79 protein-coding genes, 5 tRNA genes and 1 pseudogene are annotated in these 89219 nt (G+C 66.3%); 35 read left to right on the top strand and 50 right to left on the bottom strand.

Translation table 11 applies throughout. From position 1 onward, the window contains the following. Together J7J50_RS05755 and J7J50_RS05760 are read left to right on the top strand one after the other, a co-directional pair. Positions 1–292: energy transducer TonB (locus tag J7J50_RS05755; RefSeq protein ID WP_215097473.1), on the top strand; the 292-nt coding region annotated here is incomplete at its 5' end. A 194-nt stretch (positions 293–486) separates the two neighbouring features. Beyond that, positions 487–1095 (top strand): energy transducer TonB, encoded by a 609-nt coding sequence (locus J7J50_RS05760; protein ID WP_215060268.1) that lies wholly within the window; start codon positions 487–489, stop codon positions 1093–1095. A gap of 191 nt (positions 1096–1286) precedes the next feature. On the opposite strand, the gene aroA is transcribed toward J7J50_RS05760, so the two are convergent. The 4 genes from aroA to serC form a co-directional block, all read right to left on the bottom strand. Beyond that, positions 1287–2564, bottom strand: a complete 1278-nt coding sequence (gene aroA, locus J7J50_RS05765; protein ID WP_215060439.1) for a 3-phosphoshikimate 1-carboxyvinyltransferase — start codon at positions 2562–2564, stop codon at positions 1287–1289. A gap of 56 nt (positions 2565–2620) precedes the next feature. Continuing rightward, the gene (hisC, locus tag J7J50_RS05770; protein WP_215060270.1) at positions 2621–3781 is read right to left on the bottom strand and encodes a histidinol-phosphate transaminase; all 1161 of its coding nucleotides are present in this window, start codon (positions 3779–3781) and stop codon (positions 2621–2623) included. Beyond that, positions 3778–5001 carry a prephenate dehydratase gene (gene pheA / locus J7J50_RS05775; protein WP_215060271.1) on the bottom strand — a complete coding sequence of 408 codons (1224 nt, stop codon included), beginning with the start codon at positions 4999–5001 and terminating at the stop codon, positions 3778–3780. The genes hisC and pheA overlap by 4 nt, the downstream gene beginning before the upstream one ends. Before the next feature lie 141 nt (positions 5002–5142). Next, entirely contained in the window at positions 5143–6228 is a 1086-nt protein-coding gene (gene serC / locus J7J50_RS05780; RefSeq protein WP_215060273.1) for a 3-phosphoserine/phosphohydroxythreonine transaminase, read from the bottom strand. 182 nt (positions 6229–6410) lie between these two features. Here serC and msrP point away from each other — a divergent pair, with 182 nt between their 5' ends. Both msrP and msrQ read left to right on the top strand, forming a co-directional pair. Continuing rightward, on the top strand, positions 6411–7382 hold the full coding sequence (gene msrP, locus J7J50_RS05785) for a protein-methionine-sulfoxide reductase catalytic subunit MsrP (RefSeq protein ID WP_215060276.1): 972 nt from the start codon (positions 6411–6413) through the stop codon (positions 7380–7382). A gap of 82 nt (positions 7383–7464) precedes the next feature. Next, positions 7465–8085, top strand: coding sequence for a protein-methionine-sulfoxide reductase heme-binding subunit MsrQ (msrQ, locus tag J7J50_RS05790; RefSeq protein ID WP_343222438.1), 621 nt, complete (start codon positions 7465–7467; stop codon positions 8083–8085). Positions 8086–8271: 186 nt separating this feature from the next. Here the strand turns inward: msrQ and J7J50_RS05795 are convergent, their stop codons facing one another. Further along, complete coding sequence (locus tag J7J50_RS05795) at positions 8272–9075, bottom strand: FHA domain-containing protein (RefSeq protein WP_215060280.1); 804 nt, start codon at positions 9073–9075, stop codon at positions 8272–8274. Positions 9076–9298: 223 nt separating this feature from the next. Here J7J50_RS05795 and J7J50_RS05800 point away from each other — a divergent pair, with 223 nt between their 5' ends. After that, positions 9299–9574 (top strand): polyhydroxyalkanoic acid system family protein, encoded by a 276-nt coding sequence (locus J7J50_RS05800; RefSeq protein WP_057943306.1) that lies wholly within the window; start codon positions 9299–9301, stop codon positions 9572–9574. A gap of 10 nt (positions 9575–9584) precedes the next feature. On the opposite strand, the gene J7J50_RS05805 is transcribed toward J7J50_RS05800, so the two are convergent. Further along, positions 9585–10307, bottom strand: coding sequence for a hypothetical protein (locus tag J7J50_RS05805; protein ID WP_215060282.1), 723 nt, complete (start codon positions 10305–10307; stop codon positions 9585–9587). Positions 10308–10563: 256 nt separating this feature from the next. Between J7J50_RS05805 and J7J50_RS05810 the strand changes: the two genes are divergently transcribed. The 3 genes from J7J50_RS05810 (at position 10564) to J7J50_RS05820 (ending at position 14356) form a co-directional block, all read left to right on the top strand. After that, positions 10564–11904, top strand: a complete 1341-nt coding sequence (locus tag J7J50_RS05810) for a patatin-like phospholipase family protein (RefSeq protein ID WP_215060284.1) — start codon at positions 10564–10566, stop codon at positions 11902–11904. 342 nt (positions 11905–12246) lie between these two features. After that, positions 12247–12852 (top strand): phasin family protein, encoded by a 606-nt coding sequence (locus J7J50_RS05815; RefSeq protein WP_215060286.1) that lies wholly within the window; start codon positions 12247–12249, stop codon positions 12850–12852. A gap of 439 nt (positions 12853–13291) precedes the next feature. Beyond that, entirely contained in the window at positions 13292–14356 is a 1065-nt protein-coding gene (locus tag J7J50_RS05820) for a restriction endonuclease (RefSeq protein ID WP_215060288.1), read from the top strand. A gap of 464 nt (positions 14357–14820) precedes the next feature. On the opposite strand, the gene J7J50_RS05825 is transcribed toward J7J50_RS05820, so the two are convergent. Further along, a complete protein-coding gene (locus J7J50_RS05825; RefSeq protein WP_215060291.1) occupies positions 14821–16809 on the bottom strand; it encodes an SDR family oxidoreductase in 1989 nt (662 codons plus the stop codon). Between the two features lie 174 nt (positions 16810–16983). Between J7J50_RS05825 and J7J50_RS05830 the strand changes: the two genes are divergently transcribed. The 3 genes from J7J50_RS05830 to J7J50_RS05840 all read left to right on the top strand — a co-directional run bounded on the left by J7J50_RS05830 (position 16984) and on the right by J7J50_RS05840 (position 18615). Then, positions 16984–17241, top strand: coding sequence for an acyl-CoA-binding protein (locus J7J50_RS05830; RefSeq protein ID WP_215060293.1), 258 nt, complete (start codon positions 16984–16986; stop codon positions 17239–17241). A 37-nt stretch (positions 17242–17278) separates the two neighbouring features. Further along, on the top strand, positions 17279–17905 hold the full coding sequence (locus tag J7J50_RS05835) for a TetR/AcrR family transcriptional regulator (RefSeq protein ID WP_215060295.1): 627 nt from the start codon (positions 17279–17281) through the stop codon (positions 17903–17905). 116 nt (positions 17906–18021) lie between these two features. Then, positions 18022–18615, top strand: coding sequence for a dihydrofolate reductase family protein (locus tag J7J50_RS05840; RefSeq protein WP_215060297.1), 594 nt, complete (start codon positions 18022–18024; stop codon positions 18613–18615). A gap of 133 nt (positions 18616–18748) precedes the next feature. Here J7J50_RS05840 and J7J50_RS05845 read toward each other — a convergent pair whose 3' ends face one another. After that, complete coding sequence (locus J7J50_RS05845) at positions 18749–19156, bottom strand: hypothetical protein (protein WP_215060299.1); 408 nt, start codon at positions 19154–19156, stop codon at positions 18749–18751. A gap of 179 nt (positions 19157–19335) precedes the next feature. Here J7J50_RS05845 and J7J50_RS05850 point away from each other — a divergent pair, with 179 nt between their 5' ends. The 4 genes from J7J50_RS05850 (at position 19336) to arsC (ending at position 23622) form a co-directional block, all read left to right on the top strand. Further along, entirely contained in the window at positions 19336–20190 is an 855-nt protein-coding gene (locus J7J50_RS05850) for a hypothetical protein (protein WP_057943314.1), read from the top strand. Positions 20191–20438: 248 nt separating this feature from the next. Further along, on the top strand, positions 20439–22907 hold the full coding sequence (locus J7J50_RS05855) for a hypothetical protein (protein WP_215060301.1): 2469 nt from the start codon (positions 20439–20441) through the stop codon (positions 22905–22907). A gap of 191 nt (positions 22908–23098) precedes the next feature. Then, positions 23099–23173 (top strand) — tRNA-Val (locus tag J7J50_RS05860). An 83-nt stretch (positions 23174–23256) separates the two neighbouring features. Further along, complete coding sequence (arsC, locus tag J7J50_RS05865; RefSeq protein ID WP_215060303.1) at positions 23257–23622, top strand: arsenate reductase (glutaredoxin); 366 nt, start codon at positions 23257–23259, stop codon at positions 23620–23622. A gap of 167 nt (positions 23623–23789) precedes the next feature. On the opposite strand, the gene J7J50_RS05870 is transcribed toward arsC, so the two are convergent. The 3 genes from J7J50_RS05870 to J7J50_RS05880 form a co-directional block, all read right to left on the bottom strand. After that, positions 23790–25412, bottom strand: a complete 1623-nt coding sequence (locus J7J50_RS05870) for an FMN-binding glutamate synthase family protein (protein WP_215060305.1) — start codon at positions 25410–25412, stop codon at positions 23790–23792. Positions 25413–25997: 585 nt separating this feature from the next. After that, on the bottom strand, positions 25998–27287 hold the full coding sequence (locus tag J7J50_RS05875) for a nucleotide sugar dehydrogenase (RefSeq protein ID WP_215060308.1): 1290 nt from the start codon (positions 27285–27287) through the stop codon (positions 25998–26000). A 142-nt stretch (positions 27288–27429) separates the two neighbouring features. Beyond that, positions 27430–27633, bottom strand: coding sequence for a hypothetical protein (locus J7J50_RS05880; RefSeq protein WP_215060310.1), 204 nt, complete (start codon positions 27631–27633; stop codon positions 27430–27432). Between the two features lie 410 nt (positions 27634–28043). Here J7J50_RS05880 and J7J50_RS05885 point away from each other — a divergent pair, with 410 nt between their 5' ends. Together J7J50_RS05885 and J7J50_RS05890 are read left to right on the top strand one after the other, a co-directional pair. Continuing rightward, the gene (locus J7J50_RS05885; RefSeq protein ID WP_215060312.1) at positions 28044–29546 is read left to right on the top strand and encodes a S8 family serine peptidase; all 1503 of its coding nucleotides are present in this window, start codon (positions 28044–28046) and stop codon (positions 29544–29546) included. A gap of 218 nt (positions 29547–29764) precedes the next feature. Beyond that, positions 29765–30112, top strand: coding sequence for a hypothetical protein (locus tag J7J50_RS05890; RefSeq protein WP_057943321.1), 348 nt, complete (start codon positions 29765–29767; stop codon positions 30110–30112). Positions 30113–30396: 284 nt separating this feature from the next. Here the strand turns inward: J7J50_RS05890 and J7J50_RS05895 are convergent, their stop codons facing one another. From J7J50_RS05895 to J7J50_RS05910, 4 genes are all read right to left on the bottom strand, one after another. After that, on the bottom strand, positions 30397–31110 hold the full coding sequence (locus J7J50_RS05895; protein ID WP_215060314.1) for an SDR family oxidoreductase: 714 nt from the start codon (positions 31108–31110) through the stop codon (positions 30397–30399). Beyond that, on the bottom strand, positions 31110–31673 hold the full coding sequence (locus J7J50_RS05900) for a 2-amino-4-hydroxy-6-hydroxymethyldihydropteridine diphosphokinase (RefSeq protein WP_215060316.1): 564 nt from the start codon (positions 31671–31673) through the stop codon (positions 31110–31112). The genes J7J50_RS05895 and J7J50_RS05900 overlap by 1 nt, the downstream gene beginning before the upstream one ends. 214 nt (positions 31674–31887) lie before the next feature. Then, on the bottom strand, positions 31888–32871 hold the full coding sequence (locus J7J50_RS05905) for an NAD(P)-dependent oxidoreductase (protein ID WP_215060319.1): 984 nt from the start codon (positions 32869–32871) through the stop codon (positions 31888–31890). A gap of 154 nt (positions 32872–33025) precedes the next feature. Further along, positions 33026–33514, bottom strand: a complete 489-nt coding sequence (locus J7J50_RS05910; RefSeq protein ID WP_251044703.1) for a substrate binding domain-containing protein — start codon at positions 33512–33514, stop codon at positions 33026–33028. Positions 33515–33551: 37 nt separating this feature from the next. Here J7J50_RS05910 and J7J50_RS05915 point away from each other — a divergent pair, with 37 nt between their 5' ends. Further along, positions 33552–34085, top strand: a complete 534-nt coding sequence (locus tag J7J50_RS05915) for a Crp/Fnr family transcriptional regulator (protein WP_343222439.1) — start codon at positions 33552–33554, stop codon at positions 34083–34085. Between the two features lie 120 nt (positions 34086–34205). Here J7J50_RS05915 and J7J50_RS05920 read toward each other — a convergent pair whose 3' ends face one another. Continuing rightward, complete coding sequence (locus J7J50_RS05920) at positions 34206–35120, bottom strand: hypothetical protein (protein ID WP_215060325.1); 915 nt, start codon at positions 35118–35120, stop codon at positions 34206–34208. A 768-nt stretch (positions 35121–35888) separates the two neighbouring features. On the opposite strand from J7J50_RS05920, the gene J7J50_RS05925 reads away from it, so the two are divergent. The 3 genes from J7J50_RS05925 (at position 35889) to J7J50_RS05940 (ending at position 40970) form a co-directional block, all read left to right on the top strand. After that, positions 35889–38132: a hypothetical protein gene (locus J7J50_RS05925; RefSeq protein WP_215060327.1), complete on the top strand. Its 2244-nt coding sequence runs from the start codon at positions 35889–35891 to the stop codon at positions 38130–38132. Between the two features lie 945 nt (positions 38133–39077). Further along, positions 39078–39329, top strand: a complete 252-nt coding sequence (locus J7J50_RS05930; protein WP_215060329.1) for a YegP family protein — start codon at positions 39078–39080, stop codon at positions 39327–39329. Positions 39330–40502: 1173 nt separating this feature from the next. Next, complete coding sequence (locus J7J50_RS05940) at positions 40503–40970, top strand: hypothetical protein (RefSeq protein ID WP_215060339.1); 468 nt, start codon at positions 40503–40505, stop codon at positions 40968–40970. Between the two features lie 41 nt (positions 40971–41011). Here the strand turns inward: J7J50_RS05940 and J7J50_RS05945 are convergent, their stop codons facing one another. Then, the gene (locus J7J50_RS05945; RefSeq protein WP_215060341.1) at positions 41012–42037 is read right to left on the bottom strand and encodes a P63C domain-containing protein; all 1026 of its coding nucleotides are present in this window, start codon (positions 42035–42037) and stop codon (positions 41012–41014) included. A gap of 536 nt (positions 42038–42573) precedes the next feature. On the opposite strand from J7J50_RS05945, the gene J7J50_RS05950 reads away from it, so the two are divergent. Beyond that, positions 42574–42750: a DUF3606 domain-containing protein gene (locus J7J50_RS05950; RefSeq protein ID WP_215060347.1), complete on the top strand. Its 177-nt coding sequence runs from the start codon at positions 42574–42576 to the stop codon at positions 42748–42750. Positions 42751–43020: 270 nt separating this feature from the next. Here the strand turns inward: J7J50_RS05950 and J7J50_RS05955 are convergent. The 23 genes and pseudogenes from J7J50_RS05955 to J7J50_RS25095 form a co-directional block, all read right to left on the bottom strand. Next, positions 43021–43107: transfer RNA gene (locus J7J50_RS05955), tRNA-Leu, on the bottom strand. Between the two features lie 177 nt (positions 43108–43284). After that, positions 43285–43360, bottom strand: a tRNA-Gly gene (locus J7J50_RS05960). Between the two features lie 52 nt (positions 43361–43412). Next, positions 43413–43486: transfer RNA gene (locus tag J7J50_RS05965), tRNA-Cys, on the bottom strand. Positions 43487–43621: 135 nt separating this feature from the next. Further along, positions 43622–43697: transfer RNA gene (locus tag J7J50_RS05970), tRNA-Gly, on the bottom strand. Between the two features lie 171 nt (positions 43698–43868). After that, positions 43869–44444: a CDP-diacylglycerol--glycerol-3-phosphate 3-phosphatidyltransferase gene (gene pgsA, locus J7J50_RS05975; RefSeq protein WP_215060349.1), complete on the bottom strand. Its 576-nt coding sequence runs from the start codon at positions 44442–44444 to the stop codon at positions 43869–43871. Positions 44445–44608: 164 nt separating this feature from the next. After that, positions 44609–46501 (bottom strand): annotated as a pseudogene (uvrC, locus tag J7J50_RS05980) (excinuclease ABC subunit UvrC); the annotation flags it as partial. Positions 46502–47048: 547 nt separating this feature from the next. After that, positions 47049–47531, bottom strand: coding sequence for a low molecular weight protein-tyrosine-phosphatase (locus J7J50_RS05985; RefSeq protein WP_215060353.1), 483 nt, complete (start codon positions 47529–47531; stop codon positions 47049–47051). 3 nt (positions 47532–47534) lie between these two features. Next, on the bottom strand, positions 47535–48338 hold the full coding sequence (gene kdsB / locus J7J50_RS05990) for a 3-deoxy-manno-octulosonate cytidylyltransferase (protein ID WP_215060355.1): 804 nt from the start codon (positions 48336–48338) through the stop codon (positions 47535–47537). Between the two features lie 103 nt (positions 48339–48441). Continuing rightward, on the bottom strand, positions 48442–49479 hold the full coding sequence (gene lpxK, locus J7J50_RS05995; protein WP_215060357.1) for a tetraacyldisaccharide 4'-kinase: 1038 nt from the start codon (positions 49477–49479) through the stop codon (positions 48442–48444). An 85-nt stretch (positions 49480–49564) separates the two neighbouring features. Next, a complete protein-coding gene (gene msbA / locus J7J50_RS06000; RefSeq protein WP_215060359.1) occupies positions 49565–51319 on the bottom strand; it encodes a lipid A export permease/ATP-binding protein MsbA in 1755 nt (584 codons plus the stop codon). Further along, positions 51316–51768 (bottom strand): biopolymer transporter ExbD, encoded by a 453-nt coding sequence (locus tag J7J50_RS06005; RefSeq protein ID WP_057943340.1) that lies wholly within the window; start codon positions 51766–51768, stop codon positions 51316–51318. Before J7J50_RS06005 ends, msbA begins: the two co-directional genes overlap by 4 nt. Positions 51769–51777: 9 nt before the next feature. Continuing rightward, positions 51778–52446 (bottom strand): MotA/TolQ/ExbB proton channel family protein, encoded by a 669-nt coding sequence (locus J7J50_RS06010; RefSeq protein WP_057943341.1) that lies wholly within the window; start codon positions 52444–52446, stop codon positions 51778–51780. A 27-nt stretch (positions 52447–52473) separates the two neighbouring features. Beyond that, complete coding sequence (locus J7J50_RS06015; protein WP_215060367.1) at positions 52474–54855, bottom strand: DNA internalization-related competence protein ComEC/Rec2; 2382 nt, start codon at positions 54853–54855, stop codon at positions 52474–52476. Positions 54856–55192: 337 nt separating this feature from the next. Then, positions 55193–55972, bottom strand: coding sequence for an ATP-binding cassette domain-containing protein (locus J7J50_RS06020; protein ID WP_215060441.1), 780 nt, complete (start codon positions 55970–55972; stop codon positions 55193–55195). Positions 55973–56048: 76 nt separating this feature from the next. Beyond that, on the bottom strand, positions 56049–57293 hold the full coding sequence (locus tag J7J50_RS06025) for a lipoprotein-releasing ABC transporter permease subunit (protein ID WP_215060374.1): 1245 nt from the start codon (positions 57291–57293) through the stop codon (positions 56049–56051). 156 nt (positions 57294–57449) lie between these two features. Then, a complete protein-coding gene (locus J7J50_RS06030; RefSeq protein WP_251047718.1) occupies positions 57450–58073 on the bottom strand; it encodes a hypothetical protein in 624 nt (207 codons plus the stop codon). Then, positions 58024–58290, bottom strand: a complete 267-nt coding sequence (locus J7J50_RS06035) for a succinate dehydrogenase assembly factor 2 (protein WP_215060376.1) — start codon at positions 58288–58290, stop codon at positions 58024–58026. Before J7J50_RS06035 ends, J7J50_RS06030 begins: the two co-directional genes overlap by 50 nt. Before the next feature lie 115 nt (positions 58291–58405). Continuing rightward, positions 58406–58828 (bottom strand): MAPEG family protein, encoded by a 423-nt coding sequence (locus J7J50_RS06040; protein ID WP_215060379.1) that lies wholly within the window; start codon positions 58826–58828, stop codon positions 58406–58408. Between the two features lie 399 nt (positions 58829–59227). Next, on the bottom strand, positions 59228–60016 hold the full coding sequence (locus J7J50_RS06045) for a succinate dehydrogenase iron-sulfur subunit (protein ID WP_215060381.1): 789 nt from the start codon (positions 60014–60016) through the stop codon (positions 59228–59230). Between the two features lie 80 nt (positions 60017–60096). Then, positions 60097–61851, bottom strand: a complete 1755-nt coding sequence (gene sdhA, locus J7J50_RS06050) for a succinate dehydrogenase flavoprotein subunit (protein WP_251044489.1) — start codon at positions 61849–61851, stop codon at positions 60097–60099. 43 nt (positions 61852–61894) lie between these two features. After that, on the bottom strand, positions 61895–62305 hold the full coding sequence (gene sdhD / locus J7J50_RS06055; protein ID WP_215060386.1) for a succinate dehydrogenase, hydrophobic membrane anchor protein: 411 nt from the start codon (positions 62303–62305) through the stop codon (positions 61895–61897). Further along, positions 62302–62697 (bottom strand): succinate dehydrogenase, cytochrome b556 subunit, encoded by a 396-nt coding sequence (sdhC, locus tag J7J50_RS06060; protein WP_215060388.1) that lies wholly within the window; start codon positions 62695–62697, stop codon positions 62302–62304. The genes sdhD and sdhC overlap by 4 nt, the downstream gene beginning before the upstream one ends. Positions 62698–62868: 171 nt before the next feature. Beyond that, the gene (locus J7J50_RS25095; protein ID WP_215060395.1) at positions 62869–63072 is read right to left on the bottom strand and encodes a DUF1674 domain-containing protein; all 204 of its coding nucleotides are present in this window, start codon (positions 63070–63072) and stop codon (positions 62869–62871) included. A 30-nt stretch (positions 63073–63102) separates the two neighbouring features. Between J7J50_RS25095 and J7J50_RS06070 the strand changes: the two genes are divergently transcribed. Next, positions 63103–63978, top strand: coding sequence for a folate-binding protein (locus J7J50_RS06070; protein WP_215060397.1), 876 nt, complete (start codon positions 63103–63105; stop codon positions 63976–63978). 112 nt (positions 63979–64090) lie between these two features. On the opposite strand, the gene asnB is transcribed toward J7J50_RS06070, so the two are convergent. The 6 genes from asnB to J7J50_RS06100 all read right to left on the bottom strand — a co-directional run bounded on the left by asnB (position 64091) and on the right by J7J50_RS06100 (position 72142). After that, a complete protein-coding gene (gene asnB / locus J7J50_RS06075; RefSeq protein WP_215060399.1) occupies positions 64091–66067 on the bottom strand; it encodes an asparagine synthase (glutamine-hydrolyzing) in 1977 nt (658 codons plus the stop codon). 6 nt (positions 66068–66073) lie between these two features. Beyond that, complete coding sequence (locus J7J50_RS06080; RefSeq protein WP_251044488.1) at positions 66074–68311, bottom strand: thiamine pyrophosphate-dependent enzyme; 2238 nt, start codon at positions 68309–68311, stop codon at positions 66074–66076. A gap of 126 nt (positions 68312–68437) precedes the next feature. Further along, positions 68438–69079, bottom strand: a complete 642-nt coding sequence (locus J7J50_RS06085; protein WP_215060403.1) for a glutathione S-transferase family protein — start codon at positions 69077–69079, stop codon at positions 68438–68440. Between the two features lie 2 nt (positions 69080–69081). Continuing rightward, a complete protein-coding gene (locus J7J50_RS06090; RefSeq protein ID WP_215060445.1) occupies positions 69082–69633 on the bottom strand; it encodes a GNAT family N-acetyltransferase in 552 nt (183 codons plus the stop codon). Positions 69634–69844: 211 nt separating this feature from the next. Continuing rightward, entirely contained in the window at positions 69845–71008 is a 1164-nt protein-coding gene (locus J7J50_RS06095; RefSeq protein ID WP_215060405.1) for an acyl-CoA dehydrogenase family protein, read from the bottom strand. A 297-nt stretch (positions 71009–71305) separates the two neighbouring features. Beyond that, the gene (locus J7J50_RS06100) at positions 71306–72142 is read right to left on the bottom strand and encodes a glycine zipper 2TM domain-containing protein (RefSeq protein WP_215060407.1); all 837 of its coding nucleotides are present in this window, start codon (positions 72140–72142) and stop codon (positions 71306–71308) included. A gap of 259 nt (positions 72143–72401) precedes the next feature. On the opposite strand from J7J50_RS06100, the gene J7J50_RS06105 reads away from it, so the two are divergent. Then, on the top strand, positions 72402–72623 hold the full coding sequence (locus J7J50_RS06105; protein WP_057943358.1) for a DUF6116 family protein: 222 nt from the start codon (positions 72402–72404) through the stop codon (positions 72621–72623). Between the two features lie 4 nt (positions 72624–72627). Continuing rightward, on the top strand, positions 72628–73392 hold the full coding sequence (locus J7J50_RS06110) for a TatD family hydrolase (RefSeq protein ID WP_215060409.1): 765 nt from the start codon (positions 72628–72630) through the stop codon (positions 73390–73392). A gap of 226 nt (positions 73393–73618) precedes the next feature. Here the strand turns inward: J7J50_RS06110 and J7J50_RS06115 are convergent, their stop codons facing one another. Beyond that, the gene (locus tag J7J50_RS06115; protein WP_215060410.1) at positions 73619–74434 is read right to left on the bottom strand and encodes a tRNA threonylcarbamoyladenosine dehydratase; all 816 of its coding nucleotides are present in this window, start codon (positions 74432–74434) and stop codon (positions 73619–73621) included. Positions 74435–74819: 385 nt separating this feature from the next. On the opposite strand from J7J50_RS06115, the gene J7J50_RS06120 reads away from it, so the two are divergent. The 3 genes from J7J50_RS06120 to J7J50_RS06130 all read left to right on the top strand — a co-directional run bounded on the left by J7J50_RS06120 (position 74820) and on the right by J7J50_RS06130 (position 77350). Further along, the gene (locus J7J50_RS06120; protein ID WP_057943360.1) at positions 74820–75272 is read left to right on the top strand and encodes a hypothetical protein; all 453 of its coding nucleotides are present in this window, start codon (positions 74820–74822) and stop codon (positions 75270–75272) included. Between the two features lie 228 nt (positions 75273–75500). Then, complete coding sequence (locus J7J50_RS06125) at positions 75501–76007, top strand: glycine zipper 2TM domain-containing protein (protein ID WP_215060412.1); 507 nt, start codon at positions 75501–75503, stop codon at positions 76005–76007. 239 nt (positions 76008–76246) lie between these two features. After that, the gene (locus J7J50_RS06130; RefSeq protein ID WP_215060414.1) at positions 76247–77350 is read left to right on the top strand and encodes a M35 family metallo-endopeptidase; all 1104 of its coding nucleotides are present in this window, start codon (positions 76247–76249) and stop codon (positions 77348–77350) included. A 660-nt stretch (positions 77351–78010) separates the two neighbouring features. Here the strand turns inward: J7J50_RS06130 and J7J50_RS06135 are convergent. Continuing rightward, positions 78011–78220: a cold-shock protein gene (locus J7J50_RS06135; RefSeq protein WP_057943363.1), complete on the bottom strand. Its 210-nt coding sequence runs from the start codon at positions 78218–78220 to the stop codon at positions 78011–78013. Positions 78221–78435: 215 nt separating this feature from the next. Between J7J50_RS06135 and J7J50_RS06140 the strand changes: the two genes are divergently transcribed. The 3 genes from J7J50_RS06140 to J7J50_RS06150 all read left to right on the top strand — a co-directional run bounded on the left by J7J50_RS06140 (position 78436) and on the right by J7J50_RS06150 (position 81301). After that, entirely contained in the window at positions 78436–78921 is a 486-nt protein-coding gene (locus tag J7J50_RS06140) for a DUF456 family protein (RefSeq protein ID WP_215060416.1), read from the top strand. Between the two features lie 99 nt (positions 78922–79020). Beyond that, complete coding sequence (locus tag J7J50_RS06145) at positions 79021–80178, top strand: phospholipase A (RefSeq protein ID WP_215060418.1); 1158 nt, start codon at positions 79021–79023, stop codon at positions 80176–80178. Positions 80179–80329: 151 nt separating this feature from the next. After that, the gene (locus J7J50_RS06150; protein WP_215060420.1) at positions 80330–81301 is read left to right on the top strand and encodes a patatin-like phospholipase family protein; all 972 of its coding nucleotides are present in this window, start codon (positions 80330–80332) and stop codon (positions 81299–81301) included. Positions 81302–81668: 367 nt separating this feature from the next. Here J7J50_RS06150 and J7J50_RS06155 read toward each other — a convergent pair whose 3' ends face one another. Further along, the gene (locus J7J50_RS06155) at positions 81669–83228 is read right to left on the bottom strand and encodes a fumarate hydratase (protein ID WP_343222442.1); all 1560 of its coding nucleotides are present in this window, start codon (positions 83226–83228) and stop codon (positions 81669–81671) included. 138 nt (positions 83229–83366) lie between these two features. Between J7J50_RS06155 and J7J50_RS06160 the strand changes: the two genes are divergently transcribed. Together J7J50_RS06160 and J7J50_RS06165 are read left to right on the top strand one after the other, a co-directional pair. Further along, a complete protein-coding gene (locus tag J7J50_RS06160; protein ID WP_215060422.1) occupies positions 83367–83735 on the top strand; it encodes a hypothetical protein in 369 nt (122 codons plus the stop codon). A 58-nt stretch (positions 83736–83793) separates the two neighbouring features. After that, positions 83794–84120 (top strand): NIPSNAP family protein, encoded by a 327-nt coding sequence (locus J7J50_RS06165; RefSeq protein WP_215060429.1) that lies wholly within the window; start codon positions 83794–83796, stop codon positions 84118–84120. Positions 84121–84202: 82 nt separating this feature from the next. Here the strand turns inward: J7J50_RS06165 and J7J50_RS06170 are convergent, their stop codons facing one another. Further along, on the bottom strand, positions 84203–85195 hold the full coding sequence (locus tag J7J50_RS06170; protein ID WP_215060431.1) for a PD40 domain-containing protein: 993 nt from the start codon (positions 85193–85195) through the stop codon (positions 84203–84205). A 366-nt stretch (positions 85196–85561) separates the two neighbouring features. On the opposite strand from J7J50_RS06170, the gene J7J50_RS06175 reads away from it, so the two are divergent. Both J7J50_RS06175 and J7J50_RS06180 read left to right on the top strand, forming a co-directional pair. Then, the gene (locus J7J50_RS06175) at positions 85562–87451 is read left to right on the top strand and encodes an ABC transporter ATP-binding protein (RefSeq protein ID WP_215060433.1); all 1890 of its coding nucleotides are present in this window, start codon (positions 85562–85564) and stop codon (positions 87449–87451) included. Positions 87452–87564: 113 nt separating this feature from the next. Continuing rightward, positions 87565–88755, top strand: coding sequence for a PQQ-dependent sugar dehydrogenase (locus tag J7J50_RS06180; protein WP_215060435.1), 1191 nt, complete (start codon positions 87565–87567; stop codon positions 88753–88755). The last annotated feature ends 464 nt before the right edge of the window (positions 88756–89219 follow it).

Consider the following 89219-nt stretch of genomic DNA (forward strand, 5'->3'; position numbering starts at 1 on the left):
GGCCGCCAGCGGCGCGCACGTGCCGGCGGCGCCGCTGCCGGGCAACCGCGCGCCGCAGTACCCGGCCGCGTCGCTGCGCCGCGGCGAAGGCGGCACGGTGCGGGTGCGGGTCGAAGTGACCGAACAAGGCGATACCGGCGCGGTCGATGTCGCCGAAACCAGCGGTTCGCGCATGCTCGACCGCGCCGCGGTCAATGCCGTGCGCAGCTGGCGTTTCCGTCCTGCCACGCGCGGTGGCCGGCCGGCTACCGATGTGGTGATGGTGCCGATCACGTTCAATCCGAATCAATAAGCGCGACGTTCAACGCGCAGCCCCCGAAGCCGAGAAGCCCCAACCTCAGCTTCTAAATCCCGCTAATACCCAAATCCGCGCTTGAATCCCCCCTGAACCAAATCCACACCTCGTTCACCCGCGAGTAACGCCGCCGCTTAGAAGCTCGGCCTCCGCGATCCCATCCCCCGGGGATCGTTCGCAAGGAGGTCGGCATGAACACCCCGTCACAAACCATCGATCCCAACCGACCCGAGCACGAGATGCCGGCTCCGGAAGCCGCCGCGGTCGAGGCCGCGCCCAGCCGCAATGGCCTGTGGCTGCTGATGTTGTTGCTCGCGGCCACGTTCATGGGCTGGTTTTTCTACGGCAAGCGCCCGGCCGTCGCGCCGCCGGCGCCGATCCATCCGGTGGTGACCCTGCCGGTGGAGCGCACGCCGGCCGATGGCGTCGCCGACGACGCCACCGCTGCGGCATCCAGGCAGGCCGCCGTGGTCAAGGCCAAGGCGGCCGCGCAGCGCAAGGCGCTCGCGGCGAAACCGCGCGCCACCGATGCGCGCCCGATCGCCAACCGCAGCCCGGAACCGCGTTACCCGGTCACCGCGCTGCGTCGCGGCGAAGGCGGCACCGTGGTGCTGCGGGTCAACGTCGGCGCCGACGGCGTTCCGGACGATATCGCGATCGCCCGCCGCAGCGGCTCGCGCGATCTCGATCGCGCGGCGATGCTGGCCATGCGCGATTGGCGCTTCAAGCCGGCGACTCGCAATGGGCGCGAGGTTGCTTCGATCGTGGAGCAGCCGGTGGAGTTTCGTCCGGCGCAGTGAAGGGTCGGGATTCGCGATATCGCGATCTGAAAGAAGAGCGTCGGGGCTGAAGCCCCTCCCACAAGAAAAACGGCAGCCTTCGGGCTGCCGTTTTTTTGGGGGTTTTACATGCGTTTCTACAAGGCCGCGCCAATCCGAATGACCGCCTGGGAAAGCCTGGAATGACGGTGTTGGGCGGAGCAATCGCCTCCCTACTCAGCCGCCCCGACCCGCATCCCCGCCATCGCCGCCAACGCTTCGAAGCCCGGAAACGACGTCGCCACGTTGGCCACGTCGCCGATCCGCACCTCACCCGACGCCAACTGCGCGGCGATGGAGAAACTCATGGCGATGCGATGGTCGCCGTGGCTGTCCACTTCGCCGCCGTGCAGCGCGCCGCCGTCGATGATCGCGCCGTCGGGCGTTTCCTCGATGCGCGCGCCGAGCGAGCGCAGGCCGGTGGCCATGGTCGCGATGCGGTCGGACTCCTTGACCCGCAACTCGGCCGCGCCGCGGATCACGCTGCGGCCCCGCGCGAGCGAGGCGGCGACGAACAAGGCCGGGAATTCGTCGATCATGTCCGGCACCAACTCCTCGGGCACTTCGATCCCGTGCAGTTGCGCGTGGCGCACGCGCAGGTCCGCGACCGGTTCGCCGCCCTCGGCGCGCGGGTTCTCTTCGACAATGTTCGCGCCCATCAGCCGCAGCGCGGCCAACAGACCGGTGCGGCGCGGGTTCATGCCGACCGCTTCGAGCAGCAGCTGCGAACCCGGCACCACGCTCGCCGCGACCAGGAAGAACGCCGCCGAGGAGAAATCCGCCGGCACCGCGACATCGGTCGCGCGCAGCGCGTGGCCGCCGCTCAACCGGGCGTAGCCCGGCGAAAAGTCGATCGGCCAGCCGAACGCGGCGAGCATGCGCTCGGTGTAGTCGCGGGTCGGATGCGGTTCGTGCACGACGGTGTCGCCGCGTGCGTACAAGCCGGCCAACAGCAGCGCCGATTTCACCTGCGCGCTGGCGACCGGCAAGGTGTATTCGATCCCGGTCAGCGCGCGGCCGCCGTGGATGCGCAGCGGCGGCAGGCCGCCTTCCTCGGTGTCGATGCGCGCGCCCATCGCCGCCAGCGGCTCGGTCACGCGGCGCATCGGCCGCTTCGACAACGAGGCATCGCCGATCAGCACGCTGTCGAAGGCTTGCCCGGCCAGCGCGCCGGCGAGCAGGCGCATGCCGGTGCCGGCGTTGCCGCAGTCCAGCGGCGCGTCGATGCCGCGAAGGCCGTGCAGGCCCACGCCATGGACGATGCGTTCGCTCGCGCTCGGGGTTTCGATGCGCACGCCCAGACGCTCGAACACGCGCGCGGTGGCGCGGGTGTCCTCGCCCTCGAGAAATCCGGTGACGCGGGTGACGCCCTCGGCCAAGGCGCCGAGCATGACCGCGCGATGCGACACCGACTTGTCGCCGGGCACGCGCAGCGAGCCGTGCAACGGCATGCCCGCGCCGGCGATCCAGGCCTGCGCGGCGGCGCCATCATCGGCGCTGGCCGCGCTCACGCCAACACCTCGTCGAGCGCGGCAAGCAGGCGGCGGTTCTCGTCGGGCGAGCCGACACTGATGCGGATGCAATCGGCCAGACCATAGCCGCCCATCGGCCGCAGGATCACCCCGCGTTCGACCAGGGACGCTTCGATCTGCGGCGTGCGCGCGCCGAATTCGACCAGCACGAAATTGGTCTGCGACGGAAACACGCGCAGGCCGCGCTTACCCAGCGCCTCGCTCAGCGCCGAACGCTGCTCGGCGTTGCGCGCGCAGGCCCAGTGCAGATGCTCGACATCGCCCAGCGCGGCTTCGCACGCGGCCAGTCCCGGGCCGTTGACGTTGAAGCTTTCGCGCAGGCGGTCCATCACCGCGATCAGCCCCGGCTGCGCCAGCAGATAGCCCACGCGCAGACCGGCCAGACCGTAGGCCTTGCTGAAGGTGCGGGTGATGGCGAGGTTGGGATAGCGATCGAGCAAGGACAAGGCGCTGGCGTAATCGGGCGCGTCGGCCATTTCCGCGTAGGCCTCGTCCATCACCACTATGACTTCGCTCGGCACGCGGTCGAGGAAGGCGATCAGCGCGTCGCGGCCGAACCAGGTGCCGGTCGGGTTGTTCGGATTGGCGACATAGACCAGACGCGTGGCCGGACCGACCGCCGCGGCGATCGCGTCCAGATCGTGGCCGTTGGGCATCGCCGCGTCGCGCGGCAAGGCCTCGACGATGCGCATCTGCGCGCCGGCGGCCTGAGTCGAAAGCGCGAACACGGCGAAGCCGTAGCGCGAGAACACGATCTCGTCGCCCGGACCTGCGAACACTTGTCCGAGCTGCATCAGCAATTCGTGCGAACCGTTGCCGAGCTGGATCTGCTTGACGTCCACGCCGTGCCGCGCCGCCAGCGCGCGCTTGAGATCGGCGCCGAGCGGATCGGGATAGCGATGCAGCGCGTGCAGGCTGTCGAGAATCGCCTGACGCGCGGCCGGCGACGGGCCGTAGGGATTTTCGTTGGAACCCAGTTCGGCGAGGTTGGCTTCGCCGAACTTGCGCCGCAGCGCGACCAGGTCGTGGCCCGGGTCGTAGGCCTTCAGGCGCTGCACGCCCGGCTGCGCGCGCGCGGCGAACCAGGCTTCGTCGAAGGCCGGCGCCTGCGCGGAGTGCGATGCCGCCTGATTCATGCGATCGCCACCGGGTAGGAACCGAGCACCTTCACTTCGTGCGCGAGTTCTTCCAGTTCCTCCAGCGCTTCGCGCATCGCCGGCTCTTGCACATGGCCGCCGATATCGACGAAGAACGCGTACTGCCAGCGACCGGTATGGCCCGGACGCGACTCGATGCGGTTCATGCTCAGCCCGCGCTTGGCGAACGGCGAGAGCACGTTGTACAGCGCGCCCGGCTCGTCCTTGATGAAGATCAACAGCGAGGTGCGGTCGTTGCCGGACGGAGTGAACAACTCGCGGCCGATGACCAGGAAGCGCGTGGTGTTGTCGGGACGGTCTTCGATGGGACCGGCGACATTGCGCAGGCCGTAGACGTTGCCGGCGCTGGCGCCGGCGATCGCCGCCGCGTCGTCGGCGTTGCGCGCGCGGCGCGCGGCCTCGGCATTGCTCGACACCGCGATCTTCTCCGCCTTGGGCAGGTACTGACGCAGCCAGGCCTTGCACTGGGCGAAGGACTGCGGATGCGAGTAGACGCGCTCGATGTCCTCGATGCGGCCGCTGCGCGAAAGCAGGTGCTGGTGCACGCGCAGTTCGACTTCGCCGCTGATCTTGAGCTTGGAGGTCAGGAACATGTCGAGCGTGGACTGGATCGTGCCCTGGGTGGAGTTCTCCACCGGCACCACGCCGAAATCGGCGCTGCCGGCTTCGACTTCCTGGAACACTTCCTCGATGCTCGCCAGCGGCAGGCCGTGGATCGAATGGCCGAAGTGCTTGTACACCGCCTGCTGCGAATGCGTGCCTTCCGGGCCGAGGAAGCCGATCTTCAACGGCTCCTGCTGGGCCAGGCAGGCCGACATGATTTCGCGGAACAACCGCACCAGCACTTCGTCGTTGAGCGGGCCGTCGTTGCGATCGACCACCCGGCGCAGCACCTGCGCTTCGCGCTCGGGGCGGTAGTAATCCACCGCCGCGGCGAGCTTGCCCTTGGCCTTGCCGACCTGATTGGCGAACTGCGCGCGCTCGCCGATCAGTTGCTGGATGTGCAGGTCGATGCCGTCGATGCGTTCGCGCAGCGTGGCCAGATCGGGAACGGCCACGACGGGCGCGGCCTCTTCGACCGCGGCCGGCTTGGCTTTGCCCGCGGATTTCTTTTCCGCGGCGCTCTTGGCGACTGCGGGCTTCGGCTTGCCGGGAAGCTTGGCTTGCAATTTCTTGGTCTTGCTGGATTTGTCAGTCATTGGAGTCTCGTCGCTTCCGAAGGTGTTCGCTGCCGTCCGTGGCGAAACTTGATCGCCTTCGGATCGCCCGGCCCGGCCATCCTTGGCCGGGCGTTCGCGGCCGCGGCCGATGCCGATAGGGCATCGGCCAAGCGCGGCCGCTCACCCGTGCCGTTGTTGGAAGTCTTGCATGAAGGAAGCCAACGCCTGCACGCCCTTCTCGGGCATCGCGTTGTAGATCGACGCGCGCATGCCGCCCAGGGCGCGATGGCCCTTGAGCGAGATCAGCCCGGCCGCCTCGGCTTCCTTGAGGAAGGGCTTGTCCAGCGCTTCGTCCTTGAGGAAAAACGGCACGTTCATGCGCGAACGCACCGCCGGCAGCACTTCGTTGCGATAGAAGCCGCCGGAGTTGTCGATCACGCCGTACAGCAGCGCCGACTTGCGCGCGTTGCGCTGGGCGAACTCGGTCACGCCACCTTCGGCCAGCATCCACTTGAACACCAGCCCGGCCAGATACCAGTTATAGGTCGGCGGGGTATTGAGCATCGACTCGCCCTTGACGTGGGCGCGGTAGTCGAAGATTTCTGCGCGCGGCTGGCCGGCGCGTTCGAGCAGTTCGCGCTTGACGATGACCACGCTGACGCCGACCGGGCCGAGGTTCTTCTGCGCGCCGGCGTAGATCACGCCGAACCTGGACACATCCAGCGGCTCGGACACGATCGAGGAGCTGAAATCGGCGACCAGGGGAACCTCGCCGACTTCGGGAATATCGCGGAACTCGACGCCATGGATGGTTTCGTTCGCGGTGTAGTGAACATAGGCCGCGTCCTTGGACAGATTCCATTCGCCGCGCGCCGGAATCTCGCGGAAACCGCTGCCCTCGCCGTTGGCGGCGACATTCGCGCTGACGTAAGGCTTGACCTGCTTCAATGCGGTCTTGCCCCAATGGCCGGTGACCACGTAGTCCACGGTCTGGCCCGGATCGGCGAAGTTCAACGCGATCAACGCCTGCTGCGCGGTCGCGCCGCCCTGCAGGAACATCACCGCGTAATCGTCCGGGATCGACATCAACGTGCGCAGGTCGCGCTCGGCTTCGGCGGCGACCTGGATGAACTCCGGTCCGCGATGGCTGAGTTCCACGATCGAGGCCCCGGCGTTGTTCCACTCCAGCAGTTCCGACTGCGCCTGCAGCAAGACCGATTCGGGCAGGGTCGCGGGACCGGCACTAAAGTTGAAAGCGCGGGACATCGGTAGCTCCGTGGTTGGGGTGGGCCCCGCAGTATGCCGCAGTGCAGCACCGTGTGTACTTGTCGTTACTCGCGCAACTTTTACCCCGCAAGCCGCCTCTATAGGGGTAACCGGTCTCGTATGGATGATGAGCCGCCCCACCCGCCGCGAAGCCCTCGCCCGTCCGCTCCGGAGCCGTTCCCATGTCGTTGCGCGAAGCACTGAATATCCCCTCCTCGCAGATCACCGACGAGGCGGTCTACCGCGACCGGCGGCGCCTGCTGGCCGCCTTCGCCCTGAGCCCGGCGCTGGGCCTGTCGGGCTGCGCCGAGGCCGAAGCCCCGCCGCCGCCCCAGGCCGCGCCGCCCAGTCCGGAACAGATCAAGGCCGGCTTTCGCACCGACGAAGTCCAGACCAGCTACGCCGACATCACCTCGTACAACAACTTCTACGAATTCGGCACCAACAAGGGCGACCCGTCGGCGGCCGACAAGACCCTGCGCACCAGTCCGTGGACGGTGGCGGTGGGCGGCGCCTGCGCCAAACCCGGCAAGCTTTCGCTGGAAGACCTGATCAAGGGCCTGGCCCCGCAGGAACGCGTGTACCGGCTGCGCTGCGTGGAAGGCTGGTCGATGGTGATCCCGTGGCTGGGGGTGCCGCTGGCCGATGTGCTCAAGCGCTTCGAGCCGACCGCCAAGGCCAAGTACGTCGCCTTCACCACCCTGGCCGACCGCAAGCAGATGCCGGGGATCGCCTATCCCTCGATCAACTGGCCCTACCGCGAGGGCCTGCGCATCGACGAGGCCATGCATCCGTTGACCCTGCTGGCGACCGGCCTGTACGGCAAGCCGCTGCCGCAGCAGAACGGCGCGCCGCTGCGGCTGGTGGTGCCGTGGAAGTACGGCTTCAAGAGCATCAAGTCGATCATCGCCATCAGTTTCGTCGAGCACCGGCCGCTGACCAGTTGGAACGACCTGCAATCCAACGAGTACGGGTTCTTCTCCAACGTCAATCCGGCGGTGGATCACCCGCGCTGGAGCCAGAAGACCGAACGCCGCATCGCCGGCACCGGCAGCAAGCTGTTCGCCGACCGTATCCCGACCCGGTTGTTCAACGGCTATGGCGAGCAGGTTTCCAGCCTGTACGCCGGCATGAACCTGCGGACCTGGTTCTGAGATGACGGCCGATTCCGCGGCTCATCCGCCGGCCGCCGCGTCCGCGCCGCGGCCGGCGCACAAACGCAGGACGCCCCGGGGCGTGATCGCGGCCAAGGTCGTCGTGCATGCGCTCGCGCTGACCCCGGCGGCGATCCTGGCTTGGCAGATCCGCGAGGAATTCCTGACCGGCAGCGGCGGCCTGGGCGCCGACCCGATCGCCGCGATCGAGCACCGGCTGGGTCTGTGGGCGCTGCGATTGCTGATGATCGCGCTGGCGGTGACGCCGCTGCGCCAGCTGACCGGGCAAGCGGCGCTGCTGCGCTTCCGGCGCCTGCTGGGGCTGTACGCGTTCTTCTACGCCAGCCTGCATCTGGCGGCGTATCTGATCCTGGATCTGAAGGGGTACTGGACGCAGATCTTCGAGGAGATCGCCAAGCGGCCGTACATCACCGTGGGTTTCCTGGCCTGGCTGCTGCTGATTCCGCTGGCGGTGACTTCGACCCAGGGGATGATGCGCAGGCTGGGGCGTTTGTGGGGCCGGCTGCATCAGCTGGTCTATGTCATCGCCGTGCTGGCGGTGCTGCATTTCTGGTGGCTGGTGAAGTCCGATATCCGCGAGCCGGCGTTGTATGCGGCGATCCTGGCGGTGCTGCTGGGCTGGCGGATGTGGCGCAGGTTCGCCGAGGCCAGGACGCGGGCGCGGCTGGCGGCTGCGCGCTGAGGGGCGTCGTTTTCTTGAATCGGGCCGGCAGGGCCCTGGCGCCGGCTTCGGACGGCGTCGGGGCTGAAGCCCCTCCCACAAAAGACCTCGCGGCTTCGCGGTGTTTCAAGCCGCGCCGCGCAGTTCCGAAGTTTTTTGTGGGAGGGGCTTCAGCCCCGACAACCCGCCGCGACGCGACTAAGCCGCTCAGCGCACGCCATACAGCAGCAACAGCCCCAGCAAGCCGGCCATCACCACCGCCGCCAGCAACAGCCACGGCATGCGCCGCACCGACGACGGCAAGGCCGACGGCGGCGACGGCCGGGTTTCGTTCGCGGCCGCTTCCTGCGCCAGTTGCGCCTGCAAGGCCTCGGCCGCGCTGAACTGGCGGCTCGGCGCTTCGATCACGAAACGATGCTGGCCGTCGAGCAACAACTGATCGCCGGGCTTGAGCAAGGCATGCCGCACCGGCTGGCCGTTGACCACGCTGCCGTCCACCGAGCCCACATCGCGCAGGACCACGCCGTCGGCGTGCGCCTCCAGGCGCGCGTGACGGTCGGCGAAGGCCGGCTCGTTGATGCGGATGTCGCAATCGCCGGCGCGGCCGATCACCTTGGGTTGATCCAGGGTGTAGCAGCGGCCGTGATGGATGCCGCCGACGCCGCGCACGACCATGCGCGAATCGGCCGGAATCTCCACGCCGAACGGCGGCGCGGCTTCGGGTTTGTCGGCCACCAGCAGCAATTCCACGCCGTCGAGGAAAATCGCGTCGCCCGCGCGCAGCATCGCCATGCGTTTGACCGGACGGCCGTTGACGTGCAGACCGCGCAGGCCTTCGCGCACCTGCAGCCAGACGCCGCGGCGGTCGACGGTGAGTTGCGCGATCGCCGCGCCCGCGTCCTCGACCAGGACGGTGCGGCCGGCCGCGTCGCGGCCGATGGCATGCACGCCCGGCTTCAGTGCCAGGTCGCCATGTTCGCGGTTGGGGTATCGAAGTTTGAGGGCGCTCACTCGGCAGGAATCTAGCAGGTTGTGTACACGGGCACATCCGGGGTGCTGGCGGTGTTGGATGAATTAGCGCAATGGCGTGGGGCCAGGAGCGAGTTCACAGGAGTGAGGAGTGAGTCAAAGCGCCAGGCCTTACTCATTCCTCTGAACTCACTCCTCGCTCCCGCGAACTCGCTCCCGGCCGCAGGCCTTGGCACAATACCCGGCTCCAGGGAGAACCCAGACCATGTCCAGTATCGATATCCGCCATCCGCACACGCTGGCTCCGGCCAAGGCCCGCAAAGCCGTCGAGGAAGTCGCGCAGAAGCTCGCCGAGCGTTTCGACGTCGAGTACGGCTGGGAAGACGACATCCTGAATTTCTCCCGCAGCGGCGTGGACGGCAAGATCGCGCTCAAGCCCAATCAGCTGCACGTGACCGCGCAGCTCGGGTTCCTGCTGGGCGCGCTGAAGGGGCCGATCGAATCGGAAATCCGCCGGGTCCTGGAAGAACGCTTCAAGTAAGCGCGGCGGCTCAGGCCAATCCCGGAAACGGGTCGGCGTCCTCTTCGAACAAGCGCTGCGCCACCTCGCGCTCGTCCTGTTCGATCTCGGCGATGAATTCGCGCACATCGCCCAGTTGCGCGAACGCGGCGAAACCGCGTTCCAGGAATCCCTGCAGTTCCGACAGCCCCGCCGCCTTGGCCGGGCCGCGCGAAAGCTTCAACAGGGTCATCACCCCGGGCATCCGCAGCGCCTTGCCCAGGCCCAGGCCGACCCGCGAGATCAGCTGGATCTGATGCTCGCGCAGGCGCGGCAGCCCGCAGGCGCGGTAGGCCTGGGCGTACAGCGCCCCGTCGAGCTTGCGCCGGCGCGGGGCGATCTCGTGCAGCCATTGGCTCATGCGCAGATCGAAGGCCTGGGTCAGCACGCCCAGCTCGATCGCGTCGGCGACCGTGGACAGCAAGGCGCCCGGCAGCAGCTTCTGCATCATCGGCAGGACCTTGGCGATGTCGGCGTCGCGACGGCTGAAGTCGCGGTCGTTGTAGACGTCGCTGAGAAAGAACCGCGCCGCCGGACGCCGGCGCGGATCGCGCAGGAAGCGGTCGAAGCTGGCCTCCAGCCGCCGCGCCTGCCACTGGCGCAGCTCGGGCAGCCAGCGCAGCTGGTTGCGCGGTTCGCGCCGCGGATCGTGCAGGGCCTGGTGGCGGGCCAGCAGGCAGCCCAGTCGTCGGCTGAGGTCGGTCGTCCTGGACATCGGGAGGGATGATCGCGGCGGCGGCGGCTGGCTGCAAGGCGTGCGGTGCTTCGGGCGTCGTCGCGGCGGAACGGAAAGCGTCGGGCCTGAAGGCCCTCCCACAAAAGCTGAGCGCCCTGTTGATCGGAGGGCCTTGAGCCTCCTGGCTTTCGCCTGCCTGTCGCCGCCGCCTGCGACCTTGGTACAGGTCGGCTGGACGCCCCGCCCGGCTGGGCTACACTCGACCGAATTCCGCCAAGGCCGTGCCGCCGATCACATGCTGTCACTTCACTCCGCCCGGAATCGGGCGAGCCGCAAACAGTCGGCCAATGGCACCCGCCCCTCCGCATCCAAGCCCGCGTCGAAATCCGCGCCCGATGGCGCCAAGCCGAAGATCGGCCTGGCCATCGCCGGCGGCGGCCCGATCGGCGGCATGTACGAACTGGGCGCCCTGCGCGCGCTCGACGAGGCGATCGAAGGCCTCGACCTGACCCGACTGGACTGCTACGTCGGCGTCAGCAGCGGCGCCTTCCTCGCCGCCGGCCTGGCCAACCGCATGGACACGGCCGAGATGTGCCGGATCTTCGTCACCGGCGACAGCGCCGACGTCGAGTTCCGCCCCGAGACCTTCATGCGCCCGGCGTTCCTGGAATACGTCAAGCGCGCGGCGAGCTTTCCGCGCCTGGCCGCCGAGTGGTGGCGCGAGCTGCTGTTCTCGCCGCTGGAAGCGCGCTGGTCGGACCTGATCACCCGCTTCGGCGGCCTGATTCCCAATGGCCTGTTCGACAACGCCCAGGTCGAGCTGTTCCTGCGCGAAGTGTTCACCCGGCGCGGCCGCAGCAACGATTTCCGCGAACTCGACGCCGAGCTGTACGTGGTCGCGGTGGATATCGACAGCGGCGACGCGGTGCGTTTCGGCGGCGCGGACTGGAAGGACGTGCCGATCTCGCAAGCGGTCCAGGCCAGCGCCGCGCTGCCGGGCCTGTACCCGCCGGTGCAGATCCGCGGCCGTCACTTCGTCGATGGCGCGCTGCGCCGGACCATGCACGCCTCGGTCGTGCTCGAACGCGGCGTGGACCTGCTGATCGGCATCAATCCGCTGGTACCGTTCAACCACAACCACGGCGTGCCGGTGGCCGAGGACAACAGCCTGGCCGCCGGCGGCCTGCCGGCGGTGCTGTCGCAGACCTTCCGCACCCTGCTGCAATCGCGCATGCAGGTCGGGCTGGCGCGCTACGCCCAGCAATACCCCGACATCGACCAACTGGTGTTCGAGCCCAACGCCGAAGACCGCGAGTTGTTCTTCACCAACGCCTTCAGCTTCTCGGCGCGCAAGCGCATCTGCGAGATCGCCTACCGCAACACCCTGGCCGACCTGCGCCTGCGCAAGGACACGCTGGCGCCGATGCTGGCCGCGCACGGCCTGCGCCTGCGCGAGGACGTGCTGGCCGATACCGATCGCTCGATCCTCGACGGCATCGGCAAGCCGCGGCGCGACACCGAGACGACGGCGCGGCTGCGGCGGGCGCTGGACGATGTGGATCATCTGGTGGCCAAGGCGCCGAAGGCATCGCCGCGCGCGGGGAAGCGGGCGGTTCGGAAGCAGCAGGTGGGGTGAGGGTGGTTGGCGTCGCAGACTGCCTCTTTCCAGATCGCCATTCCGACTGGCCGAGACTTCAGCGCCATCTCCCCAGGCCGTCATTCCCGCGAACGCGGGAATCCAGTGACTTCAAGCGTTCTCGCACGAAAGTCCCTGGATTCCCGCGTTCGCGGGAATGACGGGTAAGGGTGACCTTCGTCGCAGCTGGATTAGGGGCCTTACGCCGCGATCTGCTGATTCAACGCCGGACAAACGGTTGGCGCGCCTGGGTGTGGTGGCGTACTCCAAGTGGTGGTGTGAATACTCTAGACAGCAAGCCCATCTTGGCGGCACAGCACCAACCCCAATTACAGGATGTCCATGGCCGCCAAGTTCAAGAAGACCGCGAAGAAGTCCGCCGGCAAAACCCAAAACGCCGGCAAGGGCAGCGCGCAGGAGCAGGCCGAGCGCCTGTCCAAGACGTTGAGCGAATCCGCGCAGCAGATCTGGCTGGCCGGCGTCGGCGCGTTCGGTCGCGCTCAGGCCGAGGGCACCAAGCTGTTCGAAGGCCTGGTCAAGGAAGGTCTGAACCTGGAGCAGACCGCGCGCAAGTTCACCGGCGGTCAGGCCAGCGTGTTGCGCGATGCGGTCGAGTCCAAGGTCGGCCAGGCGCGCGAGCGCGCGACCGATACCTGGGATCGCCTCGAGAAGGTGTTCGAAGAACGCGTGCAGCGCGCGCTGGTCAAGCTCGGCGTGCCGGGCCGCGACGATCTGGCCGGCCTGAGCGAGCGCGTCGATGCGCTGACCGCCGAGCTGCGCCGCCAAGGTGGCGCGCCGGCCGTGCGCAAGGCTTCCGCCAAGGCCGCCAAGCCCCCCGCCGCCGCGCGCAAGCCGAAGGCCGCCAAGGCCGCGGCGAAGAAGCCGGCCAAGGCCGCCAAGGCACCGCGCAAGTCGATCGCCCGCCCCAAGCCGCCAGTCGCGCCGTAAGCGACCGCTCGCCGATACAAGACTCGTAGTACCCGTCGTACACACTCGGTTCGACCGCGCGGCCATCCACCCGCCGCGCACGGTTTAAGCCCGCCAGTCCGCGCTTCCGTATGCTCCCCTCCCCTTACGGTTTCGGACTGGCGGGCTTTCTTATCGCCCCACCCAGGGCTCCAGGCCGCTACACGGTTCTTGCGCCATTCGCGCATATCTTCATCACCGCGCATCTCGCGCGTTTTGTGGCTTCCAGGCCCTCCGATCAGGTGACTCCGGCACAGTTCGTGCCAGCATGCAGTTGCCGTTCACAGCCCCGCCCATGGGACGTTGAAAGAGCAACGGCTGATGAAAGACACAACGATTCCGAGAAATAAGTCTCATTTTTCGTGAATTTCATATGTCTGAAGCCGTATATCCTCAGCGTCTTTTATGGGCCTAGCGCTGCATGTCGAGTTTCTCCCTGTGGGCTGCCGCCGCCGTCACCCTGACGATCGGTCTGGCGTCCACCGCCTACCTTTGGTCCTACCGCCGCCATCGCACTGAGGTCTCCACCGGTATCGCCGGTCTGGCCAAGATGCGCTGGCGCGAATTCGCGCGCCTGATCGTCGAGGCCCTGCGCGAGCGCGGGTTCGAGGCCGAGTCGGTGGAGGAATCCCTCGCCCGCGGCACTCAGGCCGAGCTGCGCCTGCTGCGCGCCGGCAAGCCGTGGCTGCTGTCGTGCAAGCTGGGCGACGCCGATTACAAGGTCTCGGCCGCGACCGTGGCCGAGTTGGCGGATGCGGTGCGCTTCAACGGTGCCGCCGGCGGTCTGCTGGTCACCACGGGGCGCTTCGACGGTCATTCCGAGCGCGTCGCCGACGGGCTGGATCTGTACAGCGGCGAGACGCTGTGGGAACTGGTCGAGCCGTTGCTGCCGGCCTCTACTCGCCACGAGGTCATCGCGGCGGCGCAGAAGCGCAGCATCCAGACGATCGTCGCGGCCTGGGCGGGGGCGATCGTGTTGGGGCTGATCGTGGGCTTCGTGGTGCCGCATTTGATTCCTCACGCTGCGCCTGCGGCTTTGCCGGCGACTGAGACGGCTGCGGCGCGGGACGGCGGGGATGTCGTGCCGGTGCCGGCGGATGCGCCGCCAGCGGCTGTGATGCCGCCCGAGGGGCCTGCGCCTGCCGATGACGCTGCCGCCGACGATCAGGCTTCCGATGTTCAACCGGCGGTGGCGGCTCGCCCTGCGGCGGCTGCGCCAGCGGTTTCGGGGGCTTCGGCTAATCCTGCGGCCGATCGCGCTTTTGTGATTCGCGCTATCGCGGGGTTGAACGGGGTCGAGCGGGCGTTGTGGTCTACGCCTTCCAATTTGCTGATCTATCGTCTTACCGATGCGGGCAAGCAGGATATCGACAACATCTGCCAGGTGCTTGATCGGTATCCGGAGTTGCGGTCTTCTCGGGTGCAACTGCAGCCGCCGCCTGGCAGTACTACCCGGGTGCGGTTCTTTCAGTGTCGCGCTTATTGATCTTGCGGGACGCCAGGGCCTTGGTGGCGTTGGCGATAACGCCACCAAAGATCAAACGCTAAAAGCAGATCAAACGCGTAAAGCTTCCGCCATGAAGCGGCGGGTCACTTTCTTTGTCCGAAGCCACAAAGAAAGTAACCAAAGAAAGGGCTTTAGGCTGTTTCGAATCAAAAGCCACGAGTGCGATGCTTGCGCAGGCAGGTGCCACATTGGGCATCCTGCCCAAGGTGGCACCCGGCGCACGTCCATGTGCGCCGCCCTTCGGGTGTCCCTCGGTCTCGCGAGTCAGTAGCTGCGCCGGGCCAAAGCTCTGAGCCGCAGCTAAAAAGAGCCGGGTTGCCCGGCTCTTACGGTGTCCTTCGGTCTCGCGAGTCAGTAGCTGCGCCGGGCCAAAGCTTTGAGCCACATCTAAAAAAAGAGCCGGGATTACCCGGCTCTTTTTTTGTTTGTCCGCCAGCGGCGGCTTACCAGTGCACGCCGCGCATCAGGGAGGCGAAGGCGATTTGTTCGTTGCTGGCGTGTTCGTCCTTAAGGCCCTTGCGATCGCCCTTGGCGGCGGCGGAATCGGGGAACAGTTCGAAGGCGGTGCTCATGACCACTTCGTACGCCTTCGGCGCCAGGGCGTTGACCACCGAGGCGAAGATGCCCAGGCGGGTGGCGATGCGGCTCGGGCGTTCGATGATGCCCTTGACCACCAGGTCGGCGGCTTCGTCGGGGGTCAGGGTCGGCACGCTGTCGTACATTTTGGTCGGCGCGATCATCGGGGTCTTCACCAGCGGCATGTTGATGGTGGTGAAGCTGATGCCCTTGCCCGACAGCTCGCCCTGGGCGCAGCGGCTCCATGCGTCCAGCGCCGCTTTCGATGCGACGTAGGCCGAGAACCGCGGCGAATTGGCCAGCACGCCGATCGAGGAGATGTTGATGATGTGGCCCTTGCGACGCTCGGTCATCTTCGGCATGAAGCCCATGATCAGGCGCAGGCTGCCGAAGTAGTTGAGCTGCATGGTGCGTTCGAAATCGTGGAAGCGATCGTAGCTGAGCTCGATCGAACGCCGGATCGAACGGCCGGCGTTGTTGACCAGGATATCGACGTGGCCGTGATCGGCCAGCACCTGCTTGACCAGACGGTCGCAGTCGGCCATGTCGGCCAGGTCGGCGGTGTAGGCGAACACCTTGCCGCCCTGCGCCTTCATCGCGTCGCGCGCCTTGAACAATTCGGCTTCGCCGCGCGCGACGATCACCGTCACCGCGCCGGCGGCGGCGACTTTCTCTGCGGTCGCGAGGCCAATGCCCGAGGAACCGCCGGTGATCACCACGACCTTGTTGCGGACCTTGCCCTTGAGGGTGCGATCGACGAACAGGTCCGGGTCCAGATGCCGTTCCCAGTAGTCCCACAGCCGCCAGGCGTAGGTGTCCAGGTTCGGGACCTTGATCCCGCTGCCGCGTAGCGCGCGCTCGGTCTCGCGGTTGTCGAACCGGGTCGGATAGGTGATGAACTTCATCACTTCCTTCGGAATCTTGAAGTCGCGCAGCAACATGCCGATGAAGCGCTTGACCGGCGGCAGGTTGGTCACCGCGCCGCGGATGCCGGCGGGCACGAAGGCGAACATGCGCGCGTCGATGCGCATGGTCATCTCCGGCGTGTGGCCGGCGCGGGCGAAGGTGTTGAGCACCTCGCCGACGCGCTGCGGCTCCGGATCGGTCAAATGGAAGCAGTGGCCGTCGAGCTTGGGCTTGTGCGCGATGTGATCCATCGCATCGACCACGTAGTCCACCGGAATGATGTTGATGCGGCCGCCTTCCAGGCCCAGCATCGGCATCCACGGCGGCAGCATTTCGCGCAGCTTCTTGAGGAAGGTGAAGAAGTAGTACGGGCCGTCGATCTTGTCCATCTCGCCGGTCTGCGAATGGCCGACCACCATGCCCGGGCGATAGATGCGCCACTTGACCCGCTTTTCGTTGCGGACCAGGCCTTCGGAATCGTGCTTGGTGCGCAGGTACGGATCGTCCAGGCCTTCGGCCTCGTCGAACATGTCCTCGCGGAACACGCCCGAATACAGGCCGGCGGCGGCGATCGAACTGGTGTGGTGGAAGCAGCCGGCGGCGATGGCCGCGGCCAGGTCCAGCGCGTGCTGGGTGCCGTCGATGTTGGCCGCGCGCTGGGCCTGCGCGCTGGCGGTGAGGTCGTAGATCGCGGCCAGATGGAAGAAATGCTTGATCTTGCCGTTCAACGCGCGCAGCTGCGCGGCGGTGAGGCCGCACTTGGGCTGGGTCATGTCGCCCGCGACCGGAATCACGCGCTTGAGATCCCACCCCATCTTCTTGGCGGTGGCGTCGAATTTCTTTTGCGAATCCTTGCGCACCAGCACGTGGATCGTGCCCTTGCGTTTGAGCAAGTTGCTGACGAGAAAGCGACCGATGAAACCCGTCGCGCCGGTGACGAAATAGCTCATGCCCCTCTCCTGGATGGCCCCGATCGGCCGCCGTTGCGGCGGCATGACGCTACGGTGCCAGAGCCTGAGCGCAGTAACAATTCTTTTCCGTATTGACCGCGCCGCTCCGTATTGACCGCCTGGGGAGCGCGTGCTGTTATGCCGCTTCACCCTGGTGCCCAGGAGAGGCCGCCCGTGTCCGACATCCAGTCTGCGTTCGAACAAGCCGCAAAAGACGTCCAAGCCCTGCCCGACCGTCCGGATAACGACACCCTGCTGCGCCTGTACGCGCTGTACAAGCAAGGCGCCGACGGCGACGTCAACGGCCCCAAGCCGGGGTTCTTCGATTTCGTCGGCACCGCCAAGTACGAGGCCTGGGAAAAGCTCAAGGGCACCGCGCAGGACGAGGCGAAGAAGAAATACGTCGATCTGGTCAAGAAACTGCGCGGCTGACGCCGCGCCCGCCCCGTCCTCTCACCTAGGCAGCCCGATGGCGAAACAGACCCGCCAGCGCATCCTCGATGCTGCGTTGACCATGTTCAACGCGCAGGGCGAGCCGAACGTCACCACCAACCATATCGCCGACGAGCTGGAAATCAGCCCGGGCAATCTGTACTACCACTTCCGCAACAAGGACGACATCATCGAGCAGTTGTTCGCGCGCTTCGAGGAGCGCATGGACGCCGCGCTCGCCGCGCCCCAGGGGCGCCTGCCGGGGCTCGAGGACATCTGGCTGCAGTTGCACCTGGTGTTCGAGTGCATCTGGGACTACCGCTTCCTGTACCGCGATCTGGTCGAGATCCTCAGCCGCAACCGCCGCCTGCGCCTGCGCTTCGCGCGCATCCTCAAGCGCGCCGATGAACAGGCGCATCTGGTCATGCGGGGTCTGTCGCAGGCCGGGATCATGCGGGCGTCCGGGGATGAATTGGCCGCGACCGCGACCAATGTGCTGGTCATCGCGACCTTCTGGCTCAACTACGCCGCCGCGCGCGGCGACAAGGACGAGCACGCGGCGATCCGCGACGGCATCGTCCAGGTGATGATGCTGCTCTCGCCGTTCCTGCGCGATGCCGAACGGCTGCATCTGAATACGCTGATCCGGGCTTATCTGGACTGATCCGCCCTGGCCGCTTCGGCCAGTACAGTTGTCACTGCCCCGCGCCCGCGTCCGGGCGCACACTGCCGCGGCCGCGATGGCGCGCCGCCGTCGCTCCCCGTGCCGCGGAGCCGCCCATGCGCAAGCTGACCTTGCAGATGCAGATGTCCGTCGATGGCCGCGTCGCCGCCGAGCGCGGCGGCTGGCAGTTGTGGGGCTTCGACTGGCACGGCCCCTGGGCCTGGGACGCGGCCTTGAAGCAGCGCTTCAACGCCACCTTGGACCGCATCGATGGCCTGGTGCTGAGCCGGCCGATGGCCGAGGAAGGCTTCATCGAGCATTGGACCGCCGCCGCCGCGCATCGTCCCGACGACCGCGATTTCGACTTCACGCGCAAGATCGTCGCCCTGGACAAGACCGTGATCAGCGACAAGATCGAGCAGCCGCGCTGGCCGCGCACGCGCATCGCCGGCGGCGGCCTGGCGCGGGAAGTGAACGCGCTCAAGGCGCAGCCCGGCAAGGGCCTGATCTGCTACGGCGGCGTCGGTTTCGCCTCGGCGCTGACCGCGGCCGGGCTCGTGGATGAATTCGAGTTCTATCTCAACCCCGCCGCGGCCGGCGCGGGGCGCTCGCTGTTTCCCGAGGACGGGCTGGCGCTGCGCTTGCTGGATTCGCAGGCCTACGAGTGCGGGATGATCGTCAACCGCTATCGGCCGCGCGATCGCGGCTGAGCTTCGGCCGGCACCATTGCCGTCATGGCCGTCGACGAACGAAGGGCGCCATCGCGGCGCCCTTCGATGTTTCCAGCGATGTTCCGACCCTAGCCGCGGCGATCGCATCGCCGGACTCGTGGCCGCGCCGCGATCAGGCCTTGCGGCTGCGGCGCGCGGCCGGCTTGCGCGCGGTGCGGCGCGAAACCGGCTTCTTCGCCGCCGGCTTGCGCGACTTGCGCTGGGCGCGGGACTTGCCGCTCTTCAGGCCCAGCTTGTCCAGCACCGGGGCCAGACGCGCCTCGACATCGGCGCTGAACTTGATGACCTTGGGTTCGACCTGATCGCGCACGTTCTCGATCCCGCCGCGCACGTTGCTGCGCGCGTCGGACGCCAGACCGCGCACGCGCTGCTGCAGCGCCTCGACCCGACCGGCCGCGCGGCCAGCGCCGGCGAGCGCCTCGCGGCGCGCGATCACGGCCAGACCCAGGCCGGCCAGCCACAGGTGACGCAGCGTGGTTTCGTTCGCCGCCACCGGCTTCTTGCGTTTCACAGCTGCCATCGTTTGCTCCGCCGACCGCCCGGAATGGGCGGTTCCACCAGCGCACTGTGGCCGCGCCCCATCGAGCAATCACACTAGCCGCTTCAGTCTGCGCACAGCTTGCGCGCTGCCTCTTGCCAGCGCCCCCGCCGCGGCGGGATGCTGCCCATCCGATCCGATCCGTTCGACAAGGACTGCTGATGGCCGCCAAATCCGCCTGGGCCGCTTTTCCTCACGATGCCAAGGGCTACGCCTACGCCGGCGACGCTCTCAAGAAAGCCTGGCCCAAGCTGCACGCCGGCGATGCCGAACCATATCCCGACGCCAAGCGCGCGACCGCGCTGATCAAGGCCGCCGGCAAGGCCGCGCCCAAGGGCCTGGACGCCGACGCGCTCGCCGCGGCGCTGCAGGACGCGTGGCGCGCATTCCATCGCGGCGATTTCAAGGCCGCCTTCGACGCCGGCCAGGCGCTCGGCCCGGTCGGCGCCAGCGTCGCGGTAAAAGCCTTGGGAATTCACGCCACCTACCTGGTCGATGACGAAGCCGAACAGCTCAAACGCTACGAGCAGGCGGCCAAGATCGCCGAGACCGCGGTCGCGGCGCTGCCCGACGAGGTCAACAGCCATTACCGCCACGCCTTCGCGCTGGGCCGCTACAGCCAGGGCCTGAGCATCGCCAAGGCGCTCAAGGCCGGCATCGCCGGCAAGGTGCGCGCCGCGCTCGACACCACGCTGCAGCTCGAACCCAAGCACGCCGAAGCTCACACGGCGATGGCGCTGTACCACGCCGAGATCATCAACAAGATCGGCGGCATGATCGGCGGCCTGACCTACGGCGCGAAAGCCGCCGATGCCGACAAGCACATCAAGGCCGCGCTCAAGCTCACGCCCGACTCGCCGATCGCGCATATCGAACACGGCAACGTGCTGATCCTGCTGCACGGCGACAAGCAGGAAGACGCGGCCGCGGCGGCGTACGAAAAGGCCGCCAAGCTCAAGCCGCTCGATGCGATGGAGGCCTTGGACGCCAACTACGCGAAGGAACAGTTGGAATAGGCGGATTGAAATCCATGGGCTTGCGCTAATCCGCGCGCGGCGGGCGAATCGCGATCGCTGCGATTCGCCCGCCCGGCTCCGGCGAGATCGGGTGCGCGCGCTCGCGAGCCTGAACAAAAGACAGCGCTGTCATCGCTCCGTGATGCGCATCACGTGCGTGTTCGTGTTTCAGGGGTTTTCCCCAGATGTGCCGCGATACCTCGTCCGGGCACCGTCGTTACATCGACCTGCCCCCACAGGAGTTGCTCATGGCCATCGATGCCACCTCGCGCGTCGCGCCGACGTACTTGCCGCAGATGCAATACAACGCGGTCGAAACACCGCCGGCCCGCAAATCCAACGGCCCCACCAGCGGGCCGGGCCACGAACCTTATCGCGGCAAGCCCGACCCGGTCGCCGAGGGCCAACGCATTCACGATCGCGTGACCGAAGGCGGTTACCAGATGGTCGCTCGCGACGCCCAGATCACCTACGACGACATCCGCTCCGTCGACGTCCCCGGCGAAGTGCGGCCCGGCTACACCCGTTTCATCACCAAGGACGGCGCCAAGCACGTCGTCGCCGAAATCGGCAATCCCTCGATCTTCGCCGCCGCCGAGCAGAAATACCTCGATGTCGGCGCGGCCACGATCGATCTCACTCGCGGCAAGGCCGACCTGCCGCCGAAGAAAGACACCGATGCGTTTTCGCTCAAGACCGACATCGAAAGCGGCGACGAGAAACTCACCATCGGCCAGGCCGCATACAAGGGCCTGGTAGACCAGTACAAGAAGGACGACCTGGAGCCCGACAGTGACCAGGCCAAGCTGGTGCGATTGCTGGAAGCGCGCGACGCGGTCAGCAACGGCAAGTTCATCAAGCCGACCTACGAAGACTTCAAACCCTGGACCGGCACCAAGACCGAGGTCGAAAGCCTGACCCAGCTCGAGCCGGCCGACATGAAGGAGATCTTCGACAGCGCCGCGATCAACCGCGAAATCGAATACCTCATGCGGCGCGAGCCGATCGCGAAGGACTTCGCCGCCAAGCTCGACGAAGCGGTCAAGGCCGTGCCCGAGGCCGATCGCAAGGCGATGGCCGACAAACTCGCCAAGGTGGTCGAAAGCGCCGACTACGTCGATGAAATCTCCAAGCTGCCGTCCTGGGACGCGCCACGCGCGCGCGCCGACGTCGAGGACGCGATCAGCCAGTTGTCGCTGCTCGATCCCGACCGCGCCCGCAGCGCCGGGCAAAAGTTCACCGCCAACGCGCTGGCGAAGGATTTCGACAGCGCCTTCGCCGACCCGACCAAGGTCGATGACGAGGCCCTGGGCGGCGGCGTCGCCGACGTGCTGGAAACGGTCAAGGGCACGCTCGACACCGTCACCGGCCTGCCGGGCGAGATCGGCGAACAGATCGACAGTCTGCTCGGCAAGGACGGCGCCGATGCGCGCGTGGACGCGGGCAAGGTCGCGGCCGAACTGCGCGCCAACGGTTACAAGCCCGAGGACATCGACAAAGCGTTCTCCAAGGTCGATTTCGCCAGCGGCGACAAGGATTCGATCCGTAAACTGTTCGATCAGTTCGACTCGCAGGGCCTGCTGCCGGCGATCTCCGGCGCCTTCGGCCTGGCCGGCGCGGTGCATTCGCTGAGTACCGGCGAGTTCGGCACGGCCGAGGAAAACCTCGCCGTGGCCGGCGGTCTGATCAGTTTCGTCGGTTCACTGCCCGATGCGGCCAAGGTGTTGCCGAACTTGGCCGGCATCGACGCCTCGGCGCTGACCCTGCTCGGCGTCGACGGCAAGACCCAGGACGCGATCGGAGTCGGCTCGGCCGAGCCCAACAGCATCGTCAGCAAGGTCGGCGAACGCGTCGCCGCGACCGATGTGCCGGAGCCGACCGGAGTGGACAAGGCGGACGAGATCACCAAGGGCTTCGGCGGTCTGATCTCCGGCAACGGAGCCGGCGCCGATGCCTCGCGCCTGAGTCGCTCGGCCACTGCGGCGGTCGATGTGGTGTCGAAGTTCACTGGCGTGGCCGGCGGCGTGCTCGACGTCGTCACCGGCGGCATGTCGGTCGAGCAGGCCTTCGGCGAGGACGGCAGTCCCGGCGATCGCGCCGAGGCGGTGCTGAGCCTGATCTCCGGTTCCAGCGAACTGGCCTCGGCCGGCGCCAACGCGCTCAGCACCTTCACCAGCGCGGCGCAGGGCGGACAGGCCAGCACTGCATCGCGGGTGCTCACGACGCTGTCGCGCGGCCTGTCGGCGGTGGGCGTGGCGGCCGGCGTGGTCGGCCTGCTGATCGGCACCTGGGTGCAGAGCGCCAAGGACAAGAGTTTCGTCAAGGACCAGTACGAGTGGTTCAAGAACCTGGCCGAGGACGGCATCGCCCGGCCGGACTGGAACCTCAAGTACGACTATGCGGTGACCACGCTGGCCGAGTTCCGCAATGCCGGCGGCAAGAACGACGTGATCGCCGATTTGAGCCATGAGGATTGGGGCGGCCGGCAGGCGCCGGGCGACCGCAGCATCTTCGATTTCCATCGCGAGGAGTTCGCGCATTTCCGCGAACAGTGGGAGAAGGACCGCGGCGCCGAAAGCTACGCGCCCTTCCTCGACCCGGCCAAGCGCGAAGCCGATTTCAAGCGCGAGAAGGACCACATGGACGAGGTCAAGGCCTATCGAGAGGCCCACCCGACCCATTTCGACGGATACAACGACTGGGTGCTGGATCTTTGAGGCGGGCGGTGGGCGGCGGCGCGGGCGCGGGCAACCCCGCGCGCAGCGGTCGCGGCCCTGCGGCGCGGACGCTCGGCGCAGCCGCGCTGACGGGGCCTATCCGCGCCGATCACCGTTTTTTCAGGGCGATCGCAAGCAAGGCTTGCCTGTTGCGTTTGGGCCCATTAGAATCTGCGGCCCGATTCAACATCGGGCGGTTAGCTCAGCGGTAGAGCATCGCCTTCACACGGCGAGGGTCGCAGGTTCGAACCCTGCACCGCCCACCAGTTCGACGAAAAGGCCGGCGAAAGCCGGCTTTTTTCGTTTCCGCGGCGAGCGCCCGCGGCCTGCCGCGCGCCGGAATCCAGTGATGAACGACGCCCACACCGCCCCGACCCGGCTGTATCACAACCCGCGCTGCTCCAAGTCGCGCGACGTCCTGGAGCTGTTGCGCGAGCGCGGCCTGGAACCGGCCGTCGTCGCCTATCTCGAATCGCCGCCCGACGCGGCTGAACTGCGCGCCTTGCTCAAGCTGCTGGGCGTTTCGGCGCGCGCGCTGCTGCGCAGCGGCGAGGACGAATATGCCGCGCTGGGGCTGGATGAGGCGTCGCTCGACGAGGCGGCCTTGATCGCGGCGATGGTCGCGCATCCGCGCCTGATCGAGCGGCCGATCTTCGTGCACGGCGGACGCGCGGTGATCGGGCGGCCGCCTGAGCGGGTGCTCGAACTGCTCTAGCCGGCGCGCATCGCTGAAGTTTTATATGGGAGTTTTTGTGGGAGGGGCTTCAGCCCCGATGCTTTTCGATCAGCTTGTCCGGATTCGTGGCGATCGGAACGAAAAGCATCGGGGCTGAAGCCCCTCCCACAAAAATTCCCACAAAAGACCTCGCGATCAGCGCGCCATCAGAACGACTTGCTGCCGCGCATCGCCAGCACCCGCTCCGGCGCCCGGAACGAATCGCTGCGCGCGCCGGCCCAGAACGACTGGAACACCGCGTGCGCCGGAATCTTGCCGATCAGTTCGCCGGGAGCGAGAAAGTTGTACAGCGCGCCGAGCGAACGCACTTCGGTCGGCGAAACCCGGCGCAGGATGTGCTCGGGACCGATCTCGCTCGGATGGGTCAGTCCGGCCGCGCACAGCAGATCGCGCAGCGCCTTGAGCGTGTTGTCGTGAAAGTGGAACACGCGTGTGGACTTGTCCGGCACGTCGAGCTTGCCCCAGCGGCTGGGGTCCTGCGTCGCCACGCCGGTCGGGCAACGGTCGGTATGGCAGCTCTGCGCCTGGATGCAGCCCAGCGCGAACATGTAGCCGCGCGCGGCGTTGCACCAATCCGCGCCCATCGCCAGGGTGCGGCAGATATCGAAGGCGCTGGTGATGCGTCCGGCCGCGCCGATGCGGATCTTGTCGCGCAACTCCAGCCCGACCAGGGTGTTGTGCACCAGCATCAGCGCCTCGTGCATCGGCACGCCGACGTGGTCGATGAATTCCGCCGGCGCCGCGCCGGTTCCGCCCTCGGCGCCATCGACGACGATGAAATCCGGCAACATCCCGGTTTCCTGCATCGCCTTGGCGATGCCGAACCATTCCCAAGGATGGCCGATGGCGAGCTTGAATCCGGTCGGCTTGCCGCCCGACAGTTCGCGCAATCGGGCGACGAAACGCAGCAGCCCCTGCGGCGAATCGAAGGCGGTGTGCGCGGCCGGCGACACGCAGTCCTGGCCCATCGGCACGCCGCGCGTGACGGAGATTTCCGCGCTGACCTTGGCCGCCGGCAGCACGCCGCCGTGGCCGGGCTTGGCGCCTTGCGAGAGCTTGATCTCGATCATCTTGACCTGCTCGTCGCGCGCGTTGGCGAGGAAGCGCTCCTCGCTGAACATGCCGCGCTCATCGCGGCAACCGAAGTAGCCCGAACCGATTTCCCAGACCAGATCGCCGCCGTTCTCGCGGTGATACGGCGAAATCGAGCCCTCGCCGGTGTCGTGGTAGAAGTTGCCGAGCTTGGAGCCCTTGTTGAGCGCGCGGATCGCATTGGCCGACAGCGAGCCGAAACTCATCGCTGAGATATTGAACACGCTGGCCGAATACGGATGCGCGGTGTTCTCGCCGATGGTGATGCGGAAATCGTGCGCGACGTGCGCGGTCGGCGCCAGCGAATGGTTGATCCATTCGTAGTCCAGGCTGTAGACATCCTGCTGGCTGCCGAACGGGCGCACGTCGTTGACCGACTTGGAGCGTTGATAGACCAGCGCGCGCTGTTGGCGCGAGAACGGCACCTCGGCGGTATCGGCCTCGATGAAGTACTGGCGCATCTCCGGGCCGATCGACTCCAGCCCGTAGCGGAAATGCGCGAGCACCGGGTAGTTGCGCCGCAGCGTGCTGCGGGTCTGCAGCAGGTCCAGCGTGCCCAGGATCGCCACCGCGCCGAAACCGGCCACGCCCCACAGCCAATCGCTGTGATGCGCGAACACCAGCACCGCCGAGATCAGGGTCAGGATCAGACTTGCAACGTAAGCGGCATAGCGCATGGCGATCGGATGGGTTCACGAGCTGAGGCCGAGCATACCCTCGGGCGCGTGGATTGGCTGTACGGCGGCGGGCGGGAGGTGGGTGGTGGGTGTGGCGGGGTTGCGCTGTGAGGCTGCGGGGCTGCGGGGGTGGCGGAGTGGCGAGACTGCGGGGATCTGCGAGAGCGCTGCGGGGAGCTGCGGCGCGGCTGCGGAGTTGCCGTAGCGCTGCTCACCGTTACGCAGGCACACGACCATGCCGACACCACCTACCGTCATTCCCGCGAACGCGGGAATGACGTTCTGGAAGGATGGCGCTGAAGTCTCTGGATTCCCGCCTTCGCGGGAATGACGATCTGGAAGGATGGCGCTGAAGTCTTTGGGTTCCCGCCTTCGCGGGAATGACGGTCTGGAAGGATGGCGCTGAAGTCTTTGGATTCCCGCGTTCGCGGGAATGACGGTCTGGAAGAATGGCGCTGAAGTCTTTGGATTCCCGCGTTCGCGGGAATGACGGCCTTGGGGCTGCGCGCTGAAGACTCGAAGTGCGCGGCTTCTACAGCAAACCCCAGCGCGTTTACGCGCCAATCGCGGCGCCCTCGCCCATCCCTACAACCGCGCATCCACCTCATCGCGCGGATACAGGCTCTTGATGTCGTACAGCAAGGCGCCGGGCTTGCCGTAGGCACGCGCGCCGGCGGCGCCGAGGACGCGGAACTCTTCGTGCGCCACCGCCAGCACGATCGCGTCGTAGACGCCGGTTTCGGGCCGATCGACCATGTCCACCCCGTACTCGCGCCGCGCTTCCTCGGCGTGCGCCCAGGGGTCGTGGATCTCGACCTGGGCGCGGTATTCGCCGAACTCGCGCGCCAGATCGATCACCCGGGTATTGCGCAGGTCGGCGCAGTTTTCCTTGAAGGTGATGCCCAGGATCAGAATCCGCGAACCGGCCAGGGCGATGCCGCGCTGGATCATGCGCTTGACCACTTCGGCGGCGACGTGGCTGCCCATCGAGTCGTTGATGCGACGGCACGCCAGCAGGATGTCGGGGTAGTAACCGGCGCTCTGCGCTTTCTGGATCAGGTAGTACGGGTCCACGCCGATGCAGTGGCCGCCGACCAGCCCGGGCCGGAACGGCAGGAAATTCCACTTGCTGCCGGCCGCTTCCAGCACCTCGGTGGTGTCGATGCCGAGCTTCTGGAAGATCAGCGCGAACTCGTTGATCAAGGCGATGTTGGCATCGCGTTGAGTGTTCTCGATGACCTTGGCCGCCTCGGCCACGCGCAGGCTGGAGGCCTTGTGGGTGCCGGCCGGAATGATGCTGCGGTACAGCGCATCGACCCGGTCGGCGGTTTCCGGGGTGGAGCCGGAGGTGACCTTGGGAATGTCCACGAGACGGCGCTGGCGATCGCCCGGGTTGATCCGCTCCGGGCTGTAGCCGACGAAGAAATCCTCGTTGCAGCGCAGGCCCGAGCTGCGTTCGAGTTCGGGAATGCAGATTTCCTCGGTCGCGCCGGGATAAACGGTGGATTCGTAAATCACCGTGTCGCCGCGCTTGAGCAAACCGGCCAAGGCCCGGCTGGCCTGGATCAGCGGATTGAAGTCCGGGCGCTTGTGTTCGTCGATCGGCGTGGGCACGGTGATCACGTACACCTCGCGATCGGCCAGGTCTTCGAGGCTGGCGCTGAAACGCAGGCGGACCGCGGCGGCGATCTCCTCGGCGCTGTTCTCGCGATGATGATCCTCGCCGACGCTGAGCTGCGCCACGCGCACGGCATTGATGTCGTAACCGACGGTGTCGTAGCGCTTGCCGAACTCCAGCGCCAGCGGCAGGCCGACATAGCCCAGCCCGATCACGCCGATGCGCGCTTGCGCGAAACTGCTTTCGTACTGCGCCATGCCCTGCCCTGATGTCGGGAGCGGGCGCCGGGGCGGCCCGGACCACCGGTGCGGGGATTCTAGAGAGCGGCGTCGCGCGCTGGCAAATACCGGCGGCGCAGTTCGCGCATCGGCGCCCGGCCGAAGCCTGGCGAGCGCGGTTTCAAGCCGGCGCTTGCTCCAGCGAGCCGAACGGCGCGGTGACCGCGAGGAAATGCCGCCGCGCCGCGCCGCCGTCGGTATGCAGCGCGACGATGCGATCGTCGCGGCAGTCGATCAGGATCGCGCTGCCGTCGGCGCTGCATTCCCAGATCGACAGGCCGCCGGCCGGATTGAGGTAATGCCACTGCCCGCCTTGTTCCGACATGCGGTCCCAGATCGCGTCCGAACACCGCCTGCCGCGCGGCGAAGCGCTCCCAGCCGCCCTCGGGCGCCCACGGGGTCCACGCAGGCGCGGGTTCGCCGCCGGCATCGAACGCGCGCCCGCTCATTCGGCCACCACCGCGATCGCATTGCGGCCCAGTTGCTTGGCCCGGCCCTTCCCCGACGAAAAGCACAGCGCAAGCGCAATGTGCCTGCGCGCCGGAACGGTGCCGGGCATCACCAATTCACACGCTTTTGTAGTGGCCGCCGGCGGCATCCCGGTGCCGGTGACGCCTACATTGGACGCGGGCTCTCCACCCGACGACACGATCGCGCCGCACCGCGAGGGCCCGCCCCTTCCGCCGCTGCCAGCGGCCTATCAACGTGAGGGCTTCGCCGATGTCGCACTCATCCATGCGCTCCGCTTCCCGGCCGCTCGTCAGTGGCCGCATCGTCCGGGCCTTTCGCCCGCTCACCATCGCCACCGCCGCCGCGCTCGCCGCCGTCTGCGCCGCGCCCGCCGGCGCGGGCGTGGTCAACGCCAACGGCCTGGAACCGGCCGGCCAGTACGATCAATTCATCGTCAAATACCGCAGCGGCAGCCACGCGCGTCTCGAGGCCGCGAGCCTGAACGCAGCGCTGTCCCGCGCCGCCGCTGCCTCCACCGCCTCCGGCCAACCGCGGCTGGGCCTGGCGCATGTGCGCCGCATGTCGCTGGGCGCCGACGTGATCCGCGCCGATCGCCGCCTCGACCGCGTCGATGCCTTGGCGCTGATGAAGCGCATCGCCGCCGATCCGGCGGTGGAATACGTCGAACCCGATCTGATGATGCGCACGCAGTTGATCCCCAACGACACGCGCTACAACGAGCAATGGCATTACGCCGCCAGCGCGGTCGGCATCAACGGGCCCGGCGCCTGGGACCGGTCCAGCGGCGCCGGCGTGGTGGTGGCGGTGGTCGACAGCGGCTATCTGAGCCATACCGATCTCAACGCCAACATCCTGTCCGGCTACGACTTCGTGGCCTCGGTGAACGGCCTGGGCCTGGCCTGCCTGTTCGCCGGCCTGCCCTACAACTGCGGCGGCGGCAACGACGGCAACGGTCGCGACAACAACGCCACCGATTCGTCCAACATCAAACACGGCACGCATGTCTCCGGCACCATCGCCGCGGTCACCAACAACAACCTCGGCGTGGCCGGCGTGGCGCGCGACGCCAAGATCCTGCCGGTGCGCGTGCTCGGCAACGGCGGCGTGGGCCAGACCTCGGACATCGCCGACGGCATCGTCTGGGCGTCGGGCGGCAGCGTCAGCGGCATTCCGGCCAACGCCAATCCGGCCGACGTGATCAATCTCTCGCTCGGCGGCGCGCAGGCCTGCAGCCAGACGCTGACCTATCGCGACGCGATCAACGCCGCCACCAACAACGGCGCGGTGGTGGTGGTCGCCGCCGGCAACAGCAACACCGACGTCGCCGGCTTCACTCCGGCCAGTTGTCCCAACACCATCACCGTGGCCGCCAGCGACATCAACGGCAACCGCGCCTGGTATTCGAACTACGGCGCCGGCATCGACATCGCCGCGCCCGGCGGCGAAACCTGTTCGCCGGCCACCGAGTTCCTCGCGCTGGGCGAATCGGTCAGCGGCAAGTGCACGCAGAACCATCCGGGCAACGGCGTGCTGTCCACCGTCGATAGCAACGGCTACAACTTCTATCAGGGCACCTCGATGGCCGCGCCGCACGTGGCCGGCGTGGTCGCCTTGATGAAATCGGTGAAGCCGGCGCTGACCACCGCGCAGGTGCAGACCATCCTGACCAGCACCGCGCGGCCGATCGCCGCCGCCAAGTGCCCCGGCGGCTGCGGCCCGGGATTGATCGACGCCAACGCCGCGGTGGCCGCGGCGCAAGGTCCCTGAACGCAACTGCGCACGCTCATGGCCCCGGCGCGATGCCGGGGCCCTTTTTTTGCCGAATTCGGCGAATGCAAGCGCAACGGTCAAGCGAGCCGGAGCGATTTCGCAAGCAAGATGCGACGCAGTTTGCACTGCCGGAATCCCGACCTCGCATTTACGTACAGCTAACATCTGCCTCCGGCACCATTCAGGCACAGGGGTTCCCATGCGGAGCCAGAGCGATGACGACCACCTTGCAAGGCCGCCCCACTCCGACCACTCCTGGGCTGAGTTACTGGGCCATTCACTACCGCGACGCCGAGTTCTACCGCGACGGACTGCACTTCAGCGACTATGCGCCGGCGTTCTACGTCGGTATTTCCGCGCACCTGGAACATCCCGATCGCGACTTCGACGATCCGCTGCTGGATCTGAGCGAACGCTACCAGCGCATCCGCCTGGGTTCGGCGCTGGACTGGGAGCATGCCCAGGACGCCGCGCGTTCGGCTTGGGAACGCGCGCGCAGCAATGCGCAGGCTGCGCGTCAGTATTTTCAGCGGCGCGTGGCTGAGCTGGTCGCTCGGGCTTGAGCTTTTTTCTTGCGCATCCGTCGCCGTTGGCGACGGATGCGTTTGCGTGCGTGCGACGCGAGTTCAATCGACCACTGACGATGCTGTTCATCCCGGACGGAGCCCCTCTCCCGCTTGCGGGAGAGGGGTTGGGGTGAGGGCACGGTAGTCGCAGAACTCCACACAAGAGCATTCGCGCCTACGGCGCTTATCCCCTCACCCCAGCCCTCTCCCGCAAGCGGGAGAGGGAGCGGAGCGCGAGACGATTTGGTTCTGCTGACTCCGTTTATTCGACACAGCAAACCTCAAACTTTGAACCGCCCCCCATCCACCCGCAGAATCTCGCCGGTGACATAAGGCGCATCGCGCAGATACAACACCGCTTCGACCACGTCCTCGACCGAACCCATGCGCCCCAGCACCGTGCGCGCGGCGATCGCGTCTTCCTGCTCGGCGCGTTCGGCCGGGTCGCGCACCGACGGCAGCACGGTCCCGGGCGCGACGGCGTTGACGCGGCACGGCGACAACTCCGCCGCCAATGCGCGGACCATGCCAGCGCCGGCGGCGCGGCTGACCTGATACGCCGAATGGCCGGCGAAGGAACGGTCCAGATAGGTGTCGAGCAGCATCACCACCGAGCGCAGCGGCCGGCGCGCGTGCAGGCTGACCACCAGTTCCCACGGCGCCAGCAGGTTCACGCGCAGATGCCGTTGCAGGCGCTCGCGTTCTTCCTCGATCCGGCCCGGGCCGCCGTCGGCCGCGCCGAGCGCGCCCCAGGCGTAGCCGCGTTCGAACAGCGACGCGCTCAACACCACGTCGGTGATGTCCGCTTCCGGCAACGCCGGCAGCGGTTCGTTCATGTCCCAGCACCACTCCAGCACCGGTGCGCAAAACGGTTGCGGGACGCTGTCCGCGCTGCGCCGATGCGCGACCACGCGCTCGCCGCGGGTCAGGCAGGCTTCGGCGATGGCGCGACCGATGCGGCGCGAGGCGCCGGTAACCAAGGTAACCCGCGACATCAGCCCGCCTCCCTTTGCGACACCACCGGCACCACGCCCGCAACCCGCTCGCTCAAATAACGTCGCACGAACTCAGCGCTGGCGAAACTGTAGAACCCGCTCGCATTGTGTTCCGCGCGAAACCCGCGCTGCTGCGCCAGCACGGCCAATTCGCTCTGCAGCGCGGGCAACGGCAATTGCTGCAGACCATGAAACAGATACGGCCGGCCCGGGTCGTAACGCGCCTGCCACTGCGGCGCGGCGTCGATGCCGCCGAGCAGATCGATGTCCAGCGGCACCGGCATCTGCCGGCGCGGGTCGCGTTCGCGGCCGAAATCGGCTTCCAGGCGCTTGAAGCGGCGCTCCAGCGCGTCGATCGCCGGCGCCGTTGTGTATTCCAGCGCCAGCATCAGGTTGACCGTGGCGCCGCCGCGATGCGCACGGTGGCGATCGCCGTACAGCTCGGACACCGCGCGCACGCCGACGACCTCGGCATCGGCCGCGAGCCGCGCCGCGGCGCCGAGCAGGTTCTCGACCCGCGCGCCGTCGCTGGCGCCCAGGCAGATCAGCGCGATCCAGCTCATGCGCCGCGGGCCCGCGTCGCGCTGCGGTGGTGTTTCATCGGCGGATCAGATTCCATCGCCCAGCGCTCCTGGTTGCGCGCGCTCCGGCCCAGGGGGTTGGAAGCGCTCGAATATCGAGCGATCGCGGCGGCGGGCCGCGCGATCGCTCCGATCCGCATTCTAGCCGCCTGACCTGGATTTCTCCTGCCCGCCGCCGCGGCCGCCCTGCCCCGGCTCAGGCCACCGGATACGGCATGTCGTCGAAGCGCTGCGCGTGATAGCCCTTCACCCCGACCTCATGCGCCAGCGCGCTGCGGAAATCCAGGCCGGCGCGCAGGCAGTCGAGCACATAGCCGAAACCGAAGCGCGGCTGCCAATGCAGGTCGCGCCGCGCGGCGTCGTTGACGTAGACGCGGTCGAGTTGCGCGAACAGCTTCCAACCCTTGGTCGCGTACAACTCGCGACAGTCCGGGAACAGGCGTTCGACCACGGCGGCGGCGTCGCGGCTGAGCGCGGGCAGATCCTCGCGCGAGAACGGCGTGGTCGCCGAAACGATGTAGCGGCCGAAGCCCAGCGCCGGCGCGCGCTCGATCGCGCACAGATGGGCCTGGACCACGTCGTCGATGTCGGCGCGGCGATACAGCAACTCGTTGACCTGGACGTTGGCCGATTCGAACACCTCGCGCACCGAAGCGTCGTCGTCGTCCTCGGGAAAGAAGCGCGAAGTGCGCAGCACCAGCACCGGCAGCTGGTGCTTGCGATGGAACAGCTCGCACAGGCCTTCGGCGGCGATCTTGGTGGTGCCGTAGATGTTCTTCGGAATCGGCGCGACCTGCTCGGTGATCCAGGTCGCCGGCTCGCCCGGCTCCGGCGTCAACGCCGCGCCGAAGGCGCTGGTGGTGCTGGTGAACACGAACGACTCCACGCCCGCGGCCAGCGCGGCCTGCAGCAGGGTCAGCGTGCCGGTGAGGTTGGTATCGATGAAGTCCTGGTAGCTGTGCGTGGCCACGTGCGGCTTGTGCAGCGTGGCCGCGTGGATCACGCAACGCACGCCGCGCATGGCGTCGGCGACGAAATCGCGATCGGCGATGGAGCCGACCCGGTCGGTGAACGCGGACGGCTTGATGTCCAGCCCGCGCGCGTCGCGCGATTGCGCGCGCAGGCGGCGCATCAGGCCTTCGCCCAGGTGGCCGGCGCTGCCGGTGACGAGGAGGGTCATGGTGCGTGCTCGATGATCTGCGAAACCGGCCGCGCCGCCGCTGCGGGTCAGCGCCGGCGCCATGGCGGTGGGATGCGGCTAGGTTACAAGGCGGCGCCGGACGCGGCCACATACAAGTGTCACAACCGCGGCGCGGCCGATGCCGCGCGGCCATTCACGCGCCGGGCGGCGATTCCCAACGCCACGCCGCCTGCAAGCGTTCGCGCAGGTAATCGACGAACGCCCGCACCCGCGGCGCCAGATGCGCGCTGTGCGGATAGATCGCATGCAAGGGCGCGGCGGCGACGGCATAGTCCGGCAGCACGCGGCGCAAACGATCGGCGGCGAGATCGTTGCCGACGTCCCAGATCGATTTCAGCGCGATGCCGGCGCCGGCCAGCGCCCACGCCAGGACCACGCCGCCGTCGTTGCTGACCAGTCCGGCGTCGATGCGCACGTTGACCGGCTCGTCGCCGATGAAGCGCCACTCCGCGCCCGGCGAATCGCCGATGACGATGCAGCGATGGCGGATCAGATCGGCCGGATGCGCGGGTTCGCCGTGTTCGCGCAAATACGCCGGCGCGGCGCAGACCACGCGGTGATTGGGCGCCAGCGGCCGCGCGATCAGGCTGGAATCGGCCAGGCTGAGCACGGGCCAATTCATCTTCCGCAAAGGCGAACCGTCGGAAGGGTTCTACGGCGTGGTGTCGGGCGCGATGAAGGCCTCGACCCTGCACACCGACGGCCACGAGACGATCCTGGTGTTGATCGAAGCCGGCAGTTGGTTCGGCGAAGTGGCGATGGTGGACGGCTTGCCGCGCACTCACGACATCTGCGCTACCGAACCCAGCCAACTGCTGCGAGCGGACACGGCCTTGTTCAACCGGTTGATGCAGCGCGCCAGTTTCGCGCGCGCGATCGCCCTGCTGCAGACACGCCACATCCGCGGCGCTTTCGCCTTCATGGACGACGCCAACCTGCGCACGACGCGCGCGCGCCTGGCGCGGCGGCTGCAGCGGCTGGCGCGCGGCGACGCCGACCTTGGCGCGGGGTCGCAAAGGCGATCGTTCGCGATCACTCACGACACTCTGGCGATGATGCTCGGCGTCACCCGCCAGACCTTGTCGCTGGAACTCAAGGCCCTGGCGGCGTTGGGCGCGATCGATCTGCAATACCGGCGCATCGTCATCGTCTCGATGGAAAAGCTCAAGGCGATCGGGTGGGAAATGCTGTGAACGCGAACGGGTGTCGTGCGGCCCGACGTCGGCTTCGCCAGCCGCCTGATTCACGTCGGATCGGCCGCATGAGGATTCTCTAAAGCCGATTATGCGCTCGGGTTCTGAATCGGCCGGGGATCAGCTTCTGTAGCGGGCCATCTGCGCTCCCAGATCGCCGTGGCCGTCGGGCGAGTTCATCGTACTTTCCGTGAGCGTGGACGCGCCGCGCCCGGCCAAGGTGTTGCCGCTTGCCATCGCCAGATCGACAGCGAGGGCGGTCTGCGCGAACAGTTGGATCGCGCGATCGTTGCCGGCATCGGCGTCGATTTTGAAACCCCGACGTACCGCGATATCGGCCAGCCTTCGCCCGCGCTCCAGCGCGGCGGTCGGCTCGGCATTGGTACCGCCCACTCCGGTCAATTGCGCGACCACGCCGTTGCGATAATTCCTGTCCATGTAACTCAACGCGGCGCTCAGCCCGCTCAGACTCGGGTCCCAAAGGCCCTGCGTTCTTTCGACGAAGGCCGCATCGGTGCGCACCAGGTTCTCCAGCACGGTCTCCGGCAAGGCCATGAGTTGCTCACGGGAACGGCCGCCGATGTTCAGCACACTGTGCGGATCGGCGATCAAGCGCTCCATGATCCGCAGCACTTCGGGCGAGTGATTGCGCGAACTCGCGGCCTCGCGCTCGCGGGCCGGCAGCCCGCTCGCCGCTTGCGCGAGGCCCGGCTTGAGAATTCCGGCGTCCGCCAGACTGCTTGCGTTGTTGAAACGATCGTATGCCGCGCGGAGCAGTTCGATCCGACGGTTCCCGCTCATGCCGATCTGTTCGGTCAGATCTTCCACCCGGCGGTATCTGGCGATGAGCTTTTCCGATGCAGACATGCCCGCGCCCCACTTCCAACGCTCGGGATCGTAGTCCTGCATGTAGGCCAGCACGCCACCCAATGTCACCTCATCAGCGGTACGCCGGCCACCGCCGGAAAGGCTGAGCAACTTGAAGGTAAGCTCTTGCCCGGGTGAATGCGCCTGAACCGACCCCTTGTTTCCCACGACATGTCTCCCTGTGCACGAATCGCCGCGCTGATGGGCAACAAAACGCCGGGGGGTGAACGCTGTGAATGCGTGAGGCGGTGCCGAAAACCGCCCGCTTCGCGGCCGAATGGGCCCGTGCGGTTAGGTTGCAGAACTTCGAAGGACGGACCGTGGTGCCCGGAGCCGGCCCCACATATCTAGCATAAGCAACTGATTTTTATAGCTATAAAAATAAAAGAAATAGCAACCTGCCCCCAGAAATGCCCCCATCAGCCCACAGCCAGCGCACGTCTGCTTCAAAGCATTGCATCAAAGAAGAAATCGCTCAAAACTGTTGCTAATAACGACGATCGATATGAGGATTTGGCCGTCCGGACTGTTCGCAATTGCAGCACCCATCAAACCCAAGTACCGATGGCGAGGGCCAAGACCAGCAAGACAGCCAATCGACTATCTTGGCGCGATTCTCTAATCGCCCCTCCGTCGGAATTACAGATTTGCAGTCCCAAAGGCCTGCGGACGTCTCAGATCCGCTGCAAATTGCGGAGTAGCTTCGTTCGAATCTGAACGAGCAAGCCTCGAACACGGCCAGTCACAACCAACTGGATCAACGTTCGCGCAGCGAAACCAATTCGATCACTAACGAAATATTCAACAGTTCGGCCTCATGCAGCTAGCACTACGCTAGGGCATCGCTACGCCATGAAGACTAGGCCGCCGCAATCGGGGCTAGCAGAACGCGCCAAACTTCTTTCACCCCGGCAACACTCAAGATTGAGGTGCCAAATGGCTGATCCGAAGATTCACCTGACAATTCAGCAGATGGAAAATATGATCCGGGCGTCGAAGCTTGAGAAAATGCCATCTGCGTTCGACAAAGTGTTGCTGCACGGACTGAAAATCCCCGCTGATGCCGTGAAAACCTTTGGGAGGATGTTCGAAATAGCACAGACTATCCTCGGATTCGTCTCGACGGTTGGCCTTGCAATTTCGACGGTAAAATCCTTACTGACATCCATTGGAATCTTGAAAGAAGACGACCCCTTCGCAGAGATCAAGGAGCTTTTCGAAGCTAGATTCCAAGAACTAAAAGAATACTACGACAAAGAGGAACAAGAGCAACAAACAAATCTCCGCATAGGCTGGCAAGTACAAATTGCCGAGGCAAGAACAGCCGCATCCAATCTTAACGCTCGAACCGACGCGACATTAGCATCCGCCACCAAGGCTTTAAGTGGCTTGGCCGGGGCTCTAACCGATATGCTGCAACCAGCCCCATTGAGGACAGCAACGGGACTAGCACTAGTCGAAACCATTCCTGCCCGAGGATGGATCACTTTTGCGCCAGAAGCTTACTCCTATCCGCTTCTGCCGCAAGGCTCGCCAGTTCCAGAGCATTGGATTAACTACGCCAGACCAGAATTTATGTCTCTTGTTGCCAGTGCTCAGCCGGTTCAATTCAGCACAAAATCAGACACTCTCCGGCAGCGGCTTTGGGACCCAAGCTTCTATCTCGACGTATTAATCGAAGGCCTCTCGGTTTATGTCACACTTCTGACAGCAATTGAACCAGCGTTCCGTGCCACTAGATATGAGAGACAGCGAATTCTAGATATGGCGGATGGCCTCAGTTATTTCACTGAAACCTGGAAGGCCCGACTGATCCGAACGAAAATTGATCCATTTCTTCAGCGGGGCCTCGGTGAAAATGAAGCATACCCTTACAACCCGTATCAAAATAATTTTTACCCAATAATCAAGTGGGGAATACCGTTAGGCGTGATCGACCCCGTTAGCGGCTTCGCCGCATTTGACCCTTTGTTCAATCGAGACTTCACGCTCAACGACCCACCCCTTGGCATAGCCACAAATGATCGTTTCATCACCAATGCCGACGAAGCGAAAAAAACGGCCAATTCAACCCTTGATGAATTGATCAAAGCGATGCCTGCTGTATGCGGAATTAAGGCATTGGAAGAGACAACCAAACAATTCGCAGAGCTTGCCGATTACGGATTATACGGCTCTCAATTCACAAAATTCTCCCCACTCCCCTTTGACGCCTTCGTAGCATTGCGGGAGTTTCATGCGCTACCCGTGCTTCTCGGTGAAGAGAAGTTAAGCCTAGGCGACCTTGGCGTTAAAGCAGGCATGCCAGGCAAGTTTTACAGAGCGCTTCGATATAAGAACGAATCTTCACAATTTTACCGCGTCAGCATGGCACGGAGAATGGACATAACAAAAATCCAGCTTGGTTACCGACTGAAGATCGAAATGGCAGGAGCACCCCCACGGTGGATTACGCTCTGCCCACATGATGAACCGAGCTCTGTTTTTGAACCCAACTTGAAAATATTCCCAGAGGGAGAGCACAAAAAAGACATATCTGCTGACAACGCCTTGATCTATGATGTAGTGCAACCAGGGCTGCTTAGCAAAGCTGATGAAGGGAAACTCGACCTGAACAAACCCATCCCGGGATTTCAGCGACTATATATCAATCGCCGCACAGGAAAAGCCCAGGTAACGATTAAGGTGTGGCTTAGTTTCGACACTCATGACGACGACGCCCCGGTAGTTGGGCATGCAAATATTATGATCTCAGGAATGGGCGCTTCTGAAGGGGCGTTTAATTTAACCTTCACAATATTCGAAACCGCCGCCATCCGCTACGGAAGCTATATAAAAGAATTCGCCACTGACAAAGTGCAAGAGATCCAAGGCGATTCATTAGAACTTACAATCTCGCCAACTTATTTAGTGGCTGAATCAGAATACTTCAGCGACCGCCTGAAGGGCATCATGGTCTTCGACAAGAGCATTGCGGATGTTGCAAAGGTGCTTAACCAAGCTCCAAAGCCTTGGGACCACGATTTCCAGCCTCCTAACTGGAAATTTAATGATGTAGCATTTCATCAAGAACGTATAATCACGCGATATAAGCAGTTGGAAGCAAAGCACCCGGAACTGATTGAGGCTGCAACAGCGCTCCATCAGTTACCTGGGTTTAATGATCGAGTGCTCGACTAATGGCACCGTTAAGTAAGCGGAAAAAAGATGCGTGCCTGCAATCAGTTCGACCAAGAGCGCTCGACACACGGGTATCTGCCGATGCTTAGGTCCGCGGTCTAAATGCTACGACCCAGCAAACAAGCCTCTACAGCCAAATCCAGGCAAGAGACAACCTCTCCGCCGGGTAGATACCGGTCGGGGCTTACGCGTCAGAAAATGAGGTCGTGCAACTAGATTTTTGCAACTAATGAGCCAACGCAACCCACCCTCAGCCTGCAGAGCGTGGTTTGTATGGTCGCAACCTCTTTCCGCTAAGCCGCTCTGCTAGCGAAGTCCTATCCTGGACGCTTCCGATGCTTGTAGTCGGCAGGGCCTTTATGCTGCGGTCCCAAGGCCTCGCTTGTATGGCGGCATCAAGTGAGTCTCGGTGATAGACCTTCCTGTCGCCTGAGTTCTTGGCGGGTAGGTGCATGTTTCGAAACGCCCATACAGAGCAGCGGCAATACTCAGCCGCCTCCGTCTCGATCAACCACGGGGTGTTGACCCGGGGTGCTGGTGCCTTCTTGGATGCCATGGCGGCGTCCGCTCTCTCTAATCAGTCAGATCGCGATTCTGACCGTCTTCTCGTTCATCAGGCCTCTTCCTAGACTTCCGTGGCCGATTGCTAGAGCGATTGCGATCGCGCCACTCGATGACCTCGCCGGCCTTCCAGGTCGCAGGCTTCCGAGTGAGCCGTACCGGGAAGGTGGGCTTGCATGCGATGGTAGCCAGAAAGTGCTCGGGCGTGATGCCCCAGAGCTCGGCGCACTCAGGAGCGCTTAGCGCCAGTTCCTGCCACGGGATCTTGTCGGAGATAGCCATTGCGCGAGGCTATTGCGCGCCTGTCGCAAGGGCAGAGATCCTGCCACTGGCCGGTGCCTACCCGCTCTCCCGTTCCCCCTGGAATCACAGGGAGGGATCGACATGGCTGGCAAACCGTATTTTCAGATTTATCGCGAGGGCCTGAAGGTTGGGGAGCAGACATCCTTGCTCGGCTCGCTAGCTGGAAGGCACCCGTCATCGACCCATGGACAATGGCGTTGGCGGCTTGTCGGTGGCAATGGCGAGCCGATGGCATACGGCGAAGCCTATACTTCGAAAGCGGCGATGCTCGAGACCCTCGACATCATCTCTGCCTTAGGATCAACCAACTACTTTGAGATCGACGGCAGGTGATGGCGAGATTCCGCTATCTGGCCTGCGTGGATCTTTGCATGTCCGCCCCCTGGCATCGGCGACAGTCAGGCTTGACCAGCCAGCTCAGCTGCGATCAGGCGCCCCTGGCGATCGAGCCATCGTGCGATCCATCCTGACGCCGCCGCCGCGGTGCGAAACGGCCGGTCGATATGCGCCGTACGAGCCTGGTGCCGCCGAATGGTGGCAAGGCAGCCGTTGTCCTGGTCTCCAATCGTTGCGAGCCAGACATCGGGATTGATATCAGGAACGGCGACTAGGTGCCGCGCAGTGACGGGGCCGTGTGGCTCCCAATGAAAGCCGCACGGCAGCGGCTGAAGTGTGCTATGCGCGTCCATGAGGCGAGCTTGCGCTACGCTGGTCGCGTCAGCCGAGACTCCCAAGCCATGCCGAATAGCCGCTCCTGGTCAGATATCGCGGCCTACATTCCGTCCCCTTGTGGCCGCGGACACCGCCTAAATGCGTAGGGACAAGAGGAAACCAGGGGGAAATATGAAGCCCATGAAGCTACTCAGTGCCGCTGCGGTACTAGCCGTAGTCAGCGGCTGTACCACTACAAAGGATTGGGCGGCTACCGGGGGGAGCCGGGCAGATGGAGTGTCAGACTCTCATACGAAGTCGGCCAGATGGAGCGAGCGGAGTTGAGTGAGACGCAGGCAATCGATATCGCGTCTAGGCGATGCGTCACGTGGGGATATGCGGGCACAGAAGCTTTTGGCGGTACTACTAGGCAATGCAACCAGTTCGGCGGCCTGGGCGGAGCGTGCGCCCAATGGATGGTGACGAAAGAATTCCAGTGCACAGGGACAGGTGGCGCCACTGGCTCTATGTCAGCCAGCCCTTTAGCGCCGGCAACTCAGGTTGAATCAATGTCTATTCTGCCCAAGGCTTCGCCGGCTCCCGAAGCACCTTCAAAAACGTCAGGTGGAGCATATGAGGCTGCTCTGCGCTACGCAGCAGAACGCGGCTGTAGCGCTGATGGCGTCTCGCTCGTAAGTGGCAACGTATATAGAGCGAGTTGTCCTTCTACTGGGCGCTCGCTCATCATTCAGTGCCAAGGCCAGACCTGCAAAGAGGTCAATTGACCTTCGGACGCCAACCGCTTTGTTGGCTCGGTGCGGGGATGGAAGATGTCCAACCAAGTAGGTGGCTTCAATGCGCACTTTAGCCTTGGCAATCTTGATTTGCTCCGCCAGCGCCGCGAATGCGGTCGAGCCTTCCACTGACACTGATTTTGATGCAGAGGATGCCGCAAGCACGTTCATCCGATGCGCCTCACTCTATAGCTGGCTCTCGCAGTCTTTGGAACTTGCTGGCAAGCCAAACGCCATCGAGCATATACGTGGGCTACAACGAGGAGCGAAGACCGCAGCGAGCTGGTTTTTAAGCGTAGACCACAATGAGAAACACCCAAAGGATCTCCGCAACATCGGTTCTTGGGACAGCTATCTCGACCCGCAAATCGAGACCTCTGTTACTCGCCTTCGCGCGCTCAGAGAGGTAGGCGATCAAAAAGCGCTAGATGACGAGTCAAAGATCTGCGTTGCCATGATCGATGTGCAGGCCGATGTGGTTAACACCATTCGTAGGGAAGTATCTGACAAGAACGCCAAGCAGCCGTAGATCCTCGCTCAGCTGAAAGCCCCACATCGCGGGGCTTTTGCTTAGTCGATTCGTCGGAGTTCCAGCTCCAAATTCTCACCTCGTTTTGGAAACGCGCGATTTACCAGCGTCTTGAGTCCATCCCAACTTTCTGATGCACGCATTAACCCAATCACTGCATGAAGGTGCTGCGCTAGAGCTGGATGGCCGATATCGTCGCTCAGCCACTGATGGTGTTTGGACAAGCGCCGTCCTTTGTCAGTAACAGGGTTTTTACGTTCCAGTTCTTCCAAAACACCTGGGGCAAGTCGCGCATAAACAAGATCTCGCGTATACGCGGCCACAACACCTGGTCTCTTAATCGTGTTCCATTTCCACCCTCGAAGCCGAAATATCTGCCGGTAAAAATCGTCCGGAAAACGCTTTGCCCAAGCTGCGAGTTCCTTCCTAAAGAACTTGTCAAGAATCGCCTGCAGCGCTTGTCGGTCACGAACTTCTTGATATCCCGTCGCCTCATCGACCAAAGCGACAATGCCAACTTCAGCTAAGCCTCGCATGAGCATCTCGGCCCGCTGGGCAACGACTAGCTGAGGGCGGCTAAGTACTCCAGCCTCCCGAGCGCGGAGCCAGACGTTGCACACCTTAGGGAGGGCTGATGCAACAAGGCCGTGGCCGACGCCACCACCTTTCAACTGCTGGTAGCGCACAGGAGATGTCAGCGCCAGCATTAACTCATTGTCTATGAAAGGTTTTAGGGTTGCAGATGAGGCAAAAAATGGCAATTTATCGCCAGCACTTGCAGCCCCCTCTTCCCCCTTCGGGGTGTAAACACCGCCTCGACTTCTGCCAAGTGAGCGGCCCACGCTCCGCTCCGATAGCACTCTGGTCCCGTCAGGCATCACCGCGCAGTCAATGATTAAGTCGCCGATATGAAGCGTGCCCTGGTGGGTGGGCTTCGGAATCGCCCAACGGGCTTGTGCCGCCTTGCTTGCGATCTTGGAGCGCTCATCCCGTGACAAGGAATCACGCCGTGCGATGCCTCCACGCGACTGAAAATCATCCGGCTTATCACCAATTTCATCAGACATGCTTGCTATCCTCAGGTGGCCATGCTTGCTCTCCGCAGAGCAAGCATACATCACCTTTAGAGCAAGCATGGAATTGTCACCTACCCGACTTGGCGTGGTTTCGTTCAGAGCTCTCGGGTGCCGTGGCACGAGCCTTCTAGAGCTGGCGATGTGACCCCTTCGGGCCGCCCACCGCGCGATAGGGGGGCGGGACGGCACGGCCGCGACAATCAGACTGGTCTGAATCAGACGCGGGGCGGCGGCTGATCGGCGATGCCCTCGGCATCGTCGGCGGTGAAGGCCCGGGGCGTTGCCCCCCCGCGGGGCCGCCGATAGCGCGCCTCCTAGGCAGCGCCAGGGCCACCCATATCTCGCTTGCGTAGTGATTGGCTATCGCCTTGTCCATGCACGCGGGAAGGTTGCCACCACCCCCCACCTGCTTGTGCCGTGCCCGCTTTCCGGGCAAATCCACGTTGCTCCTTTGGCAACGCATTGGCGCTGCTGTCCCGACGCCTGCGGCCGGCTTGGGGGCTACCCTCGGCCGCTAGGGCAAGTGAATGTCTGACGATCTAACCAAGCGCCAACCACAGGACAAATCCAAGATCAGCCTCACCGAAGACTGGGAGGTCCGTTATTGGACCAAAGCTTTCGGCGTTACTGAGGCCCAGCTTCGGGCGGCCGTGAAAGCGGTAGGACACGGATCAGCCACTGTTAAGAAGCACTTGGGCCAATAGGCTGCCTTGTGGGCTGGGCGCCCCTAAGCGCCTAGCCCCTTCCGAAGCGAAGGCCCGAATCGCGGTCAGTGGACCCTGTCAATGACAGCAGGATGCCCGCCCATACAGGGATCCTCCAAAGCAACAACGCGCTCAACCACGCTAGCCAGAACCACCGGCTGCAAGCGGTCGAGAACGAACTGCCCCGAACTCATGGCAACAAAAAAGCCCCATTTACAGGGGCTTTGTGGGTCATCGTCGGACTGTTACGAACTCTGGCGAACTGGACCGTGGTGCCCGGAGCCGGACTTGAACCGGCACGGCCGCGAGGCCGGCGGATTTTAAGTCCGCTGCGTCTACCGATTTCGCCATCCGGGCACGGTGCGGTGACCGGGCTAGTTTAGCTTATCCGGCAAACCCCCGACGCGTGGCGATGGGCGTTCGGATACCCAGGCGACACGAAGCCACCCAATCGCGGACAACAAAAAAGGGGCCAAGGGCCCCTTCTTCACAGCGTCGGATTTCGGTGAAGCGTTCGAACTTGCGACGCCAAGATGGAGCGGGAAACGAGACTCGAACTCGCGACATCTACCTTGGCAAGGTAGTGCTCTACCAACTGAGCTATTCCCGCTGAAACCTGGTTGAAGAAACGACCGGCCCCGAGGCGGATCGTCTGTTCGAATTGGAGGCCGAGGTCGGAATTGAACCGGCGTACGCGGATTTGCAGTCCGCTGCATAACCACTCTGCCACCCGGCCGGTGACGCGACACATACTGCCTGCAGCCACGAATCCTTGCAATCATCGACTGCGCACATTCGCTTATAAAAAAACAAAACCCCGCGAGGGGGTTTAGTTTCTAAGACGATCTCGTTACCGAAATTATCTTGAATCTGGAGCGGGAAACGAGACTCGAACTCGCGACATCTACCTTGGCAAGGTAGTGCTCTACCAACTGAGCTATTCCCGCGGAGGAAGCGATATTTTAGGCATCGAAAGAAAACTGTCAACCGTTTTCTTCACGCCCCGGCGCCTCGCGGCGCCGTGACCGAACCGCCTGCGCGGCCCGCCGCATAAGGCGGGCTGCGATGCGTCCCTCCCCGGCCAAGGTTCGGTTCGCGCCCGACGGTTCCGTTTCCGGTCAGGTCGAAGGCTTGTTCGTGTCCGCGTTCATTATAGGCCATGCGGCGCGCAAATAGGCCAGTCCGGACCACAACGTCAGCAACGCGGCGGCCGCCAGCATCCACTCGCCGATCCGGAACACCGGCAGGCCCAGCAGGTTTTCCTGATACAGCAGGCACACCAGCGCGACCATCTGCACGATGGTCTTGATCTTGCCGATCGCGGCGACCTTCACCGCCGCGCGCTGGCCCAGTTCGGCCATCCATTCGCGCAGCGCCGACACCGCGATCTCCCGGCCGACGATGACCGCGGCCCACAAGGTCATCCACACGGTCGGGTGCTTTTGCACGATCAGCAGCAGCGCGACGGCGACCATCAGCTTGTCGGCGACCGGGTCGAGGAAGGCGCCGAAGGCCGAGTACTGGTCGAAGCGGCGGGCGATCCAGCCGTCCAGCCAGTCGGTGATCGAGGCGAAGGCGAAGATGAACGCGGCCGCGAAGTTGGTCCAGGGGAAATCCAGGAAAAACACCACCACCAGCACCGGGATCAGCACGATCCGCGCCAGGGTCAGCATGGTGGGTATGGTCAACTTCATCCTTCGCTCCGCTTGCTGTCCGGCGCCGGGTCGGCGGCCTGAGCTTCTTCACTGCCGGCATCCGGGCCGCCGGCCTTCGCACTGCGCGTTTTCCTGCGTCCCGCGGCCGCGGCCTTGGGGGTGGTGTCCGAACCGGCGGCCGCCGGGGCTTCGGCCGGCGCGTCCAGCCCGTGCAGGGCGGCGTAGATGCGCTCGGCCAAGGCTTCGTTGACGCCCTCGACCCGGGAGATTTCCTCGGTCCCGGCGGCCTTGAGACCGCCAAGACCGCCGAAATGCTTCAACAGATTAGCGCGTCGGCGCGGGCCGATGCCCGGAATGTCTTCCAGCCTACTGCTGTTGCGTGTCTTCTGACGACGGCCGCGATGGCCGGTGATGGCGAAACGGTGCGCCTCGTCGCGAACCTGCTGAACCAGTTGCAGCGCCGGCGACTCGGCGCCGGGGCGGACGGTGCGGCCGTCGGGCAGCAGCAGCTCCTCGTCGCCGGGGCGCCGCGCCGGCCCCTTGGCCACGCCGACCAGGATCAGGTTCTCGACCCCGAGCTCTTCCAGCGCCGCGCGCGCCTGCGCGACCTGCCCGGCGCCGCCGTCGATCAGCAGGATGTCGGGCATCACGCCGTCTGACCGGCCCTCGCGCTCCGCGCTCGGGCGTTCGTCGACGCGCGAACCAGTGGTTCGCAAACGCGCCGCCTCACCCTCCACCGCGCGGCGGAAGCGCCGGGCGATGGCCTGGTTCATCGCGGCGTAGTCGTCGCCTTCGGTGATGCCGGTGATGTTGTAGCGGCGGTACTGACCGCGCACTGGCCCCTGCGCATCGAACACCACGCACGAAGCGACCGTGGCCTCGCCCATGGTGTGGCTGATGTCGAAGCATTCGATGCGTTGCGGCAGCGACGGCATGCGCAGCAGATCGCGCAGCGCCTCGGCGCGGGCGAGCTGGGCGGCGTGGCTGGTCAGCTCGGTGCCGAGCGAGAGTTCGGCGTTGCGCCGTGCCATATCGACGTAGCCGGCGCGTTCGCCGCGCACGTTGGCCTTGATCTGCACGCGGCGTTCGCCGGTCGCGGAGAAGGCCTGTTCGAACAGTTCGCGATCGGGCAGATCGCGGTCGAGCACGATCTCGCGCGGCGGGGGTTGTTCGCCGTAGTACTGCGAGATGAAGGCGGTCAGCACTTCCTCGGGATTGTCGCTGCCGCGGGTCTGCGGGAAGAACGCGCGGGTGCCCAGGTTGCGGCCGTCGCGGAACGCCAGCAGCAGCACGCAGGCCGCCGCGCCCTGCATCGCGATGGCGAGCACGTCCAGATCGGCGGCGCGGCCGTCCACGTACTGGCGCGCCTGCAGGCTGCGGATGCCGGCGATCAGGTCGCGGATGCGCGCGGCGTCCTCGAAATCCAGACGCACGCTGGCCGCTTCCATGTCGCGGCCCAGTTCGTCGGTGAGTTCGTCGCTGCGGCCTTCCAGGAACAGGCCGGAGCGGCGCACGCTCTCGGCGTAGTCGCGCGCCGGCACCAGGCCCACGCACGGCGCGCTGCAGCGGCCGATCTGGTGCTGCAGGCACGGCCGCGAGCGGTTACGGAACACGCTGTCCTCGCAACTGCGCAGGCGGAACAGCTTGTGCATCAGGTTGAGCGTGTCGCGCACCGCGCCGACGCTGGCATACGGGCCGAAGTAGCGCCCGGCCACCGCGCGCGGGCCGCGGTGCATGGCGATGCGCGGCCAGGCCTCGCTGGTCATCAGCACGTAGGGATAACTTTTGTCGTCGCGCAGCAGCACGTTGTAGCGCGGCTTGAGCGACTTGATCAGCTGGTTTTCCAGGATCAGCGCTTCGGCCTCGGTGCGAGTGACCGTGACCTCCATGCGCGCGGTCTGCGACAGCATCGACATGATGCGCGCGGACTTGGGCGTGGCGTTGAAATAACTGGAAACGCGATTGCGCAGCGCGCTGGCCTTGCCGACGTAGAGCACGCCATCGTCGGCGCCGATCATGCGGTAGACGCCGGGCGCGGTGCTGAGCTGCTTGACGAAGGCCTTGCCGTCGAACGGCGCGGGCTGGGCGGCCGTCATGCGCGCACGGCTCCCGCGCACGCGCGAGCGGCGGCGGAATCAAGCGGGCGGGCTGGCGAGAGAGCGGGCGTCGCGGTCACGGATATCGGTCGGCTGAGCGGCAGGGCCCGGAGGCCGGCGTAATGAGTGGATATGGCTTGAATTGGGCTGATTATGCGTTAGCGCAAGGGCTGCCGGGCTGGATCCGAGGCTGGGCGTGGGTTGCGTGGGGCCGCGGCTTGGTTGGGGCGGACTGGCTTTGATGTCGCGGGGCCGGAACGAAGCGCGGGGAAGGTGTCGTGGCTGCGGCGTCAACTGGGCCTTAGCGCCCTTTCAAAGCCTCTTGAAAACGGGCTCGTTATTGCCGCGGAAAAGCGGGCGGCGCTTGTTTCTGCGGAGGCGAACTTCTGGGACTTTCGTGCCAGGACGCTTGAAGTCACTGGATGTTCGGCTCCGCCGAAGTAAAGCGGAGCCCGCGTTCGCGGGAATGACGAGCAAAAAGCAGAGGCTCGAAACCCATAGCAGGCGCTGGACAGACGCTGAGCGGCCTTCCGGATCGCGCCCCGACCTAGCCGCCGCGCAACCCCAGCTCTTCGCGCAAACGCGCGATCGCGCCGTCGGCGGCGTGGTCCAGCAACTGGAACACATGCTCGAACTGCGCCGGCCCGCCGGTGTAGGGATCGGGCACTTCGCCGTCGGTGACCGTGCCGCACCAGTCCAGCAGCAAGGCGCTGCGCGCGTGGGCGCCCTTCGGCGCGCGGGCGCGGACATCGCGCAGGTTGGCGCGGTCGGCGCACAGCAGCCAGTCGAAATCGCGATAGTCCGCGGCCGCGAGTTGACGCGCGCGCAGGCCGGAGATGTCGATGCCGTGCTCGGCGGCGTTGGCGATCGCGCGCCGGTCCGGCGGATCGCCGACGTGCCAGTCGCCGGTGCCGGCCGAATCCAGCTCGACCCGGCCGGCGATCGACGACGCCTCGATGCGCGCGCGCAGCACGCCTTCGGCGACCGGCGAGCGGCAGATGTTGCCCAGGCAGACTACGAGCAGGCGCATGCCTCAGCCGCCCTCGCCGCCCGTGCCGGCGCCGGCCGAGCCCGCTTCGCTGGCCAGATGCGCCGCGGCCCTGTCCAGATCCTCCGGCGTGTCCACGCCGGGCGGGAACGGCTCGGGCGTGATGCCCACGGCGATGCGGTAACCGGCTTCCAGCGCGCGCAATTGCTCAAGCGACTCGATCTGCTCCAGGCGTCCGGGCCGCATCTTGGCGAACTTGCGCAGGAATCCGGCGCGGTAGCCGTAGATGCCGATGTGCCGCAGCCATTCGCCGCCGCCGGGCATGCGTTCGCGATCCTTGGCGAAGGCGTCGCGCGGCCACGGAATCGGCGCGCGGCTGAAGTACAGCGCGTCGCCGTTGCCGGCGCGCACCAGCTTGACCGCGTTGGGATCGAACAACACTTCGACTTCGGTGACCGGCGCGGCCAGCGTGGACATGTCCGCGCCGCTGTCGCGCAAGGTCTGCGCGGTGGCGAGGATGCCCGCGGCCGGCGCGAAGGGTTCGTCGCCCTGCAGGTTGACCACGACGGTGTCGTCGCGCCAGCCGGCGATGTCGGCGCATTCGGCCAGGCGGTCGGTGCCGGAGGCGTGGTCGGGCGAGGTCATCGCCACTTGCACGCCGCTGTCCTTGAGCGCCTGCGCGATGCGTTCGTCGTCGGCCGCGACCCACACTTCGCTCGCGCCCGCCGCCAATGCGCGGCGCGCGACGTGCAGCACCAGCGGCTCGCCGGCGAGCGGACGCAGCGGCTTGCCGGGCAGCCGCGAAGCGGCGTAGCGGGCGGGAATGGCGACGACGAAATCCTGGCTCATGATGGGCTCCGAACGGTACGGCGGGTGCGGCGGTGATCACTATGATGGCGCGCGGCTGCCGATGCGGCCGTCGCGGATTCGCCATCGCCACGGCGCGAGCGGCTCAGCGTCGCGGCAGCGTCTGTAATTTATCCAACAACGACACCCAGAACGCCTCCGGCAATTCGGCGCGCACCGGCACGCTGTAGTACGCCTCCGAGGCGAACGCGCCCTCGCCCGTCAGCGGAATCTTCACCGCGTCCTTCTCCGTCATCAGCACCGGCAGTTTGCTGCCGAAAGCGAAGTCGGACTCGACATAGCGGTGATGATCGGGAAACGCGTGCGGCACGACCGCGATGCCGAAGCCGCGCAGCATGGAGAAATAGCGTTCGGGATCGCCGATGCCGGCGACCGCGTGCACGCGCTGGCCGGCGAAGGCCTCCAGCTTGAGCGGACGCGTGCCCAGCAGCGACTGCGCCTGATCGGCGATCAGGCGCATCGGCCATTCGCCGAAACCGGCGTTGGCGGTCGGATCGCTGGTCGCGGCCTGGGCCAGATTGACCACGCGGAAATCGCACTGCGCGCCGCGCTCGGGCGGTTCGCGCAAAGGCCCGGCCGGCAGCAGCTGGCCGTTGCCGTAGCGGCGGCGGCCGTCGACGACTTCGATCTCGATGTCGCGCGCCAGGCGGTAATGCTGCAGGCCGTCGTCGCAGATCACGATGTCGCAACCGGCGTCGGCCAAGGCCTTGGCCGCGGCGGCGCGGTCGCGATCGGCGCGCAGCCTGGCGCCGGTGCGGCGCGCGATCAGCACCGGTTCGTCGCCGCCCAGGCGCGGATCGGTGTCGCGCTCGACCCACAACGGCGTGGCGATGTCGTCGCGGCCGTAACCGCGGCTGGCGACGCCGGGGTTCCAGCCTTCCTGTTTGAGCCGCTGCACCAGGGCGATGGTCAGCGGGGTCTTGCCGGCGCCGCCGGCGGTGATGTTGCCGACCACCAGCACCGGCACGCCCGGATGCAGGCGGCGCTTGTAGCCCTTGCGGTACAGCGCGCGGCGAAAACCGGTGACCGCGCCGTACAGGCCCGACAGCAGGCGCGCGTGCGCGGGCACGGCGGTGTCGTCGTACCAATAGGCGGGAACGCCGCCGCGACGGTCGGCGCTCATCGGTCGCCGCCGGCGTTGGGCGAAATTCGCGGCGGGTCGATTCGCGCGGGCATCGCGGCCTGGTTCGCGGCCTTCATCGCGTCGTTCATTCGGCGTCGCGGAACTGCATGCGGTGCAGATGCGCATACAGCCCGCCGTGGGCGAGCAGTTCGGCATGCGAGCCGCGCTCGACGATGCGGCCCTGATCCAGCACCAGCACCTGATCGGCGTGTTCGATGGTCGACAGCCGGTGCGCGATGACCAGCGTCGTGCGATCGGGCATCAGCCGCTCCAGCGCGTCCTGCACCAGCCGCTCGGACTCGGTGTCGAGCGCGGCGGTGGCTTCGTCGAGAATCAGGATCGGCGCGTCCTTGAGCATCGCGCGCGCGATCGCCAGGCGCTGGCGCTGGCCGCCGGAGAGCTTGCCGCCCTTGGCGCCGATGGAGGTCTGCGCGCCTTCGGGCATGCGCTCGATGAACTCGGCCGCGTTGGCGCCGCGCATCGCGCGATCCAGCGCGGCTTCGTCGTGGTCCTGCATCTCGCCGTAGGCGACGTTGGCCGCGACGGTGCCGTCGAACAGCATCACCTGCTGGCCGACCAGGGCGATCTGGCGGCGCAGGTCCGAGAGCTTGTAGTCGCTGAGCGGATGGCCGTCGAGCAGGATCTGCCCGGACTCGGGATCGTAGAAGCGCGGAATCAGCTTGATCAGCGTGGATTTGCCGCTGCCGGAGCGGCCGACGATGGCCGTCACCGTGCCCGGCCGGGCGACGAAGCTGATGTCCGACAACGCCGGCGCGCTCTGGCCCGGATAGCGCGCGGTGACTGCGCGGAATTCGATCAACCCCTGGCTGCGCGCGAGCTCGCGCGTGCCGCTGTCGGGCTCTTCCGGCGCATCGAGCACTTCGAACAGGCGCTCGGCCGAGGCCACGCCGCGCTGGAGCATGTTCTGCACGTTGGTGAGCTGGCGCAGGTTCGGGATGATCGCCATCATCGACACCATCAGCACCACGAACCCGCCCGCGTCCAGGCGTCCGGCGAAGGCTTCGTAACCGGCGACGAACAGCAGCAGCGCCAGGCCGACCGAGCCCATCAACTGCACCATCGCCGAGGCGATGCTGCGGGTGGATTCGACCTTGAGGCTGAGCTTGAGGTAGTTGTCGGCGATCGCGCCGTAGCGCTCCAGCTCGGATTTCTGCGCGCCGTAGACCTTCACTTCCTGCTGGTTGGACAGCGCCTGATCGGCCGCCAGCAGCAGTTGCGCCCCGCTTTCCTGGATGCGATGGCTGATGCGGCGATAACGCCGGCCGACCTTGTCCATCACCCAGGCCAGCGGCGGCGCCATGATCAGCACCGCGAAGGTGACCTGCCAGCTGGTCCAGATCATCACCGCGAGCAAGGCGATCGCCTGCGTGGATTGCTGCACCATGACCTTGAGCGCATCGACCGAGGCCTGCGCGACCTGATCGCTGTCCGAGCCCAGGCGCACCAGCATCGAGGTCACAGGCTCGGTGTCGAAGCGCGCGCCGGGCAGGCGCAGATACTTGCCGAGCACCTGCACGCGCAGATCGCGGGCGACGCCGCGGCCGGACTTGGCCATGTAGTAGTCGGTCAGATAGCCGGCGATGCCGCGCAACACGAACAAGCCCACGATCGCCAGCGGCAGCCACACCGCCACCTTGGTGTTCTTGACGATGAAGGTCTGGTTGATGACCGGTTCCATCAACTTGGTGAAACCGGCGCCGGCCGCGGCTTCGAACAGCATGCCGACCACCGCCAGCCACAGCAGTCCGCGGTACGGCAGGGCGAATCTGAGCAACCGGCGGTAGGTCTGCCAGGGCGAAGCGGTCGCGCTCGCCGTCACCGCGCGGCCTCCGCGGGCTTGGCCGCGCCGGCGTTCTGCGGCGGCGCGGTCGCGCTCATGATCCGGCGGAAACCCAACTGACCGAGCGCGTCGTACACAGTGACCACGGCCTGGTACGGCGTGCGCGCGTCGGCGCGCAGCATCACCGCGCGGTCGCGGTCGGAACCGGCGACTTCGGCGATGGTGGTCTTGAGCGATTCAAGATCGTCGCGCAGCACTTCCCGGTCGCCGACGAAGTAACGGCCTTCGGCGTTGACCAGCACGATCAGCGCCTTGCTGGCATCGCCCGAAGGCTCGCCGGTGGCGCGCGGCAGTTCCAGCTTGAGCACCGAGCGCGCGTCGAAGGTCGCGGTGACGACGAAGAAGATGATCAGCACCAGGATCACGTCGATCAGCGGGACCAGGTTGATCTCGGGTTCGTCGTCGGCGCGATGGTCGCGAATACGCATGCGGCGACCTCAGCCGGCCTGGCCGCCGGCCAGACGCACCGGCGCGCGCGCCGCTTCGGTCTGGCGCGATTCGGCGGTGCCCGGGGTCAGCACGTCGATCAGGGCGATGGCTTCGTGCTCCATCGCCACGATGTATTCCGCGACGCGGCCGCGGAACCAGCGGTGGGCGATCAGCGCCGGGATCGCCACGATCATGCCGGTGGCGGTGCACACCAGCGCCTTGCCGATGCCGCCGGCCAGCTGGTTGACGTCGCCGATGCCGTGATCGTTGATGACCATGAACATCTGGATCATGCCGACCACGGTGCCAAACAGGCCCAGCAGCGGACCCGCGGCGGAAATGGTGCCGAGCGTGTTCAGGTAGCGCTCCATGCGGTGGACCAGATGCCGGCCCACGTCCTCGATGCGTTCGCGGATTTCCTCGCGCGGGCGCAGGCGCACGTCCAGCGCCGCCGCCAGCAGCGCGCCCAGCGGCGCGGTCGCGCGCAGGGATTCGATATGCGCCGGGTCGAGCTTGCCGCTGGCCGCCCAGGCGCGCACTTCCTGGCCCAGCTGAGGCGGCAGGACGGCACGCCGGCGCAGAGTCCACAGCCGCTCGATGATGATCGCAAGCGCTACCGCCGACAGGATCAACAACGGAATCATCGGCCAACCGCCGGCCTTCACCAGTTCCAGCACTCGCGAACCTCCGGCCCGTGGCCGACTTCAATCAGGCCGATAGGATAGCCCAGGGTCCGTGCGGCGGGTCGCATCCCAGACCCGCGGGTGTGCCTGGCGTCGCGTTTCCACGCCGATGCCGCCGGCGCGCAGGCCGACCCGCAAGGCGCCGTCGTCGGCGGTGTTTCGCGGCGTCGCGCCGGCGCGGCGCCAGCGTTCGAGCACGTCCGCGCGCGGGTGGCCGAAGCGGTTGCCGTGGCCGCTGGAGACCAGCGCGTGGCGGGCGCCGGCGGCCCGCACGAAGGCGGGATCGGAGGAGCCTCCGCTGCCGTGATGGGCGACCAGGACCACCTCGGCGCGCAGCGTTTGCGCGGGCGCTTCGGCCGCCCGGCGGACCAGATCGCGCTCCACGACCTCGCCGATATCGCCGGTCAGCAGCGCCGCGCCGTGCTCGGTTTCGATCCGCAGCACGCAGCTGGATTCGTTCTTCAGATAGGGAAAATGCGCCGGCGGATGCAGGAAACGCAGGCGCACACCGTCCCATTGCCAGGCGGTTCCGGCGCTACAGGCGCGGGTTCGCAGGCCCCGCACCGCCTCGCCGTCGATATCGGCCGGCGCGAACGGCATCGGCGCCGGAAACGCCCGCAACACGGCTTTGATTCCGCCGGCATGGTCGTTGTCGCCATGGCTGACGACGACATGATCGAGCCGGCGCACGCCCAGCGCGTGCAGGGCCGGGACCACGGCGCGCTCACCGGCGTCGAAGCCGTCGCGCACCGCCGGGCCGGCGTCGAACAGCAGGCTGTGACGGGCGGTGCGCACCAGCACCGACAGGCCCTGGCCGACGTCGATCACGACCAGTTCCGCCTCGCCCGGCCCCGGCAAGCGCCGGTCCGGCCACAGCAACGGCAGCCACAGCAGCACGGCCAGCGCCTTGCCCGGCACGCCGCGCGGCAGCAGCAGCCAGAACGCCCCGAGCAGGGCCAGCGGCAGCGCGAACCAGCGCGCTTCCGGCAGCCACCACAGGGCCAGCCCGCTCTCGGCCAGGGCGCTGAAGACCGGCCAGCCGGGCTCGAAGCAGGCCGCGGCCCAGCGCCAGGCGAATTCGCCGGCGCCGGCATGCACGCTCTCCAGCCCGGTTCCGAGCAGGGCCAGCGGCACCACGAGCAGACTCCACCACGGCACCGCGAGCAGGTTCGCCAGCGGCCCGGCCAGCGACGCCTGACCGAACAACGCCACGCACACCGGCAGCAAGCCCAGGCTGGCCACGCCCTGGGCCGAAACGAAACCGCGCAGGCGTTCTCGCCAGCCGCCCGCGTCCGGCCCGGGCAGACACCACAGCAACCAGGCCACGCCGAGAAAGCTGAGCCAGAACCCGGCACCGAGCAACGCCAGCGGATCGGCCAGCAAGACCGCGATCGCCGCCAGCGCCAGCGCGTCGAATCCGTGCACCGGCCGGCGCGCCATCCGCAGCGCGGCGATGACCGCGATCATCAGCCACGTGCGCATGGTCGGCAGCGCGAACCCCACCGCCGCCGCGTACAGCAATCCGCCGAGCATCGCCGCGACCGAAGCGGCGATCACCGCCGGCACCCGCCGCCCCAGCATCGGCAACGACCACCACAGCGCCCGCGCCAGCAGGGCGAAGAAGCCCGCGACCAGGCCCACGTGGAAACCCGAAATCGCGATCAGATGGGTCAGGCCGTCGGCGCGCAGAACATCCCAGTCGCGATCGTCGAGGCCGCGCGTATCGCCCAACGCGAGCGCGCGCACGAAGCGCGAACCGTCCGAGCGCACGGTCGCGGCGATGCGGTCGCAGATCGACTCGCGCCACGCAGTCAGGCCTTGCGCCGCGGACAATCGCCGGCTGCTTTCAGGATTGCGCAGGTAGCCGGTCGCGGTCAGGCGCTGCATCAGCGCGTATTTCTCCGCATCCGCGCCGCCGGGATTGCGCAGCCCTCGCGGCGCGCGCACCCGCGCGTGGAAACGCCAGCGCTGCCCGGCCTTTAGCACGCTGCGCGGGCGCGGATCGTCGTCGTACCACGCCAATCGCAACAGGCCACCGCGCACAGGCGCGGGCTGCGAGGCGTCGTCATCGACGCGGAACTCGAAACGCGTGCGTCGCGCTTCGTGCACGGGCAGATCGACGATGCGGCCGCTGATCGCGACTTCGCGCTTTTCCCATTGCGCCGGCAGCTGAAGATCGAGCGCGTAGGCGATGTGCGCGCTGGCGAGCGCGAAGCCGAACGCGGCGATCGCGACGACGCGCCAGCGCGGCGAACGCCACCATGCGATCGCGGCGGCGATGAGCATCGCTGCCGACAGTCCCCACGGACACAGCCACGGCGAGGCCAGCGCGGCGGCAGCGCCGGCCAGCAAAGCGATCGCCGCGAGTTTTCCGAAAGGCGGCGTCCTTGCCGCGTCGAGCATGTTGGGTTCTCCGTCGATGGCTGCGCTTCGCGATCCGTGCGAAGCGTTATGCACACTCTACGGACGGGGCCCGGATCGCCCAATCGGTATTGATGCCGTCGGGCTGTAGGCGTTTCCTGATCGGATCGTCGCCATCGGCGCCGTCGTTCGTAGCACGGCCGCCCTGCCCCGCGGCCCCGCGGTGGCGGCGAATGCAGGCATCTGCGCTGCGTTCGCTTCGGGTGCGGGATCTTCTGCGATGAGGCGCTTCGCGCGACCCGCGCAGGTTGCAAGCGTTTGCGAGCGCTACATCGACAGCCGGCGAACGCCTTGCGCGTCGCCGGCCACTTCGTCCCGATCAGACTTCGCTCGGCGCCAGTTGTCGCAGCTTGCCTTCGTGCAATTCCAGCACGCGATCCAGACGCCGCGCGAGGCGGCGGTCGTGGGTCACCAGCACCAGGCTGGTGCCCTGCTCGCGGTTGAGCGAGAGCATGATCTCGAACACCGTGGCCGCGGTTTTCTCGTCGAGATTGCCGGTGGGTTCGTCGCCGAGCACGCAGGCCGGACGGTTGATCAGCGCGCGCGCGACCGCGGCGCGCTGGCGCTCGCCGCCGGACAGCTCGCCGGGTTTGTGCTGCAGCCGATGCCCCAGCCCGACCGATTCCAGCAGCGCGGTGGCGCGCTGGCGCGCCTGCGCCACCGACGGCGCGTCGATGCTTTCGGACACCGAGCGCACCATCGCCAGCGGCAGATCGAAGAATAGATAACGCGGCACCGCCATCACCACGCCGCCCCACGAGCGCGCGCGCTTGGCCCGCACCGAGCGCCCGCTCAGCAGGATCGGCAGCATCACGTTCTCCAGCGCGGTGAATTCCGGCAGCAGATGGTGAAACTGATAGATGAAGCCCAGCGACTGATTGCGCAGGATGCCGCGCGAGCGGTCCGGCAGAGCGTTCATGCGATGGCCGCCGACATACACCTCGCCCGCGGTCGGCGTGTCCAGGCCGCCGAGCAGATGCAGCAAGGTGCTCTTGCCGGCGCCGGACGCGCCCAGGATCGCCACGGTCTCGCCGCGGCGGACCGCCAGGTCCAGGCCGTCGAACACCGGCGTGTGCAGATTGCCTTCCGAATAGGTCATCGCCAGCCCTTCGCAGGACAGCACGATTTCGTCCGGGGATTGCGAGGCAGCAACGGCGGCGGCCGGATTGCGGATATCACTCATAGCGCAGCGCCTCCGCCGGTGCCGTGCGCGCGGCGCGCCAGGCGGGATAGATGGTGGCGACGAACGCCATCGCCAGCGCGACGCAGGCGATGATGATCACGTCGCTGCTCTGCAGATCGGTCGGCAGGCCGGTGATGTAGTAGACGTCTTCCGGCAGCAGTTGCACGCCGAGCACTTTCTCGATCAGCTTGAGGATGTGCTCCAGGTTCAAGGTCAGCACGATGCCGCCGACCACGCCGAGCACGGTGCCGATGATGCCGATCAAGGTGCCCTGCACGACGAAGATGCGCATCACGCTCAAGGGAGTAAGGCCCAGGGTGCGCTGGATCGCGATGTCGGCCTGCTTGTCGGTGACCAGCATCACCTGCGAGGAGACCAGGTTGAACGCGCCCATCGCGATGATCAGCGACAGCAGGATCGCCATCACCGTCTTCTCCATCTTCAGCGCGCGGAACATGTTGGCGTTGTCGCTGCTCCAGTCGGTGACCCGGTACGGACCGCCCAGGCTGACCGCCAGATCGCGCGCCACCTCCGCGGCCTGATCCATGTCGTGCAGCTTCAGGCGCACGCCGGTGACGCCGTCGCCCATGCGCAGCACCCGCTGCATGTCGTGCATGTTCACGACCGCCAGGCCCTTGTCGTATTCGTTGTAGCCGGCTTCGAAGATGCCGCTGACGTTGAAGCGCTTGAGCTGCGGCATCGCGCCCATCGGCGTGCTGCGGCCGTCGGCGGTCATCACCACCACGCTGTCGCCGACCTGCGCGCCCATCCACAGCGCGAGCTCCTTGCCGAGCACGATATTGAAGCTGCCGGGGGTGAGCGAGTCGAGCTTGCCCTCGACCATCTTCTCGGCCAGCACCGACACCTTGCCCTCTTCGGCCGGCACGACGCCGCGGATGATCGCCGGCTGCTGGCGCGAGGCCGACAGCAGGGCTTCCTTCTCGATGTAGGGCGCGGCGCCGACCACGCGGGTATCGGCCATCGCCTTGTTGACCGCGAGCGGCCATTCGACCAGGGGCTCGCCGTAGGCGCTGACGGTGGCGTGCGCGGCCATCTGCAGCATGCGGTCGCGGATTTCGCGCTGGAACCCGCTCATCACCGCGAGCGTGGTGATCAGCGCGGTCACGCCCAGGGCGATGCCCGCGATCGAGGCCAGCGAGATGAAGGAGATAAAGCCGTTACGGCGCTTGGCGCGCAGATAGCGCAGGCCGATGGCTACTGAAAGAGGTTTGAACATCTATGGAGCCGGGACTCGGGATTGGGATTTGGGCATGGTCGTCATCTGGCGCTTCGTTCGGTTCCGCGGTCGGCCGGCTTCGGGCGGGCGTCGGCGCCGAGTTGGCCGCGCGCCGCGGTTTTCACGACGCCCGAAGCCCGAGTTGAGAATCGCCGCTCATGGTGCCATCGAACGCGGACCGCGCGCAGGACTTGTGACCGCGACGGCCAGCCTCAGTTCACGGCGGCCGGCGGCGTCCAGGGTGTCGGGCCACCACAGCAGGCGCCGGCGGCGGCCGTCGGGGCCGGTGAAATCCAGCCGGGCCAGCCAGCCGCGCCAGTGCAGGCGCAGGTCGCAGATCGGCGCGGCGGCGAGCGTGGCGCGGCCGCCGGCGATCACCAGCGGCTGCGGCGGACGCCGGGCTTCGCGCCGGGCCGACCATCCGGCCCAGGCCAGGGCCAGCGCGGCGAGCGGCAGCGACGCGGGCAACGGCAGCTCGGCGGCCACGGCCGAGAACGCGGCCGCCAGCCCCAACACGATCAAGGCCGCCGACAGCAGCCGCGACGGACGCCATTGCAGGCGGCAGTCCGCCGCCGGTGGCGGCGTGGGGTCGTGGCGCAGCGTTTCGTGTTCGAAGCGGGCGCCTGCTTGCCGCTGGCGATCGAAGCGGTTGCTCGCGTGCGGTTGCCGCTCAGGGCAGTTGCCTGGTTGTGGCGGCCGCTCAGGGCGGCTGCTTGCTTGTGGCTGCCGCTCAGGGCGGCAGCCGGCGGATGAATTCGACGAGGGATCGAAGCTCAGCATCGCCGGCCTCCTCATGGCCCATGAACCAGTGCCAGAGCTTATCGTCCTCGGTTTCCAGCAACCGTAGGAAAACCCCGCGCCGCGCTTCGGAAGCCTGCCTCCATTCGCGATCGAGATAGCGCCCGAGCAACTGGTCCAGTTCGCGCATGCCGCGACGGCAGCGCCAGCGCAGGCGGCGCAGTTCGATTTCGTCAGCGGCGGACAGTTCTTCGCTCATGGGCGGTTTCCGGCAGAAGGGAGCGCGACGATCATCGCGCACGCGTCGTCAGGGCGGCGTTTGCGATGGCAGAACGACTCGCCGGGTTTTGTCGCCGTTTTCGCTTCGCGCAACATCATCGACCGATCAATCCTATGGCGAGATAAATCCAAAGCGCCCACAGCACCAGGCCTCCGGCCGCATACGCCGCGAAGCGATGCATGACGCGGTTGTAGGTGCACTGGATGAAACTGTGCGCGATCCGCATCGCCACGAACAGCCACGCCAGCGTCAGGGTGAGCGTGTCGGCCAGACCGTTGAATGCCGCCACCGTCAGGGCCAGATAGAACAGCACCGGCAGTTCGAACAGGTTGCGGAAATTATCCGCCGCGCTCGATTCGGTAAAGCGCGCGATGGCCTGCGCCGAGGTCGCCACGGATTGCGGATGGATGCGGTCGCGGTACATCTGGCGAATGCGCACGCGGAACATGCGCAGCCAGACGATGCAGGTCAGCGCGGCCATCGCCAGCGCGGGCAGGAAGATCGCTTTCGTGTCCATCGGTCGCCTCGTTCCTCAGTGGCCGCGGTTTGCGCGGCGGGTCGGTGTCGGTGCGACGCGGGCTGCTTTGCCGGTGAGGGCTGCGCTGATGGGCGGCTGCGTCGCGGTAGGTTGTTAGTGGCTGGACTGTTCGACTGCTCGGTTCCGAGTGTTTCGCTTTTGCTCGTCATTCCCGCGAAGGCGGGAATCCAGAGACTTCAGGCGTTCTCGCACGAAAGTCACTGGATTCCCGCTTTCGCGGGAATGACGGATTGGGAGATGGCGTCTCTGGCAAAGCATCCCGCCACCCACCGCATCACACCATCGCACCAACGGCCAAGCCCCGCTCGCGAAAACGCCGCCGCCCAGATCGTCCGGACGGCGGCGTCGAAGGCGCTCAGGTCGAATCCGTTGCCGCGATCAGACCCGGCGCGCCAGCATCAGCTTCTTGATCTCGCCGATCGCCTGCGCCGGGTTCAATCCCTTCGGACAGGTGCGGGCACAGTTCATGATGGTGTGGCAACGATAGAGCTTGAACGGGTCTTCCAGATCGTCCAGGCGCGCGCCGGTGTCTTCATCGCGCGAATCGATGATCCAGCGATAGGCCTGCAGCAGAATCGCCGGGCCCAGGTAACGGTCGCCGTTCCACCAGTAGCTCGGGCAGCTGGTCGAGCAGCACGCGCACAGGATGCATTCGTACAGGCCGTCGAGCTTCTTGCGGTCCTGCGGCGACTGCAGGCGCTCGCGGTCGGACGGGGTCGCGCTCTGGGTGCGCAGCCACGGACGGATCGAGGCGTACTGCGCGTAGAAGTGGGTCAGATCCGGGACCAGGTCCTTGACCACGCCCATGCTCGGCAACGGATACACCGGCACGTCGCTCTTGGCGTCGCCGCAATCGGCGATGGCGCGCGTGCATGCCAGGGTGTTGGTGCCGTCGATGTTCATCGCGCACGAGCCGCAGATGCCTTCGCGACAGGAGCGGCGGAAGGTCAGGGTCGGGTCGATCTCGTTCTTGATCTTGATCAACGCGTCCAGAACCATCGGACCGCAGGTCGCCAGGTCCACCTCGTAGGTGTCCACGCGCGGGTTCATGCCGTCGTCGGGGTTCCAGCGATAGACCTTGAAGGTGCGCGGCTGCTTGGCGCCGGGCGTCGGCCAATGGCGGCCCTTCTGGATCTGCGAATTTTTCGGTAGTGCGAACTGAGCCATGCTGGCGATCTCTGGGCTGGCGGCGGTACTGAGGGGTGGGAGTTACCGGCGCGCGAACGGGCGCGCGCCGCATTCGCCGATCAGTACTTGCGTTCCTTGGGCGGCACGTAGGCCACGTCGTCGGTCAGGGTGTAGTTGTGCACTGGCCGGTAGTCGATGCTGGTCGTGCCCTTCTCATCGACATAGCACAGGGTGTGCTTCTGCCACTCGACGTCGTTGCGCGTGGGGAAATCCTCGCGCGCATGCGCGCCGCGCGACTCGGTGCGGTTCTCGGCCGAGACGATCGTCGCCAGCGCCTGGCTGAGCAGGTTGGACAGCTCGTAGGTCTCGATCAGGTCCGAGTTCCAGATCAGCGAGCGGTCGCTGACCTTGACGTCGGCGAACAGCGCGTGGATCTCGCGCATCTTGCGCACGCCGTCGCTCAGCGTTTCGCCGGTGCGGAACACCGCCGCGTCGGCCTGCATGGTGCGCTGCATCTTGTCGCGGATGACCGAGGTCGGGGTGCTGCCGCTGGCGTTGCGCAGCTTGTCCAGGCGCGCCAGCGCTTCGTCGCAGGCGTCGGCCGGCAACTTGGCGTGCGGGCCGCCGGGGGTGATGGTCTCGGCGCAGCGGTTGGCCACCGCGCGGCCGAACACGACCAGATCGAGCAGCGAGTTCGAGCCCAGGCGGTTGGCGCCGTGCACCGACACGCAGGCCGCTTCGCCGATCGCGTACAGGCCTTCGACCACCGCGTCGGGGTTGCCGTTCTTCAACTGCACGACTTCGCCGTGGTAGTTGGTCGGGATGCCGCCCATGTTGTAGTGCACGGTCGGGATCACCGGGATCGGCTCTTTCTCGACGTCGACGTTGGCGAAGATGCGCGCCGATTCGGCGATGCCGGGGAGCTTTTCGTGGATGACTTCCGGGCCGAGGTGGGTCAGGTCGAGCAGGATGTGGTCCTTGTGCTCGCCCACGCCGCGGCCTTCGCGGATTTCGATGGTCATCGAACGGCTGACCATGTCGCGCGGCGCCAGATCCTTCACGCTCGGGGCGTAGCGCTCCATGAAGCGCTCGCCGTTGCTGTTGCGCAGGATGCCGCCCTCGCCTCGCACGCCTTCGGTGATCAGGCAGCCGGCGCCGTAGATACCGGTCGGGTGGAACTGCACGAACTCCATGTCCTGCAGGCCCAGGCCCGCGCGCAGCGCCATGCCGCCGCCGTCGCCGGTGCAGGTGTGGGCCGAGGTCGCGGAGAAATACGCGCGGCCGTAGCCGCCGGTGGCCAGCACCGTGCCCTGGGCGCGGAACAGGTGCAGCGTGCCTTCGGCCATGTCGAGGGCGAGCACGCCGCGGCAGGCGCCGGTCTCGTCCATGATCAGGTCGAGGGCGAAGTATTCGATGAAGAACTGCGCGTCGTGCGCCAGCGACTGCTGGTACAGCGTGTGCAGGATGGCGTGGCCGGTGCGGTCGGCGGCGGCGCAGGTGCGCTGCGCCGGCGGGCCTTCGCCGTACTTGGTGGTCATGCCGCCGAACGGGCGCTGGTAGATCTTGCCCTCGTCGGTGCGCGAGAACGGCACGCCCTGGTGTTCGAGCTCGATGATGGCCGGGATGGCCTCCTTGCACATGTATTCGATCGCGTCCTGGTCGCCCAGCCAGTCCGAACCCTTGACGGTGTCGAAGAAGTGGTAACGCCAGTCGTCCTCGCCCATGTTGCCCAGCGCGGCGGAGATGCCGCCCTGCGCGGCCACGGTGTGCGAACGGGTCGGGAACACCTTGGTGATGCAGGCGGTCTTCAGGCCCTTCTGGGCCAGGCCGAAGGTCGCGCGCAAACCGGCGCCGCCGGCGCCGACCACGACCATGTCGAACTTGTGTTCTTGAATCTTGTAGGCAGAGGCCACGACGTCAGGCTCCCAACGTGATGCGGATGATGGCGAGCACGCTGGCGAGGGCCGCGAGTACGCAAACGAAAACGACGGCGATCTGCGAAGCGACCGCCAGACCCGGGGTGTGGACGTAGTCCTCGATCATGACCTGCAGGCCGAGCTTGGCGTGCCAGAACATCGCGATCACGAACGCGCTCAGCAGCACCGCGTTGCAGGGATTGGCGACCGAGGCGCGCACGCCGGCGTAGTCGCCGCCGATCCACGACACGATCAGGCCCAGCACGTACAAGGTCAGCCCGATCAGCGCGATCGCGGTGACGCGCTGGACGATGAAGTGATGCGTGCCGTCCTTGGCCGAACCCAGGCCGCGCGCGGTCTTGAGCGGGTTGCGCAGCTGCTTGCCGCCGTTGCTTCCGATCTTGGTGCTCATGCGCCACCTCGCGACATCATGGCCACGACCCAGATCAAGGCGGTCAGCACCAGGCTGCCGATGACGCTGATCCAGCCGTTACGGATGAAGGTCTCGACCTTGTAGGCGTAGCCCGCGTCCTGGACCAGATGGCGGATGCCGTTGATCAGGTGGAAGGCGAAGGCCCAGGTCCAGCCGAACAGGACCAGGAAGCCCAGCGGCGAGCGCGCGCAGGCGACGAAGCGCGCCCACGACTCCGGCCCGGCCGCCAGGGCGACCAGGCCCCAGGCGATCAGCAAGGCGCCGACGAAAAGGATTACACCGGTGGTCCGGTGCACGATCGAGGTCACCATCTGAATCTGCCAGCGGTAAACCTGCAGATGAGGTGATAGGGGTCGTTCGCGGTTCGCCATTAGCGTGGCAATCTCGGCTGGGCGGCGGCGGCCGCGTGGCGGGAAGCGTGGGAGCGCTTGGGTGTGGGGTGAGTGCTTGAAAAGCGGGTCGTCGGATCAAAGATCGTTACTGCGGCCGTCGTCTCCAATGAAGTCGGCGTGCGCCGATTTCGCTGAAGCGATGACCGCCGGTTAGAAATCGATGCAACGGCCGTTCTTTTCCCAGTCGCCATAGCGGGTCGGTTCGAGGCCCTCGCGACCACCGTGCTCTTTCGGAGCATGCTCCACAGGAGCGTCCTTGGCGGAAGGCGATTGGCCTCCCGTTTCGGAAACGGGAGTTGCCGGGGTCTCGGACGCTTGGTCCGAACGTGCTTCCGGGGTGGTTTCGCCTATCATCACAGCGTTAAATATTAATTCCCGGCCCCCATGCCTGACAACCCGCAAGCCTTGCCCGGACGGGCGTTCGCCCTGTCCGGTCAATATCTCATCGCCCTGGAAGGCCGCGACGCGGCTGCTTTTGCCCAGGCGCAGTTCATGAACGATGTGAAGTCGCTGGCCTACGGCCACTGGCAATGGAGTGGCTGGCTGACGCCAAAAGGCCGGGTAATCGCGCTGTTCGCCCTGCTGCGCCTGTCCGAGCACACGCTCTGGCTGCTGCTGCCGGACGCCGACGCGGCGGCGATGGCGCAGTCGTTGAAGCGATTCGTCTTCCGCAGCAAGGTCGCGATCGATTTGCGTGAAGACTGGGTGATCGAAGGCCGTCATTCGGCCCCCGAGCAGGCCAACCGCGCGAAAATCGGCGGCGACGAGGCCTCGGGCCTGGAACTGGATTTCAGCGGCGACGGCGGCGCGCGGACCTTACGCATCGTGCCGGCCGGCGCGAAGGCGGAGGAAGACGCGGCGGCGCTGGCGCGATGGACGCAGGCCGATCTGCGCCACGGCCTGCCGCGACTGCCGGCCTCGCAGGCCGAACAATGGACGCCGCAGCAACTCTCGCTGGAGCGGTTGAGCGCCTTCAGCGTCAAGAAGGGCTGCTATCCGGGCCAGGAGATCGTCGCGCGCACGCACTTCCTCGGCAAAGCCAAGCGCGGGCTGGTGTTGTTCGAAAGTCCGGCCGAGGTCGCCGCCGGCGCGGAAGTGCGTGGCGAAGCGGCGGTGCTGGGCTCGGTCGCCTCCGCGGCGGGCGCCGGCGCGGTGCATCTGGCGTTGGCGGTGTTGCCGCTGGATCGTCCGCAGGGGCCGGTGAGTATCGACGGGCATGCCGTGATCGAACAGGCGCTGCTCACGGGGCTGGAACGCTGAGCCGAGTCGCGCGACGCGTGCGTGGGTTCGAGTAGAACGCCCCGCTACGGCCGACGCGAGTCGCAGCTCGCACATCGGCCGCGACACTGCACCGGCCGGGATCGGCGCCGCGCTACAACCCGCCCTCGCCGTGCGAATTGCGCGCCATCGCATCGCCGGCCAGATTGCGCTGTTCGCGCCAATGCTCGTGCCAGGCCTGGAACATCAGCACGTTCCACAGATGCGTGTGCCAGCGTTTTTCGCCATCGACGAAGCTGCGCCACAAGCCGCCGACCAGTTCGGCGTCGAAATACCCTTCCGCGCGCAGCCGCCGCGGATCGAGCAAGGCCTCGGCCCAGTCGTGCAGGTCGCCGCGCAGCCACTGCGACACCGGCGCGCCGAAGCCGCGCTTGCCGCGATCGACCATCGCATCGGGCAGATAGCGCTTGAGCACGCGCTTGAGCAGATGCTTGCTGCCGCTTTCGCCGCGCTTGTACGACAACGGCAGCGACCAGGCGAACTCGGCGATATTCGTGTCCAACAACGGCGCGCGCGCTTCCAGTCCGACCGCCATGCTGGCGCGATCGACCTTGCACAGCAGATCGTCGGGAAGGTAGACGCTGTAGTCGGCCAGCATCATCGCGTCGGCCGGCGTGCCCTGCCCGGCCAGCGGATCGGCCAAGTCGTACAAAGTCGGCGGCAACTTCGCGCCGGGCACCGCGGCTTCGGGAAAACGCCAGCGCACGATCCGGTTGCGATAGACGTCGCCGATGCCGCGCGCGCCCATCTCGGCCGCGAACGCGGCGAAACCGCCGGCGCGCGAGGCTTCGCCGTGGCCTTGCGCGGCCTTGGCCAGCCAGCCGCGCAACGGCAGCGGCACGCGCTGCAGCAGGCGCAGATTGCGCAGCGCGCGTTCGTAGCGCTTGTAGCCGAAGAACAACTCGTCGCCGCCGTCGCCGGACAAGGCCACGGTGACCAGGCTGCGCGCGAGTTTGCACACCAGCGCGGTCGGCACCTGCGAGGCGTCGGCGAAGGGTTCGTCGAACATCGCCGGCAAGCGCGGCACCACCGCCAGCGCGTCGGCGCCGCTGACATACAACTCGGTGTGCGCGGTGCCCAGGTGACGCGCGACTTCCAGCGCCAGCGGCGCTTCGTCGTGGTGCGAACCTTCGAAACCGATGGTGAAGCTTTGCACCGGCTTGGCGCTCAACGCCTGCATCAGCGAAGTCACTACCGACGAATCGGTGCCGCCGGACAGGAACACGCCGACCGGCACGTCGGCGACCATGCGCAGGCCGACCGCGTCGCGCAGCAGATCGTCGAGCCGGTCTTCGGCCGCGTCGATGTCGCCGTCGAACGGCTGCGCGATCGCCGCAGCCATGCGTTCGCCGGCGTGCCAATAACGTTGCTGGTCGCGCGCGGGATCGTGCGCGGCCGCGCCGGCGGCGACCGTGGCCGCGTCCAGGCGCAACAGCGCGCCGGGCATGACCTTGAAGGTGTCGGTATGGATGCAGTGCGGCGAGGGCACGTAGTCGTAGCGCAGCAACAGCGCCAGCGCATTGCGGTCCACGCCGTTGTCGAACTGCGGATGCCGCCACAGCGCCTTGAGTTCGGAGCCGAACACCAGGGTGTCGCCGGCCCAGCCGTAGTACAGCGGCTTCTTGCCGACGCGGTCGCGCGCCAGCCACAGCTCGCTGCGGTCGCGGTCCCACAGGGCGATCGCGAACATGCCGTTGCAGCGCGCGATCGCCGCTTCCACGCCCCACTCCACCACCGCCGCCAGCAGCACCTCGGTGTCGGAATGGCCGCGGAAGCCGCGGCCGAGCGCGAGCAGTTGCTCGCGCAGCTCGGCGAAGTTGTAGATCTCGCCGTTGTAGGCGATCACGTAGCGGCCGTCGGCGGAGGCCATCGGCTGATGGCCCAGCGGCGACAGATCGAGAATGCTCAGGCGCCGGTGCGCGAGCGCGATGCCGGTCTGCGGATCGGCCCAGACGCCGTCGTCGTCCGGGCCGCGATGGCGCAAGGCGTCGCCCATCGATCCGGCCAGCGCGAGCAGATGCTCATGGTCGAGATCGTTGCGCGGACGCAGCAGGCCGGCCAGTCCGCACATCGGCGGTCAGCCCTTGGCCAGGGTGTCGGCGGCGCGGACGATGTCGTCCTCGCCGGGAATGACCAGGAACGCGGCGCCGGCCAGGGGCGTGTAGGTGTCCACGCCGACCACGCGCTGCATCGGCACCGCGCCCAGGCCGGCTTCGGCCAGCGCGGTGATCACGCCCTCGCCCACGCCGGCGCTGCGCCGGCCTTCATCGACGACGATGACGCGCCTGGCGTTTTTGGCCTGCGCGGCGATGTAGGCGTCGTTGAGCGGGACCAGCCAGCGCAGGTCCACCACGCGGGTCTTCCAGCCGTGGGCCTGCTCGATCTGCTTGGCGGCGCGCAGGCTCATCGGGATGCCGTTGCCGTAGCTGAAGATCACCAGATCGTCGCCTTCTCCGTAGGTACGGCCTTCCCCGAGCGTCATCGCCTCGGTGGGATCGGGATACGAAGTCAGCCACTGGCCGTCGCCGGCTTCGTACAAGTCCTTGGTCATGTACAACGCAATCGGCTCCAGGAATACGGCCACGCGGCCGTCGATCTTGGCCAGCGCGGTCAGCGTGCGCAGCATGGTCGCCGCATCGTCGCCGCGCGAGGGACAGCCGACCACCAGACCGGGAATGTCGCGCAGGGCGGTGATCGAATTGTCGTTGTGGAAATGGCCGCCGAAGCCGCGCTGATAGCCCAGGCCGGCGATGCGCACCACCATCGGGTTGCGGTACTGGTTGTTGCTGAAGAACTGCAGCGAAGCCGCTTCGCCGCGAATCTGGTCGCAGGCGTTGTGGAAATACGCCAGGTACTGGATTTCCGGAATCGGCAGTAGGCCGACGTTGGCGAAGCCCTGGGCCATGCCGAGGATCATCGTCTCATCCAGCAGCGTGTTGAACACGCGGCGCGCGCCGAAGGCTTTCTGCAGGCCCTTGGTGACGGTGTAGACGCCGCCCTTCTGGGCCACGTCTTCGCCGAACAGCAGGGTCTCGGGGTATTTCGCGAAGATGTCGTGCAGGGCGTTGTTGATCTGGATCGCCAGATGCCGCGGCGGCTGGTTTTCCGGCAGCTTGGCCTGCCCGCCGAACACCTCCAGGCGGCGCTCGGCGAAATCCGCGCGCGCGGCTTCCTTCGCCACCGCCGCCGGCGAATAAGGCGCCAGCGGCGCGATCACTTCGCGCAGATCGTCGAGCTTGGGCCGGCGGTCGGCCTCTTCGGCGGCGGCGAAGCAGCGCTTGCGCGTGGCTTCGTACAGATCCAGCACGTCGCTCTTCGACATCAATCCCGATTCCAGCGCGATCGCCGCCGAGCGCAGCAGCGGATCGCTGGCCTCGACCGCGCACAGTTCCTCGACCGAACGCCATTCGATCTCGAAGTCGGTGCCGGCGTGGCCCATGATGCGCGTGGTGCGCAGATGCAGGAAAGTCGGACGGCGCGTGCGGCGGCAGTGTTCGACCGCGCGTTGCACGTCGCCGTAACCGCTGGCCAGGTCCAGGCCGTCGGCGGCGAAATAATCCAGGCCGTCCATGCTGCGGAAACGATTGCCGATCCAGCCGCCCGGGGTCTTCACCGAGATGCCGATGCCGTTGTCCTCGCACACGAACAACACCGGCGCCGGCAGCTTCTGGTACGCGGTCCAGGCGGCGGCGTTGAACGCGGTCTGGGCGGTGGCGTGATTGGCCGAGGCGTCGCCGAAGGAGCAGATGGCGATGCTGTCGTCGGGAATCGGCAACGCATGGCCCAGGCGGCGGCCGGTTTCGATCGCCACCGCGGTGCCCAGCGCCTTGGGCAGATGCGAGGCGATGGTGGAGGTTTGCGGCAACACCCACAACGGCTTGCTGCCCCACACTTTGTGGCGGCCGCCGGAAGCCGGATCGTCCTTGCTCGCGGCGAAGGACAGCGCCGAGTCCATTACCGGGTCCATGCCCGGCAACTTGCGGAAGCGCTCGGCCATGAAGCCGCCGCTGCGGTAATGCAGGAACGCCGGATCGGTGTGGCGGGTCAGGCGCGCGACCATCGCATTGCCTTCGTGGCCGCTGGAACCGATGGTGTAGAAGACTTTGTTCTGCACGCGCAGCACGCGCGCCATCAGGTCCAGGTGGCGGCTGATCAGCTGCGATTCGAACAGTTCGCGAAAGCCGCGCGCATCGAGCGCGCTGCCGTCGAGGATGGCTTCTTCCGGCGAGGGACGCGCATCGCCGCGGCCGTTCCAGCCGTTGACGAATTCGACGAGATTGAGGTCGCAGATTTCAGCTCGGTTGAGGCCCTTCATTCGCGCCGGGATGGGATTGGCCACCGGATTGAAGTTCGGCACGCTACTGAAGATCGAGGACTGCGGTTGCGCTGACATCGGAAGCTCCGCCGCCCGTCGCCGGGCCGGCATATCGGTGAGGAAAGATCAGAGGGTTTGTGCGATCAGCCGCGCGGCCTGCGGGCCGGGCTCGGGCAGCGCGAGGAAGCCCGGCGTCGCGCGCACGCGCGCCAGCCAGGCCCGGACCGCGGGATACGGCGACAAGGCGATGCCGCCGTGTTCGGCCACATCGGTGTAAGCGTGCAAGGCGATATCGGCGATGCCGTAGCGATCGCCGGTGAACCAGTCGCGGGTCTGCAGATGCCGCTCCATCACCGCCAGCGCCTGATGGCCGCGCTCGCGCAGCTTCGGCAGTTCGGCCCGGCGCGGCGAATCCAGCGGCGTCCAGCCGGCGATGAAGCGGGCCACGGCGATGCTGGGCTCGTGGCTGTACTGCTCGAAATTCATCCAGCTCAGCGCTTGCGCGCGTTGCCACAGATCGACCGGCAGGAAGTCGCTGCCGTCGGCGAGGTAATAGAGGATGGCGTTGGATTCGCTGAGCGTGCGGCCGTCGCTGAATTCCACCACCGGCACTTTGCCGTTGGGGTTGAGGGCGAGGAATTCCGGCGTGCGGGTCTGGCCCTGGCTGCTATCGACTTCGACCCAGTCGTAGCGCTCGCCCAGTTGTTCCAGCAGCAGTCGCAGCTTGTGGCAATTGCCCGAGGGCGAAAAGCCGTGGACGGTGATCATGCTCAGGCTCCGCTCTTGCGCCGCGCGCGCCATTCGTCCGCGGACTGGCCCCAGACTTCGACCTGTTTTTCGTGATAAGGCTCGGGCAGGTGCCCGTAGCGCAGGAAGCGCGAGCCCAGCTTGGCCGCGACGCCCTTGGAGGCGGCGTTTTCCGGATCAATGGTGTGGATGATCTCGGTCCAGCCCAACTGTTCGACCGCCCAGTCCATGGTCGCGGCCGAGCCTTCGCTGGCGTAGCCCTTGCCGTTGGCGTCGGCGACGATGCCCCAGCCCACTTCGGTGCCCGGCCAGCCTTCGGGATACCAGGGACCGAGCCGGCCGAGCCAGCGGCCGCTGCTTTTTTCGATCACCGAGAAGAAGGCGAAACCCTGCACGGCCCAGGAGCCGACCACCGACATCATCGCGCGCCAGGCCAGCGGCCGCGGCTGCGCGCCGCCGACGTAGCGCACGTGATCGCCGTCGGCCATGAACGCGGCCCAGGCGTCGAAGTCTTCCAGGCGCGGCGGGCGCAGGATCAGGCGCGGCGTTTCCAGCTGGATGTCGGGAATCGTCATCACGGTCGCGTACTCCTGGTGCGCATCGTCAAGCCCCTGTCCACTGATTGAGCCCCTCTCCCGCTTGCGGGAGAGGGGGTGGGGTGAGGGCGCGCGATGTCGCGTGCGTTGCCGCGGGCGATTGGTTGCCGCGTGCCCTCATCCGGCCCTCCGGGCCACCTTCTCCCGCAGGCGGGAGAAGGAATATCGTGCTGCCTTGCGGCAGCAAAATTTAGAAGGCGTTGATGCCCGTCAACTCGCGACCGACCACCAGTTGGTGAATCGTCTCGGTGCCTTCGTACGTGATCACCGACTCCAGATTCAGCGCATGACGGATCGCCGAATGCTCGGTGGTGATGCCGGCGCCGCCGAGCAGATCGCGGCATTCGCGCGCGATGTCGATGGCCATGCGGCAGTTGTTCCACTTCGCCAGGCTCACCTGGGTCGGCTGCATGTTGCCGGCGTCCTTCAAGCGGCCGAGCTGCACGACCAGCAGCTGCGCCAGGGTGATGCGGCGCGCCATCTCGGCCATCTTGATCTGCGCCGACTGGGTCGCCGCGACCGGACGGTCGAACAGGATGCGTTCCTTGGTGTAGCCCAGCACTTCGTCCAGGCAGGCGATGGCCGCGCCGATCGGGCCCCAGGTGATGCCGTAGCGGGCCTGGGTCAGGCAGCCCAGCGGACCCTTGAGGCCTTTCACGTTCGGCAGGCGATTGGCTTCCGGCACGCGCACGTTGTCGAAGAACAGCGACGAGGTCACCGACGCGCGCAGGCTCATCTTGTGCTTGATTTCCTGCGCGGCGAAACCGGGCATGCCCTTCTCGACCACGAAGCCCTGAATGCCGTCCTCGGTCTGCGCCCAGACGATGGCGATGTCGGCCAGGTTGCCGTTGGTGATCCACATCTTGGAGCCGTTGAGGACCCAGTCCGCGCCGTCCTTCTTGGCGTTGGTCTTCATGTTGGCCGGATCGGAGCCGCCGTGCGGCTCGGTCAGGCCGAAGCAGCCGATGATCTCGCCGCGGGCCATGCCCGGCAGCCAGCGCTCGCGCTGTTCTTCGGTGCCGTAGGCGTAGATCGGGTACATGCACAGCGAGGACTGCACGCTGACGAAGCTGCGGATGCCGCTGTCGCCGCGTTCCAGCTCCTGGCAGATCAGACCGTAGCTGACCGCGTTGAGGCCGGCGCAACCGTATTTTTCCGGGAGCGAGGAGCCCAGCAGGCCGAGTTCGGCGATTTCCGGCACCAGTTCCTTCGGGAACCGGCCCTGGTCGAAGGCATCGCCGATGATCGGGATCACGCGCTCGTCGGTGAAGCGGGCGACGGTGTCCTGGACGGCGCGCTCCTCTTCGCTGAGCAGGGAACGCACGTCGAACAGATCGTAGGGATGCAGGGCCATCGGGCTCAATAATCCTTGGCAGAAAGACCGCCATTGTAATGGCCCCACCGGGCCGGAGTAAGGCCGAACAGGCCCGCTGCGCACGCATGGGCCGGTATGCGGTGGATTCTTGCGAAAGCGGTGGCCGTGCCGGGACAGGTTCGCGCCCCGCTGCGCTCAGGCCGAGCCGCCCGACGGCCGCGGCGCCCGTCTGGCGCGAAATCGGGGCGGGCGGAGGGCGCGCAAAAACAAAACGGGGCCGGATCGACCGGCCCCGTTCAAGGGTACTGAGCTGAGCGCCGAAGGCGCCTGGGTGGATCAGCCGCGATCGGGCGCCGCCACCGAAGCGGTCTGGGTCACGACCTGGCCGTTGATGACCGGCAGGCGCTGGGTCGGACGCTCAGCCATGCGGATGGTCTGTTCCTGGCCCTGGTAGCGGTAGGTCACGTCGTAGCCGACCACCTTGTTCTCGTTGCCCAGGGCGATGCGGCTGCCGGGCTTGCTTTCGGTGCGCATGGTGCCGGTGGTGCCGTCCGGATTACGGAAGGTCACGTTGTAGGCGACCACGCGCGAGGACTGCGAGGTGTCCGAGGTGGTGTGGCACTGGCGCTCGGTGCGGTTCACGACGCGGCCGCCGACGTGGTTGCGGTCGACCCGGTTGCCGATGAAGCCGCCGGCCACGGCGCCGGCCGCGGTCGCGGCCTTGCGGCCATTGCCGCCGCCGACCTGATTGCCGAGCAAGCCGCCGATGACCGCGCCGGCCACGGTGCCGCCGACGTTGCCGTCGCGCTCGGGCAGGCGTTCCTGCACGACCACGTCCTGGCAGACTTCGCGCGGGGTGGACACTGTGTTGGTCTCGCGCACCGGATCGGTGCCGATCACGGTGGCGTAGAGCTTTTCTTTCTGGTTGATCGGCTTGACGTTGACCACGTCGGCGTATTCGACCTGCGGGGCGGTGTTGATCGCGCCGCTGGCGGCGAGATCGCCGGCCGGGGTCGCGCCGTTCATCGCCGTTGCCGGCAGTTGCTCGCCCGGCGCCGGGGTCAGCGCCGCGGCCTGGGTGGCGGGGGTGCCGCGGAAGCTCTGGAAGGCCGCAACCGCTACGCCGCCGACCAACAGCGACGCGATCGCGACCGCAATGATGTTCTTGTTCATGTGGAGCCTCCTGCAGCGGGGGAACCGCGGTGGTAAGAGAGTCTGGAATGCGGATCGAGCGCTTCGTCGAAGACTGGCTTCAGCCCGGCCTTTCGGAAGCCTCTCCCCGAGGCATGTCCAAACCGTGTGTGGACGCCGCCATTCCACCACTTGAAAGCTGAACCAGCACCTATTGAATTTCGCTAATCTGTCCCCTGTCTGAACCGTCACGCGAGCGCGTGCTAGCGTGTTTGCAACCTGCGTCACACCTGGACCGAACATGGCCAATCCGTTGCTGGCTCCCCTGATGGGTTTTCTCGGACGCCTGAGCTATCCGCGTCTGTTCGTGGTCACCGCGACCCTGTTCGCGTTCGACCTGGTGATTCCGGACTTCGTGCCGTTCGCCGACGAGATCCTGCTCGGCCTGGGCACCTTGCTGCTGGCCAACTGGAAGAACCGCAAGGCGCCGCAACCGCCGGGCATCCAGCCGCCCTCGTCCTGAACCGATGCACGGGTTGATCGACAGCCACTGCCATCTCGACGCGGCCGAATTCGACCCCGACCGCGCCCAGGTGGTCGAACGCGCGCGCGCGGCCGGCGTCGCCGCGCAGGTGGTTCCGGCGATCGGCGCCGCCGGCTGGCCGAAGCTGCGCGAGGTCTGCGCCGGCGAGGGCCTGCATCCGGCCTACGGCCTGCATCCGATGTACCTGGATTCGCATCGCCCCGAGCATCTGCGCGAACTGCGCGAGTGGATCGAGCGCGAGCGGCCCTGCGCGGTCGGCGAATGCGGGTTGGATTATTTCGTCGAAGGCCTGGACCGCGAGCGGCAGTCGTTCTACTTCGAAGGCCAGCTGGAACTGGCGCGCGAATTCGACCTGCCGCTGATCGTGCACGCGCGCCACGCGGTCGATGCGACCCTCGCCGCGATCCGCCGCATCGGCGGCCTGCGCGGCGTGGTGCACAGCTATTCGGGCAGCGAGGAGCAGGCGCGGCAGTTGTGGAAGCTGGGGTTTTCGATCGGCCTCGGCGGGCCGGTGACTTACGATCGCGCCCAGCGTTTGCGCCGCATCGTCGCGGCGATGCCGATCGAATTCCTGCTGCTGGAAACCGATGCGCCGGATCAGCCGGATTCGCGGATTCGCGGGCAGCGCAACGAGCCGGCTCGGCTGTCTTGGGTGTGCGAAGTGATTGCGCAGTTGCGCGGTGTGGCGGCGGAGGACGTCGCGGCCGCTACCTCGGACAATGCGCGGCGGTTGTTTGGGTTGGGTTGAAAGGCGGGTGGGTTCCGGTTGCTGATCGGAAAGCGTCGGGGCTGAAGCCCCTCCCACAAAAGCGGTTGCGCGGCGGTTGTTTGGGTTGGGTTGAAAGGCGGATGGGTTCTGGTTGCTGATCGGAAAGCATCGGGGCTGAAGCCCCTCCCACAAGAGATTCCGAAGCCGCAACCGCTTTTGTGGGAGGGGCTTCAGCCCCGATGCTCTTCGCTCAGCCGCGACGAACTCAAGCCGCCTGCACCTTCGGCTTGAGCAGAATCTCCAGCGCCCGCCCCACCGCCGCGAACGCGAACACGCCGGTGATGTGCGTCGCCGCGCCCAGTCCCGCGCCGCAATCGAGCTTCAGCGCGGCATCGCCGGCCACCTTCGGCCGCAAGCCGCAGACCGTGCCGTCGGGCTGCGGATACTTCACGTTCTCCAGCGAATAGATCGCCGACACGCCGAAGTAGCGATCGGGATTCTTCGGGAAATTGAATTCGCTACGCAGCTTCTTGCGGATCAGCGCGAGCATCGCGTCGTGCTCGGTGCGCGACAGATCGCGCACCCGCACCAGGGTCGGGTCGGTGCGCCCGCCGGCGGAGCCGACCGCGATCACCGGCAGCTTGCGCCGCCGGCACCAGGCGATCAGCTCGACCTTGCTGCGGAAACTGTCGCAGGCATCCAGCACCAGGTCGAAGCGGCGATCGAGCAGCTCGTCCAGGTTCGACGGGGTCAGAAAGCTTTGCACCGCATCGACTTCGATCGCCGGATTGATCGCGCGGCAGCGTTCGGCCATCGCCTCGACCTTGGCCCGGCCGTAGTGGCCGTCGAGCGCCGGCAGTTGCCGGTTGGTGTTGGACACGCACAGATCGTCGGCGTCGATCAGGGTCAGATGGCCGATGCCGGTGCGCGCCAGCGCCTCCACCGCCCAGGAACCGACCCCGCCCATGCCGACCACGGCGATGCGGCATTGGCGGAAACGGGCGACGGAACCTTGCCCGTACAAACGGTCGATGCCGGCAAAACGCTCTTGCCAGACGGTGTCGGGAGATGCGGAAGTCATACGCATAGTGTAGTGGCCCGGGCCGCCGATTCGGCCCGGCCGCGGCGGAAAGCACTGAGCCGCGGATGAGGCGACCGGGCCGGGCGAGACGGCGCCCTGCCCGGCCCGTCTGGAACGGCGTCGGCCCGGATGCCGCGAACGCATCGAGCAGCGCTCCGGCGATCACCGATGCAGGCGCGAGTCCGCCGGTGCATGCAAGCCGCCCTCGCCTCGCGAAAGGCCGTCCGCTTTCCGTCGCCACGTCCCGCCTTCAAGCCATCCGCCATCGATCGCGACGCGACCGCGCACCCGACCACTCGCAGGCGCACACACGCACTCGCACACGTGATCTGGAACTCACATCACCGCATGCTATCGTTCGGCGATCTTGGATGGAGGCCAGGCAATGAGCGATACCCAGCCCACCAACGCCCCTGCGAAACGCAAAGGCAATGGTTCGAAGTACCTGTTCCTGTTTTTGATCGGCCTGGTCGGCGGCGTCATCGCCACGGTCATGGCGGTACGCGCGCTGGAACAGCGCAAGGACCATTTCCCCGACAGCGTCATGCACGTGCAGGCGTGGCATCTGGATCAACTGCAAGCCAAGGTCAAGGAAAATCGCTGCGGCCCCACCGACACGCTGCCGCACATCAAGACGCTGCGCACGATGGCCGACGATCTCGATCCGGCTTTCCCCGATCTCAAGGACGATCAGCGCTTCTCTCAACATTCCAGCAAGATGCGCGCCGCGCTCGACGGCGCCCTGACCAGCCCGCCGGTCAGTTGCGCCGGCGTCACCACGGTGTCGCAGCAGATCGGCGAAGCCTGCAAGGCCTGCCATCAGGACTTCCGCGGCTGAGCCGCCGCGCGCGCTTGCGTGTGAGGCCATCGACAGGTTTCGAATACGCCGGCCCCGGACATCCGGGGCTGGCTTTTGTTGCGCCCTTGCATCGCCCTGCCTGCCGCCAGCTGAACACAGCAGCGTGGCGGCACATAAATTGAACACGCGTTCACGCACCGGCTTATAGCTTGGCAGGCGCGTGGCGACTGTCCGCCACTTCGCAATGCACAAGCGCAGGAGCCTGGAATGAACACCAACAACATCCGATTGCTGGGCGTAGCGGCCGCGGCCACGCTGGTACTGGCCGGTTGCGCTACTTCGCCGGGTTACGGCGGCGGCTACAACAACGGCGGCTACAACAATAACTATCCGCAGCAGCCCAGCTACCCCAGTCAGCAGAACAATTGCTACGACTGCGGCGTCGTCACCCGCATCGAGCAGATCAGCACCCAGAGCACCGCCCCGAGCGCCACCGGCGCGGTGTTGGGCGGTCTGGTCGGCGCCGTCGCCGGCCGCAAGATCGCCGACGATCACACCGACAGCAAGGGCCGCAAGAACGCCGCCACGGTCGGCGGCGCGGTCGCCGGCGCCCTCGCCGGCAACGCGATCCAGAACCGCGTCGGCGCGCCGAGCTACAACGTCTACGTGCGCATGGACGATGGCCGCACCACGGTCGTCACGCAGAAGGATCTCGGCGGCATTCGCGAGAACACCTACGTGCGCGTCGCCAACGGTCGCGTCTACATCCGCTGATCGCGTCCGGCCGCGAGCGCGGGTAATCGCGCCGCGCCGATGAAACAATGTAACGAAAGAAAACGGCCCGCATCGCGGGCCGTTTTCGTTATGCGCGCACGAGGCGATGAGTTCATAACCCGCATCACGATTAGGCATGGAACTGGCGCACTTAATGGGGTCTTCATCGAACGGGCCTTGCGCTAGGGTCATTCGCGTCCGCCTCGCGGACCTAGCCATCGCAAGATCAGGAGATCGGAATGAAATTTCGCTTCGTGCATGCAGTCTCCGTAGGCGCCGTCCTGTCCGGCGCCATCGCCGCCGCCGTCGCCACGCCGCCCTCGGCGCAGAACAATCCGCTGCGCGTGGGCATGGTCGCGGTGACCGGCGGCGCCGACGATTTCCTCGGCTCGGTCGAGGTCAGCATCACCAACACCAGCAAGAAGGCCGTGCGCCTGCCCAAGTGGCAACTGCCGTCGGATCAATTCGAGTCGAAGCTGTTCTCGATCAGCTACAACGGCCAGCCGGTCGCCTACGAGGGCGCGATGGTCAAGCGCGGCCTGCCGCAGGCGCAGGATTTCGCGATCCTGCAGCCGGGCGAAACCGTGCGCCGCGTGATCGATCTTTCGGCGGGCTACGACCTGTCCAAGACCGGCCAGTACGTGGTCGCGTTCAACGCGCCGCTGCAGCACGCATCCACGTCCGACCGGGTGATGCTGCAACAGAGCAACGGCTTGCCGATGAGCGTGCAGAGCGCGCCGCTGAGCCTGTGGGTGGACGGTCTGGATCAGCTCGGCGGCGCCAAGGTCTCGGCCGCGGCCAAGCCGGTCGGTACCAAGGCGGTGGTCAACGGCGTCAACTACGTCGGCTGCACCACCTCGCGCACCAGCTCGGCCGGTCAGGCCGTGGTGCAGGCGCGCGCCTACGCCGAGAACGCCAAGGGCTATCTCAATAACGGCACCGTCGGCCCGCGCTATACGACCTGGTTCGGCGCCTACACCTCCAGCCGCTACAGCACCGCGCGCTCGCACTTCGCCTCGATCGATTCGGCGATCGACCAGAGCGGCGGCCAGATCACCATCAACTGCGGCTGCACCAGCAGCGCCTACGCCTACGTCTATCCGAACCAGCCGTACCAGATCTATGTCTGCAACGCGTTCTGGAACGCGCCGCTGACCGGCACCGACTCCAAGGCCGGCACGCTGATCCACGAGATGAGCCACTTCACCGTCGTCGCCGGCACCGACGATCACGTCTACGGTCAGGCCGGCGCGAAGAATCTCGCCAACACCAACCCGACCAACGCGCTCGACAACGCCGACAACCACGAGTACTTCGCCGAGAACACGCCCTTCCAGAACTGAGGATCGCGCGCGGCGCCGCTACAACGGCCCCGCGCTGTCTCGCTGCGAATCGCGGCCCGCTTCGGCGGGCCGTTTTTTTTCGCGCCGGGCAACCCCGTCGCCGCGGCGCGTGCGTTGGATAGCTACGAGCCCAGCGCAGGACGCGCGCAGCGATGCAGGACGCGCGCAGGCGCGGCGGGAGACGAGGCCCGCCGCGCCACCGACGCAGGCTTACCGCGCCCAGGTCCGGGCGCGGTCACCGAACCGGCGCGGGGCGAGCAAGGGCACGCCGGTCGCGGGAATCGCCGCCACAGGGAAGTGAGGACGGTCGTCGAGGCCGTCGCGGTCGCCGGGGGCCTTCGGGCCCCCGGTTTTTGATTCGATAACGCAGCGCCGGTGCATGCGATCGGCGCCAACCTTTCGGCGGGCCGCGCTCGGCGAAAGATTTAAATCGATATAAACCCACGATTTAATCCCGCAGCGGATTTTCGCCGGCGTCGCGGCCCGAATCCGGACGCGTTTCAGCGCCGGCACGGCGGGCGAAAAAATACATATTCGGCGGCAGCGGCGCGGCGAATATGTACATTTGTGACATGCATCAAAATTACACAAAAGAAAAACCCGGCCGGGGCCGGGTTTCTCTGACGAAGTGCGGCGCGATGTTGCGCCGCAGCGAACGTCTTACAACGGTTCGACCGCGTCGGCCTGCAGGCCTTTCTGGCCCTGCACGACCGTGAAGGAAACTTTCTGGCCTTCCTTCAAGCTCTTGAAGCCCTGGGATTGGATCGCGCGGAAATGCACGAATACGTCTTCGCCGTTTTCACGGCTGATGAAGCCAAAACCCTTGGCATCGTTGAACCACTTGACGGTTCCGATTTCTTTGCCGGACATCGTTACTCTCTCCTTGGAACGTGGTGTTGTTAACGCGGCTTTTCCGCGTGCTGGTTGCAAGGAGGAAGCGAGGTGCAACGATGTAGCGGATCGATGGATCAACCGCATCGGGCCACGATTCACGGTGACCCTTGGCAAACGCAGCGCCCGCAACGTACCCCGACATGGGCCAAAATGCAAACAGCCCGGACAATCCGTTCGGACAGGGGTTCGGCATGGATTTGGATACGTTTTATTACATATTGGCGGGCGTGCTGGTGGTCATCGGAATCGTCGGCACGGTGCTGCCGGCGCTGCCCGGTCTGCCGCTGGTGTTCGCCGGCATGCTGCTGGCCTCGTGGGTGTCGGGATTCGAGAAAGTGGGCGGGGTCACCCTGGTCGTGCTCGGCCTGCTGACGGTGCTGTCGATGGGCATCGATTTCGCCGCCACGGCGATGGGCGCCAAACGCGTCGGGGCGAGCAAGCTGGCGATCATCGGCTCGGTCATCGGCACCTTCGCCGGGTTGGCGTTCGGCCTGGTCGGGGTATTCGTCGGCCCCTTCGTCGGCGCGCTGGCCGGCGAGTTGATCCATACGCGCCAGTTGTCGCAGGCGACCAAGGTCGGCGTCGGCACCTGGATCGGCATCGTCGTCGGCACCGTGCTCAAGTTCGGACTGGCGTTCGCGATGGTCGGCCTGTTCGCGCTCGCGTGGTTCTTCTAAGTGGCGCGCGAGTGTTCAACGCGTGCGCTCGGTTCACGCTTCGTTCGCGTGTCAATGCAAGACTGCAGCGGTTTCGACGCTTACGCCGCGAGTCACGCCATGCCCTGTTCCCGCACGATCCTGTTCATCGCCTTGACCGCCTCGCCGTTGCTCGGCTCGGCCCAGACCACCGCGCAACCGGCGACGCCGGAAGCGTGCATGGCGGTCACCGTCGATGCCGATCGCCTGGCCTGCTACGACAAAGCGCTGGGCCGCCAGGCCGGCGACGCGCGCCAGGCCGATATCGCCGCGAAGGAAGCCAAGGCGATCCGCAGGAATCTGGAAATCGGCGACGAGATCGCCGGCGAGCCCAAGCCCGGCGTCGCCGAGCGCGCGCGCCGCGCGGTGTCGGGCAGCGTGTTCAGTCACGACGAACCGCTCGCCGATGCGATCGCCAACGCCGGCAAGGGCGGCCTGCTCGACAGCCGCTGGGAACTGGCCAAGGATTCCAAGCTGGGCGTGTTCAACTTCCGCGCCTACAAGCCGGTGTACCTGCTGCCGGTGTTCTGGAACAACGATCCCAACGTGTTGCCGCACTCGCCCAACCCGCGCAACACCGTGACCGAGCCGCAGTCGCTCAAGGACATCGAGACCAAGTTCCAGATCAGCTTCAAGACCAAGGCGGTGGAGAACCTGTTCGGCGACAACGGCGACATCTGGATGGGCTACACCCAGTCCTCGCGCTGGCAGGTCTACAACGCCGAGGACTCGCGCCCGTTCCGCGAGACCAACTACGAACCCGAAGTGATGCTGGTGTTCCGCAACAACTATCACATCGGCGGTTGGAGCGGCCGCATGGCCGCGATCGGCGTCAATCACCAGTCCAACGGCCGCGCCGATCCGTTCTCGCGCAGTTGGAACCGGGTGATCGGCCAGATCGGCCTGGATCGCGAGAACTGGGCGATCGTCGCGCGGCCGTGGTGGCGCATCTCCGACGGCAACGACGACGACAATCCCGATATCGAGGATTACATCGGCCGCGGCGACCTGACCATCGTGCACAAGCGCGGCGGCCACGAATTCTCGCTGATGGCGCGGCATTCGCTGCGCGGCGGCGACCGCTCGCACGGCGCGCTGCAGTTCGACTGGGGTTTCCCGATCCACAACCAGTTGCGCGGCCATCTGCAGATCTTCGACGGCTACGGCGAGAGCCTGATCGACTACAACCACCGCGCCACCTACATCGGCCTGGGCATCTCGCTGCTGGAGTGGTACTGAGCCAGCGCCGCGCGGCCCGGCGATGCAAGGCGTCGCCGGGTGCCGCGGTATCCGCCCGACCCGGCAAGGCGGCGTGTTCGAAACTGCGACGCAATGTGATCCGCCTCGCCGATCCGCCGCGCTAGGCTGGATCGGATCGACGGAGAATACGATGAAGATGCGGCGCATCCTCTCGCTGGACGGCGGAGGCATACGCGGCCTGGTGAGTTGCCATTGGCTGGCGGGCCTGGAACAGGCCCTGATTCAGGCGGAAAAGGCCCAGGCCGGAAAAACCGGTTTGCTGAAGAATTTCGATTTGATCGCCGGCAGCTCGACCGGCGCGCTGATCGCCTGCGGCCTGGCCAGCGGCATCGGTCCGGACGCGCTGGCGCAGTTGTATCGCGCCCAGCGCCATCTGATTTTTCCCAATCTCGCCGGCCGCTTGTGGTCGCGCACCAATCGTTTGATCGCCGACGGCCTGTCGGCGCCGCGCTACGACGGCGTGGGCATCGAGAAAGTCCTGCGCAAGGTGTTCGGCAAGACCACGCTGGGCCAGCTCAAGGCGCCGGTGCTGATCACCAGCTACGACACGATTTCGCGCACGCCGGTGATCTTCAAGAGTTTCCAGCCCGAGCATCGCGATCTGCTGGTGTGGGAGGTATGCCGCGCCTCGAGCGCGGCGCCGACTTATTTCCCCGCCCATGCGATGAAGGTCGAAGGCAAGGACTGCGCGCTGATCGACGGCGGCGTGGTCGCCAACAACCCCACCGCCTGCGCCATCGCCGAGGCCTTGCGCAAGGACGCCCAGGTCGACAACAGCCGCGATCTGGTGGTGGTCTCGGTGGGCAGCGGCGAGCGCACGCGCAGCATCGACCTGGAATCGGCGCGCTCGTGGGGCGCGCTGGAATGGGCGGTGCCGATCATCGACGTGTTGTTCGACGGCAATACCGATTCGGTGGATTACATCGCGCGGCAGTTGGTCGGCGATGGCTATTTCCGGATGCAGGCCGAGCTGACGGTCGGGCTGGATGATCTGGACGATACGAGCGAGACGAATGTGTTGGGGTTGGAGACGATGGCTCGGGAGTATCTGGCTCGGCCGGCGACCAAGAAGATGCTGGAGCGGTTGGTCAAGATGCTTTGAGGGTTTGGGGTGGGCTGTTTGCGGGTCAGTGTGTCGTGTATGGACGCGCTCGCGTCAGGCCAAGTTACTGCGTCTCCACCTACCGTCATTCCCGCGAACGCGGGAATCCAGGGCCTTTCGTGCGAGAACGCTTGAAGTCACTGGATTCCCGCGTTCGCGGGAATGACGGGCCGGAAGGATGGCGCTGAAGTCACTGGATTCCCGCGTTCGCGGGAATGACGGGCTGGAAGGATCGCGCTGAAGGCTCTGGATTCCCGCCTTCGCGGGAATGACGGTCTGGGCAGCACAATCACCGACCGCAAAAACAAAAACGCCGGGTCAAAACCCGGCGTCTTCGTCAGATCCGCAAACAGCGCGGCAGCGCAGCTCAGACCGACTCCACCACCACCGGAATCTTGCCGATCCGCGCCTGCCATTCCTTCGGGCCGGTCTTGTGCACCGACTCGCCGGTGCTGTCCACCGCCACCGTCACCGGCATGTCCTGCACGGTGAATTCGTAGATCGCTTCCATCCCTAAGTCGGCGAAGCCGACCACGCGCGAGGCCTTGATCGCCTTCGACACCAGATACGCCGCGCCGCCGACGGCCATCAGGTACACCGAGCGGTGCTTCTTGATCGCGTCGATGCCGGCCGGGCCGCGTTCGGCCTTGCCGACCATGCCGAGCAGGCCGGTCTGCGCCAGCACCTGTTCGGTGAACTTGTCCATGCGCGTGGCCGTGGTCGGGCCGGCGGGGCCGACGACTTCGTCGCGCACCGGATCGACCGGGCCGACGTAATAGATGAAACGGCCCTTGAAATCGACCGGCAGCGGCTCGCCCTTGTTGAGCATCTCGACCATGCGCTTATGCGCGGCGTCGCGGCCGGTCAGCAGTTTGCCGTTGAGCAGCAGCACTTCGCCGGGCTTCCAACTGGCGACATCTTCCGGCGTCACCGTATCCAGATCGACGCGGCGGCCCTTGGAGGCGTCGTAGGTCAGCTTCGGCCAGTCCTCCAGCGACGGCGGATCGAGCATCACCGGACCGCTGCCGTCGAGGGTGAAATGCGCATGGCGGGTCGCCGCGCAGTTCGGGATCATCGCCACCGGCAGGTTGGCGGCGTGGGTCGGATAATCCTTGACCTTGATGTCGAGCACCGTGGTCAGGCCGCCCAGGCCCTGCGCGCCGATGCCGAGCGCGTTGACCTTCTCGTACAACTCAAGGCGCAGTTCTTCGGCGCGATTGCTGGCGCCGCGCGCCTGCAGATCGGTGATGTCGATCGGCTCCATCAGCGACTCTTTCGCCAGCAGCATCGCCTTCTCGGCGGTACCGCCGATGCCGATGCCGAGCATGCCCGGCGGGCACCAGCCCGCGCCCATGGTCGGCACGGTCTTGAGCACCCAATCGACGATGGAATCCGACGGGTTGAGCATGGCGAACTTGGACTTGGCTTCCGAACCGCCGCCCTTGGCCGCGACGATCACGTCCACCGTATTGCCCGGCACGACCTTGACGTTGACCACGGCCGGGGTGTTGTCGCGGGTGTTGCTGCGCTTGCCGGCCGGATCGGCCAGCACGCTGGCGCGCAACTTGTTGTCGGGATGATTGTAGGCGCGGCGCACGCCTTCGTTGACCATGTCCTCCACGCCCATGGTGGCGTCGTCCCAGCGCACGTCCATGCCGATTTCCAGGAACACGGTGACGATGCCGGTGTCCTGGCAGATCGGCCGGTGGCCTTCGGCGCACATGCGCGAATTGATCAGGATCTGCGCGATCGCGTCCTTGGCCGCGGCGCTTTCCTCGCGCTCGTAGGCGGCAGCGAGGTTCTTGATGTAATCGACCGGGTGGTAATAGCTGATGTACTGCAGGCCATCGGCGATGGACTGGATCAGGTCGTCCTGGCGGATGACGACGGGGCCGCTGGAAGCGGCCGAAGACTGGGTTGCGGTCACGGCGGGCGTAGGGCTGGCGGTGTGGGACCGTTATTCTACCCGTCCGGCCGGGTCGCGCCCCGACGCGGCCCGCGGCGCCCGTCCCGGGGCCGCGCAGGGCCCGCCCCACCGTCCGATCACGGCCTTGATGGATACCCGATGAGCTACCAGCCACCCCGCTCGACCGTTACCTCACCGCAGAACCCGGCCTTCCGCCCCATGCAGCTGGCGATCGGTCTGATCGCGCCGCTGCTGATCGGCCTGGGCACCCTGGCCGTGGTGCCGCAGTTCAAGGCCACGTTCCGCTCATTCGGCACCGATCTGCCCTGGGCGACGCAAATCCTGATGGATTACCCGTGGATGCTGTGTCTGGCGCCGCTGGCGGTGCTGGCGCTGTGGGCGGCCTGGCCGAAGCGGCGGCGCGACAACGCCGCCTGCCTGTTCGGCGTGATCTTCGCGATGGCGGCCGCCGCCTGTGTGGTGCTCGCCTTGTATTGGCCGATCTTTCAGCTCGCCGCTTCGATCTGACGCCTGCGCTCGCGCCGTGTCCGCGAGCGACGCCCCTCACTGCCGCACCGGAGTCCGCATGATCACCTGCTACCTGCGCTACATCATCGATCCCTTTCAACTGGCCGAATTCGAGCAATACGGCCGTCTGTGGATTCCCCTGGTCGAGAAATTCGGCGGCACCCACCACGGTTACTTCATGCCGTCGGAGGGCCATAGCAACGTGGCCCTGGCGATGTTTTCGTTTCCGAGCCTGGCCGCTTACGAGGATTACCGCACGCGCTCGTTCGAAGATCCCGAGTGCCAGGCCGCGTTCGCCTACGCCGCCGAGAAGCGCTTCATCGTCAGCTACGAGCGCAGCTTCTTCCGGCCGGTGTTCGGCGACGGCGAGAGCGCGGCAGGCTGACCGACCTTCGCCGCGACGATCATCGGCGGCCTTGCGGCCGCCGATGTCCCGCTGGTTCCGGCGGCGCGAAGCGATACCGCTCTCAGCGAACGCCCGCCGGCGCGTCGATCATCCACAAGGTCGTGCTGCCTTGCGCATCCGGATCGAACGGCGCCGATTCGAACGCGATCGTGCCGCCGTCCGGCGACCAGCCCGGCGCGCCGTCGAGTCCGCAGCTGCGGGTGACGCGGATACGGGCGCCGCCGGCGGCAGGAATCACGAAGACATTCGCGATCTCGATATCCTCATCGCCGGACGAATACACGATGTAGTTTCCGCTCGGCGACCACGACGCATCGGTATTGAACAGCTCGCCGGCGTTGGTGACGTTGAACACCGCGCCGGTGGCGACATCGAGCGTGAACACGTCCCAGCTTTCAGGGCCGAGCTGGCGCTGGAACACGATCTTGTCGCCCTTGGGCGACCATTCCGGCTGTCGATCGTTATGGCCCACGGTCAAGCGCGCCAGCTCAGCGCCGTCGCTGCGGATCTTCCATAGTTCGCCGCCGGCGTCCGGATTGGCTTCGCTGTGCGATTCGAACACGATCCATCGCTTGCCGTCGCTCAGCACCGGCGAGATCGACGGCTCCCACGCCAGAGAGCCCGGCCGCCGGGTGACGCGCACCGCCGGACTGCCGCCTGCCGCGGGCGCCAGATAGATTTCATCGCGGTCGGTCACATCGCTCGAATACACCACCTCGTCGGTCGCCGCGGACCAGCATTGCCCCGGCAGGTTCACGCTTTGCGCGGAGGTGGGGCTGACGGCGCGCAACACCGCGCCGCCCTCGACGGGCACGGTCCGCACCACCGACTTTCCGGTGTTGTAGCGCGTGGCGAAATTGGTGAACGCCAACACCCGGCCGTTCGGCGAGAAACACGGATTCTGGAAGCTGCGGCCCAGGCCCGTGCCGGTGATGGCGATCTGCCGGGCCGTATCGGAACGGCAGGCCGCGGCGGCTCGGGAGGGGGCCTGCGCAATTGCCAACAGGGGGCACAGGCAGGCCATGGCCAGCAGCGACAGTGCTTGCGTTTGCATCGTTGTCGATCCTTTGAGGGGGCGGGAATCGCCGCTGCCGACTGACATCGGGCGCATTCGCGGCCTCTGTGCGGTATCTGGACTGCGTCAAGTCCCGCGGCGATGCGCGCATCAAAATCCAGTCGCCGGTGTTCCACCGTGATGCCGTTCGCACTGCATCGATCGCGATGGGCTTTTACTCCTTACGCGATATGCCGAACGGCTTAATCTTCGAGTGCACGAACCCCGGCCACGGTCCGCAGCGGCACGACGCCGTCCACGACGCTCGCCAGCGCCACCGGCCGGTTTTCGCCCACATGATCGCCAGCTTCAAGACAATGCGGGAACCGGTCGCAAGGCGCGGCGGATCGGGGGCACAATCAGCGCATGGCCACTCCCCACGATAACGACAACGCCCGTCGTACCGTCAAAGACAACGGCGGCAAACCCAGTCTGCGCGAACGCTTCAACGCGCTGCGCAATCTGCCGCCCTTCCTCAAGCAGATCTGGCAGACCAGCCCCGCGCTGACCGTGATCACGCTCGGTCTGCGCCTGATACGCGCCCTGTTGCCGGTGATCACGCTGTATGTCGGCAAGCTCATCATCGACGAAGCGGTGCGGCTGGTCGGTACCGGGCATGGCTTCGGCTCGTTGCCGCAGGCTTGGGCGGGCGGTCAGCTGGACACGTTGTTGGCTTTGCTGGCGCTGGAATTCGGCCTGGCGATCGGCTCGGACCTGCTCGGCCGCGTGGTCAGTTACGGCGACTCGCTGCTGTCGGAACTGTTCACCAACGTCACCAGCGTGCGCCTGATGGAACACGCGGCGACCTTGGACCTGGAGGATTTCGAAGACCCCGATCTGCAGGACAAACTCGACCGCGCGCGCCGCCAGACGATGGGGCGCATGAGCCTGATGAGCCAGTTGTTCGGCCAGGTCCAGGACACCATCACCGTGATCAGCTTCGCGATCGGCCTGCTGGTCTATGCGCCGTGGCTGATCCTGCTGCTCGCGGTCGCGCTGATTCCGGCCTTCGTCGGCGAAGCGCATTTCAACGCGCTGGGCTATTCGCTCAACTACGCCTGGACGCCGGAGCGCCGCCAGCTCGAATACGTGCGCCAGATGGGCGCCAGCGTGGAAACCGCCAAGGAGGTGAAGATCTTCAACCTGCACCGCTTCCTGATCGCCAAGTACCGCGAGCTGGCGGACAAATTCTTCAAGGCCAACCGCGCCCTCGCCCGCCGCCGCGCGTTTTGGGGCACCGTGCTCGCGGGGCTGGGGACCTTGGGCTACTACATCGCTTACGGCTACATCGCCTGGCGCACGGTGAGCGGCGATTTCAGTATCGGCGATCTCACCTTTCTGGCCGGCAGCTTTCGCCGGCTGCGCCAGTTGCTGGAAGGGCTTTTGGTCGGTTTCTCGCAAGTCGCCAGCCAGGCGCTGTACCTCGACGACCTGTTTTCGTTCTTCGAAATCAAACCAGAGATCGTGTCCCCCGCCGATCCGGTCGCGGTGCCCAAGCCGATCCAGCGCGGCTTCGTGTTCGAGAACGTCGGCTTTCGCTACCCCGATGCCGAACGCTGGGCGCTGCGCGGCCTGAATTTCGAGTTGAAGGCCGGCGAAGTGTTGGCCCTGGTCGGCGAGAACGGCGCCGGCAAGACCACCCTGGTGAAATTGCTGGCGCGGCTGTACGACCCCGACGAGGGCCGTATCCTGCTCGACGGCCGCGATCTGCGCGACTACGACCTGGATCAGGTGCGTTCCAGCATCGGCGTGATCTTCCAGGATTTCGTGCGTTATCACCTCACCGCCGGCGAGAACATCGGCGTCGGCCAGATCGACGCGATGGACGATGCCGAACGCATCCGCGAAGCGGCGCGCCGGGCGATGGCCGATGAGGTGATCGAAAGCCTGCCGCGCGGCTACGACCAGTTGATCGGCCGGCGTTTCAAGACCGGCGTGGACCTGTCCGGCGGCCAGTGGCAGAAGATCGCGATCGCGCGCGCCTACATGCGCGATGCGCAGGTGATGATCCTGGACGAACCCACCGCCGCGCTGGATGCGCGCGCCGAGTTCGAAGTGTTCCAGCGTTTCAAGGAACTGTCGCGGGAAACCACGGCGGTGCTGATTTCGCATCGCTTCTCCAGCGTGCGCATGGCCGACCGCATCCTGGTGCTGGCCGAAGGCCGGCTGGAAGCCAGCGGCACCCACGAGGAATTGCTCTCGCAGGGCGGACGCTACGCGGAGTTGTTCGAATTGCAGGCCGCCGGCTACCGCTGAGCCGGCCGCTCGCGCGTCGGCGATGCACGAACAAGGTCGAATTGTTCCGGCGCCGCGCGCGAGCTATGGTGAGCCGGCTTGCGATCACGACCTCACCGCTTCAGGAGCTGAGCATGACTTTCGTCCTACGACGCGGCGTAATGTCCGCCGCGATGCTGTTGACGCTGGCCGCCTGCCAGCGCGGCGGCGACGCCGAAGCCGCGGCCGCCCGGCCGGCGCCGAAACAAGCCGTCGAACATCGCGTGCCCAGCGAACTGGGCGAAGTGCGGGTGACCGAAATCGCCAGCGGCCTGGAGCATCCGTGGTCGGTGGCCTTGTTGCCCGACGGCGAGTTCCTGGTGACCGAACGCCCCGGCCGCCTGCGCCGCGTGAGCAAGGACGGCGCGATCTCCGCGCCGATCGCCAACGTTCCGCCCGTGTGGGCCAAGGGCCAGGGCGGCTTGCTCGATGTGGTGCTGGCGCCGGATTTCGCCGCCAGCAAACGCATTTACCTGAGCTACGCCGAACCCGGCCCCGACGACAGCGCCGGCACCGCGGTGTCGATCGCGACGCTCGGCGATACCGCGCTGACGCAGGTCAAGCGCATCTACGAGCAACAGCCCAAGCTGGTCGGCCCGAATCATTTCGGTTCGCGCATCGTCTTCGACGGCAAGGGCCATCTATTCATCACCCAGGGCGAGCGCCAGCAGCGCATGGCTTCGCAGGAGCTGGACAAACTGCAGGGCAAGCTGGTGCGCCTGAACCTGGATGGCAGCGTGCCGGCGGACAATCCCTATGTCGGCCGCAAGGACGCGCGGCCGGAGATCTGGAGTTACGGTCATCGCAACATGCAATCGCTGGCGACCGACCCGCGCACCGGCACCTTGTGGGAAGCCGAGCACGGCCCGCGCGGCGGCGACGAAATCAATCTGCCGCAGGCCGGCAAGAACTATGGTTGGCCGATCATCACCAACGGCATCGACTACAGCGGCCTGAAGATCGCCGAGGCCGAGGGCAAGGAGAAGCCGGGGCTGGAGTCGCCCTATCACGTTTGGGAGGTATCGCCGGCGTTGTCGGGCATGGCCTTTTACGCCGGTCATGCTGGGTCGGCGTGGAACGACAGCTTGTTCCTGGGGGCATTGGCGGACAGCAGCCTGATCCGCTTGAGTCTGGATGGCGACAAGATCGTCAAGGAAGAGCGGCTGCTGAAATCCTTGGGCTGGCGAGTGCGTGATGTGCGCGTGTCGGCGGACGGCAAGGTTTACGTTCTGACCGATGAAGAAGACGGCAAGTTATTGCGGCTCGATCCGCCTGCGGCGAAGTGATGTGTTGACGCGGCGCGGCGGCTGATGCGATTGCCGTTGCCGTTGCCGTTGCCGTTGCCGTTGCCGTTGCCAAGATTTTGCTTTGTCTCCGCTTCGCTTTGCCCTGCTTTGGCTTTGGCTTTGGCTTTGGCTTGGACTTTGACTTCGGCTGTTGCTGTTGCTGTTGCTGTTGCCCGGCGCAGCTTGTAACTCGCGAGACCAGGGACACCCGAAGGGCGGCGCACATGGACGTGCGCCGGGTGCCACCTTGGGCAGGATGCCCAATGTGGCACCTGCCTGCGCAAGCACCGCACTCGTGGCTTTTGACTCGAAACAGCTAAAGCCCTTTCTTTGGTTACTTTCTTTGTGGCTTTGGACAAAGAAAGTGACCCGCCGCTCCATGGCGGAAGCGTTTGGCGTTTGATCTTGCTTTCGCTCTCGCTTTTGCTTGAGGCTTCTTTTTCTCGTCATTCCCGCGAACGCGG

Origin of the sequence: Lysobacter sp. ISL-50 (assembly GCF_018612875.1) — a bacterium.
Taxonomy (GTDB): Bacteria; Pseudomonadota; Gammaproteobacteria; order Xanthomonadales; family Xanthomonadaceae; genus Lysobacter.

What these genes read in the sequence shown, in the direction of transcription:
- J7J50_RS06115 (WP_215060410.1), bottom strand. Translation starts at nt 74,434, where the DNA reads ATGACTTCCGCATCTCCCGACACCGTCTGGCAAGAGCGTTTTGCCGGC.
- J7J50_RS06180 (WP_215060435.1), top strand. Translation starts at nt 87,565, where the DNA reads ATGACTTTCGTCCTACGACGCGGCGTAATGTCCGCCGCGATGCTGTTG.
- lpxK (WP_215060357.1), bottom strand. Translation starts at nt 49,479, where the DNA reads ATGAGCGCCGACCGTCGCGGCGGCGTTCCCGCCTATTGGTACGACGAC.
- arsC (WP_215060303.1), top strand. Translation starts at nt 23,257, where the DNA reads ATGAACGACGCCCACACCGCCCCGACCCGGCTGTATCACAACCCGCGC.
- J7J50_RS05825 (WP_215060291.1), bottom strand. Translation starts at nt 16,809, where the DNA reads ATGAGCTATTTCGTCACCGGCGCGACGGGTTTCATCGGTCGCTTTCTC.
- J7J50_RS05925 (WP_215060327.1), top strand. Translation starts at nt 35,889, where the DNA reads ATGGCTGATCCGAAGATTCACCTGACAATTCAGCAGATGGAAAATATG.
- J7J50_RS05910 (WP_251044703.1), bottom strand. Translation starts at nt 33,514, where the DNA reads ATGAATTGGCCCGTGCTCAGCCTGGCCGATTCCAGCCTGATCGCGCGG.
- kdsB (WP_215060355.1), bottom strand. Translation starts at nt 48,338, where the DNA reads ATGAGCCAGGATTTCGTCGTCGCCATTCCCGCCCGCTACGCCGCTTCG.
- J7J50_RS06020 (WP_215060441.1), bottom strand. Translation starts at nt 55,972, where the DNA reads ATGACCTATTCGGAAGGCAATCTGCACACGCCGGTGTTCGACGGCCTG.
- J7J50_RS06125 (WP_215060412.1), top strand. Translation starts at nt 75,501, where the DNA reads ATGAACACCAACAACATCCGATTGCTGGGCGTAGCGGCCGCGGCCACG.
- J7J50_RS06015 (WP_215060367.1), bottom strand. Translation starts at nt 54,855, where the DNA reads ATGCTCGACGCGGCAAGGACGCCGCCTTTCGGAAAACTCGCGGCGATC.
- J7J50_RS05945 (WP_215060341.1), bottom strand. Translation starts at nt 42,037, where the DNA reads ATGTCTGATGAAATTGGTGATAAGCCGGATGATTTTCAGTCGCGTGGA.
- J7J50_RS06100 (WP_215060407.1), bottom strand. Translation starts at nt 72,142, where the DNA reads ATGAACAAGAACATCATTGCGGTCGCGATCGCGTCGCTGTTGGTCGGC.
- J7J50_RS06170 (WP_215060431.1), bottom strand. Translation starts at nt 85,195, where the DNA reads ATGCAAACGCAAGCACTGTCGCTGCTGGCCATGGCCTGCCTGTGCCCC.
- J7J50_RS06090 (WP_215060445.1), bottom strand. Translation starts at nt 69,633, where the DNA reads ATGACGATTCCCGACATCCAGCTGGAAACGCCGCGCCTGATCCTGCGC.
- J7J50_RS06025 (WP_215060374.1), bottom strand. Translation starts at nt 57,293, where the DNA reads ATGTTCAAACCTCTTTCAGTAGCCATCGGCCTGCGCTATCTGCGCGCC.
- J7J50_RS06030 (WP_251047718.1), bottom strand. Translation starts at nt 58,073, where the DNA reads ATGCTGAGCTTCGATCCCTCGTCGAATTCATCCGCCGGCTGCCGCCCT.
- hisC (WP_215060270.1), bottom strand. Translation starts at nt 3,781, where the DNA reads ATGAATCAGGCGGCATCGCACTCCGCGCAGGCGCCGGCCTTCGACGAA.
- J7J50_RS06120 (WP_057943360.1), top strand. Translation starts at nt 74,820, where the DNA reads ATGAGCGATACCCAGCCCACCAACGCCCCTGCGAAACGCAAAGGCAAT.
- J7J50_RS06095 (WP_215060405.1), bottom strand. Translation starts at nt 71,008, where the DNA reads ATGGCCCTGCATCCCTACGATCTGTTCGACGTGCGTTCCCTGCTCAGC.
- pheA (WP_215060271.1), bottom strand. Translation starts at nt 5,001, where the DNA reads ATGACTGACAAATCCAGCAAGACCAAGAAATTGCAAGCCAAGCTTCCC.
- J7J50_RS06070 (WP_215060397.1), top strand. Translation starts at nt 63,103, where the DNA reads ATGCCTGACAACCCGCAAGCCTTGCCCGGACGGGCGTTCGCCCTGTCC.
- J7J50_RS06165 (WP_215060429.1), top strand. Translation starts at nt 83,794, where the DNA reads ATGATCACCTGCTACCTGCGCTACATCATCGATCCCTTTCAACTGGCC.
- J7J50_RS05805 (WP_215060282.1), bottom strand. Translation starts at nt 10,307, where the DNA reads ATGTCCAGGACGACCGACCTCAGCCGACGACTGGGCTGCCTGCTGGCC.
- J7J50_RS05885 (WP_215060312.1), top strand. Translation starts at nt 28,044, where the DNA reads ATGCGCTCCGCTTCCCGGCCGCTCGTCAGTGGCCGCATCGTCCGGGCC.
- J7J50_RS05900 (WP_215060316.1), bottom strand. Translation starts at nt 31,673, where the DNA reads ATGAGCTGGATCGCGCTGATCTGCCTGGGCGCCAGCGACGGCGCGCGG.
- J7J50_RS05950 (WP_215060347.1), top strand. Translation starts at nt 42,574, where the DNA reads ATGTCTGACGATCTAACCAAGCGCCAACCACAGGACAAATCCAAGATC.
- J7J50_RS05760 (WP_215060268.1), top strand. Translation starts at nt 487, where the DNA reads ATGAACACCCCGTCACAAACCATCGATCCCAACCGACCCGAGCACGAG.
- J7J50_RS06110 (WP_215060409.1), top strand. Translation starts at nt 72,628, where the DNA reads ATGCACGGGTTGATCGACAGCCACTGCCATCTCGACGCGGCCGAATTC.
- aroA (WP_215060439.1), bottom strand. Translation starts at nt 2,564, where the DNA reads ATGCCGTTGCACGGCTCGCTGCGCGTGCCCGGCGACAAGTCGGTGTCG.
- J7J50_RS06145 (WP_215060418.1), top strand. Translation starts at nt 79,021, where the DNA reads ATGCCCTGTTCCCGCACGATCCTGTTCATCGCCTTGACCGCCTCGCCG.
- J7J50_RS05875 (WP_215060308.1), bottom strand. Translation starts at nt 27,287, where the DNA reads ATGGCGCAGTACGAAAGCAGTTTCGCGCAAGCGCGCATCGGCGTGATC.
- J7J50_RS05810 (WP_215060284.1), top strand. Translation starts at nt 10,564, where the DNA reads ATGCTGTCACTTCACTCCGCCCGGAATCGGGCGAGCCGCAAACAGTCG.
- J7J50_RS06035 (WP_215060376.1), bottom strand. Translation starts at nt 58,290, where the DNA reads ATGAGCGAAGAACTGTCCGCCGCTGACGAAATCGAACTGCGCCGCCTG.
- sdhD (WP_215060386.1), bottom strand. Translation starts at nt 62,305, where the DNA reads ATGAGCACCAAGATCGGAAGCAACGGCGGCAAGCAGCTGCGCAACCCG.
- J7J50_RS05855 (WP_215060301.1), top strand. Translation starts at nt 20,439, where the DNA reads ATGGCCATCGATGCCACCTCGCGCGTCGCGCCGACGTACTTGCCGCAG.
- sdhA (WP_251044489.1), bottom strand. Translation starts at nt 61,851, where the DNA reads ATGGTCGTGGTCGGCGCCGGCGGCGCCGGTTTGCGCGCGACCTTCGGC.
- J7J50_RS05895 (WP_215060314.1), bottom strand. Translation starts at nt 31,110, where the DNA reads ATGTCGCGGGTTACCTTGGTTACCGGCGCCTCGCGCCGCATCGGTCGC.
- J7J50_RS06130 (WP_215060414.1), top strand. Translation starts at nt 76,247, where the DNA reads ATGAAATTTCGCTTCGTGCATGCAGTCTCCGTAGGCGCCGTCCTGTCC.
- J7J50_RS05800 (WP_057943306.1), top strand. Translation starts at nt 9,299, where the DNA reads ATGTCCAGTATCGATATCCGCCATCCGCACACGCTGGCTCCGGCCAAG.
- J7J50_RS25095 (WP_215060395.1), bottom strand. Translation starts at nt 63,072, where the DNA reads ATGATAGGCGAAACCACCCCGGAAGCACGTTCGGACCAAGCGTCCGAG.
- J7J50_RS06140 (WP_215060416.1), top strand. Translation starts at nt 78,436, where the DNA reads ATGGATTTGGATACGTTTTATTACATATTGGCGGGCGTGCTGGTGGTC.
- J7J50_RS06175 (WP_215060433.1), top strand. Translation starts at nt 85,562, where the DNA reads ATGGCCACTCCCCACGATAACGACAACGCCCGTCGTACCGTCAAAGAC.
- J7J50_RS05815 (WP_215060286.1), top strand. Translation starts at nt 12,247, where the DNA reads ATGGCCGCCAAGTTCAAGAAGACCGCGAAGAAGTCCGCCGGCAAAACC.
- J7J50_RS05835 (WP_215060295.1), top strand. Translation starts at nt 17,279, where the DNA reads ATGGCGAAACAGACCCGCCAGCGCATCCTCGATGCTGCGTTGACCATG.
- J7J50_RS06040 (WP_215060379.1), bottom strand. Translation starts at nt 58,828, where the DNA reads ATGGACACGAAAGCGATCTTCCTGCCCGCGCTGGCGATGGCCGCGCTG.
- J7J50_RS05985 (WP_215060353.1), bottom strand. Translation starts at nt 47,531, where the DNA reads ATGCGCCTGCTCGTAGTCTGCCTGGGCAACATCTGCCGCTCGCCGGTC.
- sdhC (WP_215060388.1), bottom strand. Translation starts at nt 62,697, where the DNA reads ATGGCGAACCGCGAACGACCCCTATCACCTCATCTGCAGGTTTACCGC.
- serC (WP_215060273.1), bottom strand. Translation starts at nt 6,228, where the DNA reads ATGTCCCGCGCTTTCAACTTTAGTGCCGGTCCCGCGACCCTGCCCGAA.
- J7J50_RS06105 (WP_057943358.1), top strand. Translation starts at nt 72,402, where the DNA reads ATGGCCAATCCGTTGCTGGCTCCCCTGATGGGTTTTCTCGGACGCCTG.
- J7J50_RS06150 (WP_215060420.1), top strand. Translation starts at nt 80,330, where the DNA reads ATGAAGATGCGGCGCATCCTCTCGCTGGACGGCGGAGGCATACGCGGC.
- J7J50_RS05940 (WP_215060339.1), top strand. Translation starts at nt 40,503, where the DNA reads ATGCGCACTTTAGCCTTGGCAATCTTGATTTGCTCCGCCAGCGCCGCG.
- J7J50_RS06160 (WP_215060422.1), top strand. Translation starts at nt 83,367, where the DNA reads ATGAGCTACCAGCCACCCCGCTCGACCGTTACCTCACCGCAGAACCCG.
- J7J50_RS05870 (WP_215060305.1), bottom strand. Translation starts at nt 25,412, where the DNA reads ATGCGCTATGCCGCTTACGTTGCAAGTCTGATCCTGACCCTGATCTCG.
- J7J50_RS05880 (WP_215060310.1), bottom strand. Translation starts at nt 27,633, where the DNA reads ATGTCGGAACAAGGCGGGCAGTGGCATTACCTCAATCCGGCCGGCGGC.
- msrP (WP_215060276.1), top strand. Translation starts at nt 6,411, where the DNA reads ATGTCGTTGCGCGAAGCACTGAATATCCCCTCCTCGCAGATCACCGAC.
- J7J50_RS06135 (WP_057943363.1), bottom strand. Translation starts at nt 78,220, where the DNA reads ATGTCCGGCAAAGAAATCGGAACCGTCAAGTGGTTCAACGATGCCAAG.
- pgsA (WP_215060349.1), bottom strand. Translation starts at nt 44,444, where the DNA reads ATGAAGTTGACCATACCCACCATGCTGACCCTGGCGCGGATCGTGCTG.
- J7J50_RS06085 (WP_215060403.1), bottom strand. Translation starts at nt 69,079, where the DNA reads ATGATCACCGTCCACGGCTTTTCGCCCTCGGGCAATTGCCACAAGCTG.
- J7J50_RS05930 (WP_215060329.1), top strand. Translation starts at nt 39,078, where the DNA reads ATGGCTGGCAAACCGTATTTTCAGATTTATCGCGAGGGCCTGAAGGTT.
- J7J50_RS06045 (WP_215060381.1), bottom strand. Translation starts at nt 60,016, where the DNA reads ATGGCTCAGTTCGCACTACCGAAAAATTCGCAGATCCAGAAGGGCCGC.
- J7J50_RS05890 (WP_057943321.1), top strand. Translation starts at nt 29,765, where the DNA reads ATGACGACCACCTTGCAAGGCCGCCCCACTCCGACCACTCCTGGGCTG.
- J7J50_RS06080 (WP_251044488.1), bottom strand. Translation starts at nt 68,311, where the DNA reads ATGAAGGGCCTCAACCGAGCTGAAATCTGCGACCTCAATCTCGTCGAA.
- J7J50_RS06005 (WP_057943340.1), bottom strand. Translation starts at nt 51,768, where the DNA reads ATGCGTATTCGCGACCATCGCGCCGACGACGAACCCGAGATCAACCTG.
- J7J50_RS05845 (WP_215060299.1), bottom strand. Translation starts at nt 19,156, where the DNA reads ATGGCAGCTGTGAAACGCAAGAAGCCGGTGGCGGCGAACGAAACCACG.
- J7J50_RS05820 (WP_215060288.1), top strand. Translation starts at nt 13,292, where the DNA reads ATGTCGAGTTTCTCCCTGTGGGCTGCCGCCGCCGTCACCCTGACGATC.
- J7J50_RS05905 (WP_215060319.1), bottom strand. Translation starts at nt 32,871, where the DNA reads ATGACCCTCCTCGTCACCGGCAGCGCCGGCCACCTGGGCGAAGGCCTG.
- J7J50_RS05850 (WP_057943314.1), top strand. Translation starts at nt 19,336, where the DNA reads ATGGCCGCCAAATCCGCCTGGGCCGCTTTTCCTCACGATGCCAAGGGC.
- asnB (WP_215060399.1), bottom strand. Translation starts at nt 66,067, where the DNA reads ATGTGCGGACTGGCCGGCCTGCTGCGTCCGCGCAACGATCTCGACCAT.
- J7J50_RS05840 (WP_215060297.1), top strand. Translation starts at nt 18,022, where the DNA reads ATGCGCAAGCTGACCTTGCAGATGCAGATGTCCGTCGATGGCCGCGTC.